We start from the raw sequence: 112,993 nt of genomic DNA, 5'->3' as shown, positions 1-112,993 counted from the left end.
AACGGGCCGGGTTCCACCGCGAAGGCGTGATGCGCGAGGTCACGTGGCGCGACGGCGGTTGGCGCGACGAAGTGATCTACGCGCTGTTCCGCCCTAACGCAGCTTCTTGACGATCTCGGTGCCGACCGCCTTCACCGCGTCGTCGGTCTCCTGCTGCGGCATCGGCGAGTTCGAAAAGAACCCCTTGTCCCAGCCGGACACCTCGACGATGACGACCGTCGTGCCCTTCATGACGTGCAGTTCGGAACCGCTGAAGGCGCTCTTCGTGACCAGCCGGACCAGCACCGCCTTGTCGCCGACGCCCTTCACGTCGGTCGGCGGGACCGCCGGGGCGACCGGCTCGTACAGGTGGTTCGCCGAGTCCCGCGCGTTGTCCCCGGAGTACCCGGTGATCCGGACGCTCAGGGTGGCGTCGCGGACGTTCTCGTCGGGGCCGGGCTTCCAGCTGCAGTTGACCTGCTTGAGCCCGGGCACGTTCGCGGTGCCCGGGCCGCCCAGTGCGAAGCTCGGGAAACCCGCCTTCTCCAGCGCCTGGGCCGGGACCTGGCACTCGGCGGGCACCGGCGACGACGACGGTGCCGCGCCGGTGCTCGCGAAGTAGTCGCTCGCGAAGATGCCGAGCGGGATGCCCGCGCCCAGCAGCACCACCACCGCGCCGACGATCCCGAGGATCAGCCCGGTCCGCTTCTTCTTCGGCGGCGGCATCGGGCCGCCGTAGCCGGGATACCCCTGCTGCGGGTACCCGGGCGGCGGGTAGCCGGGCTGCTGCTGGGGATACGGCCCCTGCTGCCCATAGCCCGGCTGCCCCGGCTGACCCGGTCCGTACGGCGGTGGTTGCTGCATCGAGCCCTCCCTCTCGAAGCGCGGGTCAGTGCGCGAAGTGGCGCGTCCCCGTCAGGTACATCGTGACGCCCGCCTTCTCCGCGGCCGCGATGACCTCGGCGTCACGGACCGACCCGCCGGGCTGCACGACCGCCCGCACACCCGCCTCGACCAGCACTTCCAGGCCGTCCGGGAACGGGAAGAACGCGTCGGACGCGCCCACCGAACCCTTGGCCCGGTCGCCCGCTCGCGACACCGCGAGCCGCGACGAGTCGACGCGGTTGACCTGGCCCATGCCGACGCCGACGGTCGCGCCGTCCGCGGCCAGCAGGATCGCGTTCGACTTCACCGAGCGCAGCGAGCGCCACGCGAACTCGAGGTCACGCAGGGTCTGCTCGTCCGCCGCGGTGCCGGTGGCCAGCGTCCACGACGCCGGGTCGTCGCCGGGGGCGTCGATCGCGTCGACGGTCTGCACCAGGACGCCGCCGGAGATCTGCCGGAACTCGATCGGCGACGGCGCGATCTCGGGGAGCTTCAGCAGCCGGATGTTCTTCTTGCGCTGCAGGATCTCCAGTGCCTCGGCGTCGAAGTCCGGCGCCAGCACGACCTCGGTGAAGACCTCGGCGATCTGCTCGGCCGCCTCGCGGCTGACGGGGCGGTTCGTCGCGATGACGCCGCCGTAGGCCGAAACCGGGTCGCACGCGTGCGCCTTGCGGTGCGCCTCGGCGATGTCGGTGCCGACCGCGATGCCGCACGGGTTGGCGTGCTTGATGATCGCGACGGCGGGCTCGGCGAAGTCGAACGCGGCGCGGCGGGCGGCGTCGGTGTCGACGTAGTTGTTGTAGGACATGGCCTTGCCGTGCAGCTGCTCGGCGTGCGCCAGGCCGGCCCGGTGTCCCTGGTACAGCGCGGCCTTCTGGTGCGGGTTCTCGCCGTAGCGCAGCACCTCGCCGCGTTCCCAGCTGATGCCGGAGAACTCGGGGAAGCCGGAGTCGTCCGCGGGCGCATACACGTTGGAGAACCACGACGCGACGGCGATGTCGTACGACGCGGTGTGCGCGTACGCCTGGGCCGCGAGCCGCTTGCGGTCGTTCAGGTCGAAGCCACCGTCGGCGACGCGCTCCAGGACCCAGCCGTAGCGGGCCGGGTCGACGACGACCGCGACGCTGCCGTGGTTCTTCGCCGCACCGCGGACCATGGCCGGGCCGCCGATGTCGATGTTCTCGACGCAGTCCTCGGGGCTCGCGCCGGACGCGACGGTCTGCGTGAACGGGTACAGGTTCACGACCAGCAGGTCGAACGCCGCGATGTCCAGCTTGCGCAGCTGCTCGACGTGGTCGGGGTTGCCCTGGTCGGCGAGCAGCCCGGCGTGCACGCGCGGGTGCAGCGTCTTGACGCGGCCGTCGAGCGACTCGGGGAAGCCGGTGACGTCTTCGACCGGCGTGACCGGGACACCCGCCTCGGCGATGACCTTCGCCGTGCCGCCCGTGGAGACGATCTCGACGCCGGCCGCGTGCAGGCCGGTCGCGAGGTCCAGCAGGCCCGCCTTGTCCGAGACGCCGATCAGCGCCCGGCGGACCGGGCGCCGTCCCAGGTCAGTGCTCACGAAATGTCACCTTTCGTCCGTCCACGGTGCAGCCACCGCGGCCGAGTCGCTCGATCGTTTCCACCAGCAGCCTGCGCTCGACGGCCTTGATCCGTTCGTGCAGGACGTTCTCGTCGTCGTCGCTTTCCACGACGACCGCCTCCTGGGCGATGATCGGCCCGGTGTCGACGCCCGCGTCCGCGAAGTGCACGGTCGAGCCGGTGACCTTGACGCCGGCTTCGAGCGCGTCGCGCACCGCGTGCATCCCGGGGAACGACGGGAGCAGCGCCGGGTGCGTGTTGACCACCGTGAAGCGGCCGAGGAACTGCTCGCCGAGGATCTTCATGAACCCGGCGGAGACCACGAGGTCGGGCTCGTACGCCGCGACGGCCTCGGTGAGCGCCTTGTCCCAGGCAGCGCGGTCGGGGTGGTCGGCGACGCGGACCGTGAACGACGGGATGCTCACGCGTTCGGCGCGGGTGAGGGCCTCGATGCCGGTGCGGTCGGCGCCGACGGCCACGACCTTCGCCGGGAAGCCGGACCGCTCGGTGGCGTCCAGCACCGCCTGCAGGAGGGTGCCGGAGCCCGACGCGAGCACGACGAGCTTCACCGGAGTGGGCAGGTCCAACCGTTGAGACAGAGCGGGCTCCTTGCCGCGGGCGGTGCGCAGCCGGGCGCACGGCGCTTCACCAGGTCACGTCAACCCTAACGGTCGGTCTCGGCCGCCTCGACGTCGCCGCAGGTCTCGGTGCCTCCGGTCACAGCCTCGTCGCCTTCGGGGCGGTCTTCGGCCGGTTCTTCGAGGCCGAGTTCGGCGTCGGCTTCGGCTTCGAACTCCGCGTCCTCGTCAGGTTCTTCTTCGGGCTCTTCGGTTTCTTCGTCCTCTTCGGACGCTTCGAGTTCCTCGACGGCCTCGGCTGCTTCGTCGACGTCGACCTCTTCGGCGTCCTCGAACGCTTCGTTGTCTTCGAGCGCTTCGGGCGGCGCCGGCGGCTCGTGCTCGCCCGTGAAGAACGCCGTGAACGAGCCCGGGATGACGATCCAGCAGAACGCGACGACCGACGCGACGCCGACCGGGACGCTCACCGGGTCGAACGGGCCGTCGCCGAGCCGCCCGCCGGACAGCGTGCCCAGCAGGACGCAGCCGAGCGCGACGACCGCACCGGCCACCGCGACGGCGCGGATGCGCTGCGCCGGGTCCGCGTCCACCTTGCGCAGCGACCAGCCGACGAGCACCCCGGCCGCCGCGGGCAGCACCAGCAGCGCCGGCCACCACGCCGCGTGGTGCTCGGGCAGGCCGCCCAGCAGCGGGACGCCGGGGACGGCACCGCCGCGGTAGCCGAACATCCCGACGTTCAGGTCGCCGATCGAGAAGCCCGGCCCGGTGACGAACGACAGCACAGCCGTCACGGTGTTCGGCAGGTACAGCACCGACAGCAGGAACATCCCGAAGCTGCTGCCGAGCGCCGGCTCGTACATGTCGGCGACCGTCCGCCACGACAGCGCGGTCGCGAGGGTGAAGACGGCGGCACCGCAGGCCACCAGCACCGCGAGGCCCAGCGCGCCGGCCCGGAGGCCGCGCAGGGCGAGGGGGTCGAGGCGCTCGGCGACGACGTCCGGCAGCCCGCAGCACCGGACGATGCCCACCGCCGCGGCGGCCGCGGCGAGCAGCCCGGGCACGGCGAAGGCGACCAGCGGGTTCGCCGTCACCGGCGAACCCTGCGCGCAGAGCGCGATGAGAAGACCGAACAGCGCGTGCGCGCCGGCGATCGCGGCGAACACCGGCAGCGCCTCGCGAGGCGACCGGCAGCCGAGGCGCACGGTGGCGCCGGACGCCGTCCGCGCGGCCAGGGCGAGCGCGCCCAGCGTCGGCAGCAGCGGCAGCACGCCGAGGGGGTGGACGCCGAGGTCGAGCCGGACCTGGTGCGCGGCGAGCCAGCCGGGCCCGGCGGCCAGCAGCACGCCGGTGCCGGAGAAGACGGTGCGCGGGGCGGTGAGCGCCACCAGCGTCAGCACGGTCGCGACGGCGGCGTAGCCGGTGACCAGCGGGCCGAGGGCGGCGGCGAGCAACACCCGCACCCGCGCCGCCCGGGAAAGTACGACGTCGGGTTCGAGGTCGCCCACCGGCTCCTCGCGGGAGTCGGTGAGCAAGTCCATGATCCGCACCTTGACATCCCCGCTGGTCCGACCGGGTGAGCCACGCCGCCGCCGGCCGGCGTGGGGAAGCTAACCCACCCGGTCGAGTAACCCTCGAAGTGCAAAACACCCGCTGTGACACAGAGCGTCACAGCGGGTGTTCCGGAGGACTACGTCAGCTCGACTTGCCGAAGCCACCGGGCGGCGTGCCCGGGTTGTCCGACGGCGGCTGCTGGAAGAACGAGCCCTGCTGCGGGGCGTACGTCGTGGCCTGCTGCCCCGGCGGCGGCGTGGTCGAGGGCGGGTTCGGCGAGCCGTACTGGCCCTGCGAGAACGGCGCCGCCGGCTCCCCGGCCTGGGCGACCGGGCCCGGGCCGTGACCCGGCTGCTGCTGGCCGTACTGCTGCCCGGGCTGGCCGTACTGCTGCTGGCCCGGCTGGCCGTACTGGCCGCCGTAGGACGGCGCGGCGGGCTTCGGCGTCGGCGGCTTGATGACGTCGTACTCGAGCAGCAGCGCACCGACCGCGGCGACCATCTGCAGGATCCCCAGGATCAGGATGACGGTGACGATGCCGGGCGACGTCTGCATCCCGACCAGCGCGTCCAGGATGTAGAGCGCGCCGAGAACGCTGAACAGCGCCGCGAAGGGCAGCGTCTTCGGCCCCTTCGGCAGCGCGTGCATCCCGGCGAGCAGGCCACCACCCAGCAGGAACACGCCACCGAGGCCGACGTCGCCGGCGTCGGAGAAGCCGAGGAAGTACTGGACGAGACCGAACAGCGCGACGCCCAGCGCGAGCAGCAGCGGCAGGTTCTGCGTCAGGCTCGCGGCGCCCGAGGACGCCTGGTGCGAGTGCGGCGGCTGCTGCGCCGGGAAGCCGCTGGACGGTGGTCCGGGGGGCTGCTGGCCGCCACCCTGCTGGGGGTAGCCAGGCCCACCGCTGGGGAAGGTCATCGGGAAGCACTCCTGTCGGTTCGACCGGCACTCCGGGGCACGAGGGCACCCGGGGAAGACGAGGCGGCTTGCGTGCGCAGAACGCTAGCGCACTCGCAGGCCACCAGCCCATCAGACGCGTGAATACCTCGGGAGGTTTCATCCTGAAACGCGGAAAGGCCGGGCACCCTGCGGATGCCCGGCCTCACCAGGAGTAATGCGTCAAACCTCAGCCGAGGTTGTTGTACAGCTCACGCGCGAGGACGGCGGTCTCGCTCGGGGTCTTGCCGACCTTGACGCCGGCGGCCTCGAGGGCCTCCTTCTTCGCGGCGGCCGTGCCGGAGGAGCCCGACACGATGGCGCCCGCGTGGCCCATGGTCTTGCCCTCGGGCGCGGTGAAGCCCGCGACGTAACCGACGACCGGCTTCGTCACGTTCTCCTTGATGTAGGCCGCGGCGCGCTCTTCGGCGTCGCCGCCGATCTCGCCGATCATCACGATGACCTTGGTCTCGGGGTCCGCCTCGAACGCCTCGAGGGCGTCGATGTGCGTGGTGCCGATGATGGGGTCACCGCCGATGCCGACCGCGGTGGAGAAGCCGATGTCCCGCAGCTCGTACATCATCTGGTAGGTCAGCGTGCCGGACTTCGACACGAGGCCGATCTGGCCCGGGCCGGAGATGTCGGCCGGGATGATGCCGGCGTTCGACTTGCCGGGGCTGATCACGCCGGGGCAGTTCGGCCCGATGATCCGGGTCGTGTTCCCCTTCGCGACCGCGTGCGCCCAAAAGTAGGCCGAGTCGTGCACCGGGATGCCCTCGGTGATGACGACGGCCAGCGGGATCTCGGCGTCGATCGCCTCGACGACCGCGTCCTTCGCGAACTTCGGCGGCACGAAGATGACCGACACGTCGGCGCCGGTCTCCTTGATGGCCTCTTCGACCGTGCCGAAGACCTTGAGGTCCTTGCCCTCGATGGTGACGGTCTGGCCGGCCTTGCGGGCGTTGACGCCACCCACGATGTTCGTGCCGGACTTCAGCATCTTGGTCGCGTGCTTCATGCCCTCGGAGCCGGTGAGCCCCTGCACGATGACCTTGCTGTTCTCGTTCAGGAAGATCGACATCTCACGCACCTGCCGCGGCGAGCTCGGCAGCCTTGTCGGCCGCGTTGTCCATTGTGTCCACCACGGTGACCAGCGGGTGGTTCGCGTCGGCCAGGATCTGGCGACCCTCGACGACGTTGTTGCCGTCCAGGCGGACGACCAGCGGCTTCGCGGCCTCGTCGCCCAGGATCTTCAGGGCCTCGACGATGCCGTTCGCCACCGCGTCGCAGGCGGTGATGCCGCCGAAGACGTTGACGAAGACGCTCTTCACGTCGGTGTCGTTGAGGATGACGTCCAGCCCGGCCGCCATGACCTCCGCCGACGCGCCGCCGCCGATGTCGAGGAAGTTCGCCGGCTTCACGCCGCCGTGCTTCTCGCCCGCGTACGCCACGACGTCCAAAGTGGACATGACGAGGCCCGCGCCGTTGCCGATGATGCCGACCTGGCCGTCGAGCTTGACGTAGTTGAGGTTCTTGGCCTTGGCCTTCGCCTCGAGCGGGTTCTCCGCGTCCTTGTCCACCAGGGCCTCGTGGCCCGGCTGGCGGAAGTCCGCGTTCTCGTCGAGGGTGACCTTGCCGTCGAGGGCGATGATCTTGTCCTGCGGGTCGCGGACCAGCGGGTTGACCTCGACCAGCGTGGCGTCCTCGGAGACGAAGGTCTCCCAGAGCTTCACGACGACGTCGGCGGCCTCGTCGATGATGTCGGCCGGGAAGTTGCCGGCCTTCAGGATCTCGAGCGCCTTCGCCTTGTCGACGCCGGCGATCGAGTCGACCGGGATCTTGGCGAGCGCCTCGGGGCGCTCGACGGCGAGCTGCTCGATCTCCATGCCGCCCTCGGAGGACGCCATCGCCAGGAAGGTCCGGTTGGACCGGTCCAGCAGGAAGGAGAAGTAGTACTCGGACGAGATGTCCGAGGCTTCGGCCACCAGCACGCGACGCGTGATGTGGCCCTTGATGTCGAGGCCGAGGATGGCTTCCGCCTTCTCCTTCGCCTCGTCGGGGGTCTGGGCCAGCTTGACGCCGCCCGCCTTCCCGCGGCCGCCGACCTTCACCTGCGCCTTGACGACGACCTGGTTACCGATCTGCTCCGCGGCGGCCTTGGCTTCTTCGGGGGTGCTAGCCACCGAGCCCGGCAGAACCGGTACTCCGTGGGCGGCGAAGAGATCCCTCGCCTGGTACTCGTAGAGGTCCACTACTCCAGTCTCCTGACGACACGCCACTGCAGGTGGTCCGCGACCGGACCGCGCTGTCGGACCAGTCGAGGTTAGCGACCTGCGTAGACGCAGGGGACTCCGCACCTGGTGAAGTCGGTCACCGTACGCGGTCAGACGGTGTTCCCGCGGTGTGAGACCGCCCACCGGCCAACAGTTCCACCGCTTCTTCCGGGGATTTCCCGGCGGCCGGGACCACGCGGACGGGGTCGAGCGCCTGTTCGAGGTCCGGCGGCGGCCGCTCGCCGAGCACGGCGACGACGTCCGGGTCCTCCTGCTCGGCGGTCCGGAGGATCTGCTCGGCGGTGTCCAGGCAGCCGGCGTGCACGACCTCCATGCCTGCGTCGCGCAGCACGCGGCCGAGCGCGACGGCGGCCGGGTCGGGGCGGGCGAACTCGACGACGAGCACCCGCGTCCGCTCACGGCTCACCGCGGCTCCCGGCCACCGACATCCCGGCGGCGATGAGCAACGCGGCGACGGCGGCGAGGGCGAGCCAGAAGCCGGTCGACGGGCTCGCGTCGCCGAGCGAGCCGCCGACGAGCGGCAGTTCCGCGGCGTGCAGCGCGGTGAGCAAGGCGGCACCGGCCAGCAGGGCCGCCGCGGGCTTGGGCCGCGACCGCAGCGCCAGCGCGGCCGCGCCGACGACGACCACGACGGTGGTCAGCAGCCCCCACGAAGGCGTGTCGAAGTTCGACCAGAGCCCGGGCGCGACGTAGCCGGGCACGCTGAAGACGGGCAGCCCGAACGCGGCGACGGCCAGCACCCCGCCGGCGACGACGGGGGTGAGCAGGCTGCTGCCCGCCTCGGTGCTTTGGTCGGCGTCCTCGCGTTCGACGACCCCGGTTCCGGCGGCGGCGAGCGCGACGAGGGCGGCGAGCACGAGCGCGGCGAACGTCCAGGCGGCGCCGGCGCCGAGGTCGTAGGTGAAGACGGGGGTGGCGCCGGAGGTGCCGCCGAGGTCCGCGCCCCCGAAGCCGGCGAGGTTGCCGGCCTGGGTGGCGGTCAGGGCGGTGTTGAGGACGGCGGTACCGGCCAGGACGATCCCCGCCCAGGCGAGCCCGAGCACGGGCCGGGCGGTCGCGGCGGTTTTCGGCAGGAGCGTCCCGAGCGCGGGGACGGCGACGACGAGCGCGGCGACGAGCAGGAACCACCGGGCGGGGCTTTCGGCGGCGGCGCTGACCGGGGCGGCGGCACCGGGGTTGAGCGCGGTGACGGCGACCTGCGGCGCAAAGGTGCCGACCAGGGCGGCGGCCGCGGTGGCGAGGCCGAGCACGCCGGTCGTCAGGCGCCACCAGAAGATGCCGGGCACCTTGACGTCGCGTTCGGTGTCTTTCGGCGTTTCGCTGAGGCGGGTGAAGGCGAGGCCGGCGACGACGGCGGTCGCCGCGAGCACCAGGAGGGGGCCCCAGGTGACGTGGAGGTCGTCGCGGAGGAGCCCGGCCAGCACGGGCGGCCCGGCAACCCCGAAGGCGGCGGCGGTGAGGCCGAGCAGGGTGCCTTTCGCGGTGCTTTCGGACGGAGAGGCGAGCGCGAGCACGGCGGCCAGCGGCAGCGCGGCGGCGAGCAGCAGGTAGCCACCGAGGGCGGGCCAGGGCCCTTCGAAGGCGGCACGGGCGAGCAGGAAGCCGTTGTCCGAGCCGACGGGGGCGGTGAGCAGCCCGACGGAGGCGGTGACGGCGAGCAGCGGGACGAGCAGGCGCCAGCGTCGCCGTTCGGGTTCTTCGTAGGTCCGCCCGGCCCGCCAGGCGGCAACCCCGGCAGCCCCGGTGAGCAGTTCCCCGCCGACGAGCAGCCAGAACCCGGCACCGACGGCCGAGCCGCTGACGAAGCGGTCGGCGAGGTAGAGCTCGGGCCGGATGGCGAGAGGTCCGTTGACGGCGAATTGGAGGTCGAGCACCAGCCGGCCGGGGGCGAGGGCGGCCAGGCCGAGGAGGAGGCCTTTGGCGAGGGTGGGTCTTTGGGCGGCGGCGGTCCAGATGGCGGCGATCGCGGGGGCGAGGGCGAGGAGGGCGAGCCACGGCCAGCTGGTGAACCCGGGGGCGGCGGCCGGCGAGATGGGGACGAGGGCGGCGGCGGTGAGGGCGACGGCGCCCAGGGCGGCGAGTGTGAGGGCGATGGTGAGGGGGCGGGAGGGGGTGGTGTCCTCGGCCCAGGCGGGGATGGGGTCGGTGGGCTCGGAACGGGTTTTCACCGAGGTCGAGGACGTGCGCCGGGCGGTTGCCGAGGGGGTGGGCCGGGTCCCGGCTTTCGCCGCGCGGGCAGGCCCGGCTTGCGCGGGATCAGCGGGCTCGGACCGAGCGCTCCGCGCGCGGGCACTCGCAGGCTTGGCCTCGGCTTTTGCCGCACGGTCAGGGCCGGCCTTTGCCGCGCCGGTGGGTTCGCGGGCCGCGCTGGTGGCGTTCGCCGGCCTGGCCTTCGCCGCGTCGGACGGTTCGGGAGTCGCGCGAGTGGCGCCGAGGTCCGCAGCCCCGGCCTTTGCCGCTTCGGTGGGCGGTCGGCCGGCCGCGGCTTCCGCCGATTCGGTGGTTTCGGCGGGCGCTTGCCGGGAAGCCTGTGCGCGAGGGGGCTTCCGCTTGCCGGTGGGAAGGGTGGCCGCGGGGTCCTGCGGGGAGGCCGGGGAGCCGGGGGTGCTCCCGGTCGGAGGCTCTGAGCGTGGGGGCATTGCCCGCGACGCTAGCAAGCCCGGCGGGCGCGGGAGGTCCCAGCGGGCTGCGAGTCGGCGAGCGGCGCTGCTTGATCCAGCAACGCGAGCCTGCGAGGGGCGCCGGGCTTGTCCGGCAGCGCGGTTCGCCAGCGGCATGAGTGGTCGAGCGGTGCGGGGTTTCAGCTGCGCGAGTCGGCGAGGCGCGCGGGATGGCGAGCGGGTTGTCCAGCAGCGCAGGTCGGCGATTGGCGCGGGGTGCCCGGCGAGCAGCGGGTCGCCGAGCGGCTCGGGTCGCCGAGCAGCGGGTTGGCGAGCGGTGCTGCTTGATCCAGCGACGCGAGGTGGCAAGAGGCGCGGGTCGCCCCTACGGCGCGAGTGGTCGAGGGGCGCGGGATGGCGAGCGGCCGGCTTTGGCCGATCTCGGGAGGGTTCGTCGGAAGCCTGCGCTGATGAGTCAGGGGCCGGCGCGGGGGTTCGTCACGCGTGACCCTTGTGATCCGTGCGCGCAAGGCCGAGAAGTCGGGCAAATCCGGCCGCTTGGGGTTGGGGCTCGGCGTCAGTCGGTGAGCGGTTCGCGGGCGTCGATGAACGGTCGACTCATGCCCTCGGCCGCGCCTTTGTCAGGCCGCCGCTTGGAGGCTCTGCGGCCGCCGTCGGGTGTTGCCAGGCGTCGGACATGTCTAAACATCCCCAGGCAAACGCTTATTCCGGGCCCTGAGGCCGCCGACCCCGGTCGTCGGTCGATAACCGGCCGCGAGGGCTGTAAGGCAAGTCACAACCAATGCAGTAAACCCTCTCTAACTTTGCGTAATCTCCACAGGTGGACGCAAGATCCACACCACCCGATCGGCCGCCCGGCGGGGCAGATCTTGCTTACAGCGGTGCCCCTTCGTTACTGTCCCCCGGTCCCCATTACAGTCAGGTCACGAAGTAGGACGACGAGCGAACCACCCCCGAGGTTGGCTCACCGGGTTCCCCCGCCCGCAGTCCTCCGACCCGGCTCCCCGACGATGGAAGGCCCTGTCTTGGCTTCACACCGCTCCCCCGGCGGCCAAGCTCCTTCCCCGGCACTGAAGGACGCACTCGAAGGTGCAGTCGTTCGTGTCCGGGGTGCGCACCGCATCGCCCCGCCCTCCTCGGCCCTTCGTGGCCGGGTCGTGGTCGCCGCGGTCGCTGCCGGTGCGTTCGCTGCCGCCGCTGCGGGCTCGACCCTCAAGACAGTCACCGACTCCGACGCCGCCTACACCCCGCTGGCCAACAGCCACGACGCCAGCGCGTCGCTCACCGCGGGAGGTGCGGGCACCGGGGGCGCCCCGGAGCTCCTGCCGACCGGCCACGCCGTCGACGCCTCCGCCGAGGCCGCCAAGCTTTCCGACAGCGCTTCCATCACGCAGGCCCGTGAGCAGCGTGAAGCCGACGCCGCCAAGAAGGCCGCCGAAGAAGCCGCTCGCCCCAAGACCTGCCTGCCGGCCCACGGCACCTTCACCTCGGGCTTCGGTGCCCGGTGGGGCACGAGCCACCTCGGCATCGACATCGCCAACTCGATCGGCACCCCGATCTACGCCGCCTCCGACGGCACCGTGATCGACGCCGGCCCCGCCAGCGGCTTCGGCCTCTGGGTGCGGGTGCAGCTCGACGACGGCACGATCCAGGTCTACGGCCACATGAACAGCTTCTCCGTCAAGGAGGGGCAGAAGGTCAAGTGCGGCCAGCAGATCGCCGAGATCGGCAACCGCGGCCAGAGCACCGGCCCGCACCTGCACTTCGAGGTGTGGCAGAACGGCACCAAGAAGATCGACCCCCGGCCCTGGCTGGCCGCTCGCGGCATCGTCATCTGATCCGTTCGCTTCACCCCGGTGATCCACGAGCACCGGGAAACCCGGCTGTAGAGCCATGATCCGCGGCTGAGGGCCGAAGGCGCCCCTCACTCGAGCGGACATCCGCTCCGGCCGGGAGACCGCGGCAGTCCGAGCGCGATCGCCTGCCACCGGCAGGAAGCCACGGACCACGGTCTCGAAAACAGACCAAGCGCGGCGGATCCCGCTCGCAGCAGAGCCGTGAACCGCATCGGCGATCGAGAGCCCTCCAGGCTGCTCGACGCCCCTCGGGGCACCCGAGATCACCCTCGGCCCCGCAGAAGCCGCCGGAAAGCGCCTCAGCGCCCGGAAACGGCTAACGCTGCCCGCCCGGCAAGCGCCGGACGAAGTACGCCACCGCGACCTGCCACACCGTGCACAGGTCCGCGGACCTCCGGACCGGCAACCAGCCCCAGGGCACAGCTCCCCCTGCGCCCCCCGCGGAGCGGACACGCGCGGCTCGACGTGTCGTCCAGCGGCGTCCCCGGCCGCAGGTGACACATCGCCCGTCCGCTCCGAGCTCGTGCTGCCTGAGCAGCGCTCGCCAGGCGGCGGCCAGCCGGCACGCCTCCGCTCCCGCATGCGAAGGAATTCCTGAAGCCCCCGAAGGGCCCGGACCCCGATCCGGAACCACCGACCCCAGGACTCCTCGCAGGTATTTTTGTACCCCTTCGGCCAACAGGTGAAACAGCACCGCGTCCACACCGCACTACCCCCTCCGTCGAACTCGTGTTCGACTGCGGGGTCCGTTCTACCGGTGGGGTACGACGATTCCGGCGGCGATCGCTGAGATCGCCGCCGGGTTCACTCGGACGGGTGTTACAGCTTCACCATCGGCACGCTGCCGATCAGCATCAGGCGGACCTTGCCGGCCGCGCCGAAGTCGATCGTCGCCGTGGCGCGCGGGCCGACGCCGTCGCACGAGATCACCGTGCCCAGGCCGTACTTGTCGTGGCTGACGCGGTCGCCGACGTCCAGCTTCAGCGCCACGGTGTCCTTCCAGCCCTTGCCGAACGACGGCGTCCCCGAAGAGGAAGACGGCGAAGAAGACCGCCTGCCACCCCACGTCGTCGCCGCCCGCGGAGTGCCGCCGCCGCGCGAACCGGACCCGAAGCCGAAGCCGGCGCTGGACGGCTCCAGCCGCCGCCAGTCGACGAGGTCGCCCGGCAGCTCGTCGAGGAACCGCGAAGCCGGGTTCATCGACGGCTGGCCCCAAGCCGACCGCGTGATCGCGCGCGAGACGTACAACCGCTTGCGCGCCCGCGTGATCGCGACGTACGCCAGCCGCCGTTCCTCGGCCAGCTCGGTCGGGTCGCCCAAGGCACGCATGTGCGGGAAGACGCCGTCCTCCCAGCCCGTGCAGAACACCACCGGGTACTCCAGGCCCTTCGCGGTGTGGACGGTCATCAGCGTGACCACGCCCGCGCCGCCGTCGCCTTCCTCGCCACCGTCCGGAGAGGGCACCGAGTCGGCGTCCGCCACCAGCGACACGCGTTCGAGGAACGCGGGCAGCGACCCCGGCGCCGGCACCCCGGGCTCCACGACCAGCTCGGCGTTCTCGTCCGCGACGACCTCGGCGGTGATCTCGGTGAACTCCCGCGCCACCGTGACGAGCTCGTCGAGGTTCTCGACGCGCGTGTGGTCCTGCGGGTCGTCCGACTCCTCGAGCTCGATGCGGTAACCGGTCTTGTCCAGCACGGCTTCGAGGACGTCGTGGACCTCGGCGCCGGAAGTGATCAGGTCGCCCAGTTCGTCGAGCAGCCCGACGAACCCGCCGATCGCCTTGACCGAGCGCGGGTTCAGCAGCGGCACCTTGCCCTCGACGGCGTCCCGCAGCGCGGCCGCGAACGAGATCCGCTCGCGCTCGGCGTGCGTCGCCACGACGGCTTCCGCGCGGTCGCCGATGCCGCGCTTGGGCACGTTCAGCACGCGCCGCAGGCTGACCGTGTCCTCCGGGTTCGCCAGCACGCGCAGGTACGCGATCATGTCGCGGACTTCGCGCCGCTCGTAGAACCGCACGCCGCCGACGACCTTGTACGGCAGGCCGAGCCGGATGAAGATCTCTTCGAACACGCGGGACTGGTTGTTGGTGCGGTAGAAGACGGCGACGTCCGAGTAGTCGGCTTCGCCCTTCTCCGCCAGCGCGTCGATCTCGCCCGCGACGAACGCGGCTTCGTCGTGGTCGTTGTCCGCGACGTAGCCGACGATCTTCTCGCCGTCGCCCGAGTCCGTCCACAGCCGCTTCGCACGGCGGTTCGGGTTCCGCTCGATGACGGCGTTGGCCGCGGACAGGATCGTCTGCGTGGAGCGGTAGTTCTGCTCCAGCAGGATGGTGTGCGCGTTCGGGAAGTCCCGCTCGAACTCTTCGATGTTCCGGATCGTCGCGCCGCGGAAGGCGTAGATCGACTGGTCCGCGTCACCGACGACGACCAGCTCGGCCGGCTCGACGCCCGACTCGTTCGGCGTGGTCCCGGCCAGCTCGCGGACCAGGGTGTACTGCGCGTGGTTCGTGTCCTGGTACTCGTCGACCAGCACGTGGCGGAAGCGCCGCCGGTAGTACTCGGCGACGTCCGGGAACGCCTGCAGCAGCGAGACCGTGCGCATGATGAGGTCGTCGAAGTCGAAGGCGTTGGCCTGGTTCAGCCGCCGCTGGTACTCGACGTAGACCTCGGCGACGCGGCGCTCGAGGTCGTTGGCCGCGTTCGCCGACGCCTCGTCGGGATCGACGAGCTCGTTCTTCAGGTTCGAGATGTGGATGGCCAAGGTGCGGGCCGCGTAGCGCTTCGGGTCGATGTCCAGATCCCGCGCCACCAAGGTGATCAGCCGCTTGGTGTCGTCCGAGTCGTAGATCGAGAAGCTCGACGACATGTCCAGCGTCTTGGCTTCCCGGCGCAGGATCCGCACGCACATCGAGTGGAACGTGGACACCCACATCGCGTTCGCGCGGCGGCCGACGAGCGCGGCGACGCGGTCGCGCATCTCGGCGGCAGCCTTGTTCGTGAACGTGATCGCCATGATTTCGCCGGGGTGCACGCGGCGTTGCCCGAGCAGGTAGGCGATCCGGCGGGTCAGCACCCGGGTCTTGCCCGATCCCGCGCCCGCGACCACCAGCAGCGGGCCACCGGCGTGGGTGACGGCTTCGCGCTGGGACGGGTTCAGGTCGTCGAGCAGATCGGCCTGCCCGCCGGAAGCGGGCTTGCGCGCGGGGGTCTCGGCGGGGAGATCGAAGAGGGTGTCCATCGTCTGTCCACGCTACCCCGGGCGGGTGGGCTACCGCGCCAGGCGTAGCCGGAGATGTCGCCTGGCGCCCGACGCGCCGCGGGCCCGCCGCGCGGAGCATCGGTTGGCATGGAAGACAACCGCACCGCCCGCATCCGGGCCGCCGACGCCGATCGCGAACGCGTCGCCACCGCCGTCCAGACCGCCGGCTCCGAAGGCCGGCTCACCCTCGAAGAGGTCGAAGAGCGCCTCACCCACGTCTACGCCGCCCGGTTCACCGACGAACTGGGCACGCTCACCGCCGACCTGCCGCGGCCCGCGCCGGCCCGCCCCGGCTTCCCGTTGACCCGGGCCGCGCTGCGGCGGCACCCCGCGCTGCGCCTGCACCTCGCCGTGGTGGTCGCGATCGCGGTCGTGGCGATCGTCCGCTGGGCGGTGCTGGGCGCCGGCGTCTTCTGGCCGGCCTTCCCGATCTTCTGGCTCGCGGTGAGCCTCTTCGTTCATGCCAGGGTGCGCTCGTTCCGGGAGCGGCCCGGCACGGCTGTGCCATACTGAACCCATGCGGCACGCAGAGCGATTTTTTTACGGGACCCGGACTCCGGCTCCCGTGATCGCGTAGTGCCCGAACCGCCATCACCGCCAGCCCCGGAGTCCACGGACCCGGGGCTGTCGCCGTCCCTGGGGCCGGATCCGGGCTTCAAGGAAGAGGTCCCGATGAACGCACAAGCGACGAACGCCGACGGCCAGCCCGCCGAGGACACCCCGGCCGGGGACGACATCGCGTCGCTCCGGCAGGAGATCGACTGGCTGGACAAGGAGATCCTGCGGCTGGTGAAACGCCGGGTCGAGGTGTCCAAGACGATCGGGGCCGCGCGGATGGCCGCCGGCGGCACGCGCATCGTCTACAACCGCGAGATGGACGTCCTCGCGCGCTACCGCGAACTGGGCCCCGACGGCCGTCAGCTGGCCATGGCGCTGCTGAACCTCGGCCGCGGCAGGCTGGGCCGGTAACGGTTGTCCGAATTCCGGGTCTTCCCTGAGGCACCGGCGCCCCGGCTACGGGCAGACTGTGGTCATGGACTGGCTCGTGAACCTCATCGCCGTCATCGTCGCGCTCGCGAGCGTGCTGGCCGCGCTGGGCCATGTGGGGTATCTGGCGATGCTGAACAACGCGGCGGGTAAGCGGGCCGGTGGCGCGCCGGTCGCGCAGTACGTGCGCGGCCGCTGGGCCGTTGCCGGCGGTACGACCGCGGCTTCGCTGTTCGCCTGGTTGCTCACGGCCGGGGGACCGACGCTCGACATCGTGGCGATTCTCGTCGCGGCGGGTAGCGGCGTGGTGGCGACGAAAGCGCTGCAGTCCACCCGTGACCGTTATCGCACCGGCGGCTGAAACCCGCTGAGCTGGACTGATGGCGCTGGGTGAGATTTCGTAGCGTCACTTTCCCCCTTTCGGTCGCGCCCGACCGAGTGAAACCTCTGCAACTTGCAGGTTTGGGGGCGACTTTCTACGCCGGATGCTCCTAGGGTTGACGCCGTGAGGACCCTTGCGTCTGGGTCGGGCGAAGCCCGGGAGGCGCGCGGGGGCACCGGCCCCGCGCGCCCAGTCTCGCATGCGCGTGCATCTGCGCAGGATTCGGAACGCGAAGCCGCTCGTGAGGGTGCTCCGATCGGGTTCTCCTGCCGCCGGACGGCGTCACGGCGGGTCCGCCAGGTGGTCGAGCCGACATGACCCACGGCACGGAGTTCCACGGACGCGGCAGTGCGCCCGCGCATCCCGGGCGGCACCGGCTCGGCACCACGGACGGCTGGACACCCCCGCTGTCCCAGAACCGCGCCGGGCGGCGCCACGCGGCCGGCCCGCCGCCGGTCGACCCGCCCGTGTCCGGGTCCCTGCCCCTCGCGCACCCGAGGTCCGGGGCAGATCCCCTCGCTCAGGCGGGGTTCGGGGCAGACCCGTTCGCGCAGCACGGCTCCGAGGCCGACCCGTTCGCACAGCCGAGGTCCGGCGCAGGCCCCCTCGCGCACCCGAGGTCCGGAGCAAACCCGCTCGCGCAGCACGGATCCGCGGCGGACCCGCTCCCGCCGATGTCCGGCACGCTCCCGCAGCCGTCGCTGCCCCAGCCCCGCGACCGGCGGCCCGCACCCCCGCTGTTCCCCGCGTCGCACGGCAGCCTCCCCCTGGCCGACGACGTCGAGGACACCTCGCCGTCGCGCCCCGCGTCCCGTGCCGACCTGGCCGCGCGGCGCACCCGCGTCTCGCTGGCCACCCCGCAGCCGCGCCGCACGGACCCGGAGGACGACGACGTCCGCATCTACGCGGCTCCCCCGATCGACGGGCTCGGCGTCGGCGGTTTCACCATCGGGTCGGTGCCCGCGTCCGTGACCCCGCCCAAGACGTGGAAGAAGGCGGCCTGGTTCGCCACCGGCGCGTCCGGCGCCGTGGTCGTCGGGCTGCTCTTCGCCGGGTCCTACCTGGTCGGGAAGCCGCCGGTGGACCAGGCCGTGCAGGGCGCGTGGCCGGGCTACCAGGGCGCGCCGACCCTCATCGACCCGACCGGCGAGGCCGAGCCGCCGTCCCGGCAGGGCGGTTCCGCGCCGGGCCCGGACGACAGCACCCCATCGGTGGACCAGCCGGCCGGCCGGACCAGCGGCGGTGGCGCGGGCCCCGTCGACGGCGTCCCCGCGCCGCCGCGGACCGGCGGCACCACCGACTCGGAGACGTCCGGCACGACCACGCCGAGCGCGCGGCCCCAGAAGCCCCCGGTCACGCCCGCCCAGCGCGAAACCCCGGTCAAGCCGCCCTGGTGGTACTCGTTCCCGCCGGACGCGCAGACCATGGGCGACAACTCGGAGAAGTTCTTCAACACCGTCACCACCGACCCCGCCGCGGCGTCGGCGGTGACCACCGGCGAGCTCCACGACCAGGGCCCGCAGGCCCTCGCCGAGCGGTACGCGGACGTCGCGTACTTCGAGGTCCGGAAGATCAGCATCGACCAGCAGCGCGGCGTCACGGTGAACACCGTCGAGATCACCCACACCGACGGGTCCAAGACGATCGAGGAGCGCACGCTGACGTTCGGGGACGGCGACAAGATCGCAGCTGACGGCCAGTAACCAACCCTGCACGTGCGGTTCGCCCGTTCCGATGCACGTGCGGTGCGCCGAGCGGTTACCCCTGGTCCGGGTGGGTGACATAAGCTGCCGCTCGTCGTATCGCGACGGCATTCCGGCGACAGAGCCTGGTGGTGCCCGTCCGCACAGGGTTACCTGACGACAGCGGATCCGGAACCGGCCACGAGTCGGCCATCCGGACCAACGGAAGCCCGGCCGAACGGCCGAGCGACCGTCCCCGGAACCCCAGAGCGAGGACATTCGTGCTTGATCGGCAGCGCACACGGCGTGAGGTACCCAACGCCGTCCGCGTCGAGGACGTGATCCCGGCCGAGATTCTCGACGGCGTCGGCGATGCCGACCGCGACTATCTCGAGCAGGTCTTCCGCGATCCGCAGAGGTTCCTGCCGCCGCGCCCGGAACCCGTCCGCGAGCCGGCACAGGCCGAAGACACCGACGAACCGGAGAGCCGGTTCGTCCGCCGCGCCAAGCTGGCCGGGCTCGTCGCCGCCGGAGCGCTCGTCGCCGGCGCGGTGGTCGCCGCGCCGATGCTGACCAGCGCGCACCGCGCGGTGTCCGAAGGCGGCCAGTCCACGCCCGCCGGCTTCACCGGTGCCGCGGAGCTCGGCGGCCTCGCCGTCCCGCAGCACCAGGCCGGCGGCGGCGCGCCCGAGCAGCGCAGCGCCCCGACCTCGGGCACGCACTCCGGCGGCGCGCCGTCGGCCGACGAGTCGACCACCGGCGGTCCCCGGACCCAGGCCGCGCCCGCCACCGCGGCGGCGGTGCCGGACACCGCCGCCGACGCGCGCAGCGCGGCCCGGAAGATCCAGGCGGTCAAGGACTTCTACGCCGCCATCGCCCGGGACTCGACGGGCGCGCTCGCGCTGCTGAGCCCGTCGCTGGCCGACGGCGCGGCCGGTGAGCTGGTCCGCACGTGGAGCTCGATGGACGCCATCGACGTCCAGGAGGCCGACACGCAGATCAAGCCGGACGGCTCGATCCTCGCGGTCGCGACCCTCCACCGGCCGGACGGCGCCCTGGTGCGCGTGACCCAGCTGTTCCGGGTCGCCGACACGGGCGGGTTGATCACCGAAGCCGAGCTCGTCTCGGCCCAATACATGTAGCCCTCGGCGATCACGCCTTCACCCGTGGTTCAAGTGCCCGTACCGGATTCGTGTGCGCAGAGTGAGCGCCTAGCCTTGTCACGGGCCGATCTCGGGAGAGTCGGCACACAGCCCACGACATGTGCATACGCTCCAGCGAAGCGGCGTGCGCGTGGCCGCGTCACCAGGCACCGATCCTCACGCCCTGGTGAAGTCGGAGCCCAAAGGGAGGTCGCGTGAGCGACGAGGGTCGCCTGGTCGCCGGTCGGTACCGCATCGCGGGCCGGATCGGCACGGGCGCGATGGGAGCCGTCTGGCAGGCGCAGGACGAGGTCCTGGGCCGCACGGTGGCCATCAAGCAGCTCCTTCTCCAGCCGCACCTGGACGAGCACGACGCGGAGGACGCCCGGCAGCGGACGATGCGCGAGGGCCGGATCGCGGCCCGCCTGCACCACCCGAACGCGATCTCCGTCTTCGACGTCGTCACCGACGACAACGGGCAGCCGTGCCTGATCATGGAGTACCTCAACTCCACCAGCCTGGCCGCCGTGCTGCAGGAACGCCGCACGCTGCCGCCGACCGAGGTGGCGCGCATCGGCGCCCAGGTCGCCGCGGCGCTGCGCGAGGCACACGCGGTCGGCATCGTGCACCGCGACATCAAGCCGGGCAACATCCTGCTCGGCGGCAACGGCGTCGTGAAGATCACCGACTTCGGCATCTCGCGCGCCAAGGACGACGTCACGGTCACCAAGACCGGGATGATCGCCGGCACCCCCGCCTACCTGGCCCCCGAGGTCGCCATCGGGGGTGATCCCGGTCCGGAGTCCGACGTGTTCTCCCTCGGGTCCACGCTCTACGCGGCGTGCGAGGGCCAGCCGCCGTTCGGGCTGTCGGAAAACACGCTGAGCCTGCTGCACGCGGTCGCGGCCGGGCACATCAACCCGCCGCGCCAGTCCGGCCCACTGGCCAGCGTGCTGGCCGTGCTGCTGCACCCGGACATCGAGCACCGGCCGACCGCCGAAGAGTGCGAAGAGCTGCTGGCGGCCGTCGCCCGCGGTGAGCTCCCGCTCGGCGGGCCGGCGGACGAGACCATGCTGGCGCCGTCCGCGGGCGTCCTGGGCGCGGCGGCCCTCGCGGACCCGAACGCGACCCAGATGTTCGACGAGATCCCCGCGGGTCACTCCGGCAGCCTGCTCGACAACCAGGCCCCGACGCAGGCCGTGCCGTACTACGACGAGGACGACTACCCGGAAGGCACGGGCTACCCGGAGGACGACTACGACGGGTACCGGCGCTACCCCGAGGACGACCAGCACTACGCCGGCGGCGTGCCGCCCGGCTTGGCTGCCACCCGCGCGGTGCCGGTGCCCCCGCACGACCAGGGCCCGTACGCGGACGACTACGACGACTACGACGACGAGCCGGCCCCGCCGCCCCCGCCGCGGCGTCCGCAGACCAGCCCGGCCGACGATGACGACGAGAAGCCCGGCGCCTGGAAGCGCCCGGCGATCATCGGCGGCATCGTGGTCGTGGGCCTGGTCGCGCTGGCCGTCTGGCTGCTGAGCCCGAACAACCCGGAGGCGCCGGCGTCGCCGATTTCGAGCAGCAAGCCGACGCCCGCCGCGACGTCGGAATCGCTGCCGTCGACGACCGAGGAGCCGACCGAGACGGCGGACGTGCCGCCGCCGGTCTCGGAGACGACCTCGTCGAAGCGCACGACTTCGCGGCAGACCGAGCCGGAAAAGACCACGACTCCCAAGACGACGCCGTCGAAGCCATCGACTTCGCCGACGAGCAGCGAAGAGCCGCCCACGTCGTCGGCCAACCCGCCGACTTCGACGGCGGGCGGAACCGGCAACTGATCCCCGAGGTTTGTGTTGAGCTCTGAAGGCACCATCGTCGGCGGCCGGTTCCGGCTGGACCAGCCGATCGGCCGCGGCCGCGCGGGCATCGTGTGGCTGGCGTTCGACACGCGGCTCTTCCGCACCGTCGCGATGAAGCGCATGTACCTGCCGGTCGGCGCGGGCGACCGCGCCGAGCAGGCGCGCGCGGGCGCCATGCAGGAGGGCAAGGACGCGGCGCGGATCGAGCACCCCAGCGCGATCAAGGTGTTCGACGTGCTGCCCGACGGCCAGGACGTCTGGCTGGTGATGGAGTACATCCCGTCACGCAGCATGGCGACGTTCCTCGCCGAGCACGGCAGGCTCACCCCCGACCAGGCGGCGCAGCTGGGGATCCAGCTCGGCAACGCGCTCATCGCGATCCACGCGGCCGGGTTCGTGCACCGCACGCTCGAGCCGGGCACGGTGCTGCTGGCCGATGACGGCGGCGTGAAGCTCACCGACATCGGCATCAGCGGCGGCGGGCCGCACGCGGCGTACGTGGCGCCTGAGGTCGCGCGAGGGCTGCCTCCGACGCCGGCCGCGGACGTCTTCTCCCTGGGCGCGACGCTGTACACCTCCGTCGAGGGCGTGCCGCCCTTCGGCGAGGACGGGCAGTCGTCCGAGCGGCCGGCGCAGAACGCGGGCGTGCTGACCGCGGCGCTGCGCAAGATGCTGCGGTCCGACCCGACCACCCGGCCGACGATGGCCGACACGGTTCGTTCGCTGAACGCGATCACCGAAGGGCGTGAGACCGCGTTCATCCCGCCGACCAACCCCGGGATCCCGCCACCTCCGCCGCCGCCGTTCAACCCGGGGCTGGCACCCGCGGCACCGCCGATGCCGCCGTCGGGTCCGCAGTTCCAGCAGCAGCTGCCGGTCTCCGCGCCCGGCTACTCCTCGGCGGAGGAGACGCAGCGGATGCAGCCGGTGGGGCAGCCGACGCAGTACGCGCCGCCGCCCGCCCCGGGAGCCCAGCCGCAGGCCCAGGCGGCGTGGAACCTGCCGGTGTCGAAGAAGACGCTGATCACCGTGGCCGCGATCCTCGCGGCCGTGCTGGTCGGCATCCTCGTCTCGGAGCTGTTCTTCGTCTAGGCCACCTTGGCGGTCGCCGCGCGCATGGCTTCGAGCAGCGTGCGGACGGCCGGGTGGCCCCACGCCCGGGACGCGACGGCCGCGTGGATCGCGCGGACCGGCTCCGGGTTGCGGATCTTGCGGACGACGACGCCCGGGTGCTGCGCCCCGAGCCCCAGCTCCGGGATCAGCCCGACGCCGATGCCGGCGGCGACGAACCCCTGCGCCGTCTGGTAGTCCTCGGACTCGACCACGACGTTCGGCGTGAACCCGGCGGACGCGCACGCACTGTCCAGGATGTCGCGGCAGACGCCCGGCAGGCCGTCGACGCCGACCCACGGCTCCTCGGCGAACTCCGTCAGGTCGAGCACGCGCTTGCGGGCCAGCGGGTGGGTCTTCGGCAGCACGGCCCGGTACGGGTCGTCGAGCAGGTGGACGAGCTCGACGCCCTTGCCGGGCGGCCGCTTGCGCGGGAAGACGGTGATCGCGACGTCGGCGTTGCCCGCTTCGACGTCCATCATCGGGTCGTCCGGCTCGACCAGCTTGAGGTCCAGGCGGACGCCGGGGTGCTCGCGGCGGACCGCGGCGATGGCGGGCGGGACCAGGGACGCGCCGGCCGTCGCGAAGTAGCGGATGGCGACGCGGCCGATGCGGCCCTCCTTGAGCTCGGTCAGCGCCGCTTCGGCCTTCGCGAGCTCGGCGCTGAGCGTCTCGGCGTGCTCGGACAGCAGTGCGCCCGCCGGTGTCGGCCGGACGCCGCGTCCGACGCGTTCGAGCAGCTCGGTGCCGGCTTCGCGTTCCAGCGCGGACAGCTGCTGGCTGATCGCGGACGGCGTGTAGCCGAGGTTGCGAGCCGCGGCGGTGATCGACCCGCTGGTGATCACGGCGCGGAGGACCTGCATGCGGCGGACGTCGAGCATGCCCTTGATCGTACAGCTGAGCTTAACGGTTCATGCAGTTAATTTCGCTTGTCCTTACGTCTTTCCGGGACGAAGCTGGCGCTTGATCAGCGAAGGAGGACCTGGGGTGGGCGAGACGAAGACCCTGCTGCGGATCGGCGCGCTGGCGTTGATGTGGGGCTCGAGCTTCTTCTGGATCAAGCTGGGGCTGGGGATGTTCTCGCCGGTGCAGCTGGTGCTGGCGCGGCTCGTGCTCGGCGCGGCGATGCTGCTGGTGCTGTGCCGGCTGCAGCGGGCCCGGCTGCCGCGCGACCGGCGGGTGTGGGGTCACCTGGCCGTCGCGGCGTTCTTCCACAACGCGCTGCCGTTCCTGCTGTTCGCGATCGGCGAGACGACCGTCGACTCGGGGATCACCGGGGTGCTGAACTCGACGACGCCGCTGTGGGTGCTGCTGGCGGCGCCGATGATGGGGACGTCGTCGCGGATGACCGGCACCCGGCTGGCGGGGCTCATGGTGGGTCTCGGCGGGATCTTGCTGATCTTCGCGCCGTGGCAGGCATCGGGGCTGCTGAGCTGGGGCGCGCTGGCGTGCCTCGCGGCGGCGGCGAGCTACGGCTTCGCGTTCGTCTACGAGGGCAAGTACCTGTCGTCTTCGACGTCTTCGCCGTACGCGATCTCGGCCGGGCAGATGCTGCTGGCCAGCGGGATGCTGGTGCTGGCGCTGCCGGCGGGCGGGTTCACGCCGGTGCACGTGTCCCCCGGGCCGCTGCTGGCCGTCCTGGTGCTGGGCATCGGCTCGACGGGCTTCGCGTTCGCGCTGAACTACCAGCTGCTGGCTTCGGAGGGGGCGGTGGCGGCGTCGGTGGTCGGCTACCTGCTGCCGGTGGTGTCGGTCCTGCTGGGCGCGGTGTTCCTGGGCGAGCAGCTGAACGTGAGGGTGATCGCGGGCATGGTGGTCGTCCTCGGCGGGGTCGCGCTGACCCGCCTCCAGAAGCCGGAGCGAGTGGTCGTGGAAGTGCCGGGTGTCCAGGCGGATGGGCTTGGTGACGACACCACCGGGCGCTCCCCGCGGCCGCTCGCTCCTCTGGCGGACTGAAGCCTCAGACGAGACGGCGGTCGGAGGCCCAGCGAGACAGCTCGTAGCGGTTCGAGAGCTGGGTCTTCCGCAGGACGCTCGACACGTGCGTCTCGACCGTCTTCACCGAGATGAACAGCTCCGACGCGATCTCCTTGTACGCGTACCCGCGCGCCAGGAGCCGCAGGACGTCGCGCTCTCGGGGCGTCAGCAGGTCCAGCTCCGGGTCGTTGATCGGCGCCGAACCCGGGCGGTCGGCGAACGCGTCCAGGACGAAGCCCGCCAGGCGCGGGGAGAACACCGCGTCGCCGTCCGAGACGCGGACCACCGCGCGGACCAGCTCCTTCGACGAGATCGTCTTCGTCACGTAGCCGCGGGCGCCCGCGCGGATGACCGCGATGACGTCCTCCGCCGCGTCCGACACCGACAGCGCCAGGAACACCACGTCCGGCAGCTCGGGGCGGACGCGGCGCAGCACCTCGGCGCCACCGCCGTCGGGCATGTGGACGTCGAGCAGCACCACCTGGGGCTTCGTGCGGGCGATGCCCGCCACCGCCTCGGCCACCGAGCCGGCCTCGCCGACGACGCGGACCTCGTCGGTGATCGAGTCGAGCTCGGTGCGGACCCCCGCGCGGAACAGCGCGTGGTCGTCGACCAGGAACACCTTCACCGGTTCACGCTGGCTGTCAGTCACGAGTTCGAGCATAGCCGCCTCACGCTGCCCCCTTGCCCGCTTTCACCGGCATGGCGAGCTGCACTTCGGTGCCCTCCCCCGGCGCGGTGCGCACCTTGCACGTGCCGCCGTGGCGGGTCATCCGGCCGCGGATCGAGTCGGCGAGCCCGTGGCGGTCGTCCGGGACCAGGTCGGGGTCGAAGCCCTTGCCGCGGTCGCGGACGAACACCGTCACCGACGTCGGCTCGACCTCGGCGAAGACGCTGACCTCCTCGACGCCGGCGTGCTTCGCGGCGTTGACGATCGCTTCGCGCGCGGCCTGGACCAGCGCGACCAGCGAGTCGTCGAGCTCGGCGTCGCCGACGACGACCTGGCCGACGGAGATCGCGAACGTGTCCTCGACCTCGCCGCACGCGGTCGCGAGGGCTTCGGAGAGCTGGCCCGACGCTTCTTCGTCGTTCTCGGTGGGCTTGCCGTAGCCGTTGGGGCCGTAGAGCCAGCCGCGCAGCTCGCGTTCCTGGCTGCGGGCCAGCCGCGCAACCTCGCGCGGCTGCTCGCTCTGCTTCTGGATCAGGGCGAGGGTCTGCAGGACGGAGTCGTGCAGGTGCGCGGCGATCTCGGCGCGTTCGTCGGTGCGGATGCGGGCCTTGCGCTCGTCGGAGAGGTCGCGGACCAGCCGCAGCCAGAAGGGGATGGTGAGGACGGCGACGCCGATGAGCGTCGCGATGACGGCGATCAGCGCGAACTGGACCTGGTCGAGGCTGCCGCTGCGGAGCGCGACGACGCCGATGCCGGTGATCACCAGCGCGACGCCGGCAACGATCCGGATCGCGGCCGACCAGCCACCCCCGCCGAGGAAAGCGCCCGCGAAGCCGTCCTTCGCGCCGACCCGCCAGCGGCGTCGCTGCGATTCGTCGGCTTCGCGCCAGACGACGGCGAGACCGATCATGGCGACGGCGAGCGGCACGGCGACCCAGCCGGAGATGAACCCGGTGAGCGTCCCGCTGGCGACGGCGAGGCCGACGCCGAGCGCGATCAGGCCGAACGCCTGCTGGCGTTCCTTCGAGGTGGGGGCAGTCGCGGTTTCTTCGGTCTGCTGCTGGACGAAGACCCAGAGGAGCCCGTAGGCGAGCAGGCCCGCACCATTGAGGGCGGCGAGCAGCGCGAAGGCCGTCCGCACCCAGACGACGGGCACCCCGAGGTGATCGGCAAGCCCCCCGGCGACCCCGGCGATCGCCCGGCCGGACCGGCGCCGGAACATCTTGGGCTTGTCCGGGACGGCCACCTGGTCGGGGGCTACGTGGTCGAGGGCTTCCTGCACGTGGTCCATGGTCACACGTGGCCGGGCGGGGGTGCATCGGGGAAAATCCCGGACCGCCCGATCAGTGCCAGGGCGCCGGACCGGTCCGGCTCGCCCAGGCGGCGAGACCGTGCACGTCGAACAGGCGGATGCCGTGGTGAGCGGCGTACTGCCGAGCCTGCTTCGTGAACGTCGAGGTGGTGACCACCGCGGCGACGCGGGCGCCATGAACGGTGTAACAAGTGCCGCCGAAGCGCTGGAGGTCCGGGCCGCCGACCTTGTGCGTCCCGCTGAACCGCTTCGCCTGGAGCACGATCTTGCGGCCGTCGGGTGCGTAAGCGACCACGTCCGCGCCGAGGTCGCCGGCACGGCCGGTGACCTGGGCTTGGGAGCACCCGTCCCTCGCGCACAGGAACGCAAGCGCGCGCTCGAACTCGTTCGGCGCCATCGCGTGGTAGCGCGCGATCTCCTGTGAGCGGGCGACGTCGAGCTCCCACGCCTGCCGGGTCTCGCGAGCCCGCCGCTGCTGCCACAGCACGAGCCCGTAGATCGTCACCCCGAGCACAGCGGCGCCGCCGACGAGCGAGATGACCGGGTGTGCCGAGACGAAACTCAAGACCGAGATCGCCGCGGCGCCCACCGCGGCCATCCCCAGCGCGGGCAGGACGCACCCGCCCACGCTCGTTACACCCCGGCCCCGAATCCGTCTCCGGGAAACCTCAGGGACCATCCCGGATGTCCGCCGGCCGCCCGTGCCGCATGCTCTTCGGTATGAGTGGTGCGAGTGAGACACGGGCACCGAAGCCGAGTCCGTTGAACGGCTTCGAGGAGACCGTGAAGGACTTCTGGGTGAGCCGGCCGAGGCGGCCGCATGCCGGGCGGAAAGTGGCCGGTGTTGCCGCCGCCATCGGGTACCGGTATGGGATCGATCCCGTCGTCGTGCGGATCGCCCTGGTCGTCGCGACGATCTTCGGCGGCTTCGGTGTTCCCTTCTACCTGCTGGGGTGGCTCTTCCTGCCGGGCGAGAGCGATGAGGTCTCCGGCTTCGAAAGCCTGATCGGGCGTGGCCGGTCGTCGGTTTCGCCGGCCTTCGCCGTCGTTCTCAGCGTCCTGACCGTCGTCAGCATCGGGGGCAGCTTCAGCGGCTCCTGGTTCGACGGCGGCGCGCTCATCAGCTTCGCGCTCATCACCATCGCGCTCTACCTGCTGCACCGCAACCGCGGCCAGGAAAACCGGCCCGCGCCGGTCGTCGCGCGGTCACAAGCCTTTACCGGGAACGGAGCCTTCACCATGACCGACACCGCGACCGAGGCCGCGGAGACGAAGCCGGGGTGGGACCCGCTCGCCGCCGATCCGGCCGGCTGGGACCTGCCCGAGCCGCCGTCCTCGACGCCGCCGCCTCCCACGCCGCCGACCTACGAGCGCCCGGAACGGCGCCGCAACTCCAAGGTCGGCTCGGTGACCTTCGCGCTCGCCGTGCTGACCGCCGGTGGTGGCGTGCTGGCGAACCTCAACGGCGCGAGCTGGTTCTCCGCGCAGCACATCGTCGGTCTGGTGCTCGGCGTGGTCGGGATCGGCCTGGTCACCGGGGCCTTCGCCCGCGGTGGGCGCGGCCTGATCGGGCTCGCCGTCCCGCTCGCGATCGCCGGCATGGTGCTGACGACCGTGCCGTTCGAGAACTTCGACTTCCGCGGCGGCGCCGGCGACATCAAGGAGACGCCGCACTCGGTGACCGACCTGAAGCCGCTCTACCAGCACGCCGCGGGCAACATCGACCTCGACCTGACCGAACTGCCGGCCGGCTCCGCCCCGATCACCACCAACGTGGTCAACGGCGCGGGCGACACCACGGTCACCGTGCCGGACACCGCGGACGTCACCTTCGACTGCCACACCGGTGCCGGCTCCACGGAGTGCTTCAACCGCTCCACCGACGGCATCAGCCAGGACGCGCTGACCGGGACCGACTACGGCAAGGACGGCCCCGGCGGCCAGAAGATCACCCTGCACGTCAAGAACAGCGTGGGCAACGTGGAGGTGCGCCGTGGCTGACCAGAACCCCTACGCCTACGACAACCCGACGGAAACCCAGCCGCCCGCGAAGCGCGGTGGGCTGGACATCTTCACCCTGATCGTCGGGGTCGCGACGCTGCTCGTGTCGGCCTACGTCCTCTCGGACGGCGCGAGCTGGCTGCCGCAGTTCGACTTCCGCTGGGTGATCGCCGGCGGCGCGGTGTTCGTGGGGCTCATGCTCCTCGGCGCGTCGTTCGGCAAACGCCGCCGCTAGAACCGAACACACCACTCACTCTCGAGGCCCTGGATCCCACGCCAGGGCCTCGAGTCCTGTCCGGGGACCTACTCCCACTCGATGGTGCCCGGCGGCTTGGACGTCACGTCCAGGACCACCCGGTTGACCTCCGCGACCTCGTTGGTGATGCGCGTGGAGATCCGCTCGAGGACGTCGTAGGGCAGGCGCGTCCAGTCCGCGGTCATCGCGTCTTCCGATGACACCGGCCGCAGCACCACCGGGTGCCCGTAGGTCCGGCCGTCGCCCTGGACGCCGACGCTGCGGACGTCCGCGAGCAGCACCACCGGGCACTGCCAGATGCTGCGGTCCAGCCCGGCCGCCGTCAGCTCCTCGCGGGCGATCAGGTCGGCCGCGCGCAGGGTATCGAGCCGCTCCTGGTCGACCGCGCCGATGATGCGGATGCCCAGGCCGGGGCCGGGGAACGGCTGGCGCTGCACGATCGTCTCCGGCAGGCCCAGCTCCGAGCCGACGCGCCGGACCTCGTCCTTGAACAGCAGCCGCAGCGGCTCGACCAGCTCGAACTGCAGGTCGTCCGGCAGGCCGCCGACGTTGTGGTGGCTCTTGATGTTGGCCGTGCCCTCGCCGCCGCCGGATTCGACGACGTCCGGGTAGAGCGTGCCCTGGACGAGGAACCGGTAGTCGCCCTCGGCCTTGAGGTCGCGCTCGGCCTGCTCGAAGACGCGGATGAACTCGCGGCCGATGATCTTGCGCTTCTGCTCCGGGTCGGTGACGCCGGCGAGCGCGTCGAGGAACCGGTCCCGCGCGTCGACGGTGACGAGGTTGACGCCGGTGGCGGCGACGAAGTCGCGCTCGACCTGGGTGCGCTCCCCCGCGCGCAGCAGACCGTGGTCGACGAACACGCAGGTCAGCCGGTCGCCGATGGCGCGCTGGACCAGCGCGGCCGCGACGGCGGAGTCGACACCGCCGGAGAGGCCGCAGATCGCGCGGCCGTCGCCGACCTGGTCGCTGATCCGCTGGACCTGCTCCTCGACGATCGACGACGTCGTCCACTGCGGCTTGATGCCCGCGATCTCGTGCAGGAAGCGGCGCAGCACCTCCTGGCCGTGCGGCGAGTGCGCGACCTCCGGGTGGTACTGGACGCCGGCGAAGCGGCGCTCGACGTCCTCGAAGCCGGCCACCTCGGCGCCGTCGGAGGACGCCGTGACGACCGAGCCCTCCGGGGCCTTGGTGACGCTGTCGTTGTGGCTCATCCAGGCGGGCTGGGTCGCGGGCAGGCCGGCGTGCAGGACACCGCCGTCGCCGGTCACGCGGACCTCGGTGCGGCCGAACTCGCGGACGCCGGTCGGCTCGACGACGCCGCCGAGCGCGCTGGCGAGCAGCTGGTGGCCGTAGCAGATGCCGAAGATCGGGACGCCCGCTTCGGTGAGCTTCGGGTCCATGCCCGGCGCGCCTTCGGCGTACACGCTCGAGGGGCCGCCGGACAGGATGATGGCCGCGGGGTTCTTCGCGAGGATCTCTTCGACGGACGCGCTGTGCGGCACGACTTCCGAGTAGATCTGTGCCTCGCGGACGCGGCGGGCGATCAGCTGCGCGTACTGCGCCCCGAAGTCCACGACGAGAACCGGACCGGTGGGGTTGGGCACCTGAGGACCTCCTGGCAGCGGCGGGATTCCCCACCATCGTCCCAGGTGGGCTGGGTCACCCCGGATTCAGGGCCGCCCCTGTCCGCGATCCGGCCTACGGTGCCCGGTATGGCTGTGAACTGGACGAAGGAACTGACCGACCAGCTGGACTTCCACTGGACCGCGCTGGTGCGGCCGAAGCTCGAAGGCCTCACCGACGACGAGTACTTCCGGGAGCCGGTCGCGGGCTGCTGGACCGTGCGACCGCGCAAGTCCGACGACGAACCCGGCACGGGTCCGTTCACCATCGACTTCGCCTTCCCCGAGCCGACCCCGCCGCCGGTCACGACGATCGCGTGGCGGCTCAACCACATCCTCGTCGGCGTCCTGGGGATGCGGATCGCGTCGCACTTCGACGGCCCCGCGATGACCTACGACGACTACCCGTACCCGGGCACCGCGGCCGAGGCGATCGCCCTGCTGGACGAGTACTACGCCCGGTGGCTCGAAGGGGTGAAATCCCTCGACGACGACGCGCTCGCGAGGCCGTGCGGCCCGGCGGAAGGCCCGTACGCGGCGTACCCGATGGCGACGCTGGTGCTGCACATCCACCGCGAGATGATCCACCACTGCGCCGAAGTGCTCCTGCTGCGCGATCTCCACCGCCACCGGTGATCTGTAACACCGAGTCACCGTCGGGCCGATTCACCAGGCATCGAGGGCGGCTCCGACCGGGGCCGCCGCGCCGAGGGGGATCGCGCATGCTCTACCGACTCCGCCCGCCCGGCCGGCTGACCTGGTGCGACGTGCCCGGGTACGCGGTCTGCCGCGCCGACGACCAGCCCCAGCCCGACTGGGAGCGGCTGTCGTGGGTGCCCGCCGAAACGCGTGCGTTCAGCACCGATCTGCTGCGGATCGCCGTCCGGTGCGGGGTGCGCTCGGGTGGCGGGATCGTCCTCGACGCCCGGCACACCGAGGACCTGGGCCGGGCCGACGAGCTGCGGTGCGACCGGATCGCCGCCGCCCAGGCCCGGGCGGAGCAGCTGGTCGGGGTGGCGGGCTCGAACGCCCGGCGGGAAGAGCAGGAGTGGGACCACACCGAGGAAGCGGCTCGCCGGGCCGAAGCGGACCTCGCCGAGATCCTGGCGCTGCCCGTGCAGCCGCACCTGGTCGCGCACTGGTGCCGGCTCGGCGGCCACTACCCGGACTGAGCGGGACGGACGGGCCGGAGCCACCCCCACGAGGGCTCCGGGCCGTCCGCGGTCACCGGGTCCGCCGCGGGAGCAGCAGGAACCCGAGCACCATCCCCAGCAGGCACGGGAGGCCGTGGTTGTCGTGGACGACCGTGTCGACCACGGCCAGCACCGGCACGGCGAACGCCATGACCCGGAACTGCGCCGGCAGCACCACGCCGTAGCGCCGGGACGCCACGATGACGACCACCGCCAGCGCGCCGATCAGGCCCACCACGCACATCGAGTTGCCCGCGCCGACCGGGTTCAGCCAGAGGTAGCTCATGACCTGGCCGAACAGACCGCAGCCGAAGTAGAGGACCAGCCAGCGCACGCGGCCGAACACGCGCTCGGCGAGCGTGCCGAACACCGCCAGCCAGAGCAGGTTCGAGACCAGGCCGAACGCCCAGCCGTCCTGGAAGAACATCCCGGTGACCAGGCGGTACCACTCGCCGTCGTCGATGCGCGCCGCGTCGCGCACGACCGCGTCGTACAGCGGCCGGTGCGCCAGCTGCGCGATCCCGCACGCCAGCGTCACCAGGAACACTGTCGCGGTGAGGTACGGGCGGCGGGCGCCGGTGGCGAGTGCCCCGAACGGGGTGCGGGATGCGGCGGGCGCGGTCATGGACGAAAATCTAGGCGCGACGACGCCGCCGCACCCCCGACGTTTGTCACGACCTCCACGGGAAAGGCACTGGCATGCGAGCGACAGTCATCTACGGCGCCGGCGATGTCCGGGTCGAGACGGTTCCCGACCCGAAACTGGCCGAGCCCACCGACGTCGTCCTGCGGGTCGTGCGGTCCTGCATCTGCGGCAGCGACCTCTGGCCCTACGCCGACATGCCACCCCGCGAGCACGGCCGCCGGATCGGGCACGAGTTCCTCGGGATCGTCGAGGAGACCGGCGCCGACGTGCGAGGCGTCAAGAAGGGCGACCTCGCCGTCGCGCCGTTCGTCTGGTCCGACAACACCTGCGAGTTCTGCCGCGAAGGCTTGCAGACGTCCTGCCTGCACGGCGGCGGCTGGGGCGCGAAGGGCGTCGACGGCGGCCAGGGCGAGGCCGTGCGCGTCCCGCAGGCCGACGGCACGCTGGTCAAGCTCCCGCACACCGAGGACGACGACCTGCTCGCGTCGATGCTCACGCTGTCGGACGTCTTCTCCACCGGCCACCACGCCGCGGTGAAAGCGCGCGTGCGCGAGGGCCAGAACGTCACGGTCATCGGCGACGGCGCCGTCGGGCTCTCCGCCGTCCTCGCGGCGAAGCGCCTCGGCGCCGACCGGATCGTCCTCATGGGCCGCCACCAGGCCCGGACCGACCTCGGGCGCGAGTTCGGCGCGACCGACGTCGTCGCCGAGCGCGGCGAGGAGGGCGTCGAGAAGGTGCGCGAGCTGACGGACGGCCAGGGCACGCACGCCGTCCTCGAGTGCGTCGGCACGAAGGGCGCCTTCGAGATGGGCGTCGGGGTCGTGCGCGCGGGCGGCGCGGTGAGCCGGGTCGGCCTGCCGCAGTACGAGGACGGGCCGATCGGCGTGGGCGTGTTCCGCCGCAACGTCACGGTGACCGGCGGAGTCGCCCCGGCGCGCCACTACATCCCCGAGCTGCTGCCGGACGTCCTCGACGGCAAGTACCAGCCCGGCAAGGTCTTCGACCGCACCATCGACGTCGAAGGCGTGCCGGACGGCTACCGCGCCATGGCCGAGCGCGAGGCGCTGAAGGTGCTCATCAAGCCGTGACCCGACCGGGTGGGTTCCACGTTCGGGGGTTCCCACCCGGATTACGTTGGTACGCATGGACATGATCACCCCCGAGCCGCGCCCCGCCTGGATCGCCGGCCGCCCGGAGCCGGGCGCCACCACCCTCGTCGTGCACCACCCGTACGACGGCAGTGAGGTCGCCACGGTCGCCGTGCCCGGGCCGGAGCAGGTCGAACGCGCGGTCGCCGCCGCGGTCTCGGTCGCGAAGGAGCTGCGCGCGACCCCCGCGCACGTCCGCGCCGGCGCGCTCGAGCACGTGTCCCGGGTGCTCGCCGCCCGCGCCGAAGAGATCGCCGAAGTCATCACCGCCGAGAACGGCAAGCCGCTCAAGTGGGCCGAAGCCGAGGTCAAGCGCGCGGTGTCGGTGTTCCGCATCGCCGCCGAGGAGGCCCGCCGGTTCAGCGGCGACGTCCAGCGCCTCGACACCGACCCGGCCGGCGAGGCGCGGCTGGCGCTGACCCGCCGCGTGCCGCGCGGGCCGGTGCTCGGCATCGCGCCGTTCAACTTCCCGCTCAACCTGGTGGCGCACAAGGTCGCGCCGTCGCTGGCGATCGGCGCGCCGATCATCGTCAAGCCGGCGCCGCGCACGCCGCTCTCGGCGCTGATCCTCGGCGAGATCCTGGCCGAGACGGACCTGCCCGAGGGCTCGTTTTCCGTGCTGCCGCTGGGAAACGACGAAACCAAGGCGCTCGTCGCCGACCCGCGGCTGCCCGTCGTGTCGTTCACCGGCTCGGGCCCGGTCGGCTGGTCGCTCAAGGACGCCGCGCCGCGCAAGCACGTCGTGCTGGAGCTCGGCGGCAACGCGGCGGCCGTCGTCCTGCGCGACTGGCCCGACCCCGAAGGCGCCGCGCACCGCATCGCCACCTTCGGCAACTACCAGGCCGGGCAGTCCTGCATCGCCGTGCAGCGGGTGATCGTGGACGCCGCCGTCGCGGACGAGTTCGTGCCCGCGCTGGTGGAGGCGGTCGAAGCGCAGCGGACGGGCGACCCGTACGACCGGAACACCGACGTCGGCCCGGTCGTCGACGAAGCCGCCGCCGAGCGGATCGTCGCGTGGGTCAACGACGCTGTCGGCGCGGGCGCGAAGCTGCTCACCGGCGGGACGCGCGAGGGCGCGACCGTGGCGCCGACGCTGCTCACCGACGTCCCGCCGGACACCAAGGCGTGGGCCGAGGAGATCTTCGGCCCGGTGCTCGCCGTGTCCGTTGTGGACGGTGTCGACGAGGCCTTCCGCTCGGTCAACGAATCCGCGTACGGCCTGCAGGCCGGCGTCTTCACCACCGACGTCCAGCTGGCGTTCCACGCGTCGGCGGAGCTGGAGGTCGGCGGCGTGATCATCGGCGACGTCCCGTCCTACCGCGCCGACCAGATGCCCTACGGCGGCGTCAAGGGCTCCGGCGTCGGCCGCGAAGGCGTCCTCGCGGCCATGCACGACCTGACGGAGGAGCGCGTCACGGTCTTCACCGGCATCGACCTCTAGACGACGACGCCCTGCCCGAACCGGAAGACGTTGTAGGGGTCGTACTTCTTCGCGACGTCCCCGAGCCGCTTGGCGTTGTCGCCGTAGTAGGCGGCCTTCCAGTCGGGCAGGGCCGGGTCGATGTAGTTGACGTACCCGCCGCCCGCGCCGGCCGCCGCGAGACCCGCGACGACGTCACCCACCGACTGCGTGACCTTCGCCCGGGTCTTCGCCGTCGCGGGCGCGTAGATCTGGACGCTGGCCAGCGCGTCGCGGTGCCAGAACGCCGTCGCGTCCTTCGCCGGCTCCCCGACCTTCCCGCCGAGGCCGTCGATGAGCAGGTCCATGCCCGTCCGGCCGTCGGCGAGGGCGACGACCTTCGCGGGGTCGACCGGGCTCGTGATGATCCGTGAGGACGCGACGAACGACTGCCGCGCCGAGCTGCCGGAGAAGTAGTTCATGGCGCCGAGGTAGTCGAGGCTCTTCACGGTGCGCTGGGTCGGCCGCGCACCGGCGTTGGTGGTGAGGTTGTTCAGCAGCGTGTTCAGCGCGGGTGCGTTGCCGACGTAGCAGCCGCCGACGCGGCACTGGACCGGCGAGCCCCCGGAGAGCACGATGTTCGCCCACAGCTCCGGCGGCATCGCGGCGATCCACTGCTGCCACGCGCCGAGCACGCCGGCCGCGGAACCGGCCGGGAAGTGCAGCGAGAACACCGTCAGGTTCGGCGCCGGATCGGTGTCGAAGGTGAACTCGGTGACGATGCCGAAGTTGCCGCCGCCCCCGCCGCGCAGTGCCCAGAACAGGTCCGGCTCGGAGCTCGCGGACGCCGTCACCAGTTTGCCGTCGGCCGTGACGACCTGGGCGGAGCTCAGGTGGTCGCAGGTCAGGCCGTACTTGCGGGAGAGCACGCCGATGCCGCCGCCGAGGGTCAGCCCGGCGATCCCGACCGTCGGGCAGGAGCCGGCGGGCAGCGCGCGCCCGGCCCCCGCCAGGCCGGCGTAGACGTCCTTCAGCTTCGCGCCGGCGCCGATGACGGCCTGGGTGCCCCGGATGTCCACTTTGTTCATCGCGGCCACGTCGATGACGAGCCCGCTCTCGGGGACCGAGTACCCGGCGTAGCTGTGGCCGCCGCTGCGCGCGGCGAGCGTCAAGCGCCCGGCGGCGGCCTGGACGCAGGCCTGCACGTCCTCGGCGTTCCGCGCGCTCGCCACGGCGACCGGGTTGTTGCCGTCGAAGAGCGGGTTGAAGGCGCGCTTGGCGGTGCTGTAGCCGTCGCCGCCCGGGCGCACCAGGCCGCCGGCCAGCTTGGTGCGCAGGTCGTCCCAGTTCGGCGGGCCGGTGGGCAGCCGCGTGGCGGGCGGCGCGGACGTCGTCTCCGGCAGCGCGCTCGTCGAATCGGCGGGCGTCGTGGGGGCGCCCGGCCCGCACGCGGCGGCGACGGCGCCGGCCGCCGACACACCCGCGACGCGGAGGAACGCCCTTCTGTCCATGTGGTCGAAGACGTGCGGCCGTCGGCCGGGTTGCCCGGTCACCGGACCGGCCTGCTCACGCTGTCCACATCGGACTCCTCGCTGCCGGGGACGCCCAGTTTAGGGCCGGACCCGGGTATCCGCGCCTCTGATCGGTACACGGAGGACGGTCGCGGTCAGTTCACGGGCACTTCACGACCAGGCGGGGATCCGCGGCACGTCGCCGTCGAGGCTCTCCCCGCCGGAACGCCCGCTCAGCCAGGCCAGCAGCTGCCCGCTCGTGCCGGTGACGGTGGCGCCGGGCGCGGCACCCATCGTCCACTCCGAGTCGCCCGCGACCAGGCGAAGCGCGGGCAGGTGCGCACTCCGGGAGGTGATCGCGTGCTGGACGACGTCGCCGGCGAGCGGGCCGAGCAGCGCCAGGACGCGGTCGAGGTCGTAACCCCGGTCGAGGTCGGCGAGGTGGATGGTCAGCTCGGACACCCGCATCCGCGCGACGACGGCCCCGCTGACGGGCTCGCCCTGCCGGTTGCGGGCCTCCCGCGCCCAGGCGTCGTCCGGCATCCCGGCGGCGTACTCCTCGAAGCGCGCGGCCGACGCGACGAAGTCGGCGAGGATGTCGGCGGCCCCGCGCCGCGCCCCGGCCTCGATGTCGGCTTCGCGGGCCTCGGGACTGGCGTACATCGGCGTCTCGGTACCGGTGTTAGCCCAGGTCAGGAGATTCTTGAGGCCATCGGCGTTGCGCGCGACGTGCGCGAGGACGTGGGCCCGCGACCACCCGGGCAACGCGCTGGGTGCGCGCAGCTCGGGCTCGCCGAGGCCACCGATGGCCCGCGCCCATTCGTCATCGAGCTTCCGTACCCCGTCGAGCAGCGCGTGCGCCTTCTCGGATGCCGTCACGCCCCGAGTCTAGGACCGCCGCAGGGCTGCCGGGGCGTCCGCCGGGACCGCCGGGTTCTTCGGCGCCACCGGCTCCAGCCGGACGTACGACGAGTCCTGGGTCGGCCGCTGGTCTGCCTCGCCCTTGTTCGGCCAGAACGAGAACGCCCGCTCGGCCTGGGCCGTGATCGTCAGCGACGGGTTCACGCCCAGGTTGGCCGTGATCGCCGCGCCGTCGACCACCGACAGGCCCGGGTAGCCGAACACGCGGTGGTACGGGTCGATCACGCCCTCCTCGGCCGTCGCGCCGATCGGGACGCCGCCGATGAAGTGCGCGGTCAGCGGGATGTCGAAGATCTCGCCCCACGTGCCGCCCGCGATGCCGCCGATGCGGTCCGCCGTGCGTTCGTTCGCCTCGTGGCCCGCCGGGATGAAGCTCGGGTTCGGCTCGCCGTGGCCCTGCTTCGACGTGTACTTGCGGCGGCCGAACAGCCCGCGCTTCGTGTACGTCGTGATCGAGTTGTCGAGGCTCTGCATCACCAGCAGGATCACCGTGCGCTCGCTCCAGCGGTAGCCGTTGAGCAGCTTCGCCGTCTGGACGGGGTGCCTGAACATGAAGCTCACCGCTTGACGCCAGCGCGGGACCGGTGACGCGCCGTCGGTCGCGATCGTCTGCAGCAGGCTCATCGCGTTGCTGCCCTTGCCGTACCGCACCGGCTCGATGTGGGTGTTCTCGTCCGGGTGGATCGACGACGTGATCGCGACCCCGCGGCTGAAGTTCCGGCTCTCGTCGACGTCGGTGCGGGCCGCGCCGATGATCGCCTCGGAGTTCGTGCGGGTCAGCTCGCCCAGCCGCCGCGACAGCCCGGGCAGCGTGCCGGTGTCCTTCATGCGGTGCAGCAGGTTCTGCGTGCCCCAGGTGCCGGCGGCGAAGACGACCTTCTCGGCCGTGATGGTCGTCCGGAACCGGCGCGACGTCGTCCCGGTCTTCTTCAGGTCGACCTCGTAACCGCCGTCGACCGGGCGCACGGACGTAACCGTCGTCAGCGGGATGACCTTCGCACCGTCCTGCTCCGCGAGGTAGAGGTAGTTCTTGACCAGCGTGTTCTTCGCGCCGACGCGGCAGCCGGTCATGCAGGCGCCGCACTCGGTGCAGCCGGTGCGCGCGGGCCCGGCACCGCCGAAGTACGGGTCGGCCGCCTTCGCCCCGGGCTTGCCGAAGTACACGCCGACGGGCGTCGGGTGGAAGGAATCGGCGACGCCCATGTCCTTCGCGACGTCGCGCATCACGACGTCCGAGGGTGTGATCGTCGGGTTCGTGACCACGCCGAGCATGCGGCTCGCCTGGTCGTAGTGCGGCGCGAGCTCGGACTCCCAGTCCGTGATGTGCGACCACTGCTGATCGGCGTAGAACGGCTTCAGCGGCCGGTAGAGCGTGTTCGCGTAGACGAGCGACCCGCCGCCGACGCCGGCGCCCGCGAGCACCATGACGTCGTTGAGCATGTGGATGCGCTGGATCCCGTAGCAGCCGACCTGCGGCGCCCACAGGTAGCGCTTGAGGTCCCACGACGTCTTCGCGAACTCGTCGTCGGCGAACCTGCGGCCGGCTTCGACGACGGCTACCCGGTAGCCCTTCTCGGTGAGCCGCAGCGCCGCGACGCTGCCGCCGAACCCCGACCCGACCACGACGACGTCGTAGTCCGGGCCACCTGCACTGGTGGTGGTGTTACTGGCAGTCACACCTTGAGCGTAACCCGGGGTCCCGGTCCTGACCAGAGGTAAGTTACCGGCCAGTCACCCGTCTGCACGATTCTCGGAAAGTGAGTGTGGGTATACAAAGAGTAGCTCGATGTCCACGCAGGCGAGACCCGTCGGCGGGACACGATTTCCGGGAGGGACCGACATGGGCCCCCAGCAGCTCACCGGTTGGCGCAAGTCGAGCCACAGCCACTTCGAGGAGAACGCCTGCGTGGAGATCGGTTCCGCGCCGGGCGCGGTCGGGGTACGGGACACCAAACAGCCGGCGCCCCGCCCGATCCTCGTCTACTCCGAAGAGGCCTTCAGCGCGTTCCTCGCGCACGTCACCAGGCGGTAGTCCGCCCTGCCGGGAGCTGACCGTCAGCTCCCGGCCTTCGCGTTGCCCAGCACCATCGCCGTGACCTGACGCGCAGCCTCGCAGGGATCACCCTTGCCGATGTTCTTTTCCGATCGGTCAACGCTGATGTCGATGGCCTGCGTGTCACTGGTCCCCACGGCGACCATGCACTGCTCCCCCTTGATCTTCGGATCTTCGGGGCCATACGCAGCCAGCGGATACCCGTCGACGGGCTCGAGCGGCTCCACGAAGGCGTAGGCCTTCCCCTTCTCGGCATACACCCTGGTCAAACCACGTTTATCGAGCTTGCCGAAAATAATGCCGACGCCGGCCCTGCCGGGCGCCTCCCAGTTACACACCGGTCCTACATAGGCGTCGGGCTCGGGTTTTGTCTCCACCTCCGAGCCGAGCAGTCCCGCAACCTGTGCCGGCGTCAACGAATCGCATGGTGCGTGTTCAAGCCTCGCGAGATCGATCGGGTCGGCCACCTTCGGCACCCCCGGACCAGGTACCTCGCCGACCGGCGAAGAGGCAGACGGAGCGCTCGGCGCCGACGAAACCGGAACCGGTGTCCCCCCGTTCGTGGAGTCACAAGCACCGAGCAGCACCAACGCAGCACTCATCGGAATGATCACGCGGCGCATCACAGACTTCCTCCGGTCTGATCGATCTCGGTCCGCTGAGTGTCTTCGGTAGCGGCGTACTTACCCAGCGCAGTTCGGAATTTGTCCGCCATCGCCCGGCAGTACTTCTCACGCGAAGCCAGCGTCTCCAGCAACGCTGCACCGGACGCCCGGATCTGCTCGGCATTGCCCAGGCTGGCGTACTCCAGTCCTGGGCCCTGAGCAGCGGAAAGGTAGTACGCCTTTCTGAAGTCTTCCTTGAACTCGTCGGCCAGGTCGTCCCAGTCCTTGGCCAGCTCACGGAGCGTCGCCTCGTCGTAGGCGAACCCGGCCCCCGAACCAGCCGGCACCCCGTACGAACCCGCCACCGGGATACCGTCGGGGCCGGGCAACGACCAGTCCACGTCCGGGTCGTAGACGGAACCCATCGTCGCCCTCCCCGGCCACGCAGCGCTCTACACCAGACACTCTGTGTTGTAGAACACTAGCAAGGTCCGGCCCTCACCGGCGGACGGTGAGCCCCACCCGCTGGAACTCCTTGAGGTCCGAGTAGCCCGTCTTCGCCATCGCGCGGCGGAGCGCGCCGAAGAGGTTCACCACGCCTTCCGCGTCGGACGATGGCCCGAACAGCAGGGTCTTCAGGTCGACCGCGTAGTCGGGCCCCGCAGCCACGCGCGAGCGCGGCAGTGACGGGTGCGCGGCCGCCGCCGTCCAGTACAGGCCCTGGCCGGGTGCGTCCGATGCGGCGGCCAGCGGTGAACCCAGCATCACGGCGTCCGCGCCGCACGCGATGGCCTTTGCGATGTCGCCGGAGACCGTCATGCCGCCGTCCGCCAGGACGTGCACGTAGCGGCCGCCGGTCTCGTCGAGGTAGTCGCGGCGGGCGGCCGCGGCGTCGATGATGGCAGTGGCCATCGGGACGCCGATGCCGAGGACGCGGTCGGTGCTCGTGACGCCCGGCGTGTAGCCGTGGCCGACGATCACGCCGGCCGCGCCGGTGCGCATGAGGTGCATCGCCGTGCGGTAGTCGCTGACGCCGCCGGCGATCACCGGCACGTCGAGCCGGCCGATGAAGTCCTTGAGGTTCAGCGGTTCCGCGTCGCGCACCACGTGCTCGGCGGAGATGATCGTGCCCTGCACGACCAGGATCTCGACCCCGGCCGCGATCAGGTCCGGGGTCAGCTCGGCGGCGTGCTGCGGGCTGACGCGCGCGGCGACCGTGACGCCGGACTCGCGGACGGTCTTGATCGCCTCGGTCAGCAGGTCGAGCCGGATCGGCGCGGCGTGCAGCTCCTGCAGCACGCGGCCGACCGCGGTCGGGTCCTCGAGGTCCTCGGCCGCGCGGACCAGCTGGAAGATGGCGTCCTCGACGTTCGCGTGGCGCGCCCAGAGACCCTCGGCGTTGAGCACGCCCAGGCCGCCCAGCTCGCCGACGGCGACCGCGGTGCCGGGCGAGACGATCGCGTCCGTCGGGTGCGTGACGAGCGGCAGGTCGAAGCGGTAGGCGTCGATCTGCCACGAGGTGGACACCACCGAAGACGACCGGGTCCGCCGCGAAGGCACGATCTCGACGTCGTCGAGGTCATAAGCCCGCCGCGCGGTGCGGCCCATCCCGATCTCGACCAGGTCCCGCACGTGAAGCCTCCTCCGACGACGACAATCTGCCGTGCCCCATTGTCGCTAGTCCGCGTGGGTGACCCGCGCACGGGGGTTAGAACAGCAGCAACGCAGGCGCGACGCCCGCCGCCAGCCCGGCCGCGGTGCTCAGCGCGGCGGGCAGGGCGCGCCGGGTTTCGGCCGCCTTCGCCAGCGCGCCGACCAGCGCTCCGCCGCCGGCCAGCACCGCCCAGAACGCCAAGCTTTCGCCGGCATCCGTCGGCACCCGGCGGCGATAGACGCGCACGGCCTGCACCTCCCGGCCGACGGCCGAGATCTCGATCCCGACGTCGTCCCCCACCCGGACGCCGAGGCCCTTCTCGGACCCCTCGGCCTCGAAGAGCTCGCCGGACGCCGTGCGCAGCACCAGGTGGTAGATGTGCTTCGTGCTCCCCGACGCGTAGTCGTGGCTCACCTCGACGACGGCTTCCGCGCGCTCGACCGGGCCGACGGACTCGAGGATCCCGTACACCGCGAAGGTCAGACCGGCTCCGGCGGCGACGGCCCACGCCGCGGGCGCGACCAAGCCGCCGGGCACGTCACACCCGCACGAACACGATGACCGGCGCGAGCACGGCACCGAGGGCCAGGGCCAGCCAGGTCGCCACCGGTGGATAGATGTTCAGCCGGACCGCGCCGAAGTACATCGCGCCCAGGCCGAGCAGGGCCGCGCCGATCAGCAGCACCGGGCGCACCACTCCCGGGCGCAGGTCGATCACGCCGCCGCCCGCGCGGAGGTAGGCGATGCTGCCGTCCGCCGTCGAGACGTCGAGCGCGACCGGCTGTCCGGTGGGCAGGTCGAGGTCGGGCCCGACGGCCGTGACGCGGTAGAGCCGGTTCCCGGCGTCGACCGCGATGGTGTGGCTGACCGCGTCTTCGTCACCGCCGACGGGGAGCGCTCCCTGCTCGTGGGACACGATGTGCCCGTCGACGCGGTACGTCGGCGCGTCGCGGCCGGCCAGCACCTGGCACATCAGGCAGACGATCCCGCCGAGGAAGAGCGACACGAGCGCGATCGCGGTGAAGAACACCGTGCGCAGCACGCGCGTGAAGCGGGTGACCGTCATGCCGTTCAGTGCACACTACGAAAGCCACGCAAGGCGATAGGCCGATTACCGTAAGCACGCTAGGTTACGGAAACTCAGAAGGAGACCTTCTCCACCGAGTCCGAACGCAGTACCGACTCCTGCTGGAACTGCTTTTCGTAGTCGGCACGCAGGCCTTCGATCTCCCGCTCGGCATCGCGATCGGCGAACGGGTAGAGCAGTACCACCACATGGGTGTGTTCCCGCACGATCACCCCGGAGCCGCCGCGCCACTGCCCGCTGCCGTCGAGCCGGGTGAAACCGTCCGGGAAGGCCGGGGTGATCTCCCGGTCGGAGAAGGCGGCGAACTCCTTGTCGGTCACCTCGGTGCCGTCCGGCTTGCCGGTGCCGAAGAACAGCTCGGTGCGCTTCCAGAGCTCGCCCGGCGACGGCTGGACCTGCGGTGACGCCGGAGCGTCCGCCGCCGAGGCGGCCGCCACGCCACCGCCGAGCCCGAGCACCGCCGCCGCGGCCACCGCCGCCACCATCCTGGTCATGGGCCGAGTTTCGCGGCCCATGACCAGGGAGGGAACGATCGAAAGGGCGGACTAACGCGTCGTGTAGTTCGGGGCCTCGACGGTCATCGTGATGTCGTGCGGGTGGCTCTCCTTGAGGCCGGCCGCGGTGATCCGGACCAGCTGGGCCTCCTGCAGCTCGGCGATCGTGTTCGCGCCCGCGTAGCCCATTCCCGAACGCAGGCCGCCGACGAGCTGGTGCACGACGTTGGCCAGCGGCCCGCGGAACGGGATGCGGCCTTCGATGCCTTCGGGGACCAGCTTGTCCTCGCTCAGCACGTCGTCCTGGGCGTAGCGGTCCTTGGAGTACGACTTCGCCTGGCCGCGCGACTGCATCGCGCCGAGCGAGCCCATGCCGCGGTAGACCTTGAACTGCTTGCCGTTGACCAGGATCAGGTCACCGGGCGACTCGGCGGTGCCGGCCAGCAGGCTGCCCAGCATCACCGTGGACGCGCCGGACGCGATCGCCTTCGCGATGTCACCGGAGTACTGGATGCCGCCGTCACCGATCACCGGGACGCCCGCCGGGCGGCACGCCTGGTCGGCCTCGTAGATCGCGGAGATCTGCGGGACGCCGACACCCGCGACGATCCGGGTGGTGCAGATGGAGCCCGGGCCGACCCCGACCTTGACGCCGTCCGCGCCCGCGTCGACCAGCGCCTGCGCGCCCGCCCGGGTCGCGACGTTGCCGCCGACGATGTCGACCGCGTCGCCGAGCTCCTTCTTCAGCAGCGAGACGGTCTCGACGACCGCGCGGGAGTGCCCGTGCGCCGTGTCGACCATCAGGACGTCGACGCCCGCGTCGGCCAGCGCCATCGCGCGCTTGTGCCCGTCCGGGCCGACGCCGACCGCGGCACCGACGATCAGGCGGCCGTCCGGGTCCTTCGTCGCCTTCGGGTACTGCTCGGTCTTCACGAAGTCCTTGACCGTGATCAGCCCGCGCAGCTTGCCCGCGCCGTCGACGATCGGCAGCTTCTCGATCTTGTGCCGGCGCAGCAGGCCGAGCGCGGCGTCCGCGGACACGCCGACCTGGGCGGTGACCAGCGGCGCCTTGGTCATGACCTCGGACACCGGGCGGCTGTGGTCGACCTCGAAGCGCATGTCGCGGTTGGTGATGATGCCCACCAGCGCGCCGGACGCGTCGGCCACCGGGACCCCGGAGATGCGGAACTTCGCGCACAGGGCGTCGACCTCGGCCAGCGTCGCGTCGGGCGAGCAGGTGACCGGGTCGGTGACCATGCCCGCCTCGGACCGCTTCACGACCTCGACGGCGGCCGCCTGCTCGTCGATCGGGAGGTTGCGCTGGAGCACGCCGATGCCGCCCTGGCGGGCCATGGCGATCGCCATCCGCGCCTCAGTGACGGTGTCCATCGCGGCGGAGACCAGCGGGATGCCGAGGGTGATGTTCCGGCTCAGCCGGGTGCTCGTGTCCACCCCGCTGGGCACGACGTCCGATTCGGCGGGCAGCAGCAGCACGTCGTCGAAGGTCAGGCCGAGCATGGCGAACTTGGCCGGCATGGGGGTGGTGATGCCGTCGCTGGTCATAGCGGGTGAAGGGCCTTCCTGACGCGGGATGAGCGGGGTCGCCGTGGTCAAATCAAGATCAACTGACGACTCGGAGCCTTCCCCTCATGATATCCGCCGCGTGGGCCCGCCCCGGGCGGTGGGCGAGCCGCGGGGACCGCCCGGTACCGTGCAGGCCGTGGCGCATGATGTCCTGCCTCCAGACCCGTTCGCGGACGACCCGGACGACCCGGCCCGGGCGTTCCTCGTCGACGAGGAACGCCTGGACGAGCCGATCAGCGACTCCGAACGCACCGAGCTGCTGGCCGATCTCTCCGATCTGGCCGTCTACCAGGCACTCCTCGAGCCTCGCGGGGTTCGCGGGATCGTCGTCGACTGCGGCGAGTGCGACGAACCGCACTACCACGACTGGCACCTCCTGCGGGCCAGCCTGGAGCAGCTGCTGGCCGACGGGCGGATGCGCCCGCACGAGCCGGCCTACGACCCGAACCCCGGCGACTACGTGAGCTGGGACTACTGCCGGGGCTTCGCCGACGGCGTGACGGCCAACGAAAGCGCCTACTGACCCCACGAAGAAGCCCTGGTGAGCTTGCTCACCAGGGCTTTTCCGTGTCTTGGGTCCTACTGACCTTCGCCGACGCTCTGCTGACCGGCGGACTCGCTGCGTCCCGTGTTCGTGCCGGGGTCGTTGCCGCTCGCGGCCGTGCTGGTCGGCGGCGGCTCGGTGGTCGGCGGCGGCGGCGTGGTGGTCGGCGGCGGGGGCGTCGGGGTAGGCGTCCCGGTGCCCGGCAGGCTGGTCGTGCCGCTGCCGCTGCCCGGGATGGACGTCGCCGAGCCGGCCGGCGGCACCTGCGACGACGTGGCTCCGCCGGGCGGGACCTGCGGCGAAGAAGTCTGGATCGGGCCCTGGACCGGCGCGTCCGGGTTCTGGAGCTGCGCGGCGAGCTGCCGGTGCTGCTCCATCAGCTGGTCGCGGTTGTCCTCGTCGCTGACCTGCGACAACGCGGCCTGGGCGGCGTCGAGGGCTTCGCGGGCGGCGTCGAGGTTGCCGCCGGCGATGGCCAGGTTCGCCTTCTCGAGGTCGAGCTTCGCGTTCGCGGCCGCCTCGACCGAGCGGGTGTGATCGGAGTACAGGACCTTCGCCAGGCCCCACAGGGTGTCGCCGGGTTGCGCGGAGCGCGCGGCCAGCCCGGTGCCGGTGAACGCGATCGCCAGCACGGCGGCGGCGACGGCGACCGGGACGAGCAGCCTGCGGCGGCGTCCGCTCGAAGCGTGCTGCTTCGCGAGGCTCGCGGTGGTGACGGTCCGCACAGCGGTGTCGACGTCGACCAGTTCGGCCAGCGGCTCACTGTCGATGTCTCTTCGCCACGCCACCAGCAACGCGTTGAGCTCCTGGTCGCCGAGACCGTCGGCCAGCGCCGGGTCGGACCCGCCGAGAGCGTCGAGCAGCGCGTCGTCCGCTTGGACCGCCGACAGATCGGCGGCGAACTCCGCCTCCGACGACGACAAGCCACTGGCGAACACGTCGTCGGGCTCGTAGCCCTTCTCGTGACCGGTCACTCAGATCACCTCCTCCGCGGCCAGGACCTTTCTCAGCCGCGCGAGGGCGCGGTGCTGGGCGACGCGGACGGCGCCGGGGGTCGACCCCACGGCGTCCGCGGTCTCTTCCGCCGACAGTCCGACGACCACCCTCAGCACCACGATCTCCCGCTGCTTGTCCGGCAGCACCTGCAACAACTGGGACATCCGCTCGTTCAGTTCACCTTGCAGCGCCCGCTGCTCGGGACCGACCCCGCCTTCGACCTCGTCGGGGATCTCGGCCACCGGCTCGGCCCGGTTGCGCGCCGCCGCGCGGTGCGCGTCGGCCACCTTGTGCTGGGCGATCCCGTAGACGAAGGCCAGGAACGGACGGCCTTGGTCGCGGTACGAGGGCAATGCCGTTAGCACCGCGAGACACACCTCCTGCGCAACGTCGTCCGCCGAAGCGAAGGATCGCTCCTGCCTGCCAACCCGGGCGCGGCAATACCGCACTACCAGTGGACGGATAGCAGCCAGCAACCGCTCCACTGCCTGGGGATCTCCCTCGACAGCAGCGGCGACCGGTTCATCCAGTCCATCCCCCACATTGGCCATCGCAGACAACAGTCCCAGTGTTACGCGTAGGTGTGCAAAGAACCCGGCCCGTGGTCGCCTCCACCTCGAACCGGTGACCGCTACCGTACCTTCGGCCACCTTCGGACCGGCGCGCGCGGTGCTCCCCGGCGCGCCGCACCGCCTGGAGGCGCGGAAATACGGATTATCGTGCTGACCCGCGATCGATATCGTCGATACAACGAGTGAACGACGTCACGGGTACGAGAACCGTCGGAGGGACGGGGTGCCGGGACGGGATTTCGTCCCGGGGCTGCCCGGATGGGCGCCGGAGTGTGATGGGGACCACACAGGTACGGGCCAGGGCGGTGCGCCCTGGCCCGTCGTCACCTGTATTCCGGCCGTCAGGATCGGGGAGATGCCGCGAGAACGGGTCAGCTGACCAGGCCGCGGCGGAAGCCGTGCGCCACGGCCTGCGCGCGGTCGCGCACGCCGAGCTTGCGGAACAGCCGCCGGGCGTGGGTCTTGACCGTGTCCTCGGACAGGTAGAGCTCGCGGCCGATCTGGCCGTTGCTCTTGCCCTGGCTCATCCCGCGGAGCACCTGAAGCTCGCGCTCGGTCAGCTGGACGCCCGGGTCGGACGGCTGACGGGGCGCGGGCACCGAGGTGCTCGCCAGGGTGTGGGCCAGTGCGGCGACCAGCTCCGGCCGGGACGCGTCCCAGCGGAGGTAGCCACGGGCACCGCCGGCGATCGCGGCGGCGATGCTGCCCGCGTCGTCCGGGGCGCCGAAGACGATGACGTTCGCCTGGGGGTTCGCGGAGACGAGCCGTCGAGTGGCTTCGACACCTGTCGGAACCGCGCGTTGCGTTCCGACCAGCACGACGTCGACGGGCTGACGGGAGTACCGGGCCAGCAGCTCGTCACCGTGCGCTACGCAGTCGATGCGACTGACCCCAGGGACCGCGGACATCACTCGGGTGAGCCCTTCACGGACACTGCGTCGGTCGTCGCAGATCAAGACCGTCGTCACGGGGTTTCCTTCCTGCAGCCGGGTGACATTCCACTTCCCCTATCGGACGCTTTAGCCCGAACCTTGACACGATCCGGTGGCTTTTTTTGAAGTTTCTTAGCCCGGATGCCGGAACACCCCATTCCGACGGCTCAACCACCCGGGGCCGGGACCCATGGTGATTCCCCCGCGATCCTCCTCCCGCAAGGATCTGCGCTTCGTAACACTGCGTGCAACACCTCGGCCACTCTGAATCGATACTCCTCGGCGTGTCCTGGGCGCAGATCGGCCATGACCAGGGCTGCGGGCCACAAAAGTGAAAGGAGTTCGCATTCCTCGGCCGTCGCCATTGCCTTTCCGACAAGGCCGTCCGAAATGTTCTGGTGATCGGGCGCCCCGGCGGCGCGCAAGGCCACGGCCAGCACTATCCCGGATTTCACGGTGTGCCGCCGCGCACCGCGGGCCTGGGCCGTTTCGAAAGCGCGCTCGGCGTGCGGCACGGCGGCGGCGCCCTGACCTGCGGCGAGCTCGATCTCGGCGCCGACCCAGCCACCGCGGACCCGGGCCCGCCAGCCGGCGTCCTCGGCCGTTGCACGCTCCGCGAGCCTCCGGGCGGCCCGGAGGCGCCCGAGGGCGAGGTTGTCGGCGGCCAGGCCGAGCAGGGCGTCGGCCCGCGCGCCTGCCGCGTCGAGGCCGTCGGGGTCCGGGTCGCTCGCTCGGCCGGCGGCTTTCGCGAAGGCCTCGCCGTCGAGGGCACGGGCCTGCCGGTGCCCGCCCAGCTGCCGCCGGTGGGCGGCGAGGGTGCTGGCGGCGAGGGAGGCGTGGAGAGGGTCGCCCGCCCGCCTGAGGACGTCCAGGAGCGCCGCGGCGGCCGCGTACCGCCCCTGGGCGCCGAGCACGATCGCGGCCAGCAGCCGCGCCCTGGGGGTACCGGCACCGCGCACGACGGCGGGATCGGGCAGCGGGTCGCTGCCGAACGCGGCGGCCCGGAGGGCGGGTTCGTGCACCCGTCCTTTCTAGCGGTTACCACCGACAAGATCAGGATCCTCGCCGAACTCGCGACCGAGGCGGGCCCCGACCAGGACGTGCTCGATGCGGTCCGCGGCCCCCGGCAGGTCCGCCAGCAGCTCCACCTTGTCGGGCAGCCCCGCCGGGTCCCACCCCGGCCCGCACGCGAACAGCCGGCTCCGCTGCCTCCCCCGCGACACCCGCGCGAACAACCTGGTGTCCGCCACCCCGCGCCGGTGCGCCCAGAGCACCACCGCCGCCGGGGCGCTGCGGCGGACCGCCACCGCCAGCACCTCCGCCGGCAGCGGTACCCCGAACAGCTGCGCCCCGATGCCGCGGCCGGCCAGCGACGCCGCCAGTGCGTACATCGGCATCGAGTCGCGCTCTTCCGGGACGCACCCCAGCAGCACCGGGCGCGTGTTGCGCGGCTCGTCGAGCACCGGGGTCGCCCGGACCAGCGCCGCGAACACGCACTCCGCCAGCAGGTACTCGACCTCCGCGCCGGCACTCGCGCCGCGCCAGCGGGCCCCCAGCGCCGACAGCACCGGCTCGACCACGCCCGTCCACGCCGGGAGGACGCCGAGCTCGGTGATCGTGTCCGCGAGCATGCGCTGGACCGCGCCCACGTCCATCGCGAGCGCCGCCGTGCTCAGCCTGCGGGCCAGGCGGGAACGGACCTCGAGGCCGTCGTCGGCGCCGGACACCCCCGGGGGCTCGTCGGGCTCCTCCGGCTGGGGCGGGCCGGAGCGCGGCATCTGCTCGAGGGCGTAGCGCGCGGCTTCGGCCGTCGACGCCCCGCTCAGGAGAGCGCGCTGCATGAGTTCCAGCCGGCCGATGTCAGAGCTGCCGTAGCGGCGGTGGCGGCCGTCGGTGTGCCGGCTCGGGCCGAGCCCGTAGCGGCGGTCCCAGGTTCGGAGGGTGGACGGCGCGACCCCGAGCCGGCGGGCGACCGAGGCCACCGGCAGGGTGGGTTCTTCGGTACCCGACCCAGCTCCCACGAGCCTCAATATCCAGGCACCCAGCGCGGTCGGCAACCGGAGGCGAAACCCCTGCTCACACATCCGGGGGATGCCTAACGGCTGAATCGAACCGAATCGCTTGAACAACTATTGGCGCGCTTCTAACGTTACCGCCGTTGCACCGAATGGAGTATCGGCACCACAGCAGAGCAGCTAGCGGCATCGACCGATTGACGGAGGCGGTCAGGATGGCAGACACGCGCAGGCTCCCAGGACCCAACGCCGACATGTGGGACTGGCAGCTCGAAGGGTCGTGCCGGGGGATGGACAGCGCGTCCTTCTTTCACCCGGACGGCGAGCGCGGCCCGGCGCGGGCACGGCGGGAGGCCAGGGCTAAGGCGGTCTGCCTGAGCTGCCCCGTCCTGGAGATGTGCCGCAGCCACGCATTGGCGGTGCACGAGCCCTACGGCATCTGGGGCGGGCTCTCGGAGTCCGAACGCGAGCACCTCATCAAGTCCGACAAACGCGCGCTCAGCATGTCCGGCGGCTGAGCGCCCCACAGACATCGGAGGGCGGCACCGGGTGGGGTGCCGCCCTCCGTGCTTTCCAGGCTCCGGACGTGAAGCGGGGCGGCACTCCCGAAGGAGTACCGCCCCGCTTCTCGGTCAAATCAGTGCGAGTGGCCGTGGCCCGCCGCGGCGGGCTCTTCCTCGACCGGCTTCTCGACGACCGACGACTCCGTCGTCAGCACGAGCCGCGCGATCGAAGCGGCGTTCGCCACCGCGGACCGGGTCACCTTGACCGGGTCGACGATGCCGGCGGCCAGCAGGTCGGTCAGCTCGCCGGTGGCGGCGTTGAAGCCGTGGCCCCAGCTCTGCTCCCGGACCTTGTTGACGATGACCGCGCCCTCGTGGCCCGCGTTGGTCGCGATCCAGAACAGCGGGGCCGACAGCGCGTCGCGCACGATGCGGACACCGGTCGCTTCGTCGCCTTCGAGGCCGAGGCCGTCTTCGAGCTCCTTGACCGCGTGCACCAGCGCCGAGCCGCCACCGGGCAGGATGCCCTCCTCGACGGCCGCCTTGGTCGAAGCCACGGCGTCCTCGATGCGGTGCTTGCGCTCGTTGAGCTCGGTCTCGGTGGCCGCACCGACCCGGATCACCGCGACGCCGCCGCCGAGCTTCGCGAGCCGCTCCTGCAGCTTCTCGCGGTCCCAGTCGGAGTCGGTCGTCTCGATCTCCTTGCGGATCTGCGCGACCCGCCCGGCGATGGCGTCCTTGGAGCCGTCACCGTCGACGATCGTGGTGTCGTCCTTGGTGACGACGATGCGGCGGGCCTTGCCCAGCGCGCCGAGGTCGACGTCGGCCAGCTTGCGGCCGATCTCCGCGGAGATGACCTCGCCGCCGGTGACGACCGCGAGGTCGTCCAGGAACGCCTTGCGGCGGTCGCCGAAGAACGGCGCCTTGACCGCGACGGCGGTGATCGTCTTGCGCAGCGAGTTCACCACGAGGGTGGACAGCGCTTCGCCGTCGACGTCCTCGGCGATGATGAGCAGCGGCTTCTTGGCCTCGACGACCTTCTCGAGGACCGGCAGCAGCTCGGCCAGCGACGAGACCTTCTCGCGGACGAGCAGGATGTAGGCGTCCTCGAGGATCGCCTTCTGCTCCTCCGGGTTGGTCGCGAAGTGCGCCGAGAGGAAACCCTTGTCGAACTGGACGCCCTCGGTGATCACCAGCTCGGTCGCCAGGGTCGACGACTCCTCGATGGTGATGACGCCGTCCTCGCCGACCTTCTCGACGGCTTCGCCGAGCAGGGCGCCGATGGTGGCGTCGCGGGAGGTGACGGTGCCGACCTGGGCGATGTTCTCGCGGCCCTTGACCGGGGTGGCCTTGGCCTTGAGGACCTCGATGACCTTCTCCGCGGCGGCCTCGATGCCACGGCCGATCGAAGTCGGGTTGGCGCCGGCCGCGACGTTGCGCAGGCCGACCTTGACCAGCGACTGCGCGAGCACGGTCGCGGTCGTGGTGCCGTCACCGGCGACGTCGTTGGTCTTGGTGGCGACGCTCTTGGCGAGCTGCGCGCCGAGGTTCTCGAACGGGTCGTCGAGCTCGATCTCCCGGGCGACGGTCACGCCGTCGAGGGTGATGGTCGGGCCGCCGAACTTCTTGTCGAGCACGACGTGACGACCGCGCGGGCCGAGGGTGACCTTGACCGCGTCGGCGAGCTTGTTCACCCCGCGCTCCAGCGCGCGACGAGCGTCCTCGTCGAAACTGATCTGCTTGGGCATAGCGTGTTCCGCTTACCTTTCTTTGAACGCAAGAACGCCCCGCTCCCCGGCGTTGTGCGGGGCCCGGGGCGTCATGCGCTGCGAGCGGACGTCAGTTGATGACGGCCAGCACGTCGCGGGCGGACAGGATGAGGTAGTCCTCACCGTTGTACTTGACCTCGGTGCCGCCGTACTTCGAGTAGATGACGACGTCACCGACGTTCACGTCCAGCGGGACGCGGTTGCCCTTGTCGTCGATCCGGCCCGGGCCCACGGCCAGAACCTTGCCCTCCTGGGGCTTCTCCTTGGCGGTGTCGGGGATGACGAGACCGGAAGCGGTCGTCTCCTCGGCCTCACTCGTCTGGACAACGATCTTGTCCTCGAGCGGCTTGATGTTCACGCTCACCGGGTTGACCTCCACGGTCGTCGAAAGCGTCGGCAGGATGTATTACGGCTCATACCACCCCCGCCGTCGCGGGTGCCGGGGCTGTCGGGCCGTGCGATTAGCACTCTAGCCACGTGAGTGCCAGTCGTGCAAGGAGGGTCCACCCGACGTGCGGAAAAGCCTCGCCCGACGACCTGACCGGCAGTTTTGTTCCGCAAGCCCGGCACGCAAGGACAAGCACCGCCCAGACGGCCTGGACCTCCCCCGCCCCTCGTCCCAGCCGCAGTCAGCACCGGAGAGCCGGGGTCAAGGGTGAGCGAAGCTCATCGCGAAGCGACGCCGAAGGCGCCCTTGAGGCCGACTCTCCTGTGCTGAACAATCGAAGACGAGGAGCGGTCACCGCCCTTACCCCCGGCGTGAGTTTCTGGTTAGGTTCTCACCACCTGGCACCAGAACCCTGGGGGTTTATGCCCATGTCAACCCGTCCCCTGACAAGATCCGCGGCGCTCATCACCGCCGCCGGACTGATCACCGCACTGGCCACTCCGGCCCAAGCCGACACCACCAGCGAGCGCCAACGCGACTTCGCGGCCGCGGCGTCCGAGTTCGGCGTCCCGCAGAACGTCCTCCTCGGCGTCTCCTACCTCGAATCCCGCTGGGACTTCAACGCGGGAACGCCCAGCACCTCCGCCGGCTACGGCCCGATGCACCTCACCGACGTGCGCGAGGCCGGGGTGGCGACCAGCCACCACGACGAAGGCACCGAGGACCCGCGCGGCGACGACGCCCGCCCGGCACTGCACCCGCAGGCCGGGCCCGCCGCCCCGCCGCAGGGGCTGCAGACGATCGACGAAGCCGCGCAGCTCACCGGCCAAAACGCCGAGACGCTGCGGACCGACCCCACCCAGAACATCCGGGGCGGCGCAGCTCTCCTCGCGAAGTACCACGCCGGCCAGACCGACTGGTACGACGCGGTCGCCCGGTACAGCGGGTCCACCGGAGACGCCGCGCAGGCCTTCGCCGACGAGGTCTTCGACACCATCAAGACCGGCATGAGCCGCACCACCGACGACGGCCAGCAGGTCACCCTCGCCGCGTCCCCCGACGTGAAGACCCCGCAGCACCCCGGGAACCCGGCGAACGTCGAGTGCCCGCGGACCGTGGCCTGCGAGTCCGTTCCCGCTCCCTACCAGGAGCTGCCGAACGACGACTACGGCAACCACGACCTGGCCAACCGGCCGGTCAGCCAGAAGATCGACCACATCGTCATCCACGACACCGAGGGCTACTGGGACAGCGTCCTCAAGCTCGCGCAGGACCCGACGTACGTCAGCTGGCACTACACCATCCGCTCCAACGACGGCCTGATCGCGCAGCACGTGCCGACCAAGGACGTCGCCTGGCACGCCGGCAACTGGTACGTCAACGCGAAGTCCATCGGCATCGAGCACGAGGGCTTCGCCGCGAAGGGCACCTGGTACACCGAGGCGATGTACCGGTCGAGCTCGAAGCTCGTCGGCTACCTCGCGCGCAAGTACGGCATCCCGCTCGACCGGGCGCACATCATCGGCCACGACAACGTCCCGGGCACGGTCCCGTCGACCATCGCCGGAATGCACTGGGACCCGGGGCCCTACTGGGACTGGTCGCACTACTTCGACCTGCTGGGCGCGCCGCTCGGCGGGTTCGGGCTGCCCGGCTCGTCGCTGGTCACCATCGACCCGGACTTCGCGAAGAACCAGCCGGTCTTCACCGGCTGCGACACCGCCGGAACGCCTTGCGCGCCCAGGGGTTCCGAGGCCGTCGTGCTGCACTCGGAGCCCAGTGAGACGTCACCGCTGCTCGTCGACATCGGCCTGCACCCGAAGGGCACGGCGTCCACGATGGACGTCTCCGACGTCGGCAGCCGCGTCGCGACCGGGCAGCAGTACGCCGTCGCCGAAGTCCGCGGTGACTGGACCGCGATCTGGTACCTCGGGCAGAAGGGCTGGTTCCACAACCCGCGCGGCGCCCGCGTCGCCAAGCCCGCGATCGGCTGGGTCGTGACGCCGAAGCCCGGCCTCGCGACCGTGCCCGTCTACGGCCGCGCCTACCCCGAGCCCGAGGCCTACCCGGCGAACGTCACCGTGCAGGCCATCACGCCGCTGCCGTACACGCTGGCAGCCGGGCAGAAGTACTCCTCGGCCGGCACGGTCGGCTCGGAGTACTACTCGGCGACCACGTTCGACGTGGCCGACCACGTGGTCGTGAAGGGCAAGCTGAGGTACGTCCAGATCCAGTTCGGGCACCGGATCGCGTTCGTCAAGGCGGACGACGTCCGGATCGTCCCGGCGTTCTGACCGGAAGCGGAGGTCGCGCTCACGCGTCGAGCGCGACCTTCGCCCCGGCCGCCTGTTCGGTGTTGCGGCGGGTCTTCGCCCAGCCGTTGCGGCCGCGGACGAGCCGGAACAAGGCCCGCCACGACGTCACGTAGAACGTGTAGATGTACGCCGCGTAGGCGAAGCCCATCCCGATCCCGCGCAGGATGTTCTTGCTGCGCAAGCACTTCAGCTGGTAGATCGGGCCCCAGACGAGGAACGGCAGCAGCCCGAACGAGCCGTAGATGGCGAAGAGGATCCACGCGCCGCCGGTGAACCACGTCCACATCTGCGCCGGATCGCCCGCCGTGCTCGCCACCAGCAGGATGAACGGGATCGGGTACAGCAGCGAGCCGAGCAGCTGCAGCCACGGCTGGGCCAGGTAGTACATCATCTCCGCGGCGCCGAGCGTGCTGACGTGCGGCGAGTCCCAGATCCGCCGCAGGTAGCGCGCGCACTGCATGGTGCCCTGGCCCCACCTCGTGCGCTGCACCAGGAACCGCCGCAGGCTGTACAGACCTTCCTGCGCCACATGGGAATCCGGCGTGAACCCGGTGCGCCAGCCCTCGGTCAGCAGGTGGACGCCGAGCTCGAAGTCCTCCAGCAGCGAGCCGCGCCACGGCTGTTCGTCCGGGCCGGCGATCGAGTCGAGCGCGGTGAGCCGGGTGAACTGGCCGTTGCCGCCCATGGAGATCGTGCCGGTGAAACCACGGGACGTCTGGATCGCCGCGATCGCCGTCCGGAACTCGAGGTCCTGCAGCTGGGCGAGCTTGAGGCCGAACCAGCGCCCGACCGGGTTGCGCGACGGCGGTGGCGTCTCGACGTTGCTCATCCAGACGTCGAGCTGGACCGCGCCGATCTCCGCGTCGCCGAAGAGGTGGTCCGCCGCGCAGACCTCCAGGCAGTTCGGGGCCGGGCGGCCGTCGGCGTCGACCACCACGACCACGACGTCGTCGCGGGCCGCTTCCGGGCCCATCCAGTCGTTCAGGGCCCGGTAGGCCGCGTTGAGCGCGTCCCCCTTGCCGGTGCGGGCCTCGGGCCGGACGCGCGGCACGAGGTGCAGGTACGGGTCGTAGCCGCCGTGCCGCCGCCACAGCATCCGGACGACGCGGGCGGTGCGGTCGTCGGAGTCGTCGTCGACGACCCAGACGTGCGCCTTGCGGAACGTCGTGCGCAGGTAGCGGATGGTCTCGCGGATGACGGACTCTTCGTCGCGGCACGGCACGAAGAAGTGCCACGTGAAGTCCGCCGGGTCGCCCACCGGGGCCGGCTTGCGGCGCAGGTACGGCACGACGATCAGGACGACGTACACCAGGAACGCCACGCTCATCGTCAGCGCGAACGCCTGCGTGATCGCCAGCAGGACCTTGACGCTCATGCCTTCTTCTTCCGCGTGGCCAGCCAGACGAACAGGACGAGCGAGACGGCGCCGCCGAGCACGCTGACCATCGAGCCGAGCAGGGTGTGGCCCCAGTAGTAGCCCTCGTCGGTGCCGAACTCGTGCACCAGCCCGACGATCGTGAGAATGCGCAGCTGATTCACCAGCACGACGACGAGCGCGGAAATGCCGAGGGAAAAGAGGAGCCGCTTCGCATTGGCGGGCCGGAAGTACAGCATCGCCATCGTCACAACGAGCAGTGGCAGCAAAAGGAACGCCGAGGAACATTCCGGCGTCATTCTCAACCCGAACGGAGTAGCGCCACTCAACCCAAAGTAAACGGACTCCCGATCGGGCGCCACATAAACACCCGATGTAGTGATCACGTCGAGGATTGCGCCGGCGAGGCGCACTTCCAGTTCGCGGTAGAACCGCTCGGCCAGCACCAGCGCGGCCCCCGCGGCGGCCAGCGCACCGAGCGCGATGACCAGCGGAAACTTCGCCATGCCTGAGTTCGGAGCGCTCGCTACGGCCACGACGGTCCTCTCGGTGTCGATTCTTCGATCAAGCTGCGGACCCCGGGCGAGCGTAAGTCATGACGGGCCCGCCGTTCCACCCGGAGGTGGGGTTTGAGCGGCCATTCGGCAGTTTCGGCCGCGAACTTGCTAGGCCGTCCGAGTGACGTCGGATTCGACCTGCGAAGACACCCGAAAGCACTACCCGATCCGGTGATCCACCAAATTTTGTGTGCTATTCGCGGCGGTCTTGGCGATAGTCGATTCGCGTGCCGAATCGAGGCAGGCAGGATCGATCCGCGCCCGTGGTCACGCTTTCACCCGGGAAACTCAGCGAATTCGGAGGATCAGTTGATGAAGAGCTCCCTCGTACGCCGTGGCGGGCTGCTCGCCGCGGTCGTGGCGAGCGTCGTGCTCGCCGGCGCGGCCCCCGCTTCGGCCGCCCCCGGCGACGGTTCCGCGTACGGCGTCAAGGTCGACGTGACGCTGCTCGGCCAGCCCGCGGTGAAGGTCGGCCCGCTCGCGGCCGCCAGCACCGCCGGGCCGACGACGAGCACGGTGGCCAGCGCGACCGCGGCCGGCATCCTGACCGCCGGCGTGATCACCGCCGAGGCCAAGCGCGACGACAACTCCGGCGCGGTGACGGCGAAGGCGACCACCGCCGACGTCGGCCTGCCGCTGCTCAAGGCCGCGCTCGGAAACGTCGGCGTGAAGTCCGTCGAAGCCGTCTGCACCGCCACCCAGGAGGGCGTGAAGGGCAGCAGCACGCTGGCCGACGCGAAGCTCGGCAGCATCGGCGCGGTCGACGCCAACCCGGCGCCGAACACCCAGATCAAGGTGGCCATCGGCGTGGTCAACGTCGCGACGATCATCCTCAACGAGCAGATCAAGAACGACGACGGCAGCCTCACCGTCAACGCCCTCCACGTGAAGCTGCTCGGCGGCGTCGTCGGCGCGCTCGGCTCGGGTGACGTGATCGTGTCGTCGGCGACCTGCGGCCCGGCCGCGCCGCCGATGCCGCTGGCGTCCGGCGCGGGGCTGTGGATCGGGCTCGGCCTGCTCGGCGCCATCGCGGTGCCGGTCGGGACGCGCATCCTCCGCCGCCGCTCCGCCCAGGTCTGAGCGAGGCCCGCATGTACAAGATGCCGGGCGCGGGCGTCGGCGTGGCCGGTGGCGGGGTGGGCACCCTCGCCGCCACCGGAGCCGACGTCGGGTGGTGGCTGGCCGTCGGCGTGCTCCTGGTCCTGCTCGGGACCATCGCGCTGATCGCCGTCCACCGCCGCAACCGCCGCCTTTCCCGGGCGCGGGACTGAGAAACGGCCGTCGGCGTGCGCCCCTCGCACGCCGGCGGCCTATCGGTGGAAATTTCCTGGACACTGGACTACGTGGAGAAGGAGCACCGCGGGGTGGATGTGATGTTGCTGGCCGGGACCCGCCCGGAAGCGCTCAAGCTCGCGCCGCTGGCACTGGCCATGGACGCGCACCCGGCCCTGCGGCCGATCCTGGTCCACAGCGGGCAGCACGCGGGCATGGTCGAGCAGGCTCTGTCGCCGTTCGGCCTGGTCGCGGACGCGTGGCTGGACGTGCCGCCGCGCGTGACCGGCGGCCAGGCGGAGCTCGTCGCGGGCCTGCTGCCGGCCCTCGACGACGCGCTGCGCCGGTTCGCCCCGGCCGCGCTCGTCGTGCAGGGCGACACCACGACGACGCTCGCCGGCGCGCTGGCCGCGTTCTGGCTGGGCATCCCGGTGGTGCACCTCGAAGCCGGGCTGCGCACGCACGACCTCACCGCGCCGTTCCCGGAGGAGGGCGCGCGGCAGATGGTGTCCCGCCTGGCGGCGCTGCACCTGGCCCCGACGCTCCGTGCGGCGGCCGAACTGCGCTCGGAAGGCGTTGCGCGGCAACGGATCGCGGTCACGGGCAACACGGTGGTCGACGCGGTGCTGGAGATCGCGGCGCGCGACCTCCCGGCGCGCGACACGGCGCTGGCGTTGCTGGAGATGGAGATCGCGGAGGCGGGCGAGCGGCTGGTGCTCGTGACGTCGCACCGGCGCGAGTCGTGGGGTGAGCCGCTGGAGCGGACGCTGGCCGCGGTGCAGCTGATCGTCGCCGAGCACCCGGACGTGCAGGTGCTGTTCCCGGCGCACCCGAACCCGCAGGTCCGCGGCCAGGTGGAGGCCGCGCTGGAGGGCGTGCCGCGCGTGACCGTGACGGACCCGCTGGAGTACCCGGACCTGGTCCGCGCGCTGCGGCTGGCGTCGCTGGTGCTGACGGATTCGGGCGGCATCCAGGAGGAGGCGCCGACGTTCGGCACACCGGTGCTGGTCCTGCGCGACGTCACCGAGCGGGTCGAGGTCGTGGAGGCGGGGTGCGCGTGGCTGGTGGGCACGGACACGGAACTGATCGCCGACACGGCCGCGCGGTTGCTGAACGGCGAACTACGCCCGGCGCAGGTCGGAAACCCTTACGGCGAAGGCGATGCGGCAGCCTTGGCGGTCGCGGCGATCGAGGAGCTCCTGGGCGTCGGCTCCCCGGCCCACAAGCACGCCGCGGCTTCCTAGGCGCGCCAGCGACATCTGCTCCATTCGAGTGAACCTGAAGAGCCGTGTGAAAATCAGCCTCCTCTCGCGGCTATGAGGTGGAACTGGATGGCGTGGTGACCGGGAGGCCAAGGTGCGGGGAACGACGAGCGACGACAAACATCGGCAGGTGCCACGCGAGACGCGGCCGGCCGGGTCCGCCGAGTCGGAAGCCAAAGCCGAGCCTCACGTCCGGGCGAACGTGCCGCCCGAGACCGCAGCACTGCTCAAGTCGGCCCAACAGGACTATGTGACGCTCTCGGCGCGGTGGCGGCTCGAGCAGCTCATCAGCAGAACACAGGACTTGACTCCGACGCTTCAGCTCCTGACCGACCGGATTTCGAGCTTCGCTCTCAGCCCGGACCACCCACCGGCGCAGCGGACCGCCTTCGAACTCGCCATCCCTGATATGGCTCAGGCTCAGGCACACGTCGTGAAAGCCACGGAGTCGTTCAGAACGGCGGCGATGGAGCTGTCCCAAAGTCTGCGGGAACAGGATCCGGAGATCCTGGTCGGCCGGTACTCACGGGTGCCACCGTGGATCGCGCCGCTGCTGCAGCCCCACCGCACTCGGGCAACTGAAGCACTCCAGCTCGCCGTGACCCGGAGGAGCGCGGCGGCACTCCGGTGCGCTCCCGACTCAACGGACCTGGACGGAAAGCTCCTGTACCGGCTCTTCCTGCTCGCCGCGGAGCGTGCGCGACAGACCTACCTCAACAGCAGTGGTGGCCACTCGGCACTGGCGGACTTCGCTTTCGGCTGGCTGGGCTTCAAGCCACAACCCCAGCTGCGAGCAGCCACCCTGGAAGCGGTCGCCGACGTACTCCTCAAGTACGCGGAGGGAAAACTGCCCCCCATCACCGCCGAAGACTACGACGAAGTGCTAAGGGCCTTCCGCGCCGACGTTTCCACGACCCGAAGTGCGTGGAAAGCCGAGTCGCAGCACGAGATCGGCGGACGGCCGATCTCGAGTCTAGACGAGTTGATCACGTTGGCGGACGGGCGAGTGATCCGTCGCGTCGAAACGCTGACCGGCTTCGCCGGCGTCGAGGAGAGCATCGTCAGCCGCGACACCGTCCGCGGTGTTCGGCAGATTCTCACCCCTCAGCAGCGGCGGATCGTTTGGCGAGTTTCCGAGGGCATGACCTGGACCGAATCGGCCCGGCTCGAGAACTTGAGTGACTCCGAGGCTGCCGCCCTGCTTCGCCGGCTCAAGCGAACCATCCGAACCCAGCAGCGCCGCGACCGGAAGCAGGACGGATGAGCTCCGCCTCAGTTGCCGCGCGGCTGATCATCTACGGCGCCCTGGTGCTACCGCTACTGATCTTCACTCTGGCTCTGGTGCCGGCGTTGACTGTGCTGCCGTTCCTCTCGGCCGACCGCGGCCAGCGGATCGCGGATCTCGTGACCTTGCTCCGGCAGTGGCACGTCGATCTCCTCGACCGCCTGCGGCTGCCGCGGAGCCGAGGGGCAGGTGGCTAGAGCGAAACCACGCTCACCGGGAGGGCCGGGTTCGCGCTGAAGTCCAGCGGCGCCGTCGGGCGTTTGGCTGCCACCACGTGTGCGCCCAGTGCCGCGATCATCGCGCCGTTGTCCGTGCACAGCCGTGGCCGCGGCACGCGCAGCTCGATGCCCGCCGCCGCGCAGCGCTCGGCCGCCAGGGACGACAGCCGCGAGTTCGCCGCCACGCCACCCGAAATCACGATCGTGCCGATCCCCTGCTCCTTGGCCGCTCGGATCGCCTTCATCGTCAGCACGTCCGCGACGGCCTCCTGGAACGACGCCGCGACGTCGTCCACCGGGATCTCCTCGCCGCGCCGCGTCGCGCCTTCGACCCAGCGCGCCACCGACGTCTTCAAGCCGGAGAACGAGAAGTCGTTCTTCGCGTCGCGCGGGCCGGTCATGCCGCGCGGGAAGGCGATCGCGGCCGGGTTGCCGTTCTTCGCCGCCTTGTCGATCGGCGGCCCGCCCGGGTACGGCAGGCCGAGGACCCGCGCCACCTTGTCGTACGCCTCGCCGGCCGCGTCGTCCACAGTGGACCCCAGCTCGGTGATCGACGACGCGATGTCGTCGACGCGCAGCAGCTGCGTGTGCCCACCCGAGACCAGCAGCGCCAGGCACGGCGTCGGCAACGGCCCGTGCTGCAGCGTGTCCACGGCGATGTGCCCGGCCAGGTGGTTGACGCCGTAGAGCGGCACGTCCAGCGCCGTCGCGTACGCCTTCGCCGCGGAGACGCCGACGAGGAGCGCGCCGGCCAGGCCCGGCCCCGCCGTCACCGCGATGGCGTCCACATCGGACAGTTTCAGGCCCGCCTTCTCGAAGGCGCGCGAAGTCGTCGGGACCATCGCTTCGAGGTGCGCCCGGCTCGCGACCTCGGGCACCACGCCGCCGAAGCGGGCGTGCTGCTCGACGCTGGAGGCGACCTCGTCGGCGAGCAGCTCGACCGCGCCGTCGTCGTGCAGGCGGACCAGGCCGACGCCGGTCTCGTCGCACGAGCTCTCGATGCCCATGATGATGCGCGACATCAGCCCGCCACCTCGTCTCGCGTCCGCGCCGGGCGGACCATCGTGTACGCGTCGGCGCCGGAAGGCTGGTAGTAGCGCTTCCGGATGCCGAGCCGTTCGAAGCCGTGGCTCTCGTACAGCGCGAGAGCCGAGTCGTTGTCCGTGCGGACCTCGAGGAACACCGGCGCCTCGAACTCGTCGGCCCGCTCCAGCAGCGCCCGCAGCAGCGCCTTGCCGATGCCCTGGCGCTGGTGCTCGGGCGCGACGCCGATCGTGTGCACGGTCGCCTCGTACTCGCCGCGGCGGCGCCCGACGACGGCCAGCCCGGCGTACCCGAGCAGCTCGTCGGTCTCGTCCGGGCGCGCGGCGAGGTAGAAGTTGCCCATGTCCAGCTCGGAATGGAAGGCGCGCGCGCTCCACGGGTCGTCGCCGGGGAAGAGGATCTGCTCGATCTCGACGCACCGGGCGATGTCCCGGCGGCGCAGCGGCTCGAGTCTCACGGCGCGGTCACCCGTTTCGGCGCGGCGGGCTCGGCGGCGTCGGGACGCCGCAGGTACAGCGGCGTCAGCGGCGCCGGCGTTTCCTTCGCCAGCAACGCGCTCCGCGCGGCCTTCACCAGCCCGGCGGGCGACGGGAAACGCGGCTCGATCGGCTGGACGTCGAGCGCGGCGGTGTACAGCACCGCGCCGTCGCCGGCCGCGACCTTGATGTCCGTTTCCAGGTCGGCGGGACGCTGGACGTGCGGGCCGTCGGTGCGGTTGCCGGCGGCGTCGTAGGCGGCCCAGTAGACCTCGCGGCGGCGGGCGTCGGTGAGGACGAGGAAAGCGCTGTCGCCCGCGGCGACGTCGGCGGCCAGCGCGTCGAGGCTGCAGACCGGGTACACCGGCAGGCCGAGGGCGTGCCCGAGCGCGGCGGCGGTGGCCATCCCGGCACGCAGGCCGGTGAAGGGGCCGGGACCGACGCCGACGACGATCGCGTCGAGGTCCTTGAGCGACAGTCCGGCGGCCTCGGCGGCGGCCAGCGCGTGCGGCATGATCAGCTCGCCGTGGGCGCGGGGGTCCACTGTGACGCGCTCGCCGCGCGTCTCGACCCCGTCGCCGTCCACCGCGACGACGCCCGCGGTCACCGCCGGGGTCGAGGTATCGATCGCCAGTACCAACACGGTGAGCAAGCGTACGACCAGGGTCTTCGACGGCTTGCTGCAGGGGACCGATCAGCACGGTAACGTGCGAGACGCGTCCGACACTGGGAGGTCCCCGCGGTGCCCGACCCGTTGTTCCCCACTCTCACGTCAGGTTCGGGCAAAGAAGCCCTCAGGTTCGGCGAACAAGCCTTGACCTACGAGGAGCTCGCCGCAGTGGCCGGCGGTCTCGCGGCCGAGCTGCCACGCGGCCGGGTCGCGGTCTGGGCGACCCCGACCATCCACACGAGCGTCGCCGTCGTCGCCGCGCTGCTGGCCGGTGTGCCGGCCGTGCCGCTCAACCCGAAGATCGGCGAGCGTGAGCTGGCGCACATCCTCGCCGACAGCGAGCCGCAGCTGGTCCTCGCCGAACCCGGCGTCGAGCTGCCCGCGGGGCTGGCGGACCTCCCCCGGCTCGACATCCCGCTGACCGGCGCGGGTGCGGAACTCGCGCCGGAGCCGGACCCCGAGGCGCCCGCGCTGATCGTCTACACCTCGGGCACCACCGGGCCGCCGAAGGGCGTCGTCCTCCCCCGCCGGTCGATCGCGACGACGCTCGACGCGCTCGAGGACGCCTGGGGCTGGACCGACGGCGACGTCCTGGTGCACGCGCTCCCGCTGTTCCACGTGCACGGCCTGATCCTCGGCATCCTCGGCCCGCTGCGCCGCGGCGGCTCGGTGCACCACCTCGGCCGGTTCTCGACCGAGGGCGTCGCGCGCGAACTGGCGGCCGGCGCGACCATGCTGTTCGGCGTCCCGACGATGTACCACCGGATCGCCGGCGAGGTCGCCACGGACGCAGCCCTGGCGGACGCCCTGAAGGGTGCGCGGCTCCTGGTTTCCGGGTCCGCGGCCCTGCCGGTGCACGACCACCAGCGGATCACCGCGGCGACCGGCCAGCAGGTCGTCGAGCGCTACGGCATGACCGAGACGCTGATGAACACGAGCGTCCGCGCGGACGGCGAGCGCAAGCCCGGCACGGTCGGCGTCCCCCTGCGTGGCGTCGAACTCCGGCTGGTCGGCGACGCCGGGGAGGCGATCGACGACGTCGAGACCGTCGGCGAGATCCAGGTGCGCGGGCCCAACCTGTTCACCGAGTACCTCAACCGCCCGGACGCGACCGAAGCCGCGTTCGACGGCGGCTGGTTCCGCACCGGCGACATGGCCACGCGCGACACCGACGGGTACGTGAAGATCGTCGGGCGCAAGGCGACCGACCTGATCAAGAGCGGCGGCTACAAGATCGGCGCCGGCGAGATCGAGAACGCGCTGCTCGAACACCCCGGCGTCGCGGAGGCGGCCGTCACCGGCGAGCCGGACGACGACCTCGGCGAACGGATCGTCGCGTGGATCGTGCCCTCCGGCGAGCCGCCCGCGGCCGACGAGCTGGCCGACCACGTCGCGAAGCTGCTCGCGCCGCACAAGCGCCCGCGGGTCGTCCGGTACCTGGACGCGTTGCCGCGCAACGACATGGGCAAGGTCATGAAGCGGGCGCTCGGTGACTAGGCAGCCGGCGCGCGAGATCGTCGGCGCGATCGCCAACGACTTCGTGGAATTCCCGACGCCGTTGCGTGACGAGCCGGCCGACGGGCCGATCGGCTGGCCCGGCTACCGCGAAGCACGCTCCGCCGCCGAAGAGCGCACGGGTGAGAAGGAGTCCGTCGTCTGCGGGACGGCGAAGGTCGGTGACGTCGAGGCCGTGCTGGTCGCGTTCGAGTTCGGGTTCCTCGGGGGCTCGCTCGGGCAGCGCACCGGCGACCGGATCGAGGCGGCGTTCGCGCACGCGCGCGATGCGCGGCTGCCGGTGGTTTCGCTGATTTCGACCGGTGGCAGCCGCATGCAGCAGGGCATGCGCGCGTTGATGCAGCTGCAGCGGGTGGCACGGGCGTCGGCGCTGACGCGGGCGTCGGGCATCCCGCAGATCTCGGTGCTGCGCGACCCGACGACCGGCGGCGGCTGGGCGACGCTCGGCGCGAGCGCCGACGTCATCCTCGCACTGCCGGAGGCGCAGGTCGGCTTCGCCGGTTCGCGGGTGCGGCCGGCCGGTTCGCCCGAGGCGTACACGGCGGAGGCCAAGTACGAGTGGGGTCAGGTCGACGCTCTGGTGTCGCCCGACGAACTCGGCGCCGTGCTGGAGCGGTGGTTGCGGCTGCTGACGGCTCGTTCCTCGGCGGCGGCTCCCCCGCCGTCCGCACTGCGCTCGGCTTCGCTGCCGTCGACGGGCTGGGAGGCGGTCGAGGCGGCACGGTCCCCGCGCCGGCCGCGGGCCGTCGAGTACCTCGACGCGTACTTCGACTGGCGCTCGGACGTCAGCGGCGACCGCGCGGGCGGCGTCGACTCCGGGGTGTCGTGCGGCTTCGGCTGGCGCGACGGCCGGACGATCGCGTACGCGGCCCAGTGCGGCACACCGACGTTGCCGGCGGGCTTCCGGACGGCGGCGCGGCTGGTCAAGCTGGCTTCGCGGCTGGGCATCCCGGTGCTGACCCTGGTCGACACGCCGGGCGCGGCCAACGACGCGGCAGCGGAGCAGGCGGGCGCGGGCGGCGCGATCGCGGCGATGTTCGAAGCGGTCGCGACGGCATCGATCCCGGTGACGACACTGGTGATCGGCGAAGGCGGCTCGGGCGGCGCGCTGGCGTTCGCGGCACAAGGGTCGACGTGGGTGGCACCGGACGCGTACTTCTCGGTGACGTCCCCGGAGGCCGCGGCGGCGATCCTGAAGCGGCCGGCTTCGGAGGTCCCGGCCATCGCGAACCAGCTGCACCTGCGGCCCCAGGACCTGGTGGACCTGGGCGTGGCGCGGGCGGTGGTCAGCCCGGCCGGTTAGCGACCAGCTCCTCCAGCCAGCGCACGACCTCGTTTTCGTCGTTCGTCGGGCCGTCGGCACGCAGCTCGCGGATCCGGTGCTGCAGTGCCAAGCCCGGCACCTTCCCGGAGAAGAACAGCACCGGACCGTCGTACCCTTCGCGGCGGAAGCTGCCCAGGTCGTCGATACCCGCGTCGTCGTCGGTGCCCCGCCGGAAGTCCGACAGCAGCGCGTCCGGGCGCCGGCGGTCGAGCGCCTCCCAGGCTTCGGCCCAGCCGACCGCGATGTCGACCTGGACGCCGCTCGAAACGAGGAAGTCGGCCAGGCCGCGGTTGTTCGGCGGCTGGTCGTCGACCCACAGGATCCGAAGGCCGCGCAGGGCCGACCGCGCCGGCTCACCCACCGGGAGGCGGACGCGGCCGGACCGCCGGGACGCCATCGGCCGAACGAGGAGCGGCACCGGTGGCCGGTCGTCCGGCACCTGGGTCACCGCGAGCGGTCGGCGTTGCAGCTGTTCCAGCACGCTCTCGGTGGCCCGGCCGAAGCTTTCCAGCAACGCCACGAAGTCCCGGTCCCCGGCGAGGGCCGGGAACTCGGGCGGCAGCTGCCCCTCCAGCTCGTGCAGCTCGTCCGGTCCGCCTTGGGGCGGCCGCAGCCCCTTCGAGCCGAACAACGCCGCCCAATCGGCGGGGGTCACCGTGCCGCCTTGCTTCACCTCCGTGCGGAAGTCCTTGTACGCCAGGAACTCGGTGACCAGGCCGAGGTGACGGGGGTTGGTCAGCCGGCGGTAGAAGGCCGGGTAGAAGTGCTGGAGCATGATCACCTTGACCAGGTTCTCCAGCCCGATCGCGTCCCAGGAGCGGTTGAGGTGGTACTCCAGCACGAAGCTGTTGATCAGCCGCTTGATCCGGCGCGGGTTGCGACCGGACCGCTCGATGATCAGGTCCTTCAGCGGCTTGTCGAACAACCCGCTCGTCTTCGACCGGTCGAGGTAGCCGTCCACGAGCTTCAGCGCCTGCTCCGGTGACGGCGCCGGGATGCGGTAGCTGATCTGGACGATCTTCTCCAGGTACTCCACCGCCGCCGCGGGATCGCCGACGCCCGCGGACTCCTGGACCGCTCGCCACAGCGCGCTCTGGTCGCACGCCAGCACGAAGACGATGCCCGGCACGTCGAGGTAGAGCTTGATCGCCTCGCACACCTCGACGACGCGTTCACTCGCGCACCGGTCCAGGTCGTCGACGAACACCACCAGCAGCCGCCCGCCCGGCGTGCCGCTCTTCGCCAGCCACGCCCCGAACGCGTCACGCAGGACGCCCTTGATCTGGTTGCGGGCCTGGGCGTCGAGCGACATGCGCTGCCACACCTCGTCGACGACCCGGCCGAGGCCGAAGAAACTGCCCGCCAGCAGCACCAGCCCGCGCACCCCGCCGAGCAGGTGGGCGCGCTTCGCCATCGAGCGCAGGACCCGCCGGATGACGTTGCGGTCGAAGCCCAGCAGCACCGACTTGATCAGGCCTTCCAGCGCGCTGGCCTTGCCGGACGTCCACGCGTTGAACCACACCGTCGACACCGCGGCCTCGGCGGCGAGCGTCGTCTCCAGCCGGTGCAGGAGGCTGCTCTTGCCCATCCCCCACGCCGCGTCGACGGACAGGGTGAACGGCGCCGACTCCCGCGAATCGACGATGAGACCGGCGAGCCCCTGCGCGACCTGGGTGATCTTGAGCAGGTCCTCGTCCGCGCCGTCCCCCAACGGCGCGTCGTTCAGCACGACGAACTGTCGTGCCGGGCTCACGCGCGGATCAGCTCCGGCGTCCGGTCGGCCCACGAGCCGTGCGGTTCGAGCGTCACCTCGCGGACGTCGTCCTCGCGGCGGTCCAGCCGGACCACCAGGTAGTCCGCCGACAGCCGCTCCGCCGAACCCTCGCCCCACTCGACCACGATCGCCGAACGCTCGAGGTCCGTGTCCAGGTCGAGGTCGTCCAGCTGGGACAGGTCGCCGCCCAGGCGGTACGCGTCCACGTGGACCAGCGGCACCCCCGCCGGGCCCGCCGGGTGGACGCGGGCCAGGACGAACGTCGGTGAGCTGACGCGCCCGCCCACGCCGAGGCCGTCCGCGATGCCGCGGGTCAGCGTCGTCTTGCCCGCGCCCAGAGGCCCGGCGAGCAACACCAGGTCACCCGCTCGCAGAGAACGGCCCAGTGACCGCCCGAACTCCATCGTGTCGTCGGGGGTCGGAAAAACGAACGTCAACGCTGCCACCACCAGGTTCGCCGGGACGAGTTTTCGCCGTCCGCACCGGAACAGCGTTGCAGGAGATCGATCAGATGGCTGTTCACCAGCTCGGGCTGCTCGAGCTGGACCATGTGGCCGGCGCCGCGGACGCGCACCAGCTCCGCGTCGGGCAGCTCGGCCGCGATCCGCTCGGCGTGCGAGAACGGCGTGAACCGGTCCGAATCACCGCCGATGACCAGCACTTCCGCGTGCTTCAGCCCGGCCAGCGCAGCGTACCGGTTGTGGCTGCCGAGTGTGTCGACGAAGTTGACGAGCCCGCGGACCGGCGTCACCTCGAGCATTTCGAGCATGAAGTCGACGAGCCGCGGCGCGACGTCGCGGCTGCCGAACGCCAGCCGGCGCACGGCCTGGCGCGTCAGCTGCCCGCCCGCGGCGCGGACGAACTCCACCAGCCCGGGCTGCCAGCCGGCGAGACCGCCGGCGGCGCGCGTCAGCGGGTTGTACTTCGAGAGCAGCGAACGCGGCAACCCGCGTGCGCCCACTTCGCCCGCCGCGGTCGCGATGAAGGCGACGCCCTCGACGCGCTCTTCGAACAGCTCGGGGAACTCGGCGGCCAGCTCCATGATCACCATGCCGCCCATCGAGTGCCCGATCAGCACGATGGGCCCGTCCGGCACCACGGACCGCAGCACGACGTCGAGGTCGCGCGCCAGCTGCTCGATCGTCGAGTTCTCCGCGGACGCCGCACCGGACAGGCCGTGGCCGCGGTGGTCGTAGTAGACCTGACGCACGCGAGGCAGGCGAAGCGTCGCGAGGTCGCGACGCTGGAAGTGCCAGCAGCGCCGCGAAAGCGCGAAGCCGTGCACGCCCACGACAGTCAGTTCAGGCTTGCCGCCGTCCTCCGGGTCGATCTCCTCGACCGAAAGCGGCGTGCCGTCCTCGGCCGCGACCGTGGAAGTGCGGTCCGGCTTCAGCTCCCCCAGCGGCTCGTCCACGTACGGATCCTCACTGTGCCGCCGCTGCTGCGCGGCGACGATTGCGGCGGCGGCAGTCCCGGTGGCGATGGCCCCGACCCCGCCGGCGATGGCCAGCAGTCGACGTGAAGGTGTCACGAGCGCTCTCCCAGATACCGGCGCCGGACCCGCGGGCGGTACATCGAGGTGACGATCTCGTAGTCGATGGTGCCCAGCTTGTCGGCCCATTCCCGGGCGGTCGGCTCGCCGTTCGCCCCCGGGCCGAACAGGACGACCTCGTCGCCGACGGCCGGCTCGAAGTCCCCGCAGTCGACCACCAGCTGGTCCATGCAGACGCGCCCGGCGACCGGCCGCCGCTGCCCGCCCAGCCAGACGTCCATCCGGCCGGACAGCGACCGCGGGACGCCGTCGGCGTACCCGGCCGGCACCAGCGCGAGGTTCGTGTCGCGCGACGCCGTCCAGGTGTGCCCGTAGGACACCGATTCACCGGCTTCGACGCGCTTGACCAGCGCGACCGCGGACCGGAACCTCATGGCCGGGCGCAGGTCTTCGGCCTGCGGCACCGGGTTGAGCCCGTACATCGCGATCCCGGGCCGGACGACGTCGAAGTGCAGGTCCGGCCGGGTGAGCAGGGCCGCGGAGTTCGCGAGGTGCCGCTTCGGGTCGAGCCCGGCCGCGCGGGCGACGTCGTAGGCCTCGGCGAACCGCTTGGCCTGGAGGTCGGTCGCCGGGTGGTCCGGCTCGTCCGCGCACGCGAGGTGGGACCAGATCGCGACGACTTCGACCCGCGGTTCGGCGGCCGCCGCTTCCACCAGCTCGGCCCAGCGGGCGGGCGGGCAGCCGTTGCGCGAGAGCCCGGTGTCGATCTTGAGGTGCACACGAGCTGGGGTACCCGCTGTCGCGGCGGCCGCGATGCGGCGTAGCTCACCCAGCGAACTCGCTGCGAGGTCGACGTTCGCCTCGATCCCCGCGGCGAAGTCGACCTCGGGAACGTCCAGCCAGCTGAACAGGCGGGTCGTGATCCCGGCTTCACGCAGCGCGAGGGCCTCGCCGAGCGAGCAGGTGCCGAGCCAGCCGGCGCCGGCCTCGACCGCGGCGCGCGCCACCGGCAGCGCGCCGTGGCCGTAGGCGTCGGCCTTCACCACGGCCATCACTTCGGAACCGGGCGCGCGGGCGCCCAGCAGGATGAGGTTGTGGCGGATCGCGTCGAGGTCGATGTCGACCTGGGCGCGGGGGCTGCGCTCATGGGGAAAACTGGAGGACATAGCGCCCTCCAGTTTCCCATGACCCGAGGTCAGGGCAGGCGTGCCCCGGACGTGGCGGAGAACACGTGCAGCTCGTCGGGACGAATCCGCAGGTGCAGCGTGTCACCCATGGCCGGCGGCGTGCGCGGGTCGACCCGGACGACGACGTTGGGCCGGGTGTCGTCGGCGTCGGTCTGGGCGAGCTTGCCGTAGACGAAGGCGTCCGAGCCGAGCTCCTCGACCAGGTCCACCTTGATCGGCAGGGTGCCGTCTTCGCCGGTGGCGACCTCGAGGGCCTCCGGCCGGAAGCCGAGGGTCACGGTGTCCCCGTCGGCCGCGGCGATGGTCTCGCGGGTCAGCGGCACGCGCGCGCCACCCACCTCGGCGCCGTCGGCCGTGAGCTTCGCGGTGGCGAGGTTCATCGCCGGCGAGCCGATGAACCCGGCGACGAAAGCGTTTGCGGGCCGGTCGTACAGGGCGCGCGGGGTGTCGCACTGCTGCAGCAGGCCATCGGACAGCACGGCGACGCGGTCACCCATCGTCATGGCCTCGACCTGGTCGTGCGTGACGTACACGGTGGTGACGCCGAGGCGGCGCTGCAGCGCCGCGATCTGCGTACGCGTCGACACGCGCAGCTTCGCGTCGAGGTTCGACAGCGGCTCGTCCATCAGGAAGACCTGCGGCTCGCGCACGATCGCGCGGCCCATCGCGACGCGCTGGCGCTGGCCACCGGAGAGCGCCTTCGGCTTGCGGTCGAGGTAGTCGACGATGTCCAGCAGCTTCGCGGCCTCGTGGACCTTCTGCTTGATCTCGGACGCGGGGCGGCCGGCGATCTTCAGCGCGAAGCCCATGTTCTGCGCGACCGTCATGTGCGGGTACAGCGCGTAGTTCTGGAACACCATGGCGATGTCCCGCGAGCGCGGCGGCAGCTGCGTGACGTCGCGGTCGCCGATCCAGACCGCGCCGTCGTCGATGTCCTCGAGGCCGGCGAGCATGCGCAGGCTGGTCGACTTGCCGCAGCCGGACGGGCCGACCAGCACCAGGAACTCGCCGTCGGCGATCTCCAGGTCCAGCGCGTCGACCGCGGGGCGCTCCGAACCGGCGTAGCGCCGGGTCGCCTTGTCGTAGGTGATGGAAGCCATCGGTCAGTCCTCTCCGAGATTCCGCCGGACCCCGTACGCCGCTTCGCGGGCTTCGAGGTGGCGCTGCTGGATCCGGTGGCCCTCGGCGCGCTGCGCCTCGGTCGGCTCGTCCAGCTCGAGCCGCGCTTTGGTGTTTCCTTGCCAGGACGGGGGTTCCGCACTGGAGGTCAGGGCCCACGCCGCCTGCCGCGCCGCGCCGACGGCGACGTACTCGGCGACTTCGGGCAGCTGCACGGGCACGCCGAACACCAGCGGCGCGACCGCGCGGACGGCGGCCGACTGTGCGCCCCCGCCGATCAGCAGCACGCGGTGGACGTCGAGGCCGTGCGCGCGCACCGCGTCGAGGCCGGCGGCCAGGCCGCAGAGCATGCCTTCGACGGCACTGCGCGCGAGGTTCTCCGGGGTCATGTTCGCCCGGGTCAGGCCGGACAGCGAGCCGGTGGCGTCCGGCAGGTTCGGGGTGCGCTCGCCGTCCAGGTAGGGCAGAAAGGTGAGGCCGCCGGCGCCGGGCTCGGCCCGCAGCGCGAGCCGGTCGAACTCGCCCAGCGTCGCGCCGAGCATGCCGGCCGTCGCGGTCAGGACGCGAGCGGCGTTGAGCGTGCAGGCGAGCGGCAGGAACCGGCCGGTGGCGTCGGCGAACCCGGCCACCTCGCCGGACGCGTCGGCCGCGCCGCTTTCGGCGACGCCGAACACGGTGCCGCTGGTGCCGAGCGAGACGACGACGTCGCCGGGCTGCAGTTCGAGCGCCAGCGCGGCGGCCATGTTGTCGCCGGTGCCGGCCGAGACGAGCACGCCGTCGGGGGTGTGGCCGGCGGTGTCGGCGGGGCCGAGCACGGTGGGCAGCTCCGGCGTCCGGCCACCGAAGGCGTGGGCCAGGACGTCGAGGCGGTAGGCGTTGTCGGACGGCGAGAAGTAGCCGGTGCCGGACGCGTCGCCGCGGTCGGTGACCGGGGTGCCGCCGGTGAGCTTCCAGGTCAGCCAGTCGTGCGGGAGCAGCACGCGGGCGACGCGGTCGGCCAGCTCGGGTTCGTGGTCGGCCAGCCAGCGCAGCTTTGTGACGGTGAAGCTGGCGACCGGCACCGAGCCGACGGACTTCGCCCAGACCGAGGGCCCGCCGAGCTCGTCGACGAGGTCGAGCGCCGACTGCGCGGAGCGGGTGTCGTTCCACAGCAGCGCGGGCCGGACGACCTCGTCGTGCTCGTCGAGGGTGACCATGCCGTGCTGCTGACCGCCGACGCCGATGGCCTTGACGTCGTCGAGCAGGCCCTTCGTTGCTTCGCCGAAGGCGTCCCACCAGGCGGCGGGGTCGACCTCGGTGCCGTCGGGGTGCGGCGCGCGGCCGGTGCGGACGATCTCACCGGTGCTCGCGTCGCACACGACGACCTTGGTCGACTGTGTGGACGAGTCGATGCCGGCGACCAGCTCAGCTGTCATAGGGCTGCCCCTCTGCGACGTGTTCGACGATCTCGATCGCGGTGCCCGCGTTGAGCGCGGCCTCGATCTCCTCGGTGGGCGTGGCTTGGCCGGTGATCAGCAGGTCGTAGTCACCGACGTCGCCGTGCGCGTAGGTCGCGGTGCGGCCGAACTTCGAGTGGTCGACGACCAGGACCGTCTGGTTCGCGACCTTGAGGGCCGCTTTCTTCAGCTCGGCGTAGTCGCGGTCGGGGTGGAAGAGCCGCCCGACGGCGACGGCGGTGACCGAGACGAACGAGACGTCGGCGCGGATGGAGTCGAGCAGCCCGAGGACCTCGGGGCCGGCGCAGGAGTCGTACTCGGGCGAGTACCGGCCGCCCGCCAGCACGACGTCGGTCTTCGGGCCGAGCAGCCGGGCGGCGTGCAGCGAGTTGGTGACGACGGTCAGGGCGTCGATCTCGGCCAGGCGCTTGACCAGCGGCAGAAGGGTGGTGGAGTCGTCGACGAAGACGGTCTGCCCGGGCTGGACGTGGTTTGCGGCGGCCTCGCCGAGGGCTTCTTTCTCGCCGTGGTGGAGGGTGTCGCGGAAGCGGGCAGCGGTCTCGATGGTGAGCGCCGGGTAGGCCTCGACCTTGCCGCGGAGCTTGCGCAGGAGGCGGCGCTCGGCGAGGTCGTCGAGGTCGCGGTGCATGGTCATCAGGCTGACCCGGAACCTCGTGGTCAGGTCGTCGATGCGGGCTTCGCCGTGCTCGATGACGTGGTCGAGGATGTCCTGCCGCCGCTGCTCGACGACAGCATCGGACGGCCGGGTCTTCCGGTCTCCCGATGCTGTGCTGCCGCTCACACGGCATTCTTACCAGATTTGTCGCCCGGAGTTAACAGAGAACTCGATAACTTCTCTCAAGACATGAGGGAGCGGATCGAGCGCAGCGCCTCCGGGATCGCGTGGACCAGCGCCGAGGACGACGTCGGGGCGTTCTGGGCCGCGATCGCGCCCGTCAGGGAGTGCAAGTGGGCCGCCATCGCCGCCGCCAGCCAAGGGTCCAGCCCCGCTGCCAGCAGCGACCCGACCAAGCCCGACAGCACGTCGCCCGAGCCCGGGGTTGCCAGCCAGGCGCCGCGCGGCGTGTTGACCGCCGCACGGCCGTCCGGGGCCGCCACCACCGTCACGTGGCCCTTCAGCAGCACCACCGCGTTGTACTTCTTCGCCGCTTCGCGCACCGCCGTCACGCGGTCCGGGCCCGGCTTGCGGCCCATCAGGCGTTCGTACTCGCCGGCGTGCGGGGTCAGCACCAGCGGCGTGTCCGGGTCGCGGGCGTCGAGGACCTCCGGGGACTTCGCGATGATCGTCGTCGCGTCGGCGTCCGCGCACACCGGGAGGCCCTGGCCGAGGACGTAGCGGACGATGTCGCGGCCTTCGGAGCCGGTGCCGATGCCCGGGCCGACCGCCCACGCCTGCACCCGCCCGGCGTCCGCGACCGTGCCCGTCGCGATGACCTCCGGCCACTGCGCCCGGACGACGTCCGCCGCGTGGCCCGCGTACCGGACCATCCCGGCCGTCGCGCGCACCGCCGCGCCCGCGGTCAGCACCGCCGCGCCCGGGTACGTCGCCGAGCCCGCCGCGACGCCGACGACGCCCTGGCTGTACTTGTCGTCGTCGGGGCCGGGCACCGGCCAGGCCGCGGCGACGTCCACGATGTCGAGCCGGTGCAGGTCGGGGTCGGTCAGCTCGAGGCCGATGTCCACCAGGACGACCTCGCCGCACCACGACGGCGCGAGCGCGTGCACGGGCTTGAGCGCGCCGAACGTCACCGTGCGGGTCGCCCGCACCGCGGGGCCGTCGACCGCGCCGGTGTCCGGGTCGACGCCGCTGGGCAGGTCGACCGCCACGATCGGCGCTTCGACCAGCGAAACCAGCCGGGCCGCGTCCGGTCGCAGCGCGCCCGTGCCCGAGATCCCGACGATGCCGTCCACGACGACGTCGGCCTTGGCGATCCACTGTGGACCGTCCGCGATGGGCACCACGCGGCCGCCGGCGCGCTTCAAGGCCGCCAGCCCGGCTTCGTGCGTGCGCGACCCCAGCAAGACGGCCGTCACGGCGACCCCGCGCTTCCGGAGGAAAGCCCCGGCCCAGAGCGCGTCACCGCCGTTGTCGCCGGAACCGACCAGGAGCACGACCCGGCGGCCGGAGACCGCGCCGGTGTGGTCTTCGAGCAGGTCAGCGATCTGCACCGACAGGCCGAACGACGCCCGCCGCATCAGCTCGCCGTCCGGCGTGACGGCGAACGCCCGCGCCTCCGCCTCGCGAATCCGTTCCGTGGTCCAGATTCCCTGCACGCAGGCGCCTCCCGCTACTCGACGGTCACGGACTTCGCCAGGTTACGCGGCTTGTCGACGTCGTACCCGCGGGTGCGGGCGATCTCCGCGGCCAGCACCTGCAGCGGGACCGTGGAGACCAGCGGCTGCAGCAGCGTCGGCACCGCGGGCACCTCGATGAGCTCGTCCGCGAACGGCCGCACGGTCTCGTCGCCCTCTTCGGCGATCACGATCGTGCGGGCGCCGCGGGCCTGGATCTCGCTGATGTTCGACACGAGCTTCGAGTGCAGCACCGCGCGGCCCTTGGGCGACGGCATCACGACGACGACCGGCAGGCCGTCTTCGATCAGCGCGATCGGGCCGTGCTTGAGCTCGCCGGCCGCGAAGCCCTCGGCGTGCATGTACGCGAGTTCCTTGAGCTTGAGCGCGCCTTCGAGGGCGACCGGGAAGCCGACGTGGCGGCCGAGGAACAGGACGGCCTTCGAGTCCGCGATCCGGCGGCCGAGGTCCCGCACTTGGTCCACAGTGGACAGTACCTTCTGGACGGCCGCGGGCATGGCCTCCAGCTCGGCGAACTCGCGCGCGACCTCGTCCGGGTACTTGGTGCCGCGGGCCTGCGCCAGCGCCAGGCCGACCAGGTAGTTGGCCGCGATCTGGGCGAGGAACGCCTTGGTCGACGCGACGCCGATCTCGGGGCCGGCGTGGGTGTAGAGGACGGCGTCGGACTCACGCGGGATCTGCGCGCCGTTGGTGTTGCAGACGGCCAGCACGCGCGCCTTCTGCTCACGGGCGTGCCGGACGGCTTCGAGCGTGTCCGCCGTCTCGCCGGACTGGGACACGGCGACGACGAGCGTGTCGCGGTCGAGGACCGGGTCGCGGTAGCGGAACTCCGACGCCAGCTCGACCTCGACCGGCAGCCGCGTCCAGTGCTCGATGGCGTACTTGGCGACCAGGCCGGAGTGGTAGGCCGAACCGCACGCGACGACGAAGACCTTGTCGACGTCGCGCAGGTCCTGGTCGGAGATGCGCTGCTCGTCGAGGATGATCCGGCCGGACTCGAAGTGCCCGCGCAGCGTGTTGGCCAGCGCCTCGGGCTGCTCCTCGATCTCCTTGAGCATGAAGTACTCGTGGCCGCCCTTTTCGGCGGCGGACAGGTCCCAGTCGACGGTGAACGGCTTGGCCTGGGCGGCGTCGCCGTGGAAGTCGGTGACCTCGTAGCCCTCGCGGGTGATGACGACGAGCTGGTCCTGGCCCAGCTCGACGGCCTCGCGGGTGTGCTCGATGAAGGCGGCGACGTCGGAGGCGACGAAGTGCTCACCCTCCCCGACCCCGACGACCAGCGGCGACGACCGGCGCGCGGCCACGATGGTGTCCGGCTGGTCGGCGTGCGTCACGACGAGGGTGAAGGCGCCTTCGAGCCGGCGGCAGACGGCGGCGACGCTGGCGGCGAGGTCGCCCTTGGTGTCGCCGTCGGTGTAGGCGCGGGCGACGAGGTGCGCGGCGGTCTCGCTGTCGGTGTCGCTGGCCATCTCGACGCCGTCGGCCTCGAGCTCGGCGCGCAGGGAGGCGAAGTTCTCGATGATGCCGTTGTGCACGACGGCGACGCGCTGCGAGGCATCGCGGTGCGGGTGCGAGTTGCGGTCGATCGGCGCGCCGTGGGTGGCCCAGCGGGTGTGGCCCATGCCGGCGGTGCCGGTGATGCTCTCGCGGCCGACCTTGTCGAGCTCGGCTTCCAGGTTGGCGAGCCGGCCCGCCTTGCGCTCGACGGTCAGCGCACCGGCACCGTCGAGGACCGCGACACCGGCCGAGTCGTACCCGCGGTACTCCATGCGCCGGAGCCCGCCGAGGACGACGTCCAGAGCCGGGCGGTGCCCGACATATCCCACGATTCCACACACGCGCACCAGCCTAACGAGGGATATTCAGCGGGTTGACGGGGTCCGGAAAGGGGCCGCGACCTGCACTTTCCCGGGGCGAGATGGTCCGGACCAATGCGACTTTGGTGCACCCGTGGGTGACCTCGCGGGTCCGCGTCCGGCGCCGGACACGAGCCGACCGTCCAGGCACGCGAGCCGACTGTCTGGGTACGCGAGCCGACCGTCCAGGCACGCTGGGAACGGCTTGCCCGGGGAGCGAACCGGTGCGGCGGGCGAGCCGCCGTGGCGCTCGCACAGTAGGGTTCCGGCCATGGCCAGCAAGCCCAAGCAGCTGCTCGCGGAGCTGACGCACCCGGGTCCGCACGAGGTCCTTCGCGGCAACCTCGCCCTGGTCGGGCTGCCCGGCGTGGTGTTCACGCCGCGCGCCGGGCTCGGGCTGCCGGCCGTTGCCTTCGGGCACGGGTGGCTGCAGCCGCCCGATCGGTACCGGCAGCTGCTGCACCACCTCGCCAGCTGGGGCATCGTCGCCGCCGCGCCCGCGACCCAGCGGGGTCCGCTCCCGTCGCACCGGCTGCTCGCCGCGGACCTGCTGACCACCCTCGACGTCGTCACCACCGTGCGACTCGGACCCGACGGCATCAGCGTCGACCCGGCCAAGCTCGGCCTCGCCGGGCACTCGACCGGCGGTGGCTCCGCCGTCCTCGCCGCGGCTCAGGACGCGCAGGGCGAGCACCCGCGGATCAAGGCCGTCGCGACGATCACCGCCGCCCAGACGCTGCCGCCCGCCACCGAGTCCGCGAAGGCCATCACCGTGCCCGGCCTGCACCTCGCCGCCGAAGAGGACCTCGTCGCCCCGAAGGTCGGGCACGCCGAGGCCATCACGAACGCCTGGGGCGGCGAAGACGTCCAGCTGCGCACCCTCGGCAAGTCGACCCACCTGGGCGTCACCGAGGGCCGGCACTGGTCGCAGCTGATCATGCACGGCAAGCCGCACCGCAAGACGCAGCAGCTCACGCGCGCCCTCTTCACGGCCTTCTTCCTGACGCACCTGACCGGCACCGACAAGTACCGGCCCCTGCTGGAAGCCGACGTCAAGCGCGCCCCCATCGAGCGCGAAGAAGAACCCGCGCACTGACGCGAAAGGGCCCGGCCGAAGCCGGGCCCTTCCGAAGAACCTCAGACCAGCCAGCTCGTGCTGGAGAAGTCGTCCTCGTCCTCCACCTGACGCGCGTGCCGTCCCCGCTTCGGCGGCTCCGGCGCGGCGGGCGCGGGAGGCGCCGGGGGTTCCGGCGGAGGCGCCACCGCAGCCGCAGGCACCGGCGTCCCGTAGCTCGGCGTCGGGTACGGCGTGCGGCCCGTGTCCGCCTCTTCGTCCTCGACGCCGAACTCCATCAGCGACTCGCGGCCCTTGTCGGCCAGCGTCTTCTCCGTCGCCCAGCCGCCCGCGCTCTGCTTGCGCTTGTTGAGCTCGTCCATGTGCTCGGCGTACTTCTGCGCCGCGGCGAGCTCGTTCTTCAGCCCTTCGCGGGCCTGCGTCTCGGCCTCCGCGACCCGGCGTTCGCGCAGCCCCCGCTGCTCGTCCTGCTCCCGCGCCGCGGCGTCCATCGTCGAGATCGCCGCGCGATACCGGTCTTCGGCGCTGGTCATCGGCCCTCCTCAGCCCTGGTCACCGGTCGTACCGGATCGAACGGTCACCCTCGTCGTCCAGCGAGCCGCTGATCCGGCCCTTGGCACCGCTCGTTTCGAAGACGCCGCCCTCGATGCGGTACTGGCTGGGCCCGCGCTGCTGGTCACCGCCACCACCACCCGGCGCGCCGCCCATGCCGCCCATCATGCCCATGCCCCCCATGCCGCTCATCCCGCCGGACGAGCTCGCGGCGGCCTGGTGCATGCCCGGGTCGACCGGGGTCGCGCCGAGCCCGCTGCCGTCGGACATCGGCATCGACGCGTCGCTGCCCGTCTGCGCACCGGGGTCCAGCGACACGGCGCCGGCGAAGTCCGCCGACCCGCCGCCCGTGACGGCGGACCCGAAGTCGCTCGCGCCAGCCGTGGTCGTCGCGTCGCCGCCACCACCGCCGGCCACGCCGGAGTCACCGCCGCCGACGCCCGCGTCGGCCGTGGCCATCGCGGGCTCGGCACCGACGCTGCCGCCGAAGTCGCCGGAGAAGTCCTGGCCGCCCGGGGTGGTGAAGCCGCCCGAAGCCGCCGCGCCCTGCGTGAGGCCCGGGTCCGGGTTGGCCGGCGCGGGGTCCTTCGTCAGCGGCGACTCGGCGTCCTTGTCGTGCTGGACCGCGGAGCTGCTGCCGTCGGTCGACGCGGGGTCGGTCTTGAGGTCGCTCGCCTTGGGGTCGTCCTTCTCGTCGAGCGTGTACGTCGTCGGCTCGCCCTTGCCGTCGTCGACGGTCACGATCGTCGGGCCGTCCGGCCCCTCCGGCCGCTCGGCCGTGATCTCGAGGTTGCCGTCCTTGATGTGGATCTTGCCGTCGGGACCCGGCTTGTAGCTGCCGTCGGCCGAAGGCTGCCCGTCCTTGACGGCCCCCTGCTGCGAACCCTGCGGGCCGAAGCTGCCGTCGCCGTCCTTGGCGCCGTCCTTGCCGTCCTTGCCCGCTTCGGCCTTGTCGTCGTCACCCCAGTCGAGGTGGTAGTCCTTCTTGTGGCCGTGGCCGTCGTCCACGGAGATGTCCTGCTTGCCCTCCTTGTCGGGCTCGGACATCTCGATCGTGTTGTCGCCCTTCTTGACCGAGACCGTGTCGGTGTCGTCGGTGTCCTTGATGGCCTCACCGGTCGTCGGGTCGATCGGGTACGGCTTGCCGGTGTCCGGGTCCATCTCGAGGGGCTTGCCGGTGATCGGGTTCTTGCCGTCCTCGGGCTTCGCCGGGTCCCCGGTCGCGGGCGGCTCGGCCGCCGACGGCGTCGTGGCGCCGCCCCCGCCCGTGCTCCCGCCACCACCGGTGCTGCCGCCCCCGCCGGTGGATCCGCCGCCGCCGTTCGAGCCGCCGCCCGTGTCGCCGCCGTTGCCGTTGTGGGTGTCGCCACCGCCACCGGTGTCCCCGGTGCCCTTGGCCTCGGTGAGCTGGTTGCGGTAGCCGTCCATGAACCGCTCGAGCGCGCCGAACTGCTGGTCGATCGTGTCCTTGGCGGACTTGCAGGAGCCGTTGAAGGCGTTGATCAGGCCCTGGTACTCGGTCGCGAACGCGCCGTCACGCCAGTAGCGGCAGACGTTGCGGCCGTACTCCTTGTTCTCGTCGTTGAAGCCGCAGTCGTCGTTCTGCAGCCGCTCGGCGAGGTTCGTCTGGTTGCCGTTCTTCGCGTTGACCGCGTCGACCCAGCCGGCGACCTTCATGAAGTCGTCGAACTCGTCGGTCTCGCCGTTCGCGATCTTGAGGACGTCTCGCGCCATGTTGATGTCGGCCTGGGCGACCGTCGTGCGGTGCAGCTGCAGGACCTCGTCGACCTTCTTCTTGACGGCGTCGTAGACGTGCGTCACGGTCTGCGGGATCAGCTTCGCGGCGCCGTCGATCTGCTGCGAGAGCTCCTTGGCGTGCGGCTTGATCGTCTCGTCGTACTTGATCTCCGCCGCGTTCGCGCCCTTGCCCTTCCACTCCCCGAAGAGGGTCTGGAGCTCGGTGTCGCTCTTGCCCAGCGAGTCTTCGACGACCTTGTGCGCCTTGGCGAGGTCGTCGGCCTCGGTGAGGAACTTCTGGAACTGGATGCCGCGGTTCTCGTGGAACTTGTCCTTGAGGTCCTTCTGCGAGTCGATGTGGCCGGACCCGCCCTTGATCTTGTTCCAGATCTCGTCGGTCCACTGCACCAGGAAGTCGACCGTGACGTTGCCCTGGTCGAGCATCTCGTCGGAGGTCTTCGCGCCGGCCCCCAGGGTGGGCGTCGCGATTCCGTCGAGGTTCTTCTTCGCGGTGTTCTTGCGGTCGGTCTGGGCCTGCTGTTCCTTGCCCTTGGCCTGAGACTCCTGCTTCGCCCGCGCGACGATTTCGTCGGTGTCGTCGTTTTCGAAGACCCGGTAGTCGCCGCCGTCGTCGGAGTAGTTCTCGATGTACTCCTTGGCGTACTTCTCTTCTTCTTCGTTGAAGTTGAAGGTGTTGCGGTCGTACTCCTCCATGAGCTCCGTCTTCGTCTCCATGGAGACGTTCGGGTCATCGAGGATCTTCTTGACTTCCGCCCAGTCGGCCATTACTTGCTCCCCGCCGCGTTCGCCTGCGCACCGGCGTTCGATTCCTGCGCGGAGTACTTCGAGCCGGCCGTCCCGATGCCGCTGCCGAGGTTCATCAGCGCGTTCGACAGCCCGGTCATGCCCGCGCCGATCTCGTCGATCCCGGATTTGTACTTGGCATAACCATCACCGTGGACACGGCCGAAGTCCGCCTGCGCGATTTCGGTGGGCGCGACCTTCTTGGCCTCGGCGGCCGGGTCGTCCGCGACGTCGTTGAGGCGGATCTGCGCCCGCGTCATCGCCTCGGAACTCGCTTCGTAACCGTCTGGCATGGTCGGCTTTCCCCCTTCGATCCACAGCCCCTGTTCCGGGTGTCAAGACTGTGACGCACCCGGACGTCGTTCGGTGCCGTCGCAGATGCACACAGAGTCTAGCGTTCGGCCGGGCGGCCGACCTGGGCTTTGGCCAACTGCACTCACCCGGTCGGGTCGAGGCTCCGGCGAAGCCGATCGGCCTGCGCGCCCGGCCGGACCCGGTGTCGCGAATGAGTCAGGAAGACCTCTCGGATCCCGGGTGAGTCATTGACGACGTCCGGATTTCGGGAGCGGGCGAGCGGGTCGGGACTCGTTGTCCGCCGACCTGGGCTTTGGCCAACTGCACTCACCCGGTCGGGTGCTGCGCGGCGAGTGCTTCGGAAATGACTTCGGCCACCCCGCGGACGTCCACCAGGCGGTCGAGCTCGTCCAGGTCCACGGACACGCCGTAGTGCACCTCGACCCGGGCGAGCAGCTGGATGCGCTGGCGGGACGTCATGCCGATGTCGTCGAACGGGGTCGTGTCGGTCAGCCGCTCCAGGGGCAGTTCCAAGGCTCGGCAGACGATCGTCCGGATCTCGTCGGCGTGGGCGGCGGCCGGGTCAGTCATGGCGCCCATTCTCGCCCCACCAGCGGTCGCGGGCCGCGGCGCGGGACACCTTGCCGCTCGACGTCCTCGGCACCGCGCCCGGCGGGACCAGCCAGACGGCTCTCAGCGGCAGGTCGTGACCCGCCGACACCGCCCGCCGCACAGCCGGCTCGACGCCGTCGTGGCCGGTGCAGCCGACGACGACCGCCACCCCCTCGCCACCGCCGTCCCGCACCGCGAACGCGGCGACGCGCCCGGCCCGGACGTTCGGGTGCGCGGCTTCGACCGTGGCCTCGATGTCCTGCGGGTGGTGGTTGCGGCCGTCGACGATGATCAGGTCCTTAAGCCGGCCGGTGACGTACAGCAGGCCGTCGCGGACGAAGCCGAGGTCGCCCGTGCGAAGCCAGCCGTCCTCGGCGAAGGCGCCTTCCTGCCCCCAATAACCGTCCGCGACGTTGGGGCCGGACACCCGGATCTCTTTGTCGACAATCCGGATTCGCTGACCGTACGGCCGGCCCACCGAGACCAGCTCACGCCCGTCGAACGTCGTGACCGTCGGGCCCTCGTCGCCCGCGCTGGCCACGAAAACCGTCGCCTCGGCCAGGCCGTAGCACGGCTTGATGGCGGTGCGCGGCAGCCCGAACGGCGCGAAGGCGCGAGCGAACCCCTCGATGGTGGCCGCGCGGATCGGTTCGCTGCCGTTGAGCACGGAGTTGACGTGCGAGAGGTCGACGTCCGCCAGCTCCCCCGCCGCCTCCGCGGCCAGGTCGAAGGCGAAGTTCGGCGCGGCGGTGATCGCGCCGGGGTGCTCGGCGAGCAGCCGGATCCAGCGCAGCGGGTCGCGCACGAACTCCATCGGCGTGAAGAACACCGAGTGCGCGCCGAGGAAGACCGGCGTGCCGACGAGCAGCACGAGCCCCATGTCGTGGAAGAACGGCACCCAGCCGGCGAGGTTGGTCGACGCGTCGGCGTGGTAGCACTCGGTGGTCTGCCAGCAGGCGGCCACGAGCGCCCGGTGCGAGATCACCGCGCCGGCCGGGCGGCGCGTCGAACCCGACGTGTACTGCAGGTACGCCGGGTCGCTCATCGCCACCTCGGCGGGCCGCTCGGCGTCGTCGGGCTCGATGTCCTCGATCGCGAGCACGACCTCCGGCGGTGCCGGGACCTTCTCCCGGAGGTCCCCCGAGGCCAGGCAGGCCGCCGGGGTGGCGTCCGCGAAGGCCGACTCGATCCGCGCGCGCCCGGTCCGGCCTGTCGGCACGGACAGCGGCACCGCGACGCGGCCCGCGTAGAGCGTGCCGAGGAACGCGACGACGTACCCGAGGTCCTGGCGGGCGACGATCGCCACCCGGTCACCCGGCCGCGTGCGCAGCCGCAGCTCCCGCGCGACGCCGCGGACGCGGTCGAGCACCTGCGGCCAGCTCAGGGTGTGGTCGGCGGGCCCCGGAAAGGTGCGGCACGTGAACGCGGGGCGGTCTTCGACGGCGTTGCGGAGCAGGTAGTCCGTGAACGGGGTGGTCAGGACCTCTTCCGGGACGTCTGCGGGCGGCACCGCCTCATCCTGCCCTACCGTGGGCAGGCGATGGACGAGTTCGAGCGGCACGGGATCGGCCTGGTCTCCGGCCGCGAAGCGTGCGTGCACGCCCTGCGCTCCCCCGACTTGACGTCCGATCCCGGCGGCGGCTCCCCGAGCGTGCTGCTGCGTGACGGCGAGGGTCACACGCGGGTGCGCGGGGTGCTGCGGGAGATCATCGCGGGGCTGGAGCCGCTGCCCGGCTCGGTGATCGCGGCGATCGAAGCCGTGGTGGCCGGGCTGGGGACGTCGTTCGACCTCGTGCGCGACTTCGCGCGGCCGGTGGCGGGCGCGGTGACGTCGGCGGTGCTGGGCGTGCCCCTCGACGACGTCTTCCTGGACCACTTGGAGAAGACGACGGCGAACCTCGACGTCTTCGGCGGCGCCGACCGGGCCGGGCAGGCGTCGGCGTTCCGGCTCGCGGTGCAGCTGAGCCGGTCACCGGCCGGGCCGGGTGGCCTGACGGCGTTGCGGGAGGCCCACGCGGCCGGCCGGCTCGACGAGGACGAGCTGATGCTGAACCCGGTGGTGCTGGCGCACGCCGCCTACGAGAACTCACTGAACTTCCTGGCCTGCGCCGGGCTGGAGCTGGCTTCCGCTCCGACGGCGAGGAACGTCCGCGAGCTGGTGACATCGATCTGCCCGGCCCGGTACGTCCTGCGCTTCGGCCCGGACGGCCCGGTGGCGGTGCCCCTGACCGACGGTCTCCCGTTCGGCCTGGGACGCCACGCGTGCCCGGGTTCGGGAGTCGCGCTGGCCGAGGGCGAGGTCGCCCTCGGCGCGTTGGCGAAGCTCCTCGACGGTGGCAGCGAAGTCGGCGACGTCGAGTGGAAGACCCACCCGGTGTTCCACGGCCTGGCGAAGGCCGTGGTCACCCGGTCAGGAAACCGCTGAGACGACGCCCGCCAGGCGGTCGGCCGCGGCCTGGGCCGTGGTCTGCGCCGTGGCCTCCACCATCACGCGGACCAGCTGCTCGGTGCCGGACGGGCGCAGCAGCACCCGGCCCTCCTCGCCCAGCTCGGCCTCGACCTCACCGACGGCGTCGCGGACCTCGCTGGAGTCCGCCACCGCCGCCTTGTCCGCGACCGGGACGTTCACCAGGACCTGCGGCAGCCGGTTCATCACGGACGCCAGGTCTTCGAGGGACTTGCCCGTCTCGGCCATGCGGCTCATCAGGCGCAGCGCCGTGAGCAGGCCGTCGCCGGTGGTGGCGTGGGCCGGCAGCACGACGTGGCCGGACTGCTCGCCGCCGAGGGCGAAGCCGCTCGCGCGCAGCTCCTCGAGGACGTACCGGTCGCCGACCGCCGTCGTGACGACCGCGATGCCGTGGGCCTTCATCGCCAGGTGCAGGCCGAGGTTGCTCATCACGGTCGCGACCAGCGTGTCCTTGACCAGCTCGCCGGACTCGGCGAACGCCAGCGCCAGCACCGCCATGATCTGGTCGCCGTCCACCAGCTCGCCGGCGGAGTCGACGGCCACGCAGCGGTCGGCGTCGCCGTCGTGGGCGATGCCGAGGTCGGCGCCGTGCTTGACGACCGCCTCGCGCAGCTTTTCGGGGTGGTTCGAGCCGCAGTGCTCGTTGATGTTGACGCCGTCCGGCTCCGCGTACAGCGCGACGACCTCGGCGCCGGCGCGGCGGTAGACCTCGGGGGCGGCGGCCGACGACGCGCCGTTCGCGCAGTCGACGACGACCTTCAGCCCGGCGAGCGAGTGCGGCGTGGCGCCGAGCAGGTGGGTGGCGTAGCGGTCGAGGGCGTCGTCGACGTCGTGGACGCGGCCCACGCCGGCGCCGGTCGGGCGGACCTTGCCGTCGGACAGGCCGGCTTCGATCTCGTCCTCGATGCCGTCGGGGAGCTTGTGCCCGCCCGCGGCGAAGAGCTTGATGCCGTTGTCGGGCATCGGGTTGTGCGACGCGGAGATCATCACGCCGAGGTCGGCCTCGAGCGAGCCGACCAGGTAGGCGACGGCCGGCGTCGGCAGCACGCCGACGCGGAGCACGTCGGCCCCCGCGGAGGTGAGGCCCGCGACGACGGCGGCTTCGAGCATCTCGCCGCTGGCGCGCGGGTCGCGGCCGACGACCGCGACCGGCCGGTGCGAGCGGTCGTGCGCGGCGAGCACCCGGGCGGCGCTGGCCGCCACCGCCAGCGCCAGCTCCGGCGTCAGCTCGGCGTTGGCCAGGCCACGGACCCCGTCGGTACCGAACAGGCGTGCCATCGATCGACCTCCTCAGTGTGGTTGCGGCAGCGCAACCGACCACGACAACGTAGCGGCCCTCGCGGGCCGCGCTACCCCTGGATGTCGCTCCGGGTTCCGGAAGTGCGACATCGGCCGAAAAACGCCGAAGCGCCCATCCGATGGACGGATGGGCGCTCCGGTGGGTTGCGCCAGGGGCGCGATCAGCGCTTGCTGTACTGCGGGGCCTTGCGGGCCTTCTTGAGGCCGTACTTCTTCCGCTCCGTGGCGCGCGCGTCACGGGTCAGGAAGCCGGCCTTCTTGAGGGCCGGGCGGTCGTCGGCGTCGACCTCGATGAGCGCACGGGCGATCGCCAGGCGCAGCGCGCCCGCCTGACCCGAGACGCCGCCACCGTGCAGGTTGGCGAAGATGTCGAACGAGTCCGGCTTCTCGACCAGGACCAGCGGCTCGCGGATGAGCTGCTGGTGCACCTTGTTCGGGAAATACTCCTCGAGGGTGCGGCCGTTGAGCTTGAACTCACCGGTGCCCGGGACGACCCGGACGCGGACGACGGCTTCCTTGCGGCGGCCGACGGTCTGCGCGTTGCCACCGGCGGCCCGCGACGGGCGCGGCGCGGCAGCGGACTCGCTGGTCGCGACGGGCGTCTCGCTGGTGGCGACGGGGGTCTCGCTGGTCGCGACGGCGCCGGTCTCGGTCGCCTCGGTGGTGACCTCGGCGGTCTCGGTCTCGGTGCTGGTCACAGACTGTTCCTCACTCACTGCGCGACCTGCGCGATCTTGGTGATCTCGCGCACCTGCGGCTGCTGCGCGGTGTGCGGGTGCTGCGGGCCGGCGTAGACCTTCAGCTTCTTCGCCTGGGCGCGGCCGAGCTTGTTCTTCGGCAGCATGCCCTTGACGACCTTCTCGAGAAGGTGTTCGGGCTTGGTGTCGAGCAGCTCGCCGAACGAGCGCTTCCGCAGACCGCCCGGGTAACCGCTGTGCCGGTACGCGAACTTCTGCTCGCGCTTGTTTCCGGTGAGCGCGACCTTCTCGGCGTTGACGATGATGACGAAGTCACCGGTGTCCACGTGCGGGGCGTAGGTCGGCTTGTGCTTGCCGCGCAGCAGCGTGGCGACCTCGGTCGCGAGCCGGCCGAGCACGACATCCTCGGCGTCGATCACGTGCCAGGCACGAGTGACGTCGCCGGGCTTGGGGCTGTACGTGGGCAAGGGTCTACCTCGTCGTCAACATTGCGTGTGGGTTCTGTGCGGGCCTAGCGCGCTGATGCGCCGCAACGCACAACGACATATGAAGATACCCCCACGTCCGCCGCGGCCACGCATCGGGGGTGGGTCCAGGGGCCGGAACAGTCCCGGCCCGGGGCGACTCTACCCGGTTTTCCCGCCGAAGTGCCTGCACTCGCCGCCCCGACACGCGAGGATGAGACGATCCGGGCGACACAGTGGATGCAGGGGACGGCGATGAGCAAACGACCGACGGTGATCTTCGTCCTGGCGGCCGTCCTGGCCCTGGTCAGCGCCTGCGGCACGGCCAAGGCGGGCACGGCGCTGCCGAAGGGCGACGACGCGGCGGACTACGTCGGCGGCAAGTTCGAGCAGGTCATCGGCAAGCTCGGGGACGCCATCACCGACACGCGCGACGTCACCAACTCGCTGGACGCCTACTTCAAGTTCGACGACAAGTGGATCCACAGCACCGTGACGTCGGCCCGCACCGGCAGCCCGGAGAGCCGGGCGGTGCGGCACCGGTCGCAGAAGAACCCCGACGAGATCATCGACACGTACACGCCGGCCGACGGCGCGGTCGAGTACACCTACCTCGGCCCGATGTACGTCCAGAAGGGCGTCTCGCCGACGGCCTGGGTGTCCATGCCGAAGCCCGAGGCCGGCCTGATCCTGCCGTGCGCGTGGGGCGGGGTGCTGACCCCGTGCCGGATGGCGGACTCGACCGTGGACGCCTACAAGGCGGACAAGCGCGCGGTCCGCGGGGCCAAGAGCCTCGGCGACGGCAAGACCGCGCTGACGGTCAACGTGCCGTTCGAGATCTTCGTCAAGAACAAGGTCGAGATCCTGCCGCAGAGCATCGTCAGCCAGGTCGGGCCCGAGCTGAAGAAGGCCATGGTGCCGACCACGATCACGCTGAACCCCGACGGCAGCCTGGTCTCGTTCGTGATGGACGCCAAGTTCTCCGGCGACGGCCACCAGCTGGAGCTCAAGTACGACTTCCGGTTCACCGGCAAGGCCAGCCTGCAGGACATGCCGAAGCTGCCGGACGCGTCGCAGATCACGGTGCTGCCCGACCGGGCCGCCATGGACGACTTCTACCGCCGGCTCGGCGAAGCGCAGGGCAGCTGAACCGTGGCCACGACCCGAGGTGACCTCCGATGACACCGCCGTCCCAGCCGCCCGACCCGCAGCAGCCGCAGTGGTGGCAGCCGCCGGCGAACCCGCCTCAGCAGCCGGGAGCCTGGCAGCCCGAGCAGCAGGCCACCGGCCCGCACGCCGGGCAGTGGCAGCAGAACGCGGACCCGGGCGCGGCGTCGGGTTCCTACACCGGCCAGTGGAACCAGGCACCCGGCACCAGCGGGTCGTTCTCGGGCCCGTGGCAGCCGGGACAGCCCGCCGCCGGGCCGTGGCAGCCGCCGTCCCAGCCGACGCCGCAGCAGCCGGGCACGCCCGGCGGCGGGTGGCCGGCGCAGTCTTCGCCGTCTTATGGCGGCGGGTTCCAGCCTTCGCAGTACGGCGGGCTCGGCGCGTTCTCTCCCGCGCCGGAGAAGAAGCCGAAGTCGAAGAAGCCGGTGCTGATCGCCGGAGCCGTCGTGCTGGTGCTCGTCGTCGGCGGCGGGGCCGCGTGGCTCCTGGGCGCGTTCCGCGGGAACGTGCTCGAGCAGCAGTCCCTTGAGGACGGTGTGGTCAAGGTCCTCAACGAGAACTACGGCGAGCCGGACGTGAAGAACGCGCAGTGCCCGGCGAACGAAGCCGCCGAGAACGGCACGACGTTCGACTGCACGGTGAAGATCGGCGGGCAGGACAAGAAGGTGACGGTGCGGGTGCTCAACGACCGGCCCGAGTACGAGGTCGGCGCGCCGCACTGAGTTTCCCTTGCCGCACAACGACTCTGTTGCCTGCCAACGACTTTGTTGCCCGCAAACGAAAACGGCGGGCCCCGCACCGGAGTGCGGGCCCGCCGTGGTTTCCGGGACTACCGGCTCAGAACAGGCCTTCGACGGCGCTGTCCGTCGACTGGTAACCGTCGGCGATCTGCGGCAGGGCGGCGGCGATCTGCGCCAGAACCTGCTTCAGGTCCTCGAACTTCTGGTCCCAGGTGCGCTGGGCCTGGTCGTACTGCTCCTTGGCGGAACCGGTCCAGGTGGTGATCAGCGGCTTGAGGTCGTCCTTGAGGCGGTCGAACGCCTGCTGCAGCTCGCCGCCGGTCTGCTGGCAGTCGTCCGCGGCAGCGCGGATGGTGGCGTAATTGACGACAATGCCGGCGTCACTGGGCATGATGCGCTCCTTCTGTGCTGAGAAAGTTCAGGTGGGTGAAAAGAAAAGTTCCGGTGTGACGCTCAGCCGAGCGCGTCGAAGCCGCGGTTGACGGCACCCAGGATCTCCTGCTGCTGCTGCTCGGAACGCTCGTACTTCGAGCCCGCCTCGCGGAGCAGTTCCGCGATCTTCTGGAGGGCCTGGTTCATCTGACGGGCGTCGTCGTCGAAGCGCATCATGACGTGGTCGAACGCCTTCTGGGCGTCGCCCTGCCAGCCGGCGCGGGTGGCCTCGATGCGGTCGCGCAGCGTGGACAGGTTGGCGTCCATGCCCGCGCGAACCTCGGTGACCTTGCCCTCGGCGTCGGTGAACTGGGCAACTGTCCCTGTGAATCCGGATCCAGCCATGGTTGGAACCCCCTTCTGAAGAGTGGTTGTCCGTACGAAGCTCGTTCGTTTGTACGGCCCTACGACGCAGACATTGCCATGCCCGGTTCCCCCTTGTCGTGCTTTGCCCGCAAGTAGTTGCTTGCGTGAACGCTCGTGCCGGGAACCGATCGCCGCGAGTATTCCGCGAGTGCCACGAACCGGCGAAGCGTCACTCGGAAAAGTGTTCTCCACCAGCATGGTTAGCACACGCACAGCGATCGCGGGACACCTTCACCGATCGCGTCCCATGATTCGCATCTGGGAAAAGTCTTCGTCCTCGTCACCCGTTCGAGGGGCACGAGCGGAGGATTGCGAACGCGAAGGAACCGAATCGGCGGGATCCGGAACCACCGGGACCGCCAGACCGCGGGCGCGGCGGAACCGTTCGGCGGCGGCGCGCAGTGCGCCGGGAGTCGGATCGCCGGACTTCGTGCCGCGGCCACTGCGCTTCAGCAGTTCGACGTTTTCGCTGTGGTGGCGCCGGCTGCGCGCCTTCGCGTTCCCGGTGACGCGCCGGGCGTGCGTCACCGCGTCTTCGCCGGTGCGCCGGAAGGCCGACGCGGCGCTTTCGAACTCTTCGGACGGCACGGTGTGCCCTCCCCTCCTCAGAACCTTGTTCAGCCGTCGGCCGGCGCAAGCGTCACCGCAAGCGGTCGGCTGCCGGCCCGTGGCGCCGACCTGACCAGAATAAGGTTCTCAATTGAGGATCTCGACCGTGCGCACGGCCTGCGTGCAGGCGGCGGCGACCCGGTCGCGCAGCTGCGCGGTGGCGTACTGGCAGCCGACGTGGACCCGGATCCGGCCCTTGGCCACGACGTACCAGTCGACCTGGAGGTCGGGCCGGTCCTTCTTGATCTCGTGGTAGCCGATCACGGTCTTGCCCGCGTACGACAGCGCCGGGTTGAACGAGCCGTAGTGGTCGGGATCGCGGTCCGCTTTGCTCTTGAGCTCGTCCGCCAGCTTCTGCGGCTCCGCCGTCGCGTCGTAGTCCATGACGAACTCCTGGGCGACCAGGAGGTCGTTGCCCTCGCGGGACTCCTGCGGGTGGATGACGACCTGGCGCTGGGCGACCCGGTCGTCGGTCTGCACCCAGTCCTCGGGCGAGACGAACTTGAAGTCGTACTGCGACAGCGTCCGGCCGGTCTCGGCCTGGCTCCCGGAGTCGCTGAACACGACGATCCCGGTGACGACGAGCGCGGCCACGACGACCACGGCGCCCGCGACGATCCCCCAGAGCTTCCGGCGATTCTTCTCCGGCGCCGCCGAGGCTCCGCCGGGACGGTTGCCGGGCGGGCCTCCCGGGCCACCCGGCCCGGGAGGCGGGGTCCACGGCGGCCGGGCCACCGGCTGCCCATGGGGTGGTGACGGCGGCGGAGCCGCGCGGTTCGGGAACCCGTTGGACGGCGGGCCGGACGGCGGGCGCGGCGGTGCCGGGCGCTGGCCCGCGTCGCCGGGGTGGGGGGCGACGTCGCCGGGGCGGACGACCTCGGTGCGCTGCGCCGCCGGGTTGAGGGCCCCCCCGGGCACCGCGCCCATCCGCGCCATCGCCTCGCCGGGCAGCGCGCCCGTGCGGTCCGGGTCCACCAGCACCGCCCGCAGCGCGCCGCGCGCGACCACGGTCTCGGGCTGGTCGAGGCTCGTCGGCACGACGCCGGTGCGTTCGTGCACCAGCCGCGAGATCATCGGGATCCGGCTCGACCCGCCGACCAGGAAGATCGCCGTGAGCTGCTTCGGCCGCAGGCCGGCGTCGCCGATCGCCGCCACCGTCAGCTCCACCGCGCGCCCCAGCGGCGCCGTGATGAGCCGTTCGAGGTCTTCGCGCGTCACGTGCGCGTCCGCGAACGGCGGGGGCATCGGCACGTCGGTGTAGGCGTGCCGCGACAGCGTTTCCTTGGCACCCCGCACGTCCTGGCGCAGCACGCGACGGCGGCGCCGGTCGACCAGCTCGCGTCCTTCGACGAGCTGGCGCCACGCGTCCTGGTCCGCCCCGGCCACGAGCGCGCCGACGTGCTCCAGCAGCGCCTGGTCGATGTCCGCGCCGCCGAAGGCCGGGTCGCCCCGGGTGGCCAGCACCTGGAAGCCGCCGCGCTGCGGACGGCCGGCCCGGTCGCGCGCGGTGTCCGGCGGCAGCCGCCGCACGACGCTGACGTCGACCGTGCCGCCGCCGAGGTCCAGCACCGCCAGCGCGTCGCCGGGGCGGCCGCTGAACTCGACGGTGCGGTCGTTCGTCACGTCCTGCGGCGCGAACGTCGCCGCGTGGTAAACCGCCGCCGCGACCGGCTCGGGCACCAGCGCGACCTCGCGCGCCAGCCCGCCGGCCGCCTGCCGCAGCAGCCGGGTGCGGATGGCGCCCCAGTCCGCGGGGTGGGTCAGCACCAGCAGATCGACCTCGGCTTCGCCGGCGAGGCGGCGTGCTTCGGCGACCGCGCGACCCAGCACGGCGTGCACGACGTCGGTGACGCGCAGGACGCTGTCGCCGAGCAGCAGCTCGCCTTCGTCGATCCGGCGCTTGGGGTTCGGCTCGTACCGCGACGGGTCGACGGCCGCCTGCCGCTCGGCCTCCTGGCCGACGAACAGCGTGCCGTCCGCCGCCGCGAACACCGCCGAGGACATCAGTGGCTGGCCGTCGATCACCACGACCTGCGGATCGCGCCCGTTCACCGAGGCGACGACACAGGTGCTCGACGTCCCGAAGTCCACCGCAACCCGGACCGTCACCAGCAGCTCCCGCAGTTTTCGTCGCGTTCCCCCGCGCCCGGCCGACGGGGCGCGCCCTCGCGGAGGAACCTACCCTTCGCCGTCGCGCGCCCCATCGCCGTCCCTAGTCGGGCTGGATCCACGAAACCTGGATGAGCTGCTTGCCCGCCTTGCGGGTCAGCAGGTTGCCCCGGCCCGGCGGCATCGCGCTGGCCTTGATGTTGCCGACCAGCGCACCTTCGTCCCGCGAGCCGTTCATGACCATGCCCGGCGCCGCGATCTCCTTGAGCTTGCCGATGATCGGGTCGTACATCGCCTTGCTGGCACCACCGGTGCGGCGGACGACCACCAGGTGCAGGCCGACGTCCTTGGCCTGCGGCAGGAAGTCCGAGATCTTCCGCAGCGGGTTGTTGCTGGAGGTGGCCACCAGGTCGTAGTCGTCGACCAGGATGAACAGCTCCGGCCCCTTCCACCACGACCGCGTCTTCAGCTGCTCCTGCGTGACGTCCGGGCCCGGCAGGCGCCGCGTCATCGAGTTGAAGACGTCGCCGACCATGCTCTCCAGCTGCGCCGCCGACACCGCGTACCCGAGCAGCGAGTCGCCCTGGACGAACCCGAGCATCGTGCGCCGGTAGTCGACCAGCAGGATCAGCGCTTCCTTCGCGGTGAACCGCTCGGAGATACCGCGGGCGATCTGCCGCAGCAGGTTCGTCTTCCCCGACTCCCCGTCCGCGAACGCGTAGAAGTGCGGCTCCGCGTTGAAGTCCAGGTAGATCGGCTGCAGGTCCTCTTCGTTGACGCCGATCGGGATCAGCTTCGAGTCGCGGTGCGCGTCGAGCTTCAGCACGTCCTCGTAGCTGATCATCTCCGGCAGCAGGCGCACCTGCGGCGCGACCCGGCCGCGCCAGGCGGCCCTGATCTTCGCCACCGCGTCGCTCACGCCGGTCGCGATCGTCTCCGGGTCGCTCGATCCGTCGATCCGCGGCAGGCCGCCGAGCAGGTGCAGCTTCTCCCGCGTCAGGCCGCGGCCCGGCCGCCCGGTCGGGATGTTGACCGCGACCCGGCGGTCGATGTCCGACTCGGTCGGGTCACCGAGGCGCAGCTCGAACCGGGTACCGATCATGTCCTTGATGGCCGGGCGGATGTCCGCCCAGCGGTTGGCGGCGATGATGACGTGCACGCCGTAGGACAGACCCTGGGTCGCGATGCGGGTGATCGTGGTCTCGAGCTCTTCGAAGTCGTCGCGCAGGGCCCGCCAGCCGTCGACGACGAGGAACGCGTCGCCGAACGGGTCCTGGTCCGCGCGGATCTCGCCGCGGCGCTTGCGGTTGCGGAACTCGGTCATCGAGTCGATGCCCATCGCCCCGAACCGGCCTTCCCGCTCGGTGAGCAGGGTGGTCAGCTCGGCCACGATCCGGCGGGCCTTGTCCGGCTCGCGCCGGGCGACCGCGACCCCACCGACGTGCGGGAGGTCGGCCAGCCCGGCCAGGGTGCCGCCACCGAGGTCGAGGCAGTAGAACTGCGCCTCTTCCGGCGTGTGGGTCAGCGCCATCGACATGATCAGGGTGCGGAGCATCGTCGACTTGCCCGACTGCGGGCCGCCGACGATCACGCCGTGGCCGGCCGAACCCGAGAAGTCCGCCCACAGCGGGTCACGCCGCTGCTCGTACGGCCGGTCGACGATGCCCAGCGGCACCTGCAGCCGGCTGTTGCCGAAGAAGCCGACCGGGGACAGGCCGCGGTCGTCGGTCGGGTTCAGGTTGGGCAGCAGCGTGTCGAGCGAGTTCGGGTCCTTCAGCGGCGGCAGCCACACCTCGTGCGCCGGCGGGCCCTGCCCGATCAGCCGCGAGACGATGACGTCCAGCTCGGACGGCTCGACCGCTTCTTCGGACTGCGGCTGCTGCTGCGACACCGGGGCTTCGATCAGCTCCGGCTCCGGTTCCTTCGGCAGCTCGACGAAGTCCGGGACGAACAGCTGCGGCCGCTTGTCGGCGCGGACCACGGTCGCCGCCGGGCCCGCCGCCTGGATGCCGGCCGGGCGGTAGGGGCCCGAGACGTAGGACGCCTTGAACCGCACCAGCGTCGAAGTGTCGAACTTGAGGTACCCGCCACCGGGGACCGAGGGCAGTTCGAACGCGTCCGGCACACCGATCGCGGCGCGGGATTCCGCCGCGGAGAACGTCTTCAGGCCGATCCGGTAGGACAGGTGCGAGTCGAGGCCGCGCAGCTTGCCCTCTTCCAGGCGCTGGGACGCGAGCAGCATGTGCATCTGCAGCGACCGGCCCAGCCGGCCGATCGCGACGAACAGGTCGATGAAGTCCGGCTTCGCCGCCAGGAGCTCGGAGAACTCGTCACAGACGATGAAGAGCGCCGGCAGCGGGTCGAGGTCGGCGCCGTTCTCGCGGGCTTTCTCGTACTCCCAGACGTTCTTGAAGTTACCGCCGTTCTTCAGCGCTTCCTGCCGGCGGTTCATCTCACCGGCCAGCGCGTCCTTCATGCGGTCGACCAGCGTGACCTCGTCCGCGAGGTTGGTGATGACCGCGGAGACGTGCGGGGCCTTGTCCAGGCCGAGGAAGGTCGCGCCACCCTTGAAGTCGACGAGGACGAAGTTGAGCGTGCTCGACGAGTGCGTGGCGAGCATGCCCAGCACCAGCGTGCGCAGGAACTCCGACTTGCCGGAACCGGTCGCGCCGATGCACAGGCCGTGCGGGCCCATCCCTTCCGCGGCGGCTTCCTTGATGTCGAGCTCCACCGGCTGGCCGTATTCGCCGACGCCGAACGGGACGCGGTAGCGGTCGCGGATCGGGCGGGGCCGCCACGCCTGCTGGACGTCGAAGGTCATCGGGTCGCCCGGGATGCCGAGCAGCTCCAGCAGCGACGGGTTGGACAGCAGCGGCTCTTCGTCGCCGACGTCCTGCCCGGCCGCGCCACCGACGCGGTACGGGGAGATCAGGCGGGCCAGCGACTCGGTCTCGACCAGGCTCAAGGTGTCCGGGCGGCCGAACCACTCGACACCGCCGGCACTGCGCGCACCGAGCCGGTCCGCCTCCACGACCAGGCGGAGGCCACGGCGGGCGGCGAGGTTGCCGATCGAGTCGGACAGGTCGACCAGCGTGACGCCGACCAGGCCCTCTTCGAGGATGATCTGCTCTTCGCGGGTGACCTCGGCGTCGTCGATGATGATCACGACGTGCGGCTGGTCCGGCGCCGGCGTGGCGTTGCGGGAGAACCGCTGCCGGTCACGGAGCTCTTCGTCGAGCCAGTTTTCGATCTGGGCCAGGGAACCGGCCATCATCCGCAGCTGGCCGATGCCGTCGGCCAGGGTCGGGTGCTGGGCGTGCGGGAGCCACTTCGCCCACTCCCACTCCTCCTTCGCCCGGCCCGCGGTGGCGACGGCGATCAGCACGTCGTCGGGGCTGTGGAAGGTGACCATCTGCGCGAGCATCGCGCGGGTCAGGCCGCGGGTCAGCGCCCGGTCGCCCTGCATGCTCACCGCGGCGAACCCGCGCAGGGTGATCTGGGTCGGCAGGTCCGGCACGATCGAGTGCGCGCGCACGAACCGGCGCAGCGCGAGGGTGGCGATCGGCTCCAGCTCGTCGACCGGCCCGGTCTGCGGCGGGACCAGCCGCGTCGCGAGGCGGTGCGAGCTGCGCCCGACGCGCAGGTGCAGGAAGTCCTGGTCGTTCTGGCGGCGTTCCCACATGCGGCGGCTGGCGGCCAGCGACCACAGGGACTGCGGATCGGGGTGCACCCACTCGAGCGCGGCGCGCTGGTCGACCATCGCCTCGCGGGCGCGGTCGCGCATCTGGCCCAGGTAGCGCAGGTAGTCCTTGCGGTCCTCGTCCATCTCGGCGCGCTTGGCGCCACCGCCCTTGCCGCCACCGCCGGCCATCATCCCGAGCGTGCCGACGACCATCATGCCGCCCATGGCCATCATCATCGGGTTCCGGTTGCTGGCCTGGAACATGAAGACCATCATCCCGAGCGACGCGACGATCATGACGATCGGCAGCGCCTTCATGACGATGTTGCCGGGGATGACCCGGGGCACCTCGGGCGGCGGCTCGAGGTGCACCTCACCGCCCGGCGGGCGCGGTGCCGCCAGCCGCGGCGACTTCTTGAACTGCAGCGTGCTCATCGAAGGACCCCTCATTCAAACTCGACGATGGCGGCCACCGCTTGGTGCGCGAACAACCTATCGAACGTCCTGATGGAATTCCGGCGGATGCCGTAACCAGCCCGTGAACCCTCGACCATCCTCGCAGCCGAGTGTACGGCCCGGCACCGACAGTGATCCCACCTTCCGGCCCCGACCTGCGGATGACGGTGATTTTCGGACGTTCGATGATGTCGGCACCGGGGTTCGGTATAAGTTCCCCCGGGAGCAGTCTCGACCGAGCGGGGGCAGTGCAGTGGCTACGGGCACGACAGTTTTCAGCAGGGTGACGGTCGTCGCGCCCTCGACGCGGATCGACGTGGCGCTGCCCGCCGACGTCGCGGTGGCCGATCTCCTGCCGATGCTCCTGGACATGGCCAAGGAGTCGTCGCCGGACGGCGGGGCCCGGCACGGTGGCTGGGCGCTCGCCAAGCTCGGGGACGCCCCGCTCGACCCGAGCCGGACCCTGGCCTCGCTCGGCGTCGTCGACGGCGAACTGCTCCAGCTGCGCAAGCGCAACGAGAACCCGCCGCCGCCGTTGTACGACGACGTCGTCGACGCCATCGCGGAGTCCTCCCCCGACAGCTTCCGGCCCTGGACCAAGGAGACGGCGAACCGCTTCGGGCACGTCGCGGGCGGGCTGGCGCTGGTCGCCGCCGCGTTCGCGCTGTTCATGAGCGGCTCGCTCTACGGCGGCAACGCGCTCGGCGCCGCCATCGCCGGCGGCATCGGCGCGATCGCGTGCGTCGCGGTCGGCGCGACGCTCGCCAAGGCCTACAACGCGGAAGCGACCGGGGTGCTGGTCGCCGCGGCCGGCGGCCTGCCCTTGGCGTTCGTCAGCGGCTTCTACATCGTGCCCGGGCTGTCGATGCGGGCGAACCTGCTGCTCGCCGCGGTCCTCGTGATCATCGTCGCGTCGGTCTGCATCATGGTCATCGGCGCGGGCATCACGACCTTCATCGCCGCGGCCACCGCGGGCACCTTCGGCGCGCTGGCGTTCCTGTTCGGCACGCTCGTCGCGCACCCCGCCGCCGGCATCGCGGCCGGCACGGTCGCGGTCGCCCTCGCCTGCATCTCGATCCTGCCGCGCGCCACGATCTGGCTCGCGAAGCTGCCGCTGCCGCACGTCCCCAGCAACGCCGAGGAGCTGAAGGAAGACTCCGGCTTCCCCGACTACCGGGCGATCGAACGCCGCACCGCGGTCGCGCACAACTACATGACCGGCCTGATGATCGGGTGCGGTGCCACGGTCGCGATCTCCGCGGTCATCGCCGCGAGCGCGCCCGGCGCGTTCGGGATCATCCTGGGCGTCGTCGCGAGCCTCGTCCTCCTGCTGCGCGCCCGCGCGTACGCGAACGGCAGCCAGGCGGTCGCCCTGCTTACCACGGGCCTCGTCTCGGCGACCGGGATCGCGGTCGGCTGGCTGTTCGAAGCGAGCGCGCAGAACCGCCTGCTCTACGTCTTCGGCATCCTGATCCTGCTGGCCGCGGGCGCGCTCGTGGTCGGCGTGATCTTCCCGAACCAGCGCTTCTCGCCGCCGCTGCGGCGCACGGTCGAGATCATCGAGGCGCTCTGCATCGCCTCGGTGCTCCCGCTCGCCCTGGGTGTGATGGACCTGTACACGACCCTGCGGCACCTGAACTTCAAGTGACCGGATCGGGTGAATCTCGGATGGCAGTAGGACGGCGTTTCGGCGCCACCCGGCGGACCACGACCGCGGTGCTGACCGGCACGATCGGCTTCCTGTCTTCGGTGGCCGTCGCAGTGCCGGTGTGGGCCCAGCAGGCACCGGCCGACGGCTACTTCGCGACGCCGCCCCCGGTGGACATGAGCAAGCTGCTCCCGGACTCCGGCCAGCCGGACAAGAAGTACAAGCCGAGCAAGGCGTGCGTCCAGCGCAGCACGCTCGGCCAGAACGTCATCCTGAAGAACCGGCCGTGGGGCCAGGAGTACCTGCAGATCTCGAAGGCGCAGGAGATCGTCAAGGCGGCGACGGGCAGTGTCGGCGGCGGCGTCAAGGTGGCCGTGATCGACACCGGCGTGACGCGCCACCCGTGGCTGCGCAACCTCGAGAGCGGCGGCGAGTACGTCGCGACGCCGACGAACGGCCAGCCGAAGGGGCTCGAGGACTGCGACGGCCACGGCACCGAGGTCGCCGGGATCATCGCGGGGAAGCCGGACAACCCGGAGGTCGGGTTCGTCGGCGTGGCCCCGGACGCGACCATCGTGTCCTACCGCCAGCTGAGCGAGAACTACGAGCCCGACACGTCGACTCCGACGCCGCCGGCCAGCAGCAGCGGGACCCCGTCGTCGAGCACCAACCCGCCCACCGGGTCCGGGTCTTCGCTGCCGCCGAGCGGGGGTGGCGGCACCGGATCCGGTGACGGCGACCAGACGTCTCCCGGGCAGACCAACGGCGGACGCCAGCTGGAAAAGGCCGGCACGGCGGGCACGCTGAAGACGCTGGCCGAGATCATCCGCGGCATCGCCGACCGCAAGGACGCCGACGTCATCAACATGTCGGTCGACAACTGCCGCACGGCGACGGGGTCGATCACCGAAGGCGAGCAGCAGGTCCAAGCAGCCGTGCACTACGCGGCGCAGGCGGGCATCGTGATCATCGCGGCCGCCGGCAACGCGACGGACACCTGCCCGCAGAACGACCAGCCGGACGCGAAGAAGCCCAAGACGATCGTGACGCCGCCGTGGTTCGCCGACGATGTGCTGTCGGTCGGGGCGATCGACGAATTCGGCAGCGTGGCGTCGTTCAGCGTGCACGGCCCGTGGGTCGGCGTCGCGGCGCCGGGGACGAAGATCATCTCGCTCGACCCCGCCGAAGGCTCCAACAGCCTGGCGAACCTGACGTTCGAAAGCGGCGACAAGGCCAGCGAAATCCAGGGAACGAGCTTCGCCGCGCCGTACGTCGCGGGCCTCGCGGCCTTGGTCAAGGCCAAGTTCCCGAGCCTCGACGCCAAGGGCATCGTCAACCGGATCAAGGAGACGGCCCAGCACCCCGCCGCTCCGGGCGGCCGCGACAACTTCGTCGGCTACGGCGTCATCGACCCGGTGGCGGCGCTGACGCAGAGCCTGCCGTCCGAGGTGGGGAACCAGGCGCCGATCCCGCCTCCGCAGCTGGCCCAGCTCCCGCCGTCGAACGACCGCAGCTCGACCCCGATGATCGTGGCGCTGGCCGGCACCGGCGGTGGGGTCGTGGCGCTGCTGATCACGCTGTTCGTCATGCGCACGATCCGCCGCAACCGGCCCGCGGAAACCGCTTCCCGCCGCTGACGTTTCCCCGGCCCGCGGGCCGGGGAAACCGCGTCACTTGGTCGGCGGGTTCTTCTTCTGCTGCTGCGGGTTCTCGTCCTCGCCGATCACCGGCGGCGCCACCAAACCAGGATCGCCCAGGAGCTCCGACGGGGTCGTCGTCGGGCGGGTCTTCGACTGGCGACGGCCCTGGCCGCCGCCTCCGCCGAACGCTCCGAAGCCCATCATCGGCATCATCGGGACTCCGCCCGACGTGCTGTTGTGGTTGTCCTGCTCCGGCGGGGCCGGCTGCGGGGCCGCGTCGGCGGGCTGCGCGGCGTCCGGCGTGCCCGCGGCGGTGTGCTTCGGCGCCGCCGGGTCTCCGCTCGCCGACGACGGCGTGGTGACGTCGTCGGCCGAAGCTGCCGACGTCGCCGAGTCGGCGGAAGCCGAGTCCGCGGAAGCCGGTTCCTCGCCCGCGGAAGCGCCGTTCGACGCCTCGTCGTGCAGCTGGAACCGCTCCTCCGGGTACCGGTGCGCGATCTCGATGCTCCGGGCCGTCGCGTCGGGGTCGTCGACGCCGTCGCAAAGCCGGTCGAACGCCTCGAGGACGTCGCGCGCGGTCTCGTACAGCGCCTTCGCCGAATCCTGCGTCTCCCGCAGCTGGACCCGCGCCCGTTTGGTGCCCCCGCTGGGCAACGTCATCGTCTCGGAGATCAGGTCCGCGGCGTCGACCAGCACCTCGACGAGGTCCACGACCACGTGGCGGAGCGTCGTCACCAGCTCGTCGAGCGCGCCGGCGAGGACGGTCATCGCCTCCTGGAGGTCGCCGCCCGCCGCCCCGATCTCGCGCATGTACGCGACGAACGCGTCGGCGTCCCGGCCCTCCCAGCCACCGTCGAGACGGCCGAGGCCTTCGTCCAGCCGCGTGGACACCTCGGCCGCGGCACTCGCCGCCTGGCGCAGCCGCCCGGCCTCGGCGCCGAGGTCGCCCCAGCGGCCGATCAGCGGGCGGAAGTACGTCTCGACCGGATCGATCAGCCCGAGCTGGTGCGAGACATCGGTGAGGTACGCCAGGTACGGCTCGGCCGTCGCGGCGATCTCGTCGCCTTCCGCGTCCGGGGCGAAGGCCACCACGGGCGCGGCGGGCGCCGGGGCGGCCTGCTTGGCCAGCGGGTGCGGGATGGAATCCGTGGCTTCCGGTTCGGCGAACATCATCCGATCTCACCGGCCCGCTTGATCAGCTCCGCGGCTTCGGCGTCCTGCCCGCTGTGGCGGACCGTCACGTGCCGCAGCGCCTCCGCGGCCGACTTCAGGGCGTCGGCGCCGTCGACCAGCTGACGCCGCAGTGCGCCGGCCGCGCGACCGTAGGACTCGCCGAGCCCGATCTGCGCCCCCAGCGGCCCGTAGGACTCGCCGGAGACGCCCTCGCCCCCGACGATCGCCGCCGCCGCGTTCAGGTCGTCAGCGGCCTCCTCGGCCGTCCGGGCGTAGTCGGTGACGACCACGCCGTCCATCCTCATGCCGGCCATGGCACCTCTCCGCTCACCAGAAGATCCGTCGAGCGTGTGACGTCCGGCGCCGCCCGATGGTTCCGCCTCAGCCGCCCGCCTGCGCGGTCGGGAACGAACCGGCGTTCGGGTCGATCGGCACCGAGTCGAACTGCTTGAGCACGTCCTGGGTGTTCAGCGAAGCCCCGGTCGGCAGCAGCCCGATGATCGACTCGGGCGCCGGCTGGCGGTTGCCAAGGCCGATCGCGTCCGCCGTCGTGGCGTCCGGGACGCTGTAGCGGATGCCGCGGTCGGAGATCAGCTGGATCGCGCCCTTGCCGAAGCTGGCCTGGCCGGTCGCGGACTGGACCACCGCGCCGAAGCCGGGCTGGAGGTAGAAGCCGTTGATCGGCACGCGGTTCGGGCCCGGCGTGGTGACCTTGGTCGTCGTGAACTTGGCGCCGCGGCTGTTCTGGCCGGGCAGCTGGGTTTCGATGTAGACCGACGTGTGGCCGTCGCGGTTGGCGCCGTCGCCGACCACCGACCAGCCGAGGCAGGCCACCGCCGAGTTCTTCGTCGCGTCGAGGACCGTCGGGACCGAACGCGGGAACTCGTCGACCGGGATGTAGCCCGCTTCGCCGGGCTGCAGGACGTGGACACCGGACAGCTTGTCGAGACCGAGGGTGCGCAGCTCGCTCGCGCTGCCGTGCTTCGCGACGCGCATGACGTCGGCGACTGCCTGCGACACCCGCTGGATGCCGGTCGTGGTGATGGCCCAGTACTGCGGCTGCTCACCGGTGGGCTGCGTGGAGAAGACGTCGCCGGCGGTCAGGCCGCCGAGGTCGGCGGGGGGCGAGCCGTCCGCGACCTGCGGCGGCGTCAGCGGCGGGACCTCGGGGATCGCGTTGAGCAGCCCCTGCGTGATCTTGCGCGGCTTCTGGTTCAGCTGCAGCGCCGTCGAGACCGCGTTGCGGGTGTCGCTGGCGTCGATCTCGGCGCGGACGGTGTTGGCGTTCGGGCGGTTCTGCGTGCTGGGCAGCCGGTAGACCAGGTAGGTCTTGCCGTTGTCCGCCTTCGCCAGCAGCGCCTCGTTGTCACCCAGCTCGGTGCCGAGGGCGCTCGGGGCGACGCCGCCGAAGACGTAGGTGTTGGTCTGGTTGACGCTGTCCGGCACCGGCAGCGTCGGGTCGAGCTGAACCTGGTCGCACACCGCCCAATTGGGGGAAATCCGCTGGGAATCCGTCGGGATCAGCTGCGGTCCGTCCGGAATTCCGGTCAGTTTCCCGCGGGGAATGTCCTTCAGCTGGTCGTCGGAAACGACAGTGGGATTCTTCACAGCCGCGGGGGTGGCCGCGGCCGGGGTGGCCGCCGGCGCGGCGCCGGGGTTGTTGCCCGTCGGCTGCTTCTGCTGGGCCAGCAGGAGAAGCCGCGCCGACGCGAGGTTGAACGTCGGGACGAGCATCTTCGGGTTGCCCATCACCACGTAGACCGTGCCGGACTGCTCGCCGATCACGATGTTGCCGGCCTCCGGGACCGACGGGGCCGGGCTGAGCAGCCCCCAGACGACGAACACGATCATGCCGAGGGCGCCGAGCACCACCCCCACGATCGTCGCCCTCGTGTGGGTGCGCATCGGGTCGTGCAGCATCACGGCGTCGCGCCGGACCAGCGCCGACTGCATCCGGCGCAGGACGAACTTGTACGCCTGAACCTGAGACTTAGTCGTGGGTGTTGATGGCATTCTCGACCTACAGCTCTCCCCGTCGCGGTACGGTTCCGCAGGATAGCCGTACGGGGACCGTCTGGTGTGGGGTTTCTACCAACTCCGGCTAGGGTCGGATTCCCCGGGACCCGGCTTCCGGGTACGCAGCAAGCACGAGGGGAAGAGAAAGCGCGGATGTCCGTCACCACTCCTCCACGTCCGCCTGGCCCGCCCGGGCCCCCGCCGTCCGGCCGCCCGCCGGGCCCGCCGCCGCGGCCCGGGAGACCCGGTGGTCCCGGCGGTCCGGGAGCTGTGCCGGGCGGCCCCGGTGGACCCGGTGGTGTTCCCGGCGGACCCGGTGGTGGCCCCGGCGGACCGGCCATGCCCCCGCGTGGCCCCGGTGGACCCGGTCCCGGTGGTCCCGGCGGACGTCCCGGTGGTCCCGGTGGCCCGGGTGGCGGCGGTCCCGGTGGCCCAGGTGGACCTGGCGGCCCCGGTGGTCCCGGCGGACCTGGCGGTCCCGGTGGCGGCGGCCCCGGTGGTCCTGGCGGCCCGGGTGGGCCCGGTGGCCCCGGTGGCCCGCAAGGACCCGACGACAGCGGCCCTGCCACTCCCCCGCCCAGCCCGGTGCGGATGGCGCCCCCCGCGCGGCGCCGGTCTTCGGGGGTCAACCTCGGCCCGCTCCCCGTGGCGAACCTCGTCGTGCTCGAGGTCGGGCTCGCGGTCGGGCTCGTGCTGCTCGCCATCAACATGTCGACGAAGTACGTCGCGATCGGCGTGGTCGGCTTCGCCCTGATCGTCGCGCTGCTGCGCTGGCGCGGCCGCTGGTTCACCCAGTGGATCGGGCTGACGATGCGCTATTCCTTCCGCTCGCACGACCGCGTCGCGGAGCCGCTGCCGCCGAGCACGGTCGAGGAGCTGGCCGCCGAAGAGACCGCGGTGACCGGCCCGGACGACGCCCGCGTCAACCTGCTCCGGATCGCCGTGCCGGACCTCGTCGTCGCGCACGGCGTCGACCACGAGCGCCAGCAGGTCGGGCTCGCCTGGAACGACGGCACCTGGACGGCGGTGCTGCTCGTCGAGCCGACGCCGGCGCTGATCACCCAGGCCGGCGGCGCGCCGAGCCTGCCGCTGTCGGCGCTCGCGCCGTGCCTCGAAGACCGCGGGGTGGTCCTCGATTCGATCCAGATGATCTGGCACTGCTACCCGGGCAGCGCGGCGCTGCCGGCGGATTCCCCCGCGCTGAGCTCCTACATGGAGGTGCTCGGGCCGCTGCCCGCGGCGGCGCGGCGGACGACGTGGGTCGCGATCCGGCTCGACCCGAAGCGCTGCCCGGCGGCGATCCGGGAACGCGGCGGCGGCGTCGTCGGCGCCCACCGCGCGCTGATCGGCGCGCTTTCGCGGGTGCGCAACGCACTGGAGTCGCAGGGCGTGCCGACCCGGCCGCTCGACCCGGACGAGCTGCTGCGCGCGAGCATTTCGGCCGCGGAGCTGACGGCCGTCGCCGGTTCGCCCAGCAAGGTGACGCTGCAGGAGCGCTGGTCCGGGGTGACCGCGGCCGGCATCGGCCACGCGAGCTACGCGATCACCGGCTGGCCGAAGGGCAAGATCGCCGGCAGCCTGAACGCGCTGACGAGCGTCCGCGCGCTGTCGTCGACGCTCGCGATGTCGATTTCCCCGGCGTCCGACGAAGGCAAGATCGGGCTGCGCGGCGTGGTCCGGCTGAGCGCGCGCAACCCGCGTGAGCTCGACGCCGCCGACCAGCGGCTGCAGGGACTGTCCGAGCGGCTGGACGTGAACCTGACGCCGCTGCGCGGGCTCCAGGTCTCGGCGTTCGCCGCGACGCTGCCGATCGGAGGAACAGCATGAGCTCCCGTGTTCGTGACGCCGGGCAGAACACCGGTGTGGCGCCGGAGTTCACGGTGGACCCCGCGATGCTCGACGCGGTCAGCCCCTCGGGCGACCGCGGCGGCATCGTGCTCGGCTCGGGCCTCAAGGGCGAGCCCCTGACGATCTCGGCGCTGCGCTCGACGCCGACCCGCATCGTGCTGGTGGGCGGGCTGTACCTGGCCCGCCAGGTGGCGATGCGCGCGATGGCGGTCGGCGCGTGGGTCGTGGTGGCCACCGGCCGCCCGACCGAGTGGCAGGTGCTGTCCCGCGCGGCCGGCAGCCGCGACGGCCGTCCGTCGCCGCTGGTGCAGATCCGCCGGTTGTCGCCGGTCGAGCTGCCGCGGCCGTCGGAGGACGCACCGCTGCTGGTGGTGACCGACGGCGGCCCGACCCCGCAGGACCTGTTCCCGCCGCGGTCGCCGTGGCAGACGACGGTGTACGTGCTGCCGTACCTGCACCCCCAGGCGGGCGTGACGGCGAACGCGGCGGACCTGGTGCTGATGCAGCGCCTCCCGGCCGGCCAGGCCGAGCTGGCGGGCCGCATCTGGAACCTGCCGCCGCAGATGATGCGCCAGCTGACGATGCTGAAGGACGACCAGGTGGTGGCCCTGGGCCGCAACCTGTGGCGGCCCCTGCGCCTGGTGACGACGGGCAAGGAGCAGCAACTCCTGGGCCCGGTCCGCCGCGGCGACTGAGGTTCTCCGGACGAACGGAAGCGGGTGGTTCCCCTCGGGAGCCACCCGCTTCTTCTTGTCCGGCCCGGTCGCGCATGTTGCCGTGTTCGCCGCATCTGCCGCGCTTCTGGCGGCGGGATTCGCCCCGACGGCATCCGCGGCGACGCAGGCCGCTTGCCCGGCGGGCAAGATCTGCCTCAACACCGGCGAGAACGACACCAGCCGGATGGCCTCGTTCGAATGGGGCTCCCCCGACTTGCGCGGGCAGGGCGTCGTCCACGCGATCTGGGTGATCAGCAACCATCCGCGAGGCATGTGCCTCTTCCCAGGCTATGAATGCCCCTCACGGCTTTCGCTAGGCGTCCGGCTGGGACGCGCTGCAGATCCAGTTGCCGGAGGCGTTCTTCAGCAGCCGCGGCGGTGTGTTCACGAAGTACGCGTTGACCTGGCGGTGGTTGCCGTCGTGCCAGAGGGTTTGCTCGTCCCAGGGGCCGTAGCAGTCGGTGTAGTGGTTGCCGTTGTCCCAGTCCACGTGGATCAGGGCGAAGGTGTTGGCGCAGTGCCGGTAGTGCGCGTCCATGCCCTGCGAGCTGTATCCGCACGGGAACGGGAGCGGCGCCGCGGTGGCTGTGGCGGGGAGCACCAGCGCGGCGCCGAAGCCGGCCACGATTCCCGCGGTGATGCGACGAAGGCTTGTCGACATGCCTCGAACATGCCACATCCCGGGCGGCACGTTCGCCGCCTTCACCCGATTTGTTGATCTTGTCAGGGTGACGTGCGGACGTTGCGTGTCTGCTCCGCCCGGGCCGCCAGTTCGGCGTCCGGCGGGTAGTCCACCGCCGTCAACGTGAGGCCGTGCGCGGGTGCCACCGCACTGTCGCGCACGCCGCTGGCCAGCACCTCCGCCGGCCAGTCGCGCCCTCGGCGGCCGTCGCCCACCAGGAGCAGGGCGCCGACCAGGCTGCGGACCATCGAGTGGCAGAACGCGTCCGCCGAGACCGCCACCTCCAGCAGGTGCTCGTCCACCCGCCGCCACTCCAGGCGCTGCAGCTCGCGGATCGTCGTGCCCGTGTCGCGCTGCTTGCAGTACGCCGCGAAGTCCTGCAGGCCCAGCAGGGACGCCGCCGCCTCGTTCATCGCGTCCGTCGACAGTGGACGGTTCCACGCGAGAGTGTCGTTGCGGCGCAACGGGTCCACGCCCCACGGCGCGTCGGACACGCGGTAGCGGTAGTGCCGGCGCACGGCGGAGAACCGCGCGTCGAAACCCTCCGGGGCCACCCGGGCGCCCAGCACCCGGACGTCACCGGGCAGGAGGCGGTTCCAGCGGCCCGCCATGCGGGTCAGGTCCGGGATCCCTTCCGGGGACACCGGAATCCGCCCGGAGGACTCCGTGAGCGGCACGACGTCGACGTGCACCACCTGGCCCGTCGCGTGCACCCCGGCATCCGTGCGGCCCGCGACCACCACGGACTTCGGCACCGAAGCCCCCGGCGGCTGCCGGTGCAACGCCTCTTCCAGGACGCCCTGCACCGTGCGGCGCGACGGCTGGCGAGCCCAGCCCGAGAAGTCCGTGCCGTCGTAGGAGACGTCCAGGCGCAGACGAACGAGCCCGCCTTCCCCAGCGGGGATGGCGGGCTCGTCCGGAACGGCTTCCGTCGTCAGGACTCGTCGTCCTGCTGCGACGGCGGCAGCGAGAAGCCCGCGGCTTCCGCGGCCTCGGCGGTGGCGAACCACACCTCGGCCTTGGTCTGCTCGTAGTACGGGCTGTCCTCGGTGTGGTAGTACTTCGACTCGTCGTTGCCCTTGATCGGGAAGCCCTCGGGCTGCGTCCCGTCCTCGAGCGCGGCGTGGCTGCCCTCGCCGTAGGGAGCCTCCGAAGCGGCTTCCTCGGCGGCCGGGGCCTCGACGGCGGCCGGCTTCTCGTCCTTGGCGAACTTGGTCTTGCGCGCGCGCTCGGCCTCGCTCGTCACGGTCTTCTCGGGCACCAGTTCGATGACCGCCATCTTGGCGTTGTCGCCCTTGCGCGGCATCGTCTTGGTGATCCGGGTGTAGCCACCGTCGCGCTCCGCGAAGTGCGGGCCGATCTCGGCGAACAGCTTGTGGACGACGTCCTTGTCACGGACGACGCGCTGCACCTGACGGCGGTTGTGCAGGTCGCCCCGCTTCGCCTTGGTGATCAGCTTCTCGGCCAGCGGACGGACCCGCTTCGCCTTCGCCTCGGTCGTCGTGATCTTGCCGTGCTCGAACAGCTGCGTGGCCAAGTTGGCCAGGATCAGCCGCTCGTGCGCGGACGACCCGCCGAGCCGGGCTCCCTTGGTAGGGGTGGGCATTGGTTCTCCTACTAGTTCAGCTCGCAGCGTCCAGGCACAGAGCCCTAGAGCTGCTCGGTCTCTGCGTAGTCCTGGCCATCGTCGTGGCCGTCCGAAATCCCGTCGGCGATGCCACCGACACCCTCCGACCAGCCTTCACCGTCGTAGCTGGCGGCAGCCGCGGTCGGGTCGAACCCGGGCGGGCTGTCCTTCAGCGCGAGGCCGAGGCCGACGAGCTTGAGCTTGACCTCGTCAATCGACTTGGCGCCGAAGTTGCGGATGTCGAGCAAGTCCGCCTCGGAGCGCGAGACGAGCTCGCCCACCGTGTGGATGCCCTCGCGCTTGAGGCAGTTGTACGACCGGACGGTGAGGTCCAGGTCCTCGATCGGCATCGCGTAGGCGGCGATGGTGTCCGCCTCCTGCGGCGACGGGCCGATCTCGATGCCCTCGGCGTCGACGTTCAGCTCGCGGGCGAGACCGAACAGCTCCACCAGCGTCTTGCCGGCCGACGCGACCGCGTCGCGCGGCGTGATCGACGGCTTGGTCTCGACGTCCAGGATCAGCTTGTCGAAGTCGGTGCGCTGCTCGACACGGGTGGCCTCGACCTTGTACGTCACCTTGAGCACCGGCGAGTAGATCGAGTCGACCGGGATCCGGCCGATCTCCGCGCCCGCCTGCTTGTTCTGCAGGGCCGGAACGTAACCGCGGCCGCGCTCGACGACGAGCTCGATCTCGAGCTTGCCCTTGCCGTTCAGCGACGCGATGTGCAGATCCGGGTTGTGCACGGTGACACCCGCCGGCGGCACGATGTCGGCCGCCGTGACCTCACCCGGGCCCTGCTTGCGCAGGTACATGGTGACCGGCTCGTCCTCTTCCGAGGACACCACGAGCTCCTTGAGGTTCAGGATGATGTCGGTGACGTCTTCCTTCACCCCCGGAACGGTGGTGAACTCGTGCAGCACGCCGTCGATGCGGATGCTCGTCACGGCCGCGCCCGGGATGGACGACAGCAGCGTACGACGCAGCGAGTTGCCGAGCGTGTAGCCGAAGCCGGGCTCCAGCGGTTCGATGGTGAACCGGGAGCGGGTCTCGTTGACCGTCTCTTCGCCGAGAGCCGGCCGCTGGGAAATCAGCATTCTTCCAAATTCCTTTCCAGACGACGCCCGCCATATGACGTCGAAGGGATGGCGCGGCGGCGGCGCACCTGTCGCGCCGCCGCCTTGTCCGACGGTGCCGGACTACTTCGAGTAGAGCTCGACGATCAGCTGTTCCTGAACCGGAACGTCGATCTGCGCACGCTCCGGCAGCTGGTGGACCAGCACGCGGAGGTTGGACTGGACGACCTGCAGCCACGCCGGGATCGGGCGGTCGCCGTAGGACTCCTTCGCCACGACGAAGGGCAGCATCGCGAACGACTTCGGCCGCACGTCGATGATGTCCCACTTCGAGACCTGGAAGGACGGGACGTTGACCTTGACGCCGTTGACCAGGAAGTGGCCGTGGCTCACCAGCTGACGCGCCTGACGGCGGGTGCGGGCGATGCCGGCGCGGTAGATCACGTTGTCCAGGCGGGACTCGAGGATCTGCAGCAGGTTCTCACCGGTCTTGCCGGGACGCCGGACGGCTTCCTTGTAGTACCGGACGAACTGACGCTCGAGAACGCCGTAGGTGTAGCGAGCCTTCTGCTTCTCCTGCGACTGCAGGAGGTACTCGGACTCCTTGATGCGCCCGCGGCCGTGCTGGCCCGGCGGGTAGGGGCGACGCTCGAAAGCCTGGTCGCCGCCGATGAGGTCAACCTTGAGGCGACGCGAAATACGCGTCGCGGGGCCGGTGTAACGAGCCATTTCTTCTTACTCCTCCCCGTTCCTCAGACCCGGCGCCGCTTGGGCGGGCGGCAGCCGTTGTGAGGCTGCGGGGTCACGTCCTGGATGGTGCCGACCTCGAGGCCGGCCGCCTGCAGCGAGCGGATCGCCGTCTCGCGGCCCGAACCCGGGCCCTTCACGAAGACGTCGACCTTCTTCATGCCGTGCTCGGCGGCCTTGCGGGCAGCGTTCTCGGCGGCCATCTGCGCGGCGAACGGGGTGGACTTACGGGAGCCCTTGAAGCCCACGTGACCACTCGACGCCCACGCGATCACGGCACCGGTCGGGTCCGTGATCGAGACGATGGTGTTGTTGAAGGTGCTCTTGATGTGCGCGTGACCGTGCGCGACATTCTTCTTTTCCTTGCGGCGGACCTTCTTGGCCCCCGCCGCAGTACGAGACTTCGGTGGCATGTTCTGAGGGTTCTCCTGTTAGCGCGCGTTCTCTTGGTGAGCGGCGACCGCTTCGGCCTGGCCGCGCCGGATGATCGATCCGGCGTCGGTGTACAGGTTGCGGAGCGCCATCGGGCGGGCGTAGAGCGCCTTGGGCGAAACGCAAGCCGTGCCGCGGCGGTGGACGCCGCCCATCTGCACGACCTTCTTGCCCTGGACGCTCACTTCTTGCCAGCCTTCTTCTTGCCGGCGACCGTCTTCTTCGGACCCTTGCGGGTACGGGCGTTGGTCTTCGTGCGCTGACCACGGACGGGAAGTCCGCGGCGCCAGCGAAGGCCCTCGTAGCACCCGATCTCGATCTTCCGACGGATGTCGGCGTTCACCTCGCGGCGAAGGTCACCCTCGACCTTGAAGTTCTCTTCGATGTACGTACGCAGCTTCGCGAGGTCGTCATCGCTGAGGTCTTTGACGCGGGTGTCCGCGTTGAGCTCGGCAGCCTTGATGAGCTGCTTCGAGCGGGTACGGCCGATGCCGTAGATGTACGTAAGCGCGATCTCCAACCGCTTTTCGCGGGGGAGGTCTACGCCAGCGAGTCGTGCCATTGGCGTTGATGCTCCTTCATTGAATTCATCTTCAGGTCTGCTCCCCGTCCGGTTCCGGGACCGACTCGCCTGTCGTGCCCTCGGCTTGCGCTTCGGGTGTCCCGGCCCCGGCCTGAAGTCCGGGGGTGAACCAGGCCACTCGCGTGACCCGGCAGGTGCGGGGAGGGTGTGTAGCCGTCAATCCACTCTGGTCGAGTGCGAGTGATCAGCCCTGCCGCTGCTTGTGCCGCAGGTTCTCGCAGATCACCATGATCCGGCCGTGGCGGCGGATCACCTTGCACTTGTCGCAGATCTTCTTGACGCTCGGCTGGACCTTCACGTCTTCTGCTCTCCTAGTAGCTGCTCTTCGTGATCACTTGTAGCGGTAGACGATGCGACCACGAGAGAGGTCGTAGGGCGAGAGCTCCACGACAACCCTGTCCTCGGGCAGGATGCGGATGTAGTGCTGCCGCATCTTGCCGCTGATGTGTGCCAGGACCTTGTGACCGTTCTCCAACTCGACGCGGAACATCGCGTTGGGGAGCGGCTCGACTACGCGGCCTTCGACCTCGATGGCCCCGTCTTTCTTCGCCATGTCCTCCGCATTTCCTTGTCAGCATTGCCTGTCGCCACACCTGATCAACTCGAGCACTAGTGCTGGGTTGGGTGGTGCGTGGCACACTGGGGCCCGGGTCCCAAGATCGTGAGTTCACGAGCGCGCGGATCCGGGCGCGATAAGTGCGCCGACTTGACAGTGTACGCAACCCGTGTCGCGACCCCCAAACCGGGGGTAATCATGCTAGGAGGATGCGCAGGTGCACGTGACGTCGATCACCACGGAAGGGTGAAAGCGCAGGTCAGGAGTCCTCAGGAGCCGTGAGGACCCACGGGCCCTCTTCGGTGATGGCGACGGTGTGCTCCCAGTGGGCCGCGCGGGAGCCGTCGGCCGTGACAACCGTCCAGCCGTCGTCCAGCTCGCGGGTCTCGCCACCGCCGCCGGTCAGCATCGGCTCGATGGCCAGCGCCATGCCCGCCTTCAGCCGCGGGCCCTTGCCCGGCTTGCCGATGTTCGGCAGGAACGGGTCCATGTGCATCTGGCGCCCGATGCCGTGGCCGCCGTACTCGACGATCATCCCGTACTCGATGCCGTCGTCGCGGCCCGCGCGTTCGGCGGCCGACTGGACGGCGTAAGAGATGTCGGTCAACCGGCCGCCGGCGCTGACCGCCTCGATGCCGGCCCACATCGCCGCTTCGGTCGCCGCGGACAGCGCCAGGTCGGCGTCGGAGACGTCGCCGATGGCCAGCGTCACGGCGGAGTCGCCGTGCCAGCCGTCGAGGATCGCCCCGCAGTCGACGGAGATGATGTCGCCGTCGGCCAGCACCTGGGTCTTCGCCGGGATGCCGTGGACGATCTGCTCGTTCACCGACGCGCAGATCGACGCCGGGAAGCCGTGGTAGCCCTTGAAGGACGGCACCGCGCCGGCGTCCCGGATCGTCTGCTCGGCCAGCTCGTCGAGCTCGGCCGTGCTGACGCCCGGTTTGGCCGTGGCGCGGACCGCCGCCAGCGTGCGGGCGACGACGAGCCCGGCGGCCCGCATCGCCTGCAGCTCGTTCGGGGTCTTGACCTCGATCATGCGCCCACGGCGGAGCACTTGCAGAACACGCAATCCTCCGAGATTCACGTGCGGTCGCGCAGCGCTTCCAGCACCCGGCCGGAGATCTCCTCCACGCTGCCGACGCCGTCGACGGTCACCAGGATGCCGGCGTAGTACTCCAGCAGCGGCGCGGTGTCCGACACGTAGATCTGCTGGCGGCGGCGGATGACCTCTTCGGTGTCGTCCGCGCGGCCGCGGGACATGAGGCGCCCGACGACGACGTCCTCCGGCACCTGCAGCTGGATCACGGCGTCGAGCGAGACGTCGGCGTCGCCGAGGATCTCGCCGAGGACCTCGGCCTGCTTGGTGTTGCGGGGGAAGCCGTCGAGCAGGAAGCCGACCTTCGCGTCCGGCTCCGCCAGGCGCTCGCGGACCATCTCGTTCGTCACCGAGTCGGGCACGAGCTCGCCCGAGTCCAGGTAGCGCTTGGCTTCCTGGCCCAGCGGGGTCTCCTGGCCGACGTGCGCGCGGAACAGCTCACCCGTGGAGATGTGCGGGATGCGCAGCTGCTCCGACAGAGCCACCGCCTGCGTACCTTTGCCCGCGCCGGGCGGACCCA

At 71.4% G+C, this 112,993-nt stretch carries 110 protein-coding genes (2 of these 110 cut by a window edge); 35 read left to right on the top strand and 75 right to left on the bottom strand.

Annotation, left to right across the window (positions count from 1 at the left end):
- Positions 1-110, top strand: partial view of a GNAT family N-acetyltransferase gene (locus QSK39_RS36755; protein ID WP_285482423.1) — the 3' portion only. Its footprint begins 406 nt before the window's first position; 110 of the gene's 516 nt are visible here — the last part of the coding sequence; its start codon lies off the left edge, out of view; its stop codon occupies positions 108-110.
- Here the strand turns inward: QSK39_RS36755 and QSK39_RS36750 are convergent.
- The 9 genes from QSK39_RS36750 to QSK39_RS36710 form a co-directional block, all read right to left on the bottom strand.
- Complete coding sequence (locus tag QSK39_RS36750) at positions 94-843, bottom strand: hypothetical protein (RefSeq protein WP_285482422.1); 750 nt, start codon at positions 841-843, stop codon at positions 94-96. The two genes, QSK39_RS36755 and QSK39_RS36750, sit on opposite strands and share 17 nt — an antisense overlap.
- A 25-nt stretch (positions 844-868) precedes the next feature.
- On the bottom strand, positions 869-2,428 hold the full coding sequence (gene purH, locus QSK39_RS36745; protein WP_285482421.1) for a bifunctional phosphoribosylaminoimidazolecarboxamide formyltransferase/IMP cyclohydrolase: 1,560 nt from the start codon (positions 2,426-2,428) through the stop codon (positions 869-871).
- Positions 2,418-3,035: a phosphoribosylglycinamide formyltransferase gene (gene purN / locus QSK39_RS36740; RefSeq protein ID WP_285482420.1), complete on the bottom strand. Its 618-nt coding sequence runs from the start codon at positions 3,033-3,035 to the stop codon at positions 2,418-2,420. The genes purH and purN overlap by 11 nt, the downstream gene beginning before the upstream one ends.
- 77 nt (positions 3,036-3,112) lie before the next feature.
- Positions 3,113-4,573: a cell division protein PerM gene (locus QSK39_RS36735; RefSeq protein WP_285482419.1), complete on the bottom strand. Its 1,461-nt coding sequence runs from the start codon at positions 4,571-4,573 to the stop codon at positions 3,113-3,115.
- A gap of 145 nt (positions 4,574-4,718) precedes the next feature.
- The gene (locus QSK39_RS36730) at positions 4,719-5,495 is read right to left on the bottom strand and encodes a DUF5336 domain-containing protein (protein ID WP_285482418.1); all 777 of its coding nucleotides are present in this window, start codon (positions 5,493-5,495) and stop codon (positions 4,719-4,721) included.
- 208 nt (positions 5,496-5,703) lie between these two features.
- Positions 5,704-6,594: a succinate--CoA ligase subunit alpha gene (sucD, locus tag QSK39_RS36725; RefSeq protein WP_155548957.1), complete on the bottom strand. Its 891-nt coding sequence runs from the start codon at positions 6,592-6,594 to the stop codon at positions 5,704-5,706.
- Between the two features lies 1 nt (position 6,595).
- Positions 6,596-7,765, bottom strand: a complete 1,170-nt coding sequence (gene sucC / locus QSK39_RS36720; protein ID WP_285482417.1) for an ADP-forming succinate--CoA ligase subunit beta — start codon at positions 7,763-7,765, stop codon at positions 6,596-6,598.
- A 118-nt stretch (positions 7,766-7,883) separates the two neighbouring features.
- Positions 7,884-8,213 carry a cobalamin-dependent protein gene (locus QSK39_RS36715; protein ID WP_285482416.1) on the bottom strand — a complete coding sequence of 110 codons (330 nt, stop codon included), beginning with the start codon at positions 8,211-8,213 and terminating at the stop codon, positions 7,884-7,886.
- Positions 8,203-9,975, bottom strand: a complete 1,773-nt coding sequence (locus QSK39_RS36710) for a hypothetical protein (RefSeq protein WP_285482415.1) — start codon at positions 9,973-9,975, stop codon at positions 8,203-8,205. The genes QSK39_RS36715 and QSK39_RS36710 overlap by 11 nt, the downstream gene beginning before the upstream one ends.
- A 1,610-nt stretch (positions 9,976-11,585) precedes the next feature.
- On the opposite strand from QSK39_RS36710, the gene QSK39_RS36705 reads away from it, so the two are divergent.
- Positions 11,586-12,266, top strand: coding sequence for a M23 family metallopeptidase (locus tag QSK39_RS36705; protein ID WP_285482414.1), 681 nt, complete (start codon positions 11,586-11,588; stop codon positions 12,264-12,266).
- An 837-nt stretch (positions 12,267-13,103) separates the two neighbouring features.
- Here the strand turns inward: QSK39_RS36705 and pcrA are convergent.
- Positions 13,104-15,524, bottom strand: coding sequence for a DNA helicase PcrA (gene pcrA, locus QSK39_RS36700; RefSeq protein ID WP_285482413.1), 2,421 nt, complete (start codon positions 15,522-15,524; stop codon positions 13,104-13,106).
- 108 nt (positions 15,525-15,632) lie between these two features.
- On the opposite strand from pcrA, the gene QSK39_RS36695 reads away from it, so the two are divergent.
- The 7 genes from QSK39_RS36695 to QSK39_RS36665 all read left to right on the top strand — a co-directional run bounded on the left by QSK39_RS36695 (position 15,633) and on the right by QSK39_RS36665 (position 22,692).
- Positions 15,633-16,058, top strand: a complete 426-nt coding sequence (locus QSK39_RS36695) for a DUF1707 SHOCT-like domain-containing protein (protein ID WP_285482412.1) — start codon at positions 15,633-15,635, stop codon at positions 16,056-16,058.
- A 159-nt stretch (positions 16,059-16,217) separates the two neighbouring features.
- The gene (locus QSK39_RS36690; protein ID WP_247060676.1) at positions 16,218-16,514 is read left to right on the top strand and encodes a chorismate mutase; all 297 of its coding nucleotides are present in this window, start codon (positions 16,218-16,220) and stop codon (positions 16,512-16,514) included.
- 64 nt (positions 16,515-16,578) lie between these two features.
- The gene (locus QSK39_RS36685; protein WP_285482411.1) at positions 16,579-16,893 is read left to right on the top strand and encodes a hypothetical protein; all 315 of its coding nucleotides are present in this window, start codon (positions 16,579-16,581) and stop codon (positions 16,891-16,893) included.
- A gap of 335 nt (positions 16,894-17,228) precedes the next feature.
- Positions 17,229-18,617: a hypothetical protein gene (locus QSK39_RS36680; protein WP_285482410.1), complete on the top strand. Its 1,389-nt coding sequence runs from the start codon at positions 17,229-17,231 to the stop codon at positions 18,615-18,617.
- A 260-nt stretch (positions 18,618-18,877) separates the two neighbouring features.
- Positions 18,878-19,738 carry a hypothetical protein gene (locus QSK39_RS36675; protein ID WP_285482409.1) on the top strand — a complete coding sequence of 287 codons (861 nt, stop codon included), beginning with the start codon at positions 18,878-18,880 and terminating at the stop codon, positions 19,736-19,738.
- A 215-nt stretch (positions 19,739-19,953) separates the two neighbouring features.
- Positions 19,954-21,579 (top strand): serine/threonine-protein kinase, encoded by a 1,626-nt coding sequence (locus tag QSK39_RS36670; RefSeq protein WP_285482408.1) that lies wholly within the window; start codon positions 19,954-19,956, stop codon positions 21,577-21,579.
- A 15-nt stretch (positions 21,580-21,594) separates the two neighbouring features.
- Positions 21,595-22,692, top strand: coding sequence for a serine/threonine-protein kinase (locus QSK39_RS36665; RefSeq protein WP_285482407.1), 1,098 nt, complete (start codon positions 21,595-21,597; stop codon positions 22,690-22,692).
- On the opposite strand, the gene QSK39_RS36660 is transcribed toward QSK39_RS36665, so the two are convergent.
- The gene (locus tag QSK39_RS36660; protein ID WP_284745475.1) at positions 22,689-23,591 is read right to left on the bottom strand and encodes a LysR family transcriptional regulator; all 903 of its coding nucleotides are present in this window, start codon (positions 23,589-23,591) and stop codon (positions 22,689-22,691) included. The two genes, QSK39_RS36665 and QSK39_RS36660, sit on opposite strands and share 4 nt — an antisense overlap.
- A gap of 106 nt (positions 23,592-23,697) precedes the next feature.
- Here QSK39_RS36660 and QSK39_RS36655 point away from each other — a divergent pair, with 106 nt between their 5' ends.
- Entirely contained in the window at positions 23,698-24,666 is a 969-nt protein-coding gene (locus tag QSK39_RS36655) for a DMT family transporter (protein ID WP_285482406.1), read from the top strand.
- A 4-nt stretch (positions 24,667-24,670) separates the two neighbouring features.
- Here the strand turns inward: QSK39_RS36655 and QSK39_RS36650 are convergent, their stop codons facing one another.
- From QSK39_RS36650 to QSK39_RS36640, 3 genes are read right to left on the bottom strand one after another with little or no spacing between them, the layout of a single operon-like run.
- On the bottom strand, positions 24,671-25,351 hold the full coding sequence (locus tag QSK39_RS36650; protein WP_284745472.1) for a response regulator: 681 nt from the start codon (positions 25,349-25,351) through the stop codon (positions 24,671-24,673).
- Between the two features lie 7 nt (positions 25,352-25,358).
- Positions 25,359-26,654, bottom strand: coding sequence for an ATP-binding protein (locus QSK39_RS36645; RefSeq protein ID WP_502873341.1), 1,296 nt, complete (start codon positions 26,652-26,654; stop codon positions 25,359-25,361).
- 46 nt (positions 26,655-26,700) lie between these two features.
- The gene (locus QSK39_RS36640) at positions 26,701-27,297 is read right to left on the bottom strand and encodes a restriction endonuclease (protein ID WP_285482404.1); all 597 of its coding nucleotides are present in this window, start codon (positions 27,295-27,297) and stop codon (positions 26,701-26,703) included.
- Positions 27,298-27,389: 92 nt separating this feature from the next.
- Between QSK39_RS36640 and QSK39_RS36635 the strand changes: the two genes are divergently transcribed.
- Both QSK39_RS36635 and QSK39_RS36630 read left to right on the top strand, forming a co-directional pair.
- Positions 27,390-28,670 (top strand): PspC domain-containing protein, encoded by a 1,281-nt coding sequence (locus QSK39_RS36635; RefSeq protein WP_285482403.1) that lies wholly within the window; start codon positions 27,390-27,392, stop codon positions 28,668-28,670.
- Positions 28,663-28,905, top strand: coding sequence for a hypothetical protein (locus QSK39_RS36630; RefSeq protein WP_285482402.1), 243 nt, complete (start codon positions 28,663-28,665; stop codon positions 28,903-28,905). Before QSK39_RS36635 ends, QSK39_RS36630 begins: the two co-directional genes overlap by 8 nt.
- Positions 28,906-28,973: 68 nt before the next feature.
- Here the strand turns inward: QSK39_RS36630 and guaA are convergent, their stop codons facing one another.
- Complete coding sequence (gene guaA / locus QSK39_RS36625; protein ID WP_285482401.1) at positions 28,974-30,530, bottom strand: glutamine-hydrolyzing GMP synthase; 1,557 nt, start codon at positions 30,528-30,530, stop codon at positions 28,974-28,976.
- A gap of 108 nt (positions 30,531-30,638) precedes the next feature.
- Here guaA and QSK39_RS36620 point away from each other — a divergent pair, with 108 nt between their 5' ends.
- Both QSK39_RS36620 and QSK39_RS36615 read left to right on the top strand, forming a co-directional pair.
- Complete coding sequence (locus QSK39_RS36620) at positions 30,639-31,184, top strand: DinB family protein (RefSeq protein WP_285482400.1); 546 nt, start codon at positions 30,639-30,641, stop codon at positions 31,182-31,184.
- Between the two features lie 86 nt (positions 31,185-31,270).
- Positions 31,271-31,720 (top strand): hypothetical protein, encoded by a 450-nt coding sequence (locus QSK39_RS36615; protein WP_285482399.1) that lies wholly within the window; start codon positions 31,271-31,273, stop codon positions 31,718-31,720.
- Between the two features lie 52 nt (positions 31,721-31,772).
- On the opposite strand, the gene QSK39_RS36610 is transcribed toward QSK39_RS36615, so the two are convergent.
- The gene (locus tag QSK39_RS36610) at positions 31,773-32,366 is read right to left on the bottom strand and encodes a rhomboid family intramembrane serine protease (RefSeq protein ID WP_285482398.1); all 594 of its coding nucleotides are present in this window, start codon (positions 32,364-32,366) and stop codon (positions 31,773-31,775) included.
- Positions 32,367-32,440: 74 nt separating this feature from the next.
- Between QSK39_RS36610 and QSK39_RS36605 the strand changes: the two genes are divergently transcribed.
- A complete protein-coding gene (locus QSK39_RS36605; protein ID WP_285482397.1) occupies positions 32,441-33,475 on the top strand; it encodes a zinc-dependent alcohol dehydrogenase family protein in 1,035 nt (344 codons plus the stop codon).
- Between the two features lie 55 nt (positions 33,476-33,530).
- Positions 33,531-34,976, top strand: a complete 1,446-nt coding sequence (locus QSK39_RS36600) for an aldehyde dehydrogenase family protein (protein ID WP_285482396.1) — start codon at positions 33,531-33,533, stop codon at positions 34,974-34,976.
- On the opposite strand, the gene QSK39_RS36595 is transcribed toward QSK39_RS36600, so the two are convergent.
- From QSK39_RS36595 to QSK39_RS36585, 3 genes are all read right to left on the bottom strand, one after another.
- The gene (locus QSK39_RS36595) at positions 34,973-36,445 is read right to left on the bottom strand and encodes an FAD-binding oxidoreductase (protein ID WP_285482395.1); all 1,473 of its coding nucleotides are present in this window, start codon (positions 36,443-36,445) and stop codon (positions 34,973-34,975) included. The two genes, QSK39_RS36600 and QSK39_RS36595, sit on opposite strands and share 4 nt — an antisense overlap.
- A gap of 171 nt (positions 36,446-36,616) precedes the next feature.
- A complete protein-coding gene (locus tag QSK39_RS36590) occupies positions 36,617-37,324 on the bottom strand; it encodes a maleylpyruvate isomerase N-terminal domain-containing protein (protein ID WP_285482394.1) in 708 nt (235 codons plus the stop codon).
- 9 nt (positions 37,325-37,333) lie between these two features.
- The gene (locus tag QSK39_RS36585; RefSeq protein WP_285482393.1) at positions 37,334-39,043 is read right to left on the bottom strand and encodes a GMC family oxidoreductase; all 1,710 of its coding nucleotides are present in this window, start codon (positions 39,041-39,043) and stop codon (positions 37,334-37,336) included.
- Between the two features lie 163 nt (positions 39,044-39,206).
- Here QSK39_RS36585 and QSK39_RS36580 point away from each other — a divergent pair, with 163 nt between their 5' ends.
- Positions 39,207-39,398 carry a DUF397 domain-containing protein gene (locus tag QSK39_RS36580; RefSeq protein ID WP_285482392.1) on the top strand — a complete coding sequence of 64 codons (192 nt, stop codon included), beginning with the start codon at positions 39,207-39,209 and terminating at the stop codon, positions 39,396-39,398.
- A 23-nt stretch (positions 39,399-39,421) separates the two neighbouring features.
- On the opposite strand, the gene QSK39_RS36575 is transcribed toward QSK39_RS36580, so the two are convergent.
- The 7 genes from QSK39_RS36575 to guaB all read right to left on the bottom strand — a co-directional run bounded on the left by QSK39_RS36575 (position 39,422) and on the right by guaB (position 44,822).
- A complete protein-coding gene (locus tag QSK39_RS36575; protein WP_285482851.1) occupies positions 39,422-40,021 on the bottom strand; it encodes a DUF3558 domain-containing protein in 600 nt (199 codons plus the stop codon).
- A gap of 20 nt (positions 40,022-40,041) precedes the next feature.
- On the bottom strand, positions 40,042-40,449 hold the full coding sequence (locus tag QSK39_RS36570; RefSeq protein WP_285482391.1) for a hypothetical protein: 408 nt from the start codon (positions 40,447-40,449) through the stop codon (positions 40,042-40,044).
- Positions 40,450-40,522: 73 nt separating this feature from the next.
- Positions 40,523-41,656, bottom strand: a complete 1,134-nt coding sequence (locus QSK39_RS36565) for a GuaB3 family IMP dehydrogenase-related protein (protein WP_284745457.1) — start codon at positions 41,654-41,656, stop codon at positions 40,523-40,525.
- 76 nt (positions 41,657-41,732) lie between these two features.
- Positions 41,733-42,215, bottom strand: a complete 483-nt coding sequence (locus tag QSK39_RS36560; protein WP_285482390.1) for a hypothetical protein — start codon at positions 42,213-42,215, stop codon at positions 41,733-41,735.
- Between the two features lies 1 nt (position 42,216).
- Positions 42,217-42,744 (bottom strand): hypothetical protein, encoded by a 528-nt coding sequence (locus QSK39_RS36555; protein WP_285482389.1) that lies wholly within the window; start codon positions 42,742-42,744, stop codon positions 42,217-42,219.
- Positions 42,745-42,818: 74 nt separating this feature from the next.
- Positions 42,819-43,259 (bottom strand): DUF3574 domain-containing protein, encoded by a 441-nt coding sequence (locus QSK39_RS36550; RefSeq protein ID WP_353051107.1) that lies wholly within the window; start codon positions 43,257-43,259, stop codon positions 42,819-42,821.
- Between the two features lie 51 nt (positions 43,260-43,310).
- Positions 43,311-44,822: an IMP dehydrogenase gene (guaB, locus tag QSK39_RS36545; protein WP_285482388.1), complete on the bottom strand. Its 1,512-nt coding sequence runs from the start codon at positions 44,820-44,822 to the stop codon at positions 43,311-43,313.
- Between the two features lie 148 nt (positions 44,823-44,970).
- Here guaB and QSK39_RS36540 point away from each other — a divergent pair, with 148 nt between their 5' ends.
- Positions 44,971-45,366, top strand: coding sequence for a DUF5319 domain-containing protein (locus tag QSK39_RS36540; RefSeq protein ID WP_257926841.1), 396 nt, complete (start codon positions 44,971-44,973; stop codon positions 45,364-45,366).
- A 56-nt stretch (positions 45,367-45,422) separates the two neighbouring features.
- On the opposite strand, the gene QSK39_RS36535 is transcribed toward QSK39_RS36540, so the two are convergent.
- The 5 genes from QSK39_RS36535 to QSK39_RS36515 all read right to left on the bottom strand — a co-directional run bounded on the left by QSK39_RS36535 (position 45,423) and on the right by QSK39_RS36515 (position 49,908).
- The gene (locus QSK39_RS36535; RefSeq protein WP_285482387.1) at positions 45,423-46,361 is read right to left on the bottom strand and encodes an anti-sigma-D factor RsdA; all 939 of its coding nucleotides are present in this window, start codon (positions 46,359-46,361) and stop codon (positions 45,423-45,425) included.
- Positions 46,362-46,934, bottom strand: a complete 573-nt coding sequence (locus QSK39_RS36530) for a sigma-70 family RNA polymerase sigma factor (RefSeq protein WP_026468912.1) — start codon at positions 46,932-46,934, stop codon at positions 46,362-46,364. It lies immediately after the preceding gene.
- 392 nt (positions 46,935-47,326) lie between these two features.
- Positions 47,327-47,923 carry a response regulator transcription factor gene (locus tag QSK39_RS36525; RefSeq protein WP_003073605.1) on the bottom strand — a complete coding sequence of 199 codons (597 nt, stop codon included), beginning with the start codon at positions 47,921-47,923 and terminating at the stop codon, positions 47,327-47,329.
- 131 nt (positions 47,924-48,054) lie between these two features.
- Positions 48,055-48,909 carry a hypothetical protein gene (locus QSK39_RS36520; RefSeq protein WP_285482386.1) on the bottom strand — a complete coding sequence of 285 codons (855 nt, stop codon included), beginning with the start codon at positions 48,907-48,909 and terminating at the stop codon, positions 48,055-48,057.
- Between the two features lie 9 nt (positions 48,910-48,918).
- The gene (locus QSK39_RS36515) at positions 48,919-49,908 is read right to left on the bottom strand and encodes a MerR family transcriptional regulator (RefSeq protein WP_285482385.1); all 990 of its coding nucleotides are present in this window, start codon (positions 49,906-49,908) and stop codon (positions 48,919-48,921) included.
- A 209-nt stretch (positions 49,909-50,117) separates the two neighbouring features.
- Here QSK39_RS36515 and QSK39_RS36510 point away from each other — a divergent pair, with 209 nt between their 5' ends.
- Positions 50,118-50,420, top strand: a complete 303-nt coding sequence (locus QSK39_RS36510) for a WhiB family transcriptional regulator (RefSeq protein ID WP_043792619.1) — start codon at positions 50,118-50,120, stop codon at positions 50,418-50,420.
- 119 nt (positions 50,421-50,539) lie between these two features.
- On the opposite strand, the gene groL is transcribed toward QSK39_RS36510, so the two are convergent.
- Together groL and groES are read right to left on the bottom strand one after the other, a co-directional pair.
- Positions 50,540-52,153 carry a chaperonin GroEL gene (groL, locus tag QSK39_RS36505; RefSeq protein ID WP_285482384.1) on the bottom strand — a complete coding sequence of 538 codons (1,614 nt, stop codon included), beginning with the start codon at positions 52,151-52,153 and terminating at the stop codon, positions 50,540-50,542.
- 91 nt (positions 52,154-52,244) lie between these two features.
- Positions 52,245-52,538 (bottom strand): co-chaperone GroES, encoded by a 294-nt coding sequence (gene groES, locus QSK39_RS36500; RefSeq protein WP_004559922.1) that lies wholly within the window; start codon positions 52,536-52,538, stop codon positions 52,245-52,247.
- Positions 52,539-52,984: 446 nt separating this feature from the next.
- Between groES and QSK39_RS36495 the strand changes: the two genes are divergently transcribed.
- Positions 52,985-54,856 (top strand): N-acetylmuramoyl-L-alanine amidase, encoded by a 1,872-nt coding sequence (locus QSK39_RS36495; RefSeq protein WP_285482383.1) that lies wholly within the window; start codon positions 52,985-52,987, stop codon positions 54,854-54,856.
- A gap of 19 nt (positions 54,857-54,875) precedes the next feature.
- Here the strand turns inward: QSK39_RS36495 and QSK39_RS36490 are convergent, their stop codons facing one another.
- Together QSK39_RS36490 and xrtP are read right to left on the bottom strand one after the other, a co-directional pair.
- Positions 54,876-56,252, bottom strand: coding sequence for an XrtP-associated glycosyltransferase (locus QSK39_RS36490; protein ID WP_285482382.1), 1,377 nt, complete (start codon positions 56,250-56,252; stop codon positions 54,876-54,878).
- Positions 56,249-56,758, bottom strand: coding sequence for an exosortase P (gene xrtP / locus QSK39_RS36485; RefSeq protein ID WP_285482381.1), 510 nt, complete (start codon positions 56,756-56,758; stop codon positions 56,249-56,251). Before xrtP ends, QSK39_RS36490 begins: the two co-directional genes overlap by 4 nt.
- A gap of 363 nt (positions 56,759-57,121) precedes the next feature.
- Between xrtP and QSK39_RS36480 the strand changes: the two genes are divergently transcribed.
- The 5 genes from QSK39_RS36480 (at position 57,122) to QSK39_RS36460 (ending at position 60,825) form a co-directional block, all read left to right on the top strand.
- Positions 57,122-57,889, top strand: a complete 768-nt coding sequence (locus QSK39_RS36480) for a choice-of-anchor protein CoaP (protein WP_285482380.1) — start codon at positions 57,122-57,124, stop codon at positions 57,887-57,889.
- An 11-nt stretch (positions 57,890-57,900) separates the two neighbouring features.
- On the top strand, positions 57,901-58,080 hold the full coding sequence (locus QSK39_RS36475) for an LAXTG motif-containing small protein (RefSeq protein ID WP_285482379.1): 180 nt from the start codon (positions 57,901-57,903) through the stop codon (positions 58,078-58,080).
- A 93-nt stretch (positions 58,081-58,173) separates the two neighbouring features.
- Entirely contained in the window at positions 58,174-59,325 is a 1,152-nt protein-coding gene (gene wecB, locus QSK39_RS36470) for a non-hydrolyzing UDP-N-acetylglucosamine 2-epimerase (protein ID WP_285482849.1), read from the top strand.
- A 112-nt stretch (positions 59,326-59,437) separates the two neighbouring features.
- The gene (locus QSK39_RS36465; protein ID WP_285482378.1) at positions 59,438-60,607 is read left to right on the top strand and encodes a hypothetical protein; all 1,170 of its coding nucleotides are present in this window, start codon (positions 59,438-59,440) and stop codon (positions 60,605-60,607) included.
- Positions 60,604-60,825 (top strand): hypothetical protein, encoded by a 222-nt coding sequence (locus tag QSK39_RS36460; RefSeq protein ID WP_285482377.1) that lies wholly within the window; start codon positions 60,604-60,606, stop codon positions 60,823-60,825. Before QSK39_RS36465 ends, QSK39_RS36460 begins: the two co-directional genes overlap by 4 nt.
- Here QSK39_RS36460 and tsaD read toward each other — a convergent pair.
- From tsaD to tsaB, 3 genes are read right to left on the bottom strand one after another with little or no spacing between them, the layout of a single operon-like run.
- Positions 60,822-61,868 (bottom strand): tRNA (adenosine(37)-N6)-threonylcarbamoyltransferase complex transferase subunit TsaD, encoded by a 1,047-nt coding sequence (gene tsaD / locus QSK39_RS36455; RefSeq protein WP_285482376.1) that lies wholly within the window; start codon positions 61,866-61,868, stop codon positions 60,822-60,824. The genes QSK39_RS36460 and tsaD overlap by 4 nt on opposite strands.
- A complete protein-coding gene (gene rimI, locus QSK39_RS36450; RefSeq protein ID WP_285482375.1) occupies positions 61,868-62,347 on the bottom strand; it encodes a ribosomal protein S18-alanine N-acetyltransferase in 480 nt (159 codons plus the stop codon). The genes tsaD and rimI overlap by 1 nt, the downstream gene beginning before the upstream one ends.
- Positions 62,344-63,009, bottom strand: coding sequence for a tRNA (adenosine(37)-N6)-threonylcarbamoyltransferase complex dimerization subunit type 1 TsaB (gene tsaB, locus QSK39_RS36445; RefSeq protein WP_285482374.1), 666 nt, complete (start codon positions 63,007-63,009; stop codon positions 62,344-62,346). Before tsaB ends, rimI begins: the two co-directional genes overlap by 4 nt.
- 99 nt (positions 63,010-63,108) lie before the next feature.
- On the opposite strand from tsaB, the gene QSK39_RS36440 reads away from it, so the two are divergent.
- Both QSK39_RS36440 and QSK39_RS36435 read left to right on the top strand, forming a co-directional pair.
- Positions 63,109-64,533 (top strand): acyl-CoA synthetase, encoded by a 1,425-nt coding sequence (locus tag QSK39_RS36440; RefSeq protein ID WP_285482373.1) that lies wholly within the window; start codon positions 63,109-63,111, stop codon positions 64,531-64,533.
- Positions 64,526-65,854 carry a carboxyl transferase domain-containing protein gene (locus tag QSK39_RS36435; protein ID WP_285482372.1) on the top strand — a complete coding sequence of 443 codons (1,329 nt, stop codon included), beginning with the start codon at positions 64,526-64,528 and terminating at the stop codon, positions 65,852-65,854. Before QSK39_RS36440 ends, QSK39_RS36435 begins: the two co-directional genes overlap by 8 nt.
- On the opposite strand, the gene QSK39_RS36430 is transcribed toward QSK39_RS36435, so the two are convergent.
- From QSK39_RS36430 to glmS, 9 genes are read right to left on the bottom strand one after another with little or no spacing between them, the layout of a single operon-like run.
- Positions 65,838-67,628 carry a KAP family P-loop NTPase fold protein gene (locus QSK39_RS36430; RefSeq protein ID WP_285482371.1) on the bottom strand — a complete coding sequence of 597 codons (1,791 nt, stop codon included), beginning with the start codon at positions 67,626-67,628 and terminating at the stop codon, positions 65,838-65,840. The genes QSK39_RS36435 and QSK39_RS36430 overlap by 17 nt on opposite strands.
- The gene (gene tsaE, locus QSK39_RS36425; protein ID WP_285482370.1) at positions 67,625-68,086 is read right to left on the bottom strand and encodes a tRNA (adenosine(37)-N6)-threonylcarbamoyltransferase complex ATPase subunit type 1 TsaE; all 462 of its coding nucleotides are present in this window, start codon (positions 68,084-68,086) and stop codon (positions 67,625-67,627) included. The genes QSK39_RS36430 and tsaE overlap by 4 nt, the downstream gene beginning before the upstream one ends.
- Positions 68,083-69,180: an alpha/beta fold hydrolase gene (locus QSK39_RS36420; protein ID WP_285482369.1), complete on the bottom strand. Its 1,098-nt coding sequence runs from the start codon at positions 69,178-69,180 to the stop codon at positions 68,083-68,085. Before QSK39_RS36420 ends, tsaE begins: the two co-directional genes overlap by 4 nt.
- On the bottom strand, positions 69,177-70,307 hold the full coding sequence (gene alr / locus QSK39_RS36415; RefSeq protein ID WP_285482368.1) for an alanine racemase: 1,131 nt from the start codon (positions 70,305-70,307) through the stop codon (positions 69,177-69,179). The genes QSK39_RS36420 and alr overlap by 4 nt, the downstream gene beginning before the upstream one ends.
- 29 nt (positions 70,308-70,336) lie before the next feature.
- Complete coding sequence (locus QSK39_RS36410; protein ID WP_285482367.1) at positions 70,337-71,428, bottom strand: ABC transporter ATP-binding protein; 1,092 nt, start codon at positions 71,426-71,428, stop codon at positions 70,337-70,339.
- Positions 71,429-71,431: 3 nt separating this feature from the next.
- Positions 71,432-72,862 carry a xylulokinase gene (gene xylB, locus QSK39_RS36405; RefSeq protein WP_285482366.1) on the bottom strand — a complete coding sequence of 477 codons (1,431 nt, stop codon included), beginning with the start codon at positions 72,860-72,862 and terminating at the stop codon, positions 71,432-71,434.
- Positions 72,852-73,685 carry a DeoR/GlpR family DNA-binding transcription regulator gene (locus QSK39_RS36400; protein ID WP_285482365.1) on the bottom strand — a complete coding sequence of 278 codons (834 nt, stop codon included), beginning with the start codon at positions 73,683-73,685 and terminating at the stop codon, positions 72,852-72,854. Before QSK39_RS36400 ends, xylB begins: the two co-directional genes overlap by 11 nt.
- Positions 73,686-73,741: 56 nt before the next feature.
- On the bottom strand, positions 73,742-75,178 hold the full coding sequence (locus QSK39_RS36395; RefSeq protein ID WP_285482364.1) for an NAD(P)H-hydrate dehydratase: 1,437 nt from the start codon (positions 75,176-75,178) through the stop codon (positions 73,742-73,744).
- Between the two features lie 14 nt (positions 75,179-75,192).
- Entirely contained in the window at positions 75,193-77,055 is a 1,863-nt protein-coding gene (gene glmS / locus QSK39_RS36390) for a glutamine--fructose-6-phosphate transaminase (isomerizing) (RefSeq protein ID WP_285482363.1), read from the bottom strand.
- A gap of 289 nt (positions 77,056-77,344) precedes the next feature.
- Between glmS and QSK39_RS36385 the strand changes: the two genes are divergently transcribed.
- The gene (locus tag QSK39_RS36385) at positions 77,345-78,169 is read left to right on the top strand and encodes a dienelactone hydrolase family protein (protein WP_285482362.1); all 825 of its coding nucleotides are present in this window, start codon (positions 77,345-77,347) and stop codon (positions 78,167-78,169) included.
- Between the two features lie 41 nt (positions 78,170-78,210).
- Here the strand turns inward: QSK39_RS36385 and QSK39_RS36380 are convergent, their stop codons facing one another.
- The 5 genes from QSK39_RS36380 to QSK39_RS36360 form a co-directional block, all read right to left on the bottom strand.
- Complete coding sequence (locus tag QSK39_RS36380; RefSeq protein WP_285482361.1) at positions 78,211-78,681, bottom strand: hypothetical protein; 471 nt, start codon at positions 78,679-78,681, stop codon at positions 78,211-78,213.
- Positions 78,682-78,700: 19 nt separating this feature from the next.
- Positions 78,701-81,223: a WXG100 family type VII secretion target gene (locus tag QSK39_RS36375; protein ID WP_285482360.1), complete on the bottom strand. Its 2,523-nt coding sequence runs from the start codon at positions 81,221-81,223 to the stop codon at positions 78,701-78,703.
- Positions 81,223-81,534, bottom strand: a complete 312-nt coding sequence (locus QSK39_RS36370) for a hypothetical protein (protein ID WP_285482359.1) — start codon at positions 81,532-81,534, stop codon at positions 81,223-81,225. Before QSK39_RS36370 ends, QSK39_RS36375 begins: the two co-directional genes overlap by 1 nt.
- A gap of 328 nt (positions 81,535-81,862) precedes the next feature.
- Positions 81,863-82,126, bottom strand: coding sequence for an acyl carrier protein (locus tag QSK39_RS36365; protein ID WP_285482358.1), 264 nt, complete (start codon positions 82,124-82,126; stop codon positions 81,863-81,865).
- Positions 82,119-83,657, bottom strand: a complete 1,539-nt coding sequence (locus QSK39_RS36360) for a fatty acyl-AMP ligase (protein WP_285482357.1) — start codon at positions 83,655-83,657, stop codon at positions 82,119-82,121. Before QSK39_RS36360 ends, QSK39_RS36365 begins: the two co-directional genes overlap by 8 nt.
- Before the next feature lie 30 nt (positions 83,658-83,687).
- Between QSK39_RS36360 and QSK39_RS36355 the strand changes: the two genes are divergently transcribed.
- Positions 83,688-84,572, top strand: a complete 885-nt coding sequence (locus QSK39_RS36355) for a cytochrome P450 family protein (RefSeq protein WP_285482356.1) — start codon at positions 83,688-83,690, stop codon at positions 84,570-84,572.
- On the opposite strand, the gene glmM is transcribed toward QSK39_RS36355, so the two are convergent.
- From glmM to rplM, 3 genes are all read right to left on the bottom strand, one after another.
- Positions 84,558-85,892, bottom strand: coding sequence for a phosphoglucosamine mutase (gene glmM, locus QSK39_RS36350; RefSeq protein ID WP_285482355.1), 1,335 nt, complete (start codon positions 85,890-85,892; stop codon positions 84,558-84,560). The two genes, QSK39_RS36355 and glmM, sit on opposite strands and share 15 nt — an antisense overlap.
- A gap of 182 nt (positions 85,893-86,074) precedes the next feature.
- Positions 86,075-86,611 carry a 30S ribosomal protein S9 gene (gene rpsI, locus QSK39_RS36345; protein WP_285482354.1) on the bottom strand — a complete coding sequence of 179 codons (537 nt, stop codon included), beginning with the start codon at positions 86,609-86,611 and terminating at the stop codon, positions 86,075-86,077.
- A 14-nt stretch (positions 86,612-86,625) separates the two neighbouring features.
- Positions 86,626-87,078: a 50S ribosomal protein L13 gene (gene rplM / locus QSK39_RS36340; RefSeq protein ID WP_284745421.1), complete on the bottom strand. Its 453-nt coding sequence runs from the start codon at positions 87,076-87,078 to the stop codon at positions 86,626-86,628.
- Between the two features lie 252 nt (positions 87,079-87,330).
- Here rplM and QSK39_RS36335 point away from each other — a divergent pair, with 252 nt between their 5' ends.
- Positions 87,331-88,224 carry a hypothetical protein gene (locus tag QSK39_RS36335; RefSeq protein ID WP_285482353.1) on the top strand — a complete coding sequence of 298 codons (894 nt, stop codon included), beginning with the start codon at positions 87,331-87,333 and terminating at the stop codon, positions 88,222-88,224.
- A 29-nt stretch (positions 88,225-88,253) separates the two neighbouring features.
- Entirely contained in the window at positions 88,254-88,964 is a 711-nt protein-coding gene (locus QSK39_RS36330) for a DUF4333 domain-containing protein (protein WP_285482352.1), read from the top strand.
- Between the two features lie 115 nt (positions 88,965-89,079).
- On the opposite strand, the gene QSK39_RS36325 is transcribed toward QSK39_RS36330, so the two are convergent.
- From QSK39_RS36325 to eccCa, 5 genes are all read right to left on the bottom strand, one after another.
- Positions 89,080-89,373 carry a WXG100 family type VII secretion target gene (locus QSK39_RS36325; protein ID WP_285482351.1) on the bottom strand — a complete coding sequence of 98 codons (294 nt, stop codon included), beginning with the start codon at positions 89,371-89,373 and terminating at the stop codon, positions 89,080-89,082.
- A 62-nt stretch (positions 89,374-89,435) separates the two neighbouring features.
- Positions 89,436-89,759: a WXG100 family type VII secretion target gene (locus QSK39_RS36320; protein WP_285482350.1), complete on the bottom strand. Its 324-nt coding sequence runs from the start codon at positions 89,757-89,759 to the stop codon at positions 89,436-89,438.
- Between the two features lie 252 nt (positions 89,760-90,011).
- Positions 90,012-90,308 carry a hypothetical protein gene (locus QSK39_RS36315; RefSeq protein ID WP_502873339.1) on the bottom strand — a complete coding sequence of 99 codons (297 nt, stop codon included), beginning with the start codon at positions 90,306-90,308 and terminating at the stop codon, positions 90,012-90,014.
- 168 nt (positions 90,309-90,476) lie between these two features.
- A complete protein-coding gene (locus tag QSK39_RS36310; RefSeq protein WP_285482348.1) occupies positions 90,477-92,498 on the bottom strand; it encodes a type VII secretion-associated protein in 2,022 nt (673 codons plus the stop codon).
- Positions 92,499-92,601: 103 nt separating this feature from the next.
- Positions 92,602-96,615, bottom strand: a complete 4,014-nt coding sequence (gene eccCa, locus QSK39_RS36305) for a type VII secretion protein EccCa (protein ID WP_285482347.1) — start codon at positions 96,613-96,615, stop codon at positions 92,602-92,604.
- Positions 96,616-96,919: 304 nt separating this feature from the next.
- Here eccCa and eccD point away from each other — a divergent pair, with 304 nt between their 5' ends.
- Positions 96,920-98,284 carry a type VII secretion integral membrane protein EccD gene (gene eccD, locus QSK39_RS36300; protein ID WP_285482346.1) on the top strand — a complete coding sequence of 455 codons (1,365 nt, stop codon included), beginning with the start codon at positions 96,920-96,922 and terminating at the stop codon, positions 98,282-98,284.
- A gap of 20 nt (positions 98,285-98,304) precedes the next feature.
- Positions 98,305-99,921, top strand: a complete 1,617-nt coding sequence (locus QSK39_RS36295) for a S8 family serine peptidase (RefSeq protein WP_285482345.1) — start codon at positions 98,305-98,307, stop codon at positions 99,919-99,921.
- A gap of 33 nt (positions 99,922-99,954) precedes the next feature.
- Here the strand turns inward: QSK39_RS36295 and QSK39_RS36290 are convergent, their stop codons facing one another.
- The 3 genes from QSK39_RS36290 to eccB form a co-directional block, all read right to left on the bottom strand.
- Entirely contained in the window at positions 99,955-101,094 is a 1,140-nt protein-coding gene (locus QSK39_RS36290) for a WXG100 family type VII secretion target (RefSeq protein WP_285482848.1), read from the bottom strand.
- Positions 101,094-101,411: a hypothetical protein gene (locus QSK39_RS36285; protein ID WP_285482344.1), complete on the bottom strand. Its 318-nt coding sequence runs from the start codon at positions 101,409-101,411 to the stop codon at positions 101,094-101,096. The genes QSK39_RS36290 and QSK39_RS36285 overlap by 1 nt, the downstream gene beginning before the upstream one ends.
- Positions 101,412-101,478: 67 nt before the next feature.
- Entirely contained in the window at positions 101,479-103,050 is a 1,572-nt protein-coding gene (gene eccB / locus QSK39_RS36280; RefSeq protein ID WP_502873338.1) for a type VII secretion protein EccB, read from the bottom strand.
- A gap of 654 nt (positions 103,051-103,704) precedes the next feature.
- Here eccB and eccE point away from each other — a divergent pair.
- Together eccE and QSK39_RS36270 are read left to right on the top strand one after the other, a co-directional pair.
- Positions 103,705-104,940, top strand: a complete 1,236-nt coding sequence (gene eccE, locus QSK39_RS36275; protein WP_285482342.1) for a type VII secretion protein EccE — start codon at positions 103,705-103,707, stop codon at positions 104,938-104,940.
- The gene (locus QSK39_RS36270) at positions 104,937-105,656 is read left to right on the top strand and encodes a hypothetical protein (protein ID WP_284745407.1); all 720 of its coding nucleotides are present in this window, start codon (positions 104,937-104,939) and stop codon (positions 105,654-105,656) included. The genes eccE and QSK39_RS36270 overlap by 4 nt, the downstream gene beginning before the upstream one ends.
- Positions 105,657-105,990: 334 nt before the next feature.
- On the opposite strand, the gene QSK39_RS36265 is transcribed toward QSK39_RS36270, so the two are convergent.
- The 12 genes from QSK39_RS36265 to QSK39_RS36210 all read right to left on the bottom strand — a co-directional run.
- Entirely contained in the window at positions 105,991-106,338 is a 348-nt protein-coding gene (locus QSK39_RS36265; RefSeq protein ID WP_285482341.1) for a DUF6355 family natural product biosynthesis protein, read from the bottom strand.
- 62 nt (positions 106,339-106,400) lie between these two features.
- Positions 106,401-107,228 carry a tRNA pseudouridine(38-40) synthase TruA gene (truA, locus tag QSK39_RS36260; RefSeq protein WP_285482847.1) on the bottom strand — a complete coding sequence of 276 codons (828 nt, stop codon included), beginning with the start codon at positions 107,226-107,228 and terminating at the stop codon, positions 106,401-106,403.
- Positions 107,229-107,293: 65 nt separating this feature from the next.
- Positions 107,294-107,965 carry a 50S ribosomal protein L17, sunset domain variant gene (gene rplQ, locus QSK39_RS36255; RefSeq protein WP_285482340.1) on the bottom strand — a complete coding sequence of 224 codons (672 nt, stop codon included), beginning with the start codon at positions 107,963-107,965 and terminating at the stop codon, positions 107,294-107,296.
- A 44-nt stretch (positions 107,966-108,009) separates the two neighbouring features.
- Positions 108,010-109,080: a DNA-directed RNA polymerase subunit alpha gene (locus QSK39_RS36250; protein ID WP_004558887.1), complete on the bottom strand. Its 1,071-nt coding sequence runs from the start codon at positions 109,078-109,080 to the stop codon at positions 108,010-108,012.
- 102 nt (positions 109,081-109,182) lie between these two features.
- Positions 109,183-109,788 carry a 30S ribosomal protein S4 gene (gene rpsD, locus QSK39_RS36245; RefSeq protein ID WP_285482339.1) on the bottom strand — a complete coding sequence of 202 codons (606 nt, stop codon included), beginning with the start codon at positions 109,786-109,788 and terminating at the stop codon, positions 109,183-109,185.
- A 23-nt stretch (positions 109,789-109,811) separates the two neighbouring features.
- The gene (gene rpsK, locus QSK39_RS36240; protein WP_004558885.1) at positions 109,812-110,219 is read right to left on the bottom strand and encodes a 30S ribosomal protein S11; all 408 of its coding nucleotides are present in this window, start codon (positions 110,217-110,219) and stop codon (positions 109,812-109,814) included.
- Between the two features lie 18 nt (positions 110,220-110,237).
- Positions 110,238-110,423 carry a hypothetical protein gene (locus tag QSK39_RS36235; protein ID WP_284745403.1) on the bottom strand — a complete coding sequence of 62 codons (186 nt, stop codon included), beginning with the start codon at positions 110,421-110,423 and terminating at the stop codon, positions 110,238-110,240.
- Positions 110,420-110,800: a 30S ribosomal protein S13 gene (gene rpsM, locus QSK39_RS36230; RefSeq protein ID WP_004558883.1), complete on the bottom strand. Its 381-nt coding sequence runs from the start codon at positions 110,798-110,800 to the stop codon at positions 110,420-110,422. Before rpsM ends, QSK39_RS36235 begins: the two co-directional genes overlap by 4 nt.
- Before the next feature lie 205 nt (positions 110,801-111,005).
- Positions 111,006-111,119, bottom strand: a complete 114-nt coding sequence (gene rpmJ, locus QSK39_RS36225; RefSeq protein ID WP_004558882.1) for a 50S ribosomal protein L36 — start codon at positions 111,117-111,119, stop codon at positions 111,006-111,008.
- Positions 111,120-111,152: 33 nt separating this feature from the next.
- On the bottom strand, positions 111,153-111,374 hold the full coding sequence (infA, locus tag QSK39_RS36220; RefSeq protein ID WP_004558881.1) for a translation initiation factor IF-1: 222 nt from the start codon (positions 111,372-111,374) through the stop codon (positions 111,153-111,155).
- A gap of 262 nt (positions 111,375-111,636) precedes the next feature.
- Complete coding sequence (gene map / locus QSK39_RS36215) at positions 111,637-112,413, bottom strand: type I methionyl aminopeptidase (RefSeq protein WP_285482338.1); 777 nt, start codon at positions 112,411-112,413, stop codon at positions 111,637-111,639.
- A gap of 44 nt (positions 112,414-112,457) precedes the next feature.
- Positions 112,458-112,993 carry the 3' portion of an adenylate kinase gene (locus QSK39_RS36210; protein ID WP_284745400.1) on the bottom strand. It continues 19 nt past the right edge of the window, so only the last 536 of its 555 coding nucleotides appear in the window; the start codon falls outside the window, past its right edge — the gene reads right to left on this strand; the stop codon is at positions 112,458-112,460.

Origin of the sequence: Amycolatopsis sp. NBRC 101858 (genome assembly GCF_030269325.1) — a bacterium.
Lineage (GTDB): Bacteria > Actinomycetota > Actinomycetes > Mycobacteriales > Pseudonocardiaceae > Amycolatopsis > Amycolatopsis ponsaeliensis.
Note: the sequence above shows the minus strand (reverse complement) of the source record. Positions and strands in the feature narration are given on the sequence as shown.

Coding starts and splice junctions, on each gene's coding strand:
- QSK39_RS36570 (WP_285482391.1), bottom strand. CDS start 40,449: ATGGGTTCCGTCTACGACCCGGACGTGGACTGGTCGTTGCCCGGCCCC.
- QSK39_RS36555 (WP_285482389.1), bottom strand. CDS start 42,744: ATGACGGTCACCCGCTTCACGCGCGTGCTGCGCACGGTGTTCTTCACC.
- QSK39_RS36460 (WP_285482377.1), top strand. CDS start 60,604: ATGAGCTCCGCCTCAGTTGCCGCGCGGCTGATCATCTACGGCGCCCTG.
- QSK39_RS36595 (WP_285482395.1), bottom strand. CDS start 36,445: ATGGACAGAAGGGCGTTCCTCCGCGTCGCGGGTGTGTCGGCGGCCGGC.
- QSK39_RS36495 (WP_285482383.1), top strand. CDS start 52,985: ATGCCCATGTCAACCCGTCCCCTGACAAGATCCGCGGCGCTCATCACC.
- QSK39_RS36575 (WP_285482851.1), bottom strand. CDS start 40,021: ATGAGTGCTGCGTTGGTGCTGCTCGGTGCTTGTGACTCCACGAACGGG.
- alr (WP_285482368.1), bottom strand. CDS start 70,307: ATGTCCTCCAGTTTTCCCCATGAGCGCAGCCCCCGCGCCCAGGTCGAC.
- QSK39_RS36620 (WP_285482400.1), top strand. CDS start 30,639: ATGGCTGTGAACTGGACGAAGGAACTGACCGACCAGCTGGACTTCCAC.
- QSK39_RS36650 (WP_284745472.1), bottom strand. CDS start 25,351: ATGCTCGAACTCGTGACTGACAGCCAGCGTGAACCGGTGAAGGTGTTC.
- QSK39_RS36690 (WP_247060676.1), top strand. CDS start 16,218: ATGAACGCACAAGCGACGAACGCCGACGGCCAGCCCGCCGAGGACACC.
- QSK39_RS36490 (WP_285482382.1), bottom strand. CDS start 56,252: ATGAGCGTCAAGGTCCTGCTGGCGATCACGCAGGCGTTCGCGCTGACG.
- QSK39_RS36615 (WP_285482399.1), top strand. CDS start 31,271: ATGCTCTACCGACTCCGCCCGCCCGGCCGGCTGACCTGGTGCGACGTG.
- groL (WP_285482384.1), bottom strand. CDS start 52,153: ATGCCCAAGCAGATCAGTTTCGACGAGGACGCTCGTCGCGCGCTGGAG.
- eccB (WP_502873338.1), bottom strand. CDS start 103,050: ATGCAGTCGGCGCTGGTCCGGCGCGACGCCGTGATGCTGCACGACCCG.
- QSK39_RS36680 (WP_285482410.1), top strand. CDS start 17,229: ATGACCCACGGCACGGAGTTCCACGGACGCGGCAGTGCGCCCGCGCAT.
- QSK39_RS36550 (WP_353051107.1), bottom strand. CDS start 43,259: ATGACCAGGATGGTGGCGGCGGTGGCCGCGGCGGCGGTGCTCGGGCTC.
- QSK39_RS36265 (WP_285482341.1), bottom strand. CDS start 106,338: ATGTCGACAAGCCTTCGTCGCATCACCGCGGGAATCGTGGCCGGCTTC.
- QSK39_RS36335 (WP_285482353.1), top strand. CDS start 87,331: ATGAGCAAACGACCGACGGTGATCTTCGTCCTGGCGGCCGTCCTGGCC.
- QSK39_RS36660 (WP_284745475.1), bottom strand. CDS start 23,591: ATGCTCGACGTCCGCCGCATGCAGGTCCTCCGCGCCGTGATCACCAGC.
- QSK39_RS36285 (WP_285482344.1), bottom strand. CDS start 101,411: ATGGCCGGCATGAGGATGGACGGCGTGGTCGTCACCGACTACGCCCGG.
- eccE (WP_285482342.1), top strand. CDS start 103,705: ATGGCGCCCCCCGCGCGGCGCCGGTCTTCGGGGGTCAACCTCGGCCCG.
- QSK39_RS36480 (WP_285482380.1), top strand. CDS start 57,122: ATGAAGAGCTCCCTCGTACGCCGTGGCGGGCTGCTCGCCGCGGTCGTG.
- QSK39_RS36380 (WP_285482361.1), bottom strand. CDS start 78,681: ATGACCAGCGCCGAAGACCGGTATCGCGCGGCGATCTCGACGATGGAC.
- QSK39_RS36580 (WP_285482392.1), top strand. CDS start 39,207: ATGGGCCCCCAGCAGCTCACCGGTTGGCGCAAGTCGAGCCACAGCCAC.
- QSK39_RS36325 (WP_285482351.1), bottom strand. CDS start 89,373: ATGCCCAGTGACGCCGGCATTGTCGTCAATTACGCCACCATCCGCGCT.
- QSK39_RS36320 (WP_285482350.1), bottom strand. CDS start 89,759: ATGGCTGGATCCGGATTCACAGGGACAGTTGCCCAGTTCACCGACGCC.
- rpsM (WP_004558883.1), bottom strand. CDS start 110,800: ATGGCACGACTCGCTGGCGTAGACCTCCCCCGCGAAAAGCGGTTGGAG.
- QSK39_RS36750 (WP_285482422.1), bottom strand. CDS start 843: ATGCAGCAACCACCGCCGTACGGACCGGGTCAGCCGGGGCAGCCGGGC.
- rplQ (WP_285482340.1), bottom strand. CDS start 107,965: ATGCCCACCCCTACCAAGGGAGCCCGGCTCGGCGGGTCGTCCGCGCAC.
- QSK39_RS36510 (WP_043792619.1), top strand. CDS start 50,118: ATGGCAGACACGCGCAGGCTCCCAGGACCCAACGCCGACATGTGGGAC.
- map (WP_285482338.1), bottom strand. CDS start 112,413: ATGATCGAGGTCAAGACCCCGAACGAGCTGCAGGCGATGCGGGCCGCC.
- tsaD (WP_285482376.1), bottom strand. CDS start 61,868: ATGTCGCGCATCATCATGGGCATCGAGAGCTCGTGCGACGAGACCGGC.
- QSK39_RS36695 (WP_285482412.1), top strand. CDS start 15,633: ATGGAAGACAACCGCACCGCCCGCATCCGGGCCGCCGACGCCGATCGC.
- QSK39_RS36330 (WP_285482352.1), top strand. CDS start 88,254: ATGACACCGCCGTCCCAGCCGCCCGACCCGCAGCAGCCGCAGTGGTGG.
- sucD (WP_155548957.1), bottom strand. CDS start 6,594: ATGTCGATCTTCCTGAACGAGAACAGCAAGGTCATCGTGCAGGGGCTC.
- QSK39_RS36250 (WP_004558887.1), bottom strand. CDS start 109,080: ATGCTGATTTCCCAGCGGCCGGCTCTCGGCGAAGAGACGGTCAACGAG.
- QSK39_RS36635 (WP_285482403.1), top strand. CDS start 27,390: ATGAGTGGTGCGAGTGAGACACGGGCACCGAAGCCGAGTCCGTTGAAC.
- QSK39_RS36370 (WP_285482359.1), bottom strand. CDS start 81,534: ATGCCAGACGGTTACGAAGCGAGTTCCGAGGCGATGACGCGGGCGCAG.
- QSK39_RS36475 (WP_285482379.1), top strand. CDS start 57,901: ATGTACAAGATGCCGGGCGCGGGCGTCGGCGTGGCCGGTGGCGGGGTG.
- guaB (WP_285482388.1), bottom strand. CDS start 44,822: ATGACCAGCGACGGCATCACCACCCCCATGCCGGCCAAGTTCGCCATG.
- QSK39_RS36685 (WP_285482411.1), top strand. CDS start 16,579: ATGGACTGGCTCGTGAACCTCATCGCCGTCATCGTCGCGCTCGCGAGC.
- QSK39_RS36355 (WP_285482356.1), top strand. CDS start 83,688: ATGGACGAGTTCGAGCGGCACGGGATCGGCCTGGTCTCCGGCCGCGAA.
- QSK39_RS36605 (WP_285482397.1), top strand. CDS start 32,441: ATGCGAGCGACAGTCATCTACGGCGCCGGCGATGTCCGGGTCGAGACG.
- QSK39_RS36270 (WP_284745407.1), top strand. CDS start 104,937: ATGAGCTCCCGTGTTCGTGACGCCGGGCAGAACACCGGTGTGGCGCCG.
- QSK39_RS36730 (WP_285482418.1), bottom strand. CDS start 5,495: ATGACCTTCCCCAGCGGTGGGCCTGGCTACCCCCAGCAGGGTGGCGGC.
- QSK39_RS36365 (WP_285482358.1), bottom strand. CDS start 82,126: ATGACTGACCCGGCCGCCGCCCACGCCGACGAGATCCGGACGATCGTC.
- QSK39_RS36295 (WP_285482345.1), top strand. CDS start 98,305: ATGGCAGTAGGACGGCGTTTCGGCGCCACCCGGCGGACCACGACCGCG.
- pcrA (WP_285482413.1), bottom strand. CDS start 15,524: ATGGACACCCTCTTCGATCTCCCCGCCGAGACCCCCGCGCGCAAGCCC.
- glmM (WP_285482355.1), bottom strand. CDS start 85,892: ATGGCACGCCTGTTCGGTACCGACGGGGTCCGTGGCCTGGCCAACGCC.
- QSK39_RS36290 (WP_285482848.1), bottom strand. CDS start 101,094: ATGTTCGCCGAACCGGAAGCCACGGATTCCATCCCGCACCCGCTGGCC.
- rpsK (WP_004558885.1), bottom strand. CDS start 110,219: ATGCCACCGAAGTCTCGTACTGCGGCGGGGGCCAAGAAGGTCCGCCGC.
- QSK39_RS36375 (WP_285482360.1), bottom strand. CDS start 81,223: ATGGCCGACTGGGCGGAAGTCAAGAAGATCCTCGATGACCCGAACGTC.
- eccCa (WP_285482347.1), bottom strand. CDS start 96,615: ATGAGCACGCTGCAGTTCAAGAAGTCGCCGCGGCTGGCGGCACCGCGC.
- QSK39_RS36610 (WP_285482398.1), bottom strand. CDS start 32,366: ATGACCGCGCCCGCCGCATCCCGCACCCCGTTCGGGGCACTCGCCACC.
- QSK39_RS36410 (WP_285482367.1), bottom strand. CDS start 71,428: ATGGCTTCCATCACCTACGACAAGGCGACCCGGCGCTACGCCGGTTCG.
- QSK39_RS36385 (WP_285482362.1), top strand. CDS start 77,345: ATGGCCAGCAAGCCCAAGCAGCTGCTCGCGGAGCTGACGCACCCGGGT.
- QSK39_RS36530 (WP_026468912.1), bottom strand. CDS start 46,934: ATGGCCAATGTGGGGGATGGACTGGATGAACCGGTCGCCGCTGCTGTC.
- xrtP (WP_285482381.1), bottom strand. CDS start 56,758: ATGGCGAAGTTTCCGCTGGTCATCGCGCTCGGTGCGCTGGCCGCCGCG.
- infA (WP_004558881.1), bottom strand. CDS start 111,374: ATGGCGAAGAAAGACGGGGCCATCGAGGTCGAAGGCCGCGTAGTCGAG.
- xylB (WP_285482366.1), bottom strand. CDS start 72,862: ATGACAGCTGAGCTGGTCGCCGGCATCGACTCGTCCACACAGTCGACC.
- rpsD (WP_285482339.1), bottom strand. CDS start 109,788: ATGGCTCGTTACACCGGCCCCGCGACGCGTATTTCGCGTCGCCTCAAG.
- QSK39_RS36600 (WP_285482396.1), top strand. CDS start 33,531: ATGGACATGATCACCCCCGAGCCGCGCCCCGCCTGGATCGCCGGCCGC.